This is a genomic window from Streptomyces sp. NPDC002588 (assembly GCF_040295925.1).
Lineage (GTDB): Bacteria > Actinomycetota > Actinomycetes > Streptomycetales > Streptomycetaceae > Streptomyces.
Map to the genome: position 1 here is coordinate 113,302 of NZ_JBEOWF010000008.1, position 111,123 is coordinate 224,424.

A 111,123-nucleotide genomic window follows, 5' to 3' on the forward strand; every position below is an offset into this window, starting at 1 on the left:
ACCTGGACGAGCTCATCGGACTCTCCGACACTCTGCGGGTGATGTACCGCGGCCGCCTGGTCGCCGACGCCGACCCCGCCACGGTCACCCCCGAGGAGCTCGGCTCCGCCATGACGGGTGCGGCCACCGGCCACCTGGAGCACACAGAGGACGACGCCCGATGAACAAGCTGACCCAACGCATCGACAAGGAGCGGCTGCTCCTCGGCATCGCGGCGCCGCTGCTGGCGCTCGTCGCCGCGATCGTCGTCACCACCCTGGTGATCCTCGCCACCGGCAAGAACCCGGGCGACGCCTTCAGCGACATGGCGACCTACGGCTCCGCCAGCGACAGCCAGGTCTACATTCTGAACAAGGCGACGACGTACTACCTCGCGGGTGTCGCGGTGGCCATCGGCTTCCGTATGAACCTGTTCAACATCGGCGTCGACGGCCAGTACCGGCTCGCCGCGTTCATCGCCGCGGTCCTCGGCGGCGCGCTGACCGCACCGGGCTGGATCGCCATCCCGCTGATCATCCTGTGCGCCATGGCGACCGGCGCAGCGTGGGCAGCCATCGCGGGCATCCTCAAGGTGACCCGGGGCGTCAGCGAGGTCATCTCGACCATCATGCTCAACTCGATCGCCACCGCGATCATCGCCTACCTGCTCCAGCCCGGGAAGCTCGCCGAGCTCGACGAGGCGGGCACCACCGTGCGCACCACACCGCTGCCCAAGTCGTCGTACTTCTTCACCATCGACACCGGCGCCTCCGGTGTGCTGTGGGGCTTCATCTTCATCGCCGTGCTCATCGGCATCGCGTACTGGTTCGTGCTCGGCCGCACCCGGTTCGGCTTCGACCTGCGCACTGTCGGCCAGTCCGAGACCGCGGCCTCCGCGAGCGGCGTGTCCGTCAAGAAGATGATCGCCACCAGCATGGTCATCTCGGGCGCGGTGGCCGGTCTGATCGGCATGCCGACCCTGCTGAACGACAGCCACCAGTTCGGCAACGACTTCCCGGCGGGCATCGGCTTCACCGGCATCGCGATTGCGCTGCTCGGCCGCAACAACCCGATCGGTATCGCGCTCGGCGCCCTGCTGTGGGGCTTCCTGGAGCGCACCACCAACCACCTGGAGTTCCAGGGCTACGACAAGGAAATCCTCGGCGTCATCCAGGGCGTCATCGTCCTGTGCGTCGTCATCGCCTACGAGGTCGTACGGCGCTACGGCCTCAAGCGTCAGCAGCAGCGGGTCGGCGCCGAGCTCGCCGCCCAGGCCGCCGCCCCGACCGAGAAGCAGGAGGTGGCGTGATGACTGCCACGATGACCGACACGCCGCCCCCCGCGGCGCCCAAGGCGGAGACCGCGCCCAAGGGCTCCGGCCGCTCGCTCAGCCAGATCCTCATGATCGTCGCGGGTGCGCTGCTGCTCGTGTCCGCGATCCGCGTCATCACCGGCGCCAACCAGCTCACCTCCGAGGGACAGGTCTCCGCCGCGCTCGGCCTCGCCGTGCCCATCGGTCTCGCCGGTCTCGCCGGTCTGTGGTCCGAGCGCTCCGGCGTGGTCAACATCGGCCTCGAGGGCATGATGATCCTCGGCACCTTCGGCGCCGGCTGGATCGGCTGGCAGTCCAGCCCCTGGCTCGGTCTGCTGTGCGGCATCGGCTTCGGCGTCCTCGGCGGCCTGGTGCACGCCGTCGCGACCATCACCTTCGGTGTCGACCACATCGTCTCCGGTGTCGCCGTCAACCTGCTCGCGCTCGGCATCACGCAGTACCTCGCCAAGCTCTTCTTCTCCGACGGCAAGGCCGCGGAGGCGGGCGGCAACCCCAAGCAGTCCCCGCCCTCGGACTCGCTGCCCAGCGTCGACGTGCCCGGTCTCTCGGACGCCCTGAACTCCATCGAGAAGCACCACTGGTTCCTGCTCTCCGACCTCGCGGGCATCCTCGGCGGCCTGGTCACCGACCTGTCCGTGGTGACGATCATGGCCGCGCTGCTGTTCGTCGGCAGCTGGTGGGTTCTGTGGCGCACCCCGTTCGGTCTCCGGCTGCGCTCCTGCGGTGAGAACCCGGTCGCCGCGGAGTCGCTCGGCGTCAACGTCTACAAGTACAAGTACGCGGCCGTGGCCGTCTCCGGCGGCCTCGCCGGCCTCGGCGGCGCCTTCCTCGCGCTGGTCACCTCGCACATCTACCTGGAGAGCCAGACCGGCGGACGCGGCTACATCGGCCTCGCGGCCATGATCTTCGGCAACTGGCGACCCGGTGGGCTCGCGATGGGCGCCGGACTGTTCGGTTACTCGGACGCGCTTCAGCTGCGCAACGGCGGCCAGACCGTGCACGCGCTGCTGCTCGTGCTGGTCGTCCTGCTCGCGCTGCTCGCGGGCTGGAAGCTGTACCGCAAGGCGCACTGGCAGGGCGGGATCGCCCTCTTCGTCGCCGCGCTCGTCCTGCTCTGGTACCTGGTCACCGACGAGGTGCCCAACGACTTCGTGGGAGCCACCCCCTACGTCGTCACCCTGCTCGTGCTGTCGCTGTCCGCGCAGCGCCTGCGAATGCCGAAGGCCGACGGCATGCGGTACCGGAAGGGGCAGGGCAAGTGACCCCCGCCGCCACGCCGGACCACTCGGTCGACTGGGAGAAGCTGCGCGCGGTGGCCCGGGACGCCATGTCCCGGGCGTACGCCCCGTACTCCGGCTTCCCGGTCGGCGTGGCGGCCCTCGTCGACGACGGCCGGATCGTGTCGGGCTGCAACGTGGAGAACGCCTCCTACGGGCTCGGCCTGTGCGCCGAATGCGGGCTGGTATCCGAACTCCAGAACACCGGCGGCGGCCGGCTCACGCACTTCACCTGTGTGGACGGCCGCGGCGAGATCCTCGTACCGTGCGGCCGCTGCCGCCAGCTGCTCCACGAGTTCGGCGGCCCGGCGCTTCTGCTGGAGACGCCGGCCGGGATCCTGCCCCTCGCCGAGATGCTCCCGCAGGCCTTCGGGCCGGAGCACCTCACCAACTGAGCAATTCCGTGCGGCCCCTCTGAATCGCTGTGGCGCAGAGGGGTCGCGCGGCTTCTGAACGCTGGAAGGAAAGCCATGGCCATGGACGCCATCTCCGTCATCCGTACCAAGCGGGACCGCGGTGAGCTGAGCGACGAGCAGATCGACTGGGTCATCGACGCGTACACCCGCGGGGAGGTGGCCGACTACCAGATGGCCGCCCTCAACATGGCGATCCTGCTCAACGGCATGAACCGCCGGGAGATCGCCCGCTGGACGGCGGCGATGATCGCCTCCGGCGAGCGCATGGACTTCTCGGCCCTGTCCCGTCCGACCGCCGACAAGCACTCCACGGGCGGCGTCGGCGACAAGATCACGCTGCCGCTCGCCCCGCTGGTCGCGGCCTGCGGGGCGGCCGTCCCGCAGCTGTCCGGCCGCGGCCTCGGCCACACCGGCGGCACCCTGGACAAGCTGGAGTCGATCCCCGGCTGGCGCGCGCTGCTGTCGAACGAGGAGATGCTGTCGGTCCTGGAAGGGACGGGCGCGGTGATCTGCGCGGCCGGCGACGGCCTGGCCCCCGCCGACAAGAAGCTCTACGCCCTCCGTGACGTGACCGGCACGGTCGAGGCGATCCCGCTCATCGCCTCCTCGATCATGTCGAAGAAGATCGCCGAGGGCACGGGCTCGCTGGTCCTGGACGTCAAGGTCGGCACGGGCGCCTTCATGAAGACCATCGAGGACGCCCGCGAACTGGCCTCCACGATGGTCGGCCTGGGCACGGACCACGGCGTGAGGACGGTCGCGCTGCTGACGGACATGTCCACGCCCCTCGGTCTCACCGCCGGCAACGCCCTGGAGGTCCGCGAATCGGTCGAGGTCCTGGCGGGCGGCGGCCCGAAGGACGTCGTGGAACTGACCATCGCGCTCGCCCGCGAGATGCTCGACGCGGCCGGAGTGAAGGACGCAGACCCGGCGAAGGCCCTCGCCGACGGCTCCGCGATGGACGTCTGGCGCCGCATGATCGCGGCCCAGGGCGGCGACCCGGACGCGGAACTGCCGGTGGCCCGCGAGCAGCACGTGGTGACCGCCCCCGCCTCCGGGGTCCTGACCCGCCTCGACGCCTACGACATCGGCATCGCCGCCTGGCGCCTGGGCGCGGGCCGCGCCCGCAAGGAGGACCCGGTGCAGGCGGGCGCGGGCGTGGAGATGCACGCCAAGCCCGGCGACACGGTGACGGAGGGCCAGCCCCTGCTGACCCTCCACACGGACACCCCCGAACGCTTCGCGTACGCCCTCGAAGCGGTGACGGGCTCCTACGACATCGACGCCCCCGGTACGACCTTCACGGCGTCCCCGGTAGTGCTGGAACGTATCGCCTGACCAGGGGATCTCTCGGTCGGGTGAACGGGATCGGTGGACCCCCGCCGGTCCCGTTCGGCATGCTGGACTCGGTGACGCACCGAAGAGGAGACCGCCATGAGCGCACTCACCGTGGGCCACGACCCCGAGCTGAGCTGGGACGACCTCGTCCGGTTCTGGGAGGAGATGGAATGGCCCGAGGGCAGCAGGGTGGAGATCATCGAGGGGATCATCACCGTGTCACCTGCTCCCGCGTACCGCCACAACGTCATCGCGGAACGCATCCAGCGCCGCCTCTACTCCGTGATTCCCGAGGACTGGGGGATCTTCCAGACGCTGGCCGTCGCGGTTCCGTCCCGCCTGGGCATGCTCATCCCGGACCTGGTGGTGGCTCCGGTGCTGGAGAACCCCGAGGCGGACACCTACGTACCGGCCGGTCTCGCCGAGCTTGTGGTCGAGGTCACCTCCAAGTCCAACGCCCGCCATGACCGCATCAGCAAGCCCGCTGCCTATGCGACCGCAGGCATCCCGCTCCACCTCCTCGTCGACAGGTGGGCTCCCGAAGGTCCTACGGCAACGCTCTACGGCGAACCGAAGGGCGATGTCTACCGCCCGCTGAGCGTCGCCAAGTTCGGAGAGCCCCTCAAGATCCCGGCCCCGTTCGACATCACCGTCGACACCGGCGAGTTCCCGATGAGTTGAACCCCCTCCCGGGGTCTACCGCACGTGGACCCCGAGACGACGCCTGTGCTGATGCTGACCGGTCCCGTCACCGCCGACCAGGTGACAGGGCTCACCGAGGACGTGCGGGCCCTGCTGGAGGCCGGTGGCGCAGGGGTCGTCGTATGCGACGTGGCCGGGATCGGGCCGCCCGGGCTCGCCGCCGTGGACCTGCTGGCCCGCCTTCAGCTCGCCGCGAGGCGGGCCGGGGGACACATCCGCCTGCGCGCCCCCGACCCCGCCCTACGCGCCCTGCTCGATCTCGTCGGCCTCCCCGTCGAGGTGGAGGGGGACGCCGAAGAGGGGGAACCAGCGCTGGGTGTCGAGGTAGAAGTGGAACCCGGTGAGGCGGCCGTCTGAGATCTCCAGGACCTGTATCGCCCAGGGGGAGAAACCGCCCTTCTCCGGGTCGGGCTTGTACTGGGCGAAGCCCGGCAGGCCGTTCACCTGGACCGGCAGCAGCCGGGAGCCCTCGCAGGCCGAGCCGATCGTCGTCATGAAGCCCGTGATGTCCTCGTGGCCCGTGAGCCACAGGTCGAACGGCGGCATCGTCATGATCGCGTCCTCGTGGAGCAACGCCGTCAGGGCCGTCATGTCATAGCCCTCGAAGGCCGCCACGTAGCGTTCGAGGAGCTTCTGCTGCTCCTCGTCCAGCGGGTCGGACACCTTCGCGTCCGCCCCCGCCTCGGCCCGCTCCGCGAGCGTCGCCCGCGCCCGCTGGAGCGCGCTGTTGACCGAGGCGACCGAGGTGTCGAGCAGTTCGGCGACCTCGCTCGCCCTCCACGCCAGCACCTCCCGCAGGATCAGCACCGCGCGCTGCTTCGGAGGCAGCTGCTGCAGCGCGGCCAAGAACGCCAGCCGCACCGACTCCTTGGCGACCGCGGCCTCCGCGGGGTCCTGGACCGTCGGCAGCACACGCGCGTCCGGCATCGGCTCCAGCCAGGTGTTCTCGGGGCGGGGGGAGAGGGCCGCCTGAGCCAGCGGGGTGGCCTCCGACAGATCCATCGGCCTGGCCCGCTTGCTGCCCGCCGTCAGCATGTCCAGGCAGACGTTCGTCGCGATCCGGTACAGCCACGAGCGCAGACTGGAGCGGCCCTCGAACTTGTCGTAGCTCCGCCACGCCCGCAGCAGGGTGTCCTGCACCGCGTCCTCCGCCTCGAAGGACGAGCCGAGCATGCGGTAGCAGTAACCCGTCAGCTCGACCCGGTGCCTCTCCAGCCGGGCGTCGAGGTCCTCGACCGTCGCGGTGCCTGCCGTACTGTCACTCATCGTCGTCCACCCGCCCCTGTGGCCGTCCTGTCACGCGCCTTTGCGCCCAGCACTTCGGAAGCTACCGCAGCCCACCGACAACGGCCTGCCGAGCCGGCGAAGGGCCAGGTCAGAAGCATCAGGTCAGACGCGCCAGGTCAGACGAGCTGCTTCACGGACATCAGCAGATGCCGATGGGTGTCCGGAGTGTCCGCCGCGCCCAGCAGTGCCCGCCGGCCCGTCCCCAGCAGCTCCAGCCGCAGCCCCTGCGCCCCGAAGGAGCCCACCGACCGGGATCACCACGACATGGCCCAGCTCCGCGAAGCGTTCGGGATCACTGCGCACTTCTGATCCGCCCATGCAGCGTCGGCACTGCCCGCGTTCGAGGACCGGCCCCGGCCCGCCCGCGCACGGATACACAACTGAGCGGCTGCCGTGCGGCGCTTGATACGCGGGTGAGACCCGCCGGCGGACCGCCGGGTCCAGGATCTGGGCCGACGGGACGGCCGGGTGCCGTTCCTCCGTACAAACCCTCCGGAGCGATGGCCCGGGGCGGACGAAAGGGCGAGTGACTCATGCTCAAGTTGATCAGCCCAAGGGCGGCCGCCGTCCTGACGACGGGGGTCGCACTGACCGCGACCGTGATGGCCGCCTTACCGGCGCAGGGCATCGTGGGTGGCACCGAGTCAACGCAGGCTTACTCGTTCATGGGCTCGTTCCAGCCGTCCTACCCCGCGCCGCCGCGCCCGGACGGACACGGCTGTGGGGTGGAGGTCCTGGCGCCGCAATGGGTCCTGACCGCCAGTCACTGCGCCGGCCGGAACCCTACTGATGCGAAGGTAGGTGTCCCGCGTGGCTGGAAGGTTCGGGTCGGGTCACTGGACACCACGTCCGGAGGCGAGGTCGCCGAAGTCGACCACTACTACCGGCTGGCGACCAGTCGCGATGACGGGGGGTTCTGGGGCCGGGACATGGCGTTGATGCACCTGCGGACCCCGGTTCGGGCCAAGCCCGTGCGGATTGCGTCGTCCACGCCGGCGGACAACACGCCCGTCCGCATCATGGGCTGGGGCATGACCTGCGACGACAGCACCGATCCGGCGTGCTTCCCGAAACGGCTGCAGGAGGCTGACACCGTTGTGCAGCCGATCTCGACGTGTCCGTCACACGCGGACAGCGGAGAGTTGTGCGTCGGTAGCGCCGACGGCAAGGTCGCCGCGTCGAACATGGACTCCGGTGGGCCTGCGCTGGTCCGCGAGGGCGACCAGTGGGCGGTGGCCGGTGTGGTCAGCGGCCCCGATGAAAGCGGCAAAACGCTGTACACCGATGTCACCAGGCACGCCGACTGGATCAACGGCATCATCACCGGCACCAACGTGCCCCCCGACGACCAGATTCCGAACGTGGAAGGCGCGGCGGACCTGGGCAACTGCGTAGGCTCGGTGGTCAGCACCCCGGCTTCCCGGCCGCAGGATCCGGCGCTGCTGCTGACCAACGGTCACTGTGTGCAGGAACAGCGGCCCGAGCCTGGGACCGCGCTGGTGGACCGGCCGGCCGACCGTGAGGTGCCGATCGCCGACCGTCAGGGCTACCCTCAGACCACCGCCCATGCGAAACGGCTGGTGTACGCGACGATGACCGGCACCGACATCGCGCTCTACCGCCTGGACGAGACCTACGCGCAGTTGAAGGCCGAGGGCGCCAAAGTCTTCCAACTCACCTCCACCCCCGTGCGCGCAGGCGACCCGCTGACCATGGCGTACGCCAGCCGCCGCCTTGACTGCACCGCCGAGGCCGTGGTCACGCACCTGCGGGAGGGCGGCTACCAGCAGGACGACTCGATCCGCTACGCCACCAGCGAAGACTGCTCCCCCTGGCACGGCACCTCCGGTTCGGCCCTGCTGGCCCCCGACGGCACCACGGTCGTGGGGATCCACAACACCCACAACGAAGCCGGCGAACAGTGCACCGACAACAACCCCTGCGAAGTGGGCCCGGACGGAGCCGTGACCTCCGTGCAGGGCCGAAGCTACGGCCAGCAGGTTTACCTGATCGCGGCCTGCCTGACCGAGGGGTCAAAGCTGGACCTGTCCCACCCGGGCTGCACCCTCACCGGGGCCACGCCCCGGTGAGGGTGCGGCGACGGCCGCCGAAGTGACCAGGACCGGCGCAGCGAGCTCCCGGACCCACGCACCGTGATCTGATCAACAACACCGGCGAGACCAGCCCCGGCGCGGGCACGGTGCAGGCAGAATTCGGCAGGGAAGGATTCTCCGTCGGATGACGGGCCTTCAGCACCTACGTCTGATGGGGAGAGATGTCGGTTCCAGCGGCCGGGGGAGACGCCCCGGTGCCCGTGACGATCCTGCTCGTCGAGGACGACGAGGTGATCCGCAGGTCGGTCGCGATGGCGCTGGAGCGCTACGGCTACCGGGTCACCTCCGCCGGTGACGGACTGACCGGGCTCGAACTGTTCAGGGAGGGCAGGTACGACCTGCTGTTGCTGGACGTCATGCTGCCGGAGCTCGACGGCATCGGGTTGTGCCGCCGGATCCGGGAGACCAGCACGGCTCCGATCCTGATGATGTCGGCCCGCGGGGACACACTGGATGTCGTTTCCGGCCTGGAGGCGGGCGCCGACGACTATGTCGTCAAGCCGGTCGACACCGCGGTGCTGGTGGCCCGGATCCGATCGCTGCTGCGCCGCGCCACGTTCGCGCCGACCGAGGCACCGGCAGATGCTGCCGTCGCGTCGGCGGGCGGATCCAGAGTCCGCCCGCCGGACGGGTCGGCCCGTCTTGATCAGAGCACCCCCCGCGTTCAGCGCGCCCGGCTCGTCTTCGGAGACCTGGCCATCGACACGGCCGGCCTGGAAGTGTTCCTGGCCGGTGAGCCGGTCGCGCTGGCCCCTACCGAACTTCGGCTGCTGCTGGAGTTCGTCGCACACCCCGGCATCGTCCTGGACCGGCAGACCCTGCTGCGCAACGTGTGGGACTACGGCTGGGACGGCGACAGTCGTGTGGTCGACCTGTGCGTGCAGCGGTTGCGAAAGAAGATCGGCGCCGAGCGTATCGAGACGGTCCGAGGCTTCGGCTACAAGCTGAGGCGCTGAATGGGAACCCCACGGACCCTGTTCGACTCGGGAACCAAACGGACCCTGCTCAACTGGCGCTCCCTGCGCTGGAAGATCGCCCTGTTGGTGGCCGCGGCGTGCTGCGGCATCGCGCTGACGGTCGGGCTGCTGGTGCACCACAGCACCTACGAGCGGTCCATGAACGACGGCGCGGCCAAGGCATACACCGCCTTGGACACCGCCCTCTCGGCACAGAGCGGCAGCGGGAACGACGGCCTGACGCAGGCTTCCGGGGAGATGCCGACAGACCTGGTACGGATGGTCCAGGAACACGGGAGTGCCGCCATGTACGACGACAGCGATGAGTACCGGCCGCGGATGTGGGCCGGCAAGCGGATGCCGGACGGGCGCCTTGCGGCGATCTCGGTCGACATGACTCCCGACCAGCTCAGCCGCCGCGCCCTGGACCGGCACATGCGGAAATACTCACTGGCCGCGCTGGCCGTCGTCATCCCCCTGTCCGCCCTCGCCGCCGAACTCCTCAACCGCCGTCTGCGGCGGGTGGCGCGCACCGCACGGCGCATCGCCTCGGGCGACCTGGCCGCCAGAACCGAGGTGGGCGGCCGGGCGGGCGACGAGATCACCGAGATCTCGGCCACCGTCGACTCGATGGCCGACAGCCTGCAGGACCGGCTGCGCAGTGAGCAGCGTTTCACCGCCGATGTCGCGCACGAACTGCGCACCCCACTGATGGGTCTGGTCACCTCCGCCGAACTCCTCCCCGAGAGCGAGGCCACCGATCTCGTCAGGGACCGGGTCCGGGTGCTGCGCACCCTCGTCGAGGACCTGTTGGAGATTTCCCGGCTCGACGCCGGTGTGGAACGCGCCGACCTGCGGCCCGTCGTACTCCCCGATGTGGTCCGGGACTCGCTGTCCCGCACCGGCCTCAAGGCACGGTTCGCGGTCGGCGCCGCGCCGGCCGTGGTGGAGACAGACCCCCGCCGACTCGACCGGATCCTCGCCAACCTGATCGTCAACGCCCACCGCCACGGCGCCGGGCCGGTCGAGGTCACCGTCGAGGACACGACCGTCGCCGTCCGCGACCATGGCTCCGGCTTTCCCGACAGCCTCCTCTCCGAAGGGCCGCAGCGCTTTCGCACCGGAGCCGCCGAGCGCGGCCGCGGGCACGGTCTCGGGCTGACAGTCGCCTCGGGCCAGGCCCAGGTCATCGGCGCGTCGCTGCTCTTCTCGAACGCCGCCGACGGCGGAGCCATCGCCACGCTCCGGCTGCCGAAGGCGGGCTGACACCACAGAACCGAGCTTGTTCCACCCCGCCGCGTCGCCGTCTCGAAGTCGAACCCCGACACGCTCAGCCGCCTCCAGCAGCAGCCCGCCCAGTACGGGGACGGGGGTGCGGGCGGGCAGTGCGCGGGCCGCCCAGGCGACCGCCTCCACCAGGTCGTTTCGCTCGGCCCGGAACTCCACCGTCGAAAACCCCCTGCTCGGCCCAGTCGTCCGGCGGAGGCTGCGGGCCGCCACTGACAACCGGTGCTGAGCAGGGGGGAACGAAGGGGACGCTCAGTGTGCGGGGACGAGTGTCTCCCGGCGGGCCGCCCGTGTTCCGAGCAGGGTGATCGTCACGACGCCGAGCACCGCCAGTACGCCCACCCCGACCGTGCCCGCCCAGCCGCCCGCGTGGAAGGCCAGCGCGCCGACCGTGGAACCGGCGCTGGAGCCTATGTAGTACGCGGACTGGTAGAGCGCGGAGGCCTGGGCGCGGCCGGTGGCCGCCGTCTTGCTGACCGCCGAGGACGCCACCGCGTGCCCCGCGAAGAAGCCCGCCGTGATCAGCACCAGGCCCAGCAGGACGAGGGCGAGGGAGCCGGCGAGGGAGAGCAGCAGACCGGCCGCCGTGGTGCCGCCCGCCAGGTACAGCGACCCGCGCCGCCCGAGCCGGCCCACCAGCCGGCCGGCCGTCGACGCCGACACCGTACCGACCAGGTACACCAGGAAGATCGAGCCGACGATGCCCTGCGGCAGGGAGAACGGCTCCTCCGTGAGGCGGTAGCCGATGACCGTGTACACGCCGCCGAAGACGGTCATGAACAGCGCGCCGATCGCGTACAGCCGGCGCAGCAGCGGGTTGGACAGGTGCCCACGGACCGTCCCCAGGAGGACGCGGGGCGCCAGCGAGCCGGCCCGGAAGTGCCGGGGTGCGGGAAGCAGCAGACGGAACGCGACGGCGCAGCCCACGGCCAGCACACCGATCGCCCCTACGGCGACCCGCCAGCCCCACTCCTGCGCGACCCAGCCGGTGATGACCCGGCCGCTCATCCCGCCGACGCTGTTGCCCGCCACGAACAGGCCGATCGCGGTGACCAGGGCCTTCGGCCGGACCTCCTCGGCCAGATACGCGGTCGCGGAGGCCGGCAGGCCGGCCAGGGCCGCGCCCTGCACCGCCCGCAGCACCACCAGCGCGCCCAGCGACGGCGCGAAGGGGACCAGCAGGCCGACGGTCACCGCGACCGCCAGGGAGGCCGTCATCACCGTACGGCGTCCGTAGCGCTCGGAGAGGGCGCTCATCGGCAGCACGAACAGCGCCAGTCCGCCGGTCGCCGCCGCCACCGTCCAGCTCGCCTCGCTCGCCGCGACCCCGAAGTCACCGGAGATCAGCGGCAGCAGCGCCTGCGTGGAGTAGAGGAGGGCGAAGGTCGCCACCCCGGCGAGGAAGAGCGCGAAGCTCATCCGGCGGTAGCCGGGACCGCCGGGGGTCAGACGGGAGTCGGGGGCGGGGGCGAGGGGCGCGGCGCCCACGAGTGTGGACGCCCCGGTACTGGCGGGAGACATGCTTCGAACCTACGTACGTGCCGTTTGATCCGTCCAATGCACAGACTTGTCATAATCGTTCCCATGGTGCATCAACAGAGGTCACAGCCCCGCCTGTCACTGTCCAGTGACACGGAAGACATGGCACTGTCGCTGGCGCCGCGGCTCGCCTACTTCGCGGGCGTCGCCCGCACCGAACACGTGACGCGGGCCGCCCAGGAGATGAACGTCCCTCAGTCGACGCTCTCCCGGGCGATGGTCCGCCTGGAACAGGATCTGGGCGTAGACCTGTTCGCCCGCCGTGGCCGTACCGTCTCCCTCACCCCCGCGGGCCGCACCTTCCTCGCCTCGGTGGAACGGGCCCTCGCGGAGATCGAACGGGCCGCCGACGAGGTCCGCGCCGACGCCGACGCGGCGACCGGCAAGGTCGCGTTCGGCTTCCTGCACACCATGGGCGCCGAGACGGTCCCCGGCCTGATCCACGCCTTCCGCGCCGACCACCCACGCGTCCGCTTCAGCCTGGTCCAGAACTACGGCGAGGCCATGCTCGAAGGGCTCCGCGCGGGCGACCTGGACCTCTGTCTGACCTCCCCGGTCCCCGACGCCCCGGACCTCGTCGCCCGGCGCCTCGACGAGCAGAAACTGCGCCTGGTCGTGCCCGCCGACCATCGCCTCGCCGCCCGCAGGCGGGTCCGCCTGGCCGAGGCCGCCGACGAGGCCTTCGTGACCCTCGAACCCGGCTACGGCCTGCGCCGCATCACCGACGACCTCTGCAAGGAGGCGGGCTTCCGCCCCCGGGTCGCCTTCGAGGGCGAGGAGGCGGAGACCCTGCGGGGTCTGGTCGCGGCGGGCCTGGGCGTGGCGCTCCTCCCGCCGCCGGTCCTGCCCCGCCCCGGCGTGGCGGAGCTGACGGTCACCGCCCCCCGCGCGGTCCGCGAAATCGGCGTCGCCTGGCTGGACGGCCACCCGGACACGCCCCCGGTGGCCGCCTTCAAGAAGTTCCTGCTGTCGCGAAGGGGCAGCCTGCTGGCCTGACGGAGTCGGAGTCAGCGGCGCAACGACTTGCCGAACCCCGCGGCCAGCGGCATCCGCAGCCCCAGTGGCGGCGGAGCCGCGAGCGCGTCCTCGACCGGGCGGGAGAACCCCCGCCCGAACAACGCCCCCATCACGAAATCCTCGGCCAGCGCCAGCACTTCGTCCCGGTACTGATGCAACCCGTGGCCGTCGGTGTGCACTTCGAACCGGCACACGTCCCGATTCGCCTTCTTCGCCCGCGCCGCCAGCCGGAACGAAGACTCCGGGTCGGAGCGCTCGTCATGTGTGCCGTGCACGACCATCACGCGCCGCCCCACCAACTGCTTCACCGGTTCGGGTGGCGCGGCCACATCGTCCTGCGGCAGCCACGGTGCGAGTGCGAGGACGCAGGTGACCGCCTCGTGCCCGGCCGCCCGCAGCGCCGCCCGTCCGCCCATCCCGACCCCCGCCAGGCACACGGGAACGTCCCCGTACCGCCGTACGGCCTCGTCGGCGGCCCAGGCCGCGTCCGCCGCCAGACGCGCCGCGCCGCCGTTCCAGCCGCGGTAGCGGTAGTGAACGACATGGGTGGCCAGCCCTTCTTCCCGGCCCGTGCGCGCGAGTCTTCGGCCGAGGCCGCGCACGGACGCGGCAGCCCACATGGGGGAGGGTCTGCGGTCGGAGACCTCCTCGCCGCCGGGGAGCAGCAGCACCACCCCGCTCACCGCAGTCGGCTCCGGGCCGACCGCCCTCCCCAGCCGGGCCGTGCGCACCGGCGTCGTTTGGTGTGTCACGACAGAACAGTGTCAGAAGTGGCGGTGTACTCCACCCGTACGGGCGGTCACCGTTACGTATCGACAGAGATGTACAGCGGGCGTTCTACGCGCGTAGGAGGTAGAGTGCGGAAATGACGAGCCAGAGCATCCAGGCGGGCGGCGCCCCGAGTCCGGACCAGATCCGTCGCGCACCCAAGGTTCTGCTGCACGACCATCTCGACGGCGGGCTGCGCCCCGGCACGATCGTCGACCTCGCCCGGGAGACCGGGTACGGCCAACTCCCCGAGACCGACGCCGACAAGCTGGGCGTCTGGTTCCGGGAGGCCGCCGACTCCGGTTCCCTGGAGCGGTACCTGGAGACCTTCTCGCACACCGTCGGTGTGATGCAGACCCGGGAGGCGCTCGTACGGGTCGCCCGGGAGTGCGCCGAGGACCTGGCCGAGGACGGGGTCGTCTACGCCGAGGTGCGCTACGCCCCCGAGCAGCACCTCGAGGGCGGCCTGAGCCTCGAGGAGGTCGTCGAGGCCGTCAACGAGGGCTTCCGGGAAGGGGAGCGGACGGCACGTCAGGGCGGCCGTCGCATCCGCGTGGGCGCCCTGCTGACCGCCATGCGGCACGCGGCCCGCGCCCTGGAGATCGCCGAACTCGCCAACCGCTACCGGGATCTCGGTGTCGTCGGCTTCGACATCGCGGGCGCGGAGGCCGGCTTCCCGCCCACCCGGCACCTCGACGCCTTCGAGTACCTGAAGCGGGAGAACAACCACTTCACCATCCACGCAGGTGAGGCCTTCGGGCTGCCGTCCATCTGGCAGGCGCTGCAGTGGTGCGGAGCCGACCGGCTCGGGCACGGGGTCCGCATCATCGACGACATCGAGGTCGCACAGGACGGCGGCGTGACGCTCGGCCGGCTCGCCTCCTACGTCCGCGACAAGCGCATCCCGCTGGAACTGTGCCCCAGTTCCAACCTCCAGACCGGCGCGGCCTCCTCCTATGCCGAGCACCCCATCGGTCTGCTGCGCCGCCTCCACTTCCGGGCCACCGTCAACACGGACAACCGGCTGATGTCCGGCACCAGTATGAGCCGGGAATTCGAGCATCTTGTCGACGCGTTCGGTTACACGCTCGACGACCTGCAATGGTTCTCGGTCAATGCTATGAAGTCAGCATTCATTCCTTTCGATGAACGACTCGCCATGATCAATGACGTGATCAAGCCTGGTTATGCCGAGCTGAAATCCGAATGGCTGTTCCAGCAGACCGCTTCCACCAGCGGTTCTGTGGTGGAGGAGAGCTGAGGGCCGGGTGTGCGAGGGCATGGAATGCGGGCGGGTGTTCACCATCCGTCCGCATTTCGATGTTTGCGGCGGCCCCCTTTTCGTGTTTACGGTCATGGACCGATCGGTTCCCCGTATCCCATTCGAGGACGCATTCATCATGAAGCAGTCTGCTGCCAAGACCCTCGGCGTCGCCGCCCTCGGTGCCGCCATCGCCGCCGTCGGTGCGGGTGCCGCGAACGCCGCACCGGCCGTCCCGGACGCCACGCAGGCCCTGGACGGGGTCACCAAGACGCTGCCGGCCGAGAAAGTGGCAACGGCGCTGCCGGGGGCCGCCGAGGCGCTGGCGCAGGCCCAGCCCGCCGTCACCACCAGCCTGGCCGCCGCGCAGCCGGCCGCCGAGAAGGCGCTCGCGGGGGGCCCGACCAAGCCGGTCGCCGGTCTGCTCGGCGGGCTGCCGCTGAAGGGCCTGCCCACGCACGGCCTGCCGGTCAACGGGCTGCCGGTCGGCTGAGCCACCACGGACACGAACGCCGTCGGGGCGCGCCTGGGAGGAACCGGGAGCGCCCCGACGGCTTTTGGCGTGGGCGTGGATCACCAGGCCGCGCGCGTCTTGTCCGTCGAGCCGGAGGATCCCGCGGAGTCCTCGGACGGGAACAGGATCCACAGCGCTATGTAGAGCAGGAACTGCGGGCCCGGCAGCAGACAGGAGACCAGGAAGATCACGCGCATGGTCGTCGCGGAGGTGCCGAAGCGGCGGGCCAGCGCGGCGCACACTCCGCCGATCATGCGGCCGTTGGTGGGGCGGGCGAGACTGGACATCTACGGCTCCTTGGTGAGCGATGAGGTCCCTCCCGCTCGGGCGAGGCCGAGAGCGGGGGAGCGAGGCGGCCCCTGCGGCTGCCTCCATCTGCCTTCAACGCTACGGAGACGAAACGGACGAAGCGTCACTCCACGGAGCTATCCCGACCCCGAGAATCCTTGCCCTACGGAGCGATCCCGACCCTGGGAATCCTCGGGGTCCGACCCTGAGCCGCCTCCTCCTGACGGGCGGCCGCGTGCCCCCGGCGTTCGCCCCTGCGGCGCAGCCACGCCCGGGCCGCCGGTACCACCGCGGCGTGCGCGAGGGCCACGCCCGTGGTGTTCAGCAGCAGTGAGTCGACGTCCACGACCTGACCGGGCACGCCGGTCTGCAGCAGCTCGATCGCCAGCGACAGCAGCGCGCCCGCCGCGACCGTACGGATCAGGGAGACGAGCGGGGAGACCCGGAGCCGGCCGTGCACCAGCGGCAGCAGCAGGCCCAGCGGGGCGAGCAGACCCAGTCCGGCACCGATCCGCCGGGCGGCCTCCGGCCAGCCGAGCCTCAGGTCGGCGCGGATCCCGGCGAACGGATGCAGGTTGGTGGGCAGTACCCAGGGCACGTCCCGCGGGCGCAGCGTGACCCAGGCCACGAACACGAGGTGTGCCACCAGGAGGACAACCCCGGTCGCACGGAGACGGATCGCGGCGCTGCCGCCGACGGAGCCTTGACGCTGCACGACCCCCTAGACGCACCTCTCGGCACGATCGGTTCCGGCTGCCCGTCCGGCATCCCCGCGATTCCCGTGCCCCACCCACGCAACGGCGCCCGGGCGGCGGCGGTGACCTGCGTCGACGGCCGCCTGAGGGCCCGCCGTGAGTCGTCCGCCACACTCGCTCGCGGGCCGTGTGCGGTCCGCCGTCAGCTGTCCGTCGTCACCGTCGACGACGGGGGTTCGGCGCTGCCCGGGCGGGAGCGGACCTCGTCCGTGCACTCGTAGCGGCGCAGCGGATCCGAGCCGGGGCCGCCCAGGATCACCGAGCCGTCGCCCTCGGCCGCCGCCGAGTCGGAGAACGTGCAGACCAGCTGGGCGAGCGCGTACGAGGTCAGGCTCTCCGGTGACACGCTCAGCCGCAGCGCGTCGTCCGGGTCCTTCGCACCCGGCCCGCCCACCGTGATCCCGCCGCGCACGTCGGTGGTGTAGCCGGCCTCCTTCTCGGCCGCCGACGGCGACTGCGCGAGCTGGTCGAGCAGACCCTGCGCCACCAGCGCGCGCCGCTCGGTGTCCGCCGCCCCGTCCGTCACCCGCACCGAACGGTCGACGGTCACCAGCGAGGAACCGCACAGCAGGAACACCTGCACCGGCACGCCCGCGCGTCCGGACTGGGTCGTCACGTCCGGTTCGGTGAGGGAGCAGCGCGCCCGGGACGGCGCCGGCCCGAAGTCGGTCGGTACCTCGGTGGCGCGGATCCCGCAGCCGGTGAGCAGCCCGGCGAGGACGGGGAGCGCGAGCAGACGGCGTACGTTCATCGGGCGTCCCCCTCGTCCGGCACGGGCTGCACGGACTGCGCGGCCTTCTCGCTCTGTTCCGCCAGCTCCGACGCGTCCCGCGGCACCCGCAGCGTGAACACCGCGCCGCCGTCGGGGGAGTTGGCCGCGGTGATCTCACCGCCGTGGATATGGGCGTTCTCCAGGGCGATGGACAGCCCGAGCCCGCTGCCCTCGGAGCGCGGCCGGGAGGCGCTCGCCTTGTAGAACCGGTCGAAGACGTGCGGCAGCACCTCCTCGGGGATGCCGGGCCCGTGGTCGCGCACGGCTATGACGACCTCGTCGGCCGACTCGCGCACCGACACCCGTACCGGGGAACCGCCGTGCTTGAGCGCGTTGCCGATGAGGTTGGCGAGTATCACGTCCAGGCGGCGCGGGTCGAGCCGGGCGTGGATGCCGCGCTCGGCGTCGAGGTCGACCGCGTCCAGCCAGGCGCGCGCGTCGATGCAGGCGGTGATCTGGTCGGCGACGTCCACGTCGTCGAGCACCAGCCGCGCCGTACCCGCGTCGAACCGGGTGACCTCCATGAGGTTCTCCACGAGGTCGCCCAGCCGCCGGGTCTCGCTGACCACCAGCCGGACGGCGGGCTCGATCATCGGATCGATGCTGCCCGACTCGGCGTCGAGCTCCTCCTCCAGCACCTCCGCGACGGTGGTGATCGCGGTCAGCGGGGTGCGCAGTTCGTGCGACATGTCGGCGACGAACCGCCGGGACGCCTCGTCCCGCGCGGCCATGTCGTCGACCCGCTTCTCCAGCGCCTCCGCCGTCCGGTTGAACGTCCGTGAGAGGTCGGCGAGTTCATCCGTTCCCGACACCCGCAGCCGGGTGTCCAGCCGGCCTTCGCCCAGCCGTCGCGCCGCGACGCCCAGCCGGTGCACCGGCTTCAGCACGGTCGTGGCGGCGGCCTGGGCGAGCAGCGCGGCGCCGATCAGCGCGAGCCCGGTGGCGATACCCAGCGACCAGGCCAGCGAGTTGAGGTCCTTCGCCTCCGGCTCCAGCGACTTGCGCATGTAGCCGGTGGGCCCGCCCCCGATCACCTTCGTCCCGGCCACCAGATACGGCTTGCCGTGGTCGACGACCCGCTGCCAGTACAGGTGGTACGGCGACTCGTTGCCGTCCGTGACGTCCTGCTGTCTGTTCACCGCTTTGCGCAGCGACCCCGGCACGTCGTCCAGCGAGAAGCCGTTGAGCCCGCCGGAGTTGCCGTACACGGTCCGGCCGTTCCCGTCCGCGCCCACCAGCAGCACGCTGAAGCGCTGGCTGCTGTTCGCCATCTGCCCGGCGGTGTGCTGCAACTCGTCCTGGGAGGGGTGCTCGGGCAGCGTGCCCGCCCGGTTCTGCATCTCCTGCTCGAAGTCCCGCAGCACCGCGCCCTGGACGCGGGTCAGCACGGCCTCGCGGTTGAGCCAGTACGCGATGCCGGACGCGGAGACGGCGGCGGTCAGGGCCACCGCTCCGAAGACGACGACGAGCCGCAGACGCAGACTGGTGAACCGCAGCCGGGACAGCTTTCCCTTGCGTACCGCGGTCCAGCCGCGGTACCCCCCTTGCTCGTGTGTCACTGAGGGGCGTCCAGGCGGTAGCCGACCCCGCGGACGGTCCGGATCAGCGTCGGGGACGACGGCACGTCCTCGACCTTGGCGCGCAGCCGCTGGACGCAGGCGTCCACCAGCCGCGAGTCACCGAGGTAGTCGTGCTCCCAGACCAGGCGCAGGAGCTGCTGCCGGGACAGCGCCTGCCCCGGCCGCCGGGACAGCTCGAGCAGCAGCCGCAGCTCGGTGGGCGTCAGCTGGAGGTCCTCGCCGTTCTTGGTGACCGTCATCGCGGCCCGGTCGATGACCAGGCTGCCGAAGGTCGCCGCGTCGCTCGACTCGCGCTCCCCGCGGCGCAGCACGGCCCGGATGCGGGCGTCCAGCACCCGCCCCTGCACCGGCTTGACGACATAGTCGTCGGCGCCGGACTCCAGTCCGACGACGACGTCGATGTCGTCGCTGCGCGCGGTGAGCAGGATGATCGGCAGCTGGTCGGTGCGCCGGATGCGGCGGCACACCTCGAAACCGTCGATGCCGGGCAGCATCACGTCCAGAACGATCAGATCCGGCCGCTGCTCGCGCAACAGCTTCAGACCGTCCTCACCGCTCGCAGCGGTCGCCACCCGGTGCCCCTGGCGCGTCAGTGAGAGCTCCAGGGCCGTACGGATGGCGTCGTCGTCCTCGATCAGCAACAGGGAAGGCACGGGCTCATTCTGGCCCATGAGTGGGCTGTCGTTCGACCTGTGGGGGCGGGGCTGTCCGGCGGAGCAGGTCGCAGAGAGGTAACGGTGCCTGTTCCGGTGCTGGTGAGCGGGGTGAGACGCGCGTGCCACACCCCGCGTCCGCGGTGTGATTCGCCGGCCGGGCCCGCGGCCCGGACGCCACAGGGAGACCCTTTCGGCGCCGCGGGGCGGTGCGCGCGGGACGGGAGGCGTCCCGCCCGCCGGTGCCGGGGCCGTCGGACGGCGCGGGGTGTCACCAGGGCGGACGCCCGCACAACTGCCGTACCCCGGACGACTGTGAGGGATCTGTGGTGTCACCAGGACGGACCCCTGTGACAGGTCTGTGACAGTCGGCGGACACGGCGATGAAGTGACCCCGGCAGTCTTTTGGTCACAGGCAGGACCGCAAAGAACGAAACACCGGAAGTCCACGACGGGGGGCGCGAGATGAGCACGCTGCACGGCATCAGCACCAGGGCAGTGATCACGCGTCTCCACGACGTGAACGGGGGCCGGGGTTCCGAGAAGTCCGGTGTCGTGAGCGGGCGGGGGTGCGCTCGCGGCACCGGACGTCAGCACACCGCGTACATGACGGTGGTTGACACGGGGGAACAGGCGGCTCACGGGGGAGCCGCGTACGGGGAGGACACGGGGGAGCGTCGCTCGCTGACCGAGGCGGAGTTCACCGCCTACGTCCAGGAGCGCCGCGCCTCCCTGTACGCCACCGCCTACCACCTCACCGGTGACCGCTTCGAGGCCGAGGACCTGCTGCAGAGCGCGCTGTTCTCGACGTACAGGGCCTGGGACCGGATCAGCGACAAGGCCGCGGTCGGCGGATATCTGCGCCGGACGATGACCAACCTGCACATCAGCGCGTGGCGCCGCCGCAAGCTGAACGAGTACCCGACCGAGGAACTGCCGGAGACGCCCGGCGACACGGACGCGATGCGCGGCACCGAGCTGCGCGCGGTCCTGTGGCAGGCGCTGGCCCGGCTGCCCGAACTCCAGCGGACGATGCTGGTCCTGCGCTACTACGAGGGCCGCACCGACCCGGAGATCGCGGAGATCCTCGACATCAGTGTCGGCACGGTGAAGTCCAGCATCTGGCGGTCGCTCCGCCGGCTGCGCGAGGACCAGGTCCTCAGCTTCGGCCGTGACGAGGAGGACGCCTTCGGCGAGCTTGTCGCCTGAAGGTGACGGGGGAAGGACCCGGCTTCGGCCGGTGATCGGGGGAGCGGTACCCGGGGGCCCGACGGGGGACGTACGGGAAGCGGTACCGCGGCACGGGGAAGCACCACCGGGGGGTGGGGCACGGGGGAACGGGGGAAGCGGGACTGGAGGGCCGGGGGGTCCATCCAGTCCCGCTTTTTTGTGTCCCGGGTCGACGGCGGTTACGCGGTCGTACGCGCCGTGGGTGCGCGGCGGCCCGCCGCTGCCGCCGCCAGCCGGCCCATCGCCTCGTCGCGGTCGCAGGCGTGCGCGCCGAGCGCGGTCTGCCGGGCCACGATGGAACGCTCCGCCCGCATCAGGCGCCAGCCGCGGCGCAGCAGGAAGGGCACCGACTTGCGGCCCTCCTTCAGATCGCGCAGGAACCGCCGCCGGAACGTCGTCACCGGGCCGCGGCTCAGACACAGCGCGTCGGCCAGCACGCCCAGTTCACGGCAGCGCTCGACGATCTCCGCGGCGAAGATGCCCTCCGCGATGAACAGCGGGGTCCGACCGACGTCGACCGCCTCCACGCCGGTGCGGGCGCTGAGCGAGATGTCGTACACGGGAACGTCCGTACGGCCCGTGGCACACAGTTCCACGATGGCGGCGACCGCCGTGTCCGCGTCCCACGAGCCGGGGTGGTCCCAGTCGATGTCGGAGCTCCCGGCGACCAGCGGCAGGGTGGGGTCGGTGCCCTCCTTGTAGAAGTCGTCGAGTCGCAGGACCGGCAGGCCGGAGCGGGCCGCGAGGAGGGACTTGCCGGAGCCGGAAGGGCCGCAGAGCAGCACGACTCGCGTGGGTATGGGCGGATGGGAGGTCACGGGACACCAGTGTGGGGCATCCGGCGGGCCGCGTACGACCCCGCGGGTCGGCTTTGAAGCGCGCGTCACACCTCAACTACCCTTTGTGTCGACCTGATTACCTTGCGCAGCAGAAGGCGGCAGCAGCGATGGCCCGACACCACTCGTCCCCCACTCACACCGGCCGGCGCGTACTCGCCGCCCTCGCGACCGCGTCGGTGGCGCTCGGGGCGGGCGCCTCGACCGCCGCGGCGGCGACCGCCGAACCCGTCGTCGACGTGACGCGTACCGGCCCCGCCTCGGCCGGCCAGGCCGACCCGCAGGCGGGCGTGCAGGGGGCGTTGACCGCGCTGCCCCACGTCACCGGCACGGTCTCGAACCTCAAGCCCAACCCCCTCGCGGGCACCGGCGTCGACCCCCTCGACAACGGCGTCGGCACCCAGCTCGCCGACTTCCAGCCCCTGACCTCCCGGATGCTGACCGGGCCGGTGGCGCAGGCGCAGTCGGTCGGGGCGGTCCCGGTGGTGGGGGACGCGACGAAGCTGCTGGGCGGCTGACCGCCGTTTCCGTGCGAGAGCCGCGCCGCCCCCGGACGGAGGGGCGGCGCGGCTCGTTCGTGGCGCGGCTCAGTACGCGGAGCCGGACGCGCCCAGGGAGCCCGTCGGGTGCCAGACCGTCTTGGTCTCCAGGAAGGCCGTCATACGGTCCGTCCCCGGCGTCGCCGACCAGTCGTCCACAGGCTGTGGACGAAGGACGCGCTTGAGGTTGTCGGCCGCGGCGACCTCCAGTTCCTTCGCCAGTACGTCGTCGGTGCCGGCGCCCGCGAGGTCGATCGCGTTGACGTCCTGGTGCGCGGCCAGGGGCGCCGCGATCTCCGCCGTACGGCCGGAGAGGACGTTGACGACTCCGCCGGGGACGTCGGAGGTGGCCAGGACCTCGGCGAGGGAGAGGGCGGGGAGCGGGGACCTCTCGCTCGCGACGACGACCGCCGTGTTGCCGGTGGCGATCACCGGGGCGAGGACCGAGACCAGGCCGAGGAACGACGACTCCTGGGGGGCCAGGACCGCGACCACGCCCGTCGGCTCGGGGGAGGAGAGGTTGAAGTACGGGCCCGCGACCGGGTTTCCGCCGCCCACGACCTGGGCGATCTTGTCGGTCCAGCCCGCGTACCAGACCCAGCGGTCGACGGTGGCGTCCACGACCGCCGCCGCCCTGGACCTCGACAGGCCCTCGGCGTCGGCGACCTCACGGGTGAACTGCTCGCGGCGGCCCTCCAGCATCTCCGCGACGCGGTAGAGGACCTGGCCGCGGTTGTACGCCGTCGCGCCCGACCAGGCGCCGAACGCCTTGCGGGCGGCCACCACGGCGTCCCGGGCGTCCTTGCGGCTCGACTGCGGGACGTTCGCCAGCCACTTGCCCTTCTGGTCCGTCACCTCGTACACCCGGCCGCTCTCGGAACGCGGGAACTTCCCGCCGACGTACAGCTTGTAGGTCTTGAAGACCGACAGGCGCGATTCGGCCTTCTCGGCCTTCTCGGCCTTCTCGATCTTTTCTGTCTTATCGGACATCGAGGTACGCCTCCAGGCCGTGACGGCCGCCCTCGCGGCCGAAGCCCGACTCCTTGTAGCCGCCGAACGGCGAGGCCGGGTCGAACTTGTTGAACGTGTTGGACCAGACGACACCGGCCCGGAGCCTGTTCGCCACCGCGAGGATCCGGGAACCCTTCTCCGTCCAGACGCCCGCCGACAGGCCGTACGGCGTGTTGTTGGCCTTGGCGACCGCCTCGTCCGGGGTGCGGAAGGTGAGGACCGACAGGACCGGGCCGAAGATCTCGTCGCGGGCGACGGTGTGCGCCTGGGAGACGTTCGTGAAGAGCGTCGGAGCGAACCAGTAACCGGCGGCGGGCAGCTCACAGGCCGGGGACCAGCGCTCGGCGCCCTCCGCCTCGCCCCGTTCCACCAGCGTGGTGATCCGGGCGAGCTGCTCCTCGGAGTTGATCGCGCCGATGTCGGTGTTCTTGTCCAGCGGGTCGCCGAGGCGGAGGGTGGAGAGCCGTCGCTTCAGCGAATCGAGCAGCTCCTCCTCGATCGACTCCTGGACCAGCAGGCGGGAGCCCGCGCAGCAGACCTGACCCTGGTTGAAGAAGATCCCGTTGACGATCCCCTCCACCGCCTGGTCGATCGGCGCGTCGTCGAAGACGATGTTGGCGCCCTTGCCGCCCAGTTCGAGAGTGAGCTTCTTGCGGGTGCCCGCGACGGTCTTCGCGATCTCCTTGCCGACGGCCGTGGAACCGGTGAAGGCCACCTTGTTCACGTCCGGGTGCGCGACGAGCGCGGCGCCCGTGTCGCCGTACCCCGGCAGGATGTTGACGACACCCCTGGGCAGGCCCGCCTGGCGGCAGACGTCCGCGAAGAAGAGCGCGGAGAGGGGGGTCGTCTCGGCGGGCTTGAGCACGACCGTGTTGCCGGTGGCGAGGGCCGGGGCGATCTTCCACGCCAGCATCAGGAGCGGGAAGTTCCAGGGGATGACCTGGCCGGCCACGCCCAGCGGCTTCGGGTCGGCCCCGAAGCCGGCGTGGCCGAGCTTGTCGGCCCAGCCCGCGTAGTAGAAGAAGTGCGCGGCGACCAGGGGGAGGTCCGCGTCGCGGGTCTCCTTGATGGGCTTGCCGTTGTCCAGGGTCTCCAGGACGGCGAGCTCGCGGCTGCGCTCCTGGATGATCCGGGCGATGCGGAACAGGTACTTCGCGCGCTCGGCGCCGGGCAGCGCCGACCACTTCCCGAACGCCTTGCGGGCGGCCTTCACCGCACGGTCGACGTCCTCGGCGCCGGCCTGCGCGATCTCCGACAGCACTTCCTCCGTGCTGGGGCTGACCGTCTTGAAGACCTTGCCGTCGGCCGCCTCGACGAACTCTCCGTCGATGAAGAGGCCGTAGGAAGGGGCGATGTCGACGATCGAGCGGGACTCGGGCGCCGGGGCGTATTCGAACACCGATGTCTGCTTTTCCGTGGTCATGGGGTCTCAGTCCACCGTCACGTAGTCGGGGCCGGAGTAGCGGCCGGTGGCCAGCTTCTGACGCTGCATCAGCAGGTCGTTCAGGAGCGAGGAGGCACCGAAGCGGAACCAGTGGTTGTCCAGCCAGTCCTCGCCGGCGGTCTCGTTGACCAGAACCAGGAACTTGATCGCGTCCTTGGAGGTGCGGATGCCGCCGGCCGGCTTCACACCGACCTGGACACCGGTCTGGGCGCGGAAGTCCCGTACCGCCTCCAGCATGAGGAGCGTGTTCGCGGGGGTGGCGTTGACGGCGACCTTGCCGGTGGACGTCTTGATGAAGTCGGCGCCCGCGAGCATGCCGAGCCAGCTGGCGCGGCGGATGTTGTCGTACGTCGACAGCTCGCCCGTCTCGAAGATGACCTTCAGCCGGGCAGCCGTCCCGCACGCTTCGCGTACGGCGACGATCTCGTCGTACACCTTCAGGTAGTGCCCCGCGAGGAACGCCCCGCGGTCGATGACCATGTCGATCTCGTCCGCACCGGCGGCGACCGCGTCGTGCACGTCCGCCAGCTTCACGGCGAGGGCGGCGCGGCCGGCCGGGAAGGCGGTCGCGACCGAGGCCACCTTCACGCCCGAGCCGGCGACGGCCTGTTTGGCGACGGCCACCATGTCCGGGTAGACGCAGACCGCGGCCGTGGTGGGAGTGGTGCGGTCGGTGGGGTCGGGGAGGACCGCCTTGGCGCCGAGCGCCCGGACCTTGCCCGGGGTGTCCGCGCCTTCCAGCGTCGTCAGGTCGACCATCGAGATGGCGAGGTCGATGGCGTAGGCCTTCGCGGTCGTCTTGATGGAACGGGTGCCGAGCGAGGCGGCGCGCGCCTCCAGGCCGACCGCGTCGACGCCGGGCAGCCCGTGGAGGAAGCGGCGCAGCGAGCTGTCGGACGCGGTGACGTCCGAGAGGGTGCGGGCCGCACTGGGTGCATTGGTGGGCATGGTCACCAGACGAGCATATCTACGCGCGTAGCGGATGTATAGCCCGGGAGACGTATCGGTGCTCATCGCGCGGGCGGGGGGCGCGGATGAGCGGGCCGACGGCCGTCGGGCAGAATCGGGGCATGACGACCCCGGAAGACCAGTCACCCGCGCCGCAGCCCCCGGAACCCGAGGCCGAGGACCGGGTGTACCGCTCGTCAGCCGGTATCGCCGGCGGCGTGCTGATGCTGGCGCTCGCGGGCTGGCTCGGCATCGACGCGATCGTGGCGGGCGAGGGCCGCACGCCCTGGCTGGCGCTCGCCCTGCTGATCCTCGTCGTGCCGCTGACCGTGGCCTTCACCCTGCGGCCCGCCGTGTACGCGGGGCAGGACCGGCTGCGGGTGCGCAATCCGTTCCGGGTGATCGTGCTGCCCTGGGGACAGATCGCGACGCTGCGGTCCGGCTACACCAACGAGGTGCTGGCCACGTCCGGGACGAAGTTCCAGCTGTGGGCCATCCCGGTCTCGCTGCGGGCGCGGAAGTCGGCGGCCCGGCGGGAGGCCAGGGCGGCGGCCGGGCGGATCGAGGGGCGGGACGGGCACGGCGGCGCCGGCCGGGGTGGCGTCGGCGGTCGGGGGTTCGGCGGGTTCGGGGGTTTCTCCGGGCCGACGCCGGAGGGACCGGCCCGGGCCGGGACCGACCGGGCCATGGACGATCTGCGGGAGCTGTGGGAATCGCGCGAGAAGGAGCCGGGCGCGCAGGGCGAGGTGACCGTGCGGTGGGCCTGGGAGATCCTGGGGCCGGCGGCGGCCGGGGCCGTGGTGCTGGGGATTCTGCTGGCTGTGGGGTGAGGCTGGGGGTGACGCCCCGGGGACTGCTGTCTCAGTCCGATGTCTCAGTCCGACGTGTGCGGCCGGCGCCGGGCTCCCGTTCCGTGGGATGCCCGGCGCCGCCGTGACTTGCTCCGTGACTTGCTCCGGGTCAGCCCGTGACGTCCACGAAGGCGTCCGGCGAGACCGCGGCCGCCGTGGTCTCGGTGCCGGCGGCGGACCAGCGGTAGGAGCCGTCGTCGTACGCGCGGACCGTGGTGGAGAGGGTGCCGTCGGCGGCCGTCCTGACGGTCTTCACCGTGCAGAACCTGCTGCCGCCCCTCGGGCGGAACTGGAGTTCCACGGGCCGGCCGGCCGCGCCGGGCACGGAGGTGCCGGTCGCCCATGCGGAGTCGGTCGTGGCGCCGGTGACGGTGACGGTGCGGCCCCGCCTGACCCGCTTCGGGGCGGCGGCCATGGACACCTGGGTCTCGCGCTGGACGCTGAAGGCGGCCGCGCTGTTCAGGAACTCGGCGTCGCCGTCCCGGCCGATCGCGTAGGCGCTGACGCTCCAGGCGCCGGCCTGCGCGTCGGTGGCCGGGGCGGTGCCGGGGGTGAGAGTGAAGGTCAGGGTGCAGGTGGTGCCGGTGTCGGCCGTCGCGCCGCAGGCCGCCGCCGGGGTGACGGCGGCGTCCGGGGCTTCGTACGAGCCGTGGTAGAGGCGCGCGTCGATCTGCTCGAGGCCGGTCGGGTCGGTCGCGGTGACCTCGACGGTGACGGTTCTCGCGCCGGTGCCGACGACGACGGGGTCGCCGTCAGGGCACCCCGGGCGCGATCGTCGAACACGGCCCCACGGACGCGATGTTCGACAGCCCCCAGGACCCCCGCACCACGGACTACGTGAACGGCCGCTTCGGCTGAGCGGTGCGGGGGCGCGCAACGCCGCGGCCGGTGGGTGATCGCGGGCGGCACCCACCGGCAATTCAGCCGAATCAGCCGAATCAGCTGTGGATCTCTACCCCCAGATCACGATTCGCGTGATCTTGTGCATCGGCGCTTCCCGGTTCTGCCCGGGGTAGCGGGTGACCCACAGGACTTCGCTGCCTATGGCGTACTGGTAGCCGATGGTCACCGTGTAGTTGTTCGGGCGCACTACGTCCACGCCGTGGATGGCCACGTCCCGGACGCCCGCGTTCGCGAAGCAGAGGTCGCCGGTCTGGGTCTCCAGCTTCAGGATGTCGGTCCTGTTGCCGCAGTCCGTCCTGTCCACCTCGGCGCTTGCGGGGAGGGAGGTCGCGAGGGTGGCCGCGACCGCCGCGGCGGTCACGCCGACGAAGCGGAGGATGTTGAGGCCTCGGGAAGTACATCCGATCGACCAGAAAGACCGGCCGCCGTCGGAATCGGTTGATCCGCTGACGGCGGATGTTCTCGGTGTGCCCTTTTGGGCAGTACAGATCGACCTCGCCCACCCGAGCCATTGCCCGGACGTGCGGACAGGCATCGTCGCCGCGCCCCGGCGTCAGATGCCGGCCGCCGCCGACAGGTCCCGCTTGATCGCCGCGAGGAGTCCGGCGGCGGTGGCGCGGGCGGCCGGGAGGCCGTCGTGCGCGCCCACCGGGACCACCACCTCCAGGTAGCACTTCAGCTTCGGCTCCGTGCCGCTGGGCCGGACGATGACGCGGGCGCCGTCCAGGGTGTAGCGCAGACCGTCGGTGGGCGGGAGCGTGCCGGTGCCCAGGGCCAGGTCCTCGGCGCGGGTGACGGAAAGGCCCGCGAGCGAGGCCGGCGGCCGTTCGCGCAGCCGGCGCATGGCGTCCGCGATGACCGACAGGTCCTGCACCCGCACCGACAACTGGTCGGTGGCGTGCAGCCCGTGCTCCACGGCGAGGTCGTCCAGGAGGTCGAGCAGCGTCCGGCCCTCCTCCTTGAGCTCGGAGGCCAGCTCCGTGACCAGCAGCGCCGCGGTGATGCCGTCCTTGTCCCGCACGCCCTCCGGGTCCACGCAGTAGCCGAGGGCCTCCTCGTAGCCGTAGCGCAGGCCCTCGACCCGGGCGATCCACTTGAAGCCGGTGAGGGTCTCCTCGTAGGGCAGTCCCGCCTGGCCGGCGATCCGGCCGAGCAGGGAGGAGGAGACGATCGACTCGGCGAACACCCCGGTGGCGCCGCGCCGGACCAGATGGGCGGCGAGGAGCGAGCCCACCTCGTCACCCCGCAGCATCCGCCAGTCCCCGCCGTCCGGGACGGCGACGGCGCAGCGGTCCGCGTCCGGGTCGTTGGCGATGATCAGGTCCGGGGCGGCCGCGCGGGCCGCCGCGAACGCCAGGTCCATCGCCCCCGGCTCCTCCGGGTTGGGGAAGGAGACGGTCGGGAAGTCCGGGTCGGGCTCGGCCTGCTCGGCCACGAGAACGGGGGCCGGGAACCCGGCCCGGGCGAAGGCGGCCAGCAGGACGTCCTTGCCGACGCCGTGCATCGCCGTGTAGACGGTGCGGGCGGTGCGCGGGGAGGCGGGGGAGAGGACGGCGTCGGTGCGGGCCAGGTAGGCGTCGAGGACGGCGTCGTCGAGGGTCTCCCAGCCGCTCTCGGGCCGGGGCACGTCGTCCAGGGACCGTACGGCGCCGATCAGGGCGGCGATCTCCGCGTCGGCCGGCGGCACGATCTGCGAGCCGTCGCCCAGGTACACCTTGTAGCCGTTGTCCCGGGGCGGGTTGTGGCTGGCGGTGACCTCGACCCCGGCGACCGCGCCGAGGTGCCTTATGGCGTAGGCGAGCAGAGGCGTGGGCAGCGGCCGCGGGAGTACGGCCGCCCGCAGCCCGGCGCCCGTCATCACCGCGGCGGTGTCGCGGGCGAAGTCGGCGGACTTGTGGCGGGCGTCGTAGCCGACGACGACGAGGCCGCCCTGCTGTCCCTTGCCGTTGAGGTAGGCGGCGAGTCCGGCGGCGGCGCGGATGACGACCGAGCGGTTCATGCGCATCGGTCCGGCGCCCAGCTCGCCGCGCAGACCGGCGGTGCCGAACTGGAGGGTGCCGCTGAAGCGGGCGGTCAGCTCGGCGACGTCCCCCGTCTCGATGAGCTTGCCCAGCTCCGCACGGGTTTCGGGGTCGGGGTCCTCGGCGAGCCAGGCCTGGGCGTGGGCGAGGAGATCGTCGTGCACGGTGGGTCAACCTCCGGTTGGTCGTGGACGCCGGCGTCATCCGGCCCGTCCGGCGTATAGAGGACGAGGCCCCTTCCAGGGCCGAGGGGGGCTGGGGGCACAGCCCCCGGCAACGCGCCTACAGCCGGCCGAGCACCTGGGCCAGCAGCGACCCCATCCGCGTCGCGCTGTCCCGCCCGGCCTGCAGAACCTCCTCGTGGTTCAGCGGCTCGCCCGTCATACCGGCGGCGAGGTTGGTCACGAGGGAGATGCCCAGCACCTCCGCCCCCGCCTCACGCGCCGCGATGGCCTCCAGCACGGTGGACATGCCCACCAGGTCCGCTCCGATCACCCGGGCCATCCGGATCTCGGCCGGCGTCTCGTAGTGCGGACCGGGGAACTGGGCGTAGACGCCCTCCTCCAGCGTGGCGTCGATCTCCTTGCACAGCGCGCGCAGCCGCGGCGAGTACAGGTCGGTCAGGTCCACGAAGTTCGCGCCGACGATGGGGGACGTCGCCGTGAGGTTGATGTGGTCGCTGATCAGGACCGGCTGGCCGGGGCGCATGCCCTCGCGCAGGCCGCCGCAGCCGTTGGTCAGGACGACGGTCTTGCAGCCCGCCGACACGGCCGTACGGACCCCGTGCGCGACGGAGGCCACCCCGCGGCCCTCGTAGTAGTGGGTGCGGCCCAGGAACACCAGGGCGCGCTTGTCGCCCATCCGGTACGAGCGGATCTTGCCGCCGTGCCCCTCGACCGCCGGCGGGGGGAAACCGGGCAGCTCGGTGACCGGGAACTCGGCGTCGGGGGCGCCCAGGGCGTCCACCGCGGGGGCCCAGCCGGAGCCCATCACGAGGGCGACGTCGTGGGTCTCGGCGCCGGTCAGTTCGCGCAGACGCGCGGCGGCGGCGTCGGCGGCTGCGTGGGGGTCGCCCTGGATGTCGTCCGGGAGAAGAGATGCGTTCACGCGGATGAGGGTAGCCGGTTCTTGCCTACGCGCGTAGATGACGGAGCCCACGGGAAGGTGATCGTTGTCTTGTCGTTTCCAACCAGGGGCGCCGGCCGCGGACCCTGGTCATTCCTCCGGAACCAGGACGTCCCGGTCGCTGAAGACCTCGACGACGAAGATCAGCAAGCGGCCGCGGCTGACCACGTACTCCGCGAAGACGTGCCGCGTGAGCCGGACCGTGCGGTCGTCCCCCGTGGTGCCGACGGGGCGGGACGCGGGGACGTACGGGTCGCGGGCGAGCACGGCGACGCCCTTGTCGAATCTTGCGCGCTCGCGCGGATCCAGCCGGTCACGCGCCGCCGCGGCGTGCTCGGTGTAGTGGACCTCGTAACTGTGCCGCGCTCCGCTCATGCCCACCAGGATCGATCAGCAGGGCCGTTTCCGCAGTTCCATCACGTAGTCGTGGGGTGCCCCCGCCGACTCCGCGGCATCCGCGATCTCCCCCAGGTAGCGCGCCGACGGCAGGCCGCCCTCGTAGCCGTTCAGGACGTACATCCAGGCCGACTCCTCGCCCTCCAGGGTGTGGACCCGCACCCGGGCCCGGCGGTAGATGCCGAGGCCCACGCCCTCCCAGCGGTCGAGGGACTCCTCGTCCATGGGGGCGATGTCGTACAGCGAGACGAACACCTGGGCCTCGGGGTCCCCGGCGTCCTCGACGACCGTCGCCAGCGCCCCTTCCCAGCCGAGCTGTTCGCCGCCGAAGGTCAGCCGCCAGCCGCCCAGCCAGCCCGTCGCGCGCAGGGGCGAATGCGGGGCGCGCCGGCTCATCAGCCGTGCGTCGAGGTTGCCGGCGTACGCGGCGTAGAGGGACATGGGAGGAGGGTACGGCAGGCGGCCCACGTGTCACTTCGGCAACAGTGGCGGCCCGCACGGCCCCCGGGGCCCTGCCGGTGCGCGCGGTGCGGGACAATGGAGTACGTGACTCGGATCGTGATCATCGGTGGCGGACCCGGCGGCTACGAAGCGGCGCTGGTGGCCGCTCAGCTCGGCGCGGAGGTGACCGTCGTCGACTGCGACGGTCTGGGCGGAGCGTCGGTGCTGACCGACTGCGTGCCGTCGAAGACCCTTATCGCGACGGCCGAGGTCATGACGACCTTCGACTCGTCGTACGAGGAGCTCGGCATCATCGTCGCCGACGACACCCCGCCGCTGGAACAGGCGGCCCGGGTCGTCGGGGTGGACCTCGGCAAGGTCAACCGGCGGGTGAAGCGCCTCGCGCTCGCGCAGTCGCACGACATCACCGCCTCCGTCACCCGGGCGGGCGCCCGGGTGCTGCGCGGCCGCGGCCGCCTGGAGGGCATGCAGGCCCTGGACGGCTCCCGCAAGGTCGTCGTACGAGCCGCCGACGGCACCGAGGAGACCCTCACCGCCGACGCCGTCCTGCTCGCCACCGGCGCCCACCCCCGCGAGCTGCCGGACGCCCAGCCCGACGGCGAACGCATCCTGAACTGGACCCAGGTCTACGACCTCGCCGAGCTCCCCGAGGAACTCATCGTGGTCGGCTCCGGTGTCACCGGCGCCGAGTTCGCCGGCGCCTACCAGGCCCTCGGCTCCAAGGTCACCCTGGTCTCCTCCCGCGACCGGGTGCTGCCCGGCGAGGACCCGGACGCCGCCGCCGTCCTGGAGGACGTCTTCCGGCGCCGCGGGATGAACGTGATGGCCCGCTCCCGCGCGGAGTCCGCCAAGCGGGTCGGCGACCGGGTCGAGGTCACCCTGTCCGACGGACGGGTCATCACCGGCTCGCACTGTCTGATGGCCGTCGGCGCCATCCCCAACAGCGAGGGCCTGGGGCTGGAGGAGGCGGGCGTCAAGGTCCGCGAGTCCGGGCACATCTGGACCGACAAGGTGTCGAGGACCACCGCGCCGGGCGTCTACGCCGCCGGTGACGTGACGGGCATCTTCGCGCTCGCGTCCGTCGCCGCCATGCAGGGACGGATCGCCATGTACCACTTCCTCGGCGACGCGGTGGCCCCGCTCAGTCTGAAGACGGTCTCGTCCAACGTCTTCACCGACCCCGAGATCGCCACCGTCGGCTACACCCAGGCGGACGTGGACGGGGGCAAGATCGACGCGCGGGTCGTCAAGCTGCCCCTGCTGCGCAACCCGCGCGCCAAGATGCAGGGCATCCGCGACGGCTTCGTCAAGCTCTTCTGCCGTCCCGGCACCGGGATCGTGGTCGGCGGTGTGGTCGTGTCACCGCGCGCCTCGGAACTCATCCACCCCATCTCGATCGCCGTCGACAACAATCTGACGGTCGAACAGATCGCGAACGCGTTCACCGTGTACCCGTCCCTTTCGGGCTCGATCGCCGAGGTGGCCCGGCAGTTGCACACGCGCAAGGCGGCGGGCGAGGCCTGACCGGGGGTGCGGGCGGATGGAATCGGTCTCCTTCCGGGCCCCATACCACTCTCCGTGCCTCAGTGCGAACAACTTCTACTATTCGGTGTAAAGAGCTGAAAGCAGACGGTCGCCCGCGTTACTGTCAGTTTCGTGTTCGCTGCAGAACGTCGCCAATTGATCCTCGAAATGGTGCGAGCGAACGGGGCCGTGTCGCTCCGTGAGCTCGCCCGCGTCGTCCAGACCTCCGAAGTGACCGTACGGCGGGACGTGCGCGCACTGGAGGCAGAAGGACTCCTCGACCGCCGGCACGGCGGTGCGGTATTGCCGGGCGGTTTCACGCGGGAGTCCGGCTTTCCGCAGAAATCCCATCTCGCGACCGCCGAGAAAACCGCCATCGCGGACCTTGCCGCGGGCTTCGTCGAAGAGGGCGAGGCCATCGTGGTCGGGGCGGGTACGACCACCCAGGAACTCGCCCGCCGGCTCGCGCGCGTTCCCGGACTGACGGTCGTCACCAACTCCCTCCTGGTCGCCCAGGCGTTGGCACATGCCAACAGAGTCGAGGTGGTGATGACCGGCGGCACCCTGCGCGGTTCCAACTACGCCCTCGTCGGCAGCGGAGCCGAGCAGTCCCTCCAGGGACTCCGGGTCTCCAGGGCCTTCATCTCCGGAAGCGGACTGACCGCCGAGCGCGGCCTGTCCACCTCCAACATGCTGTCGGCCTCCGTCGACCGGGCACTCGTCCAGGCGGCCGCCGAGGTCGTCGTCCTCGCCGACCACACCAAGCTCGGCACCGACACCATGTTCCAGACCGTGCCCACGGACCTCATCACCCGCCTCGTCACCGACGAGCCGCCCGCGCACGACGACCGCGCCGCCACCGAACTGCAGGCCCTGGCGGACCAGGGGGTGCAGATCGCCGTCGCGGGGGCGTCGGGGAGTCCGGGGGGTGAGGCGGTCCCGGCGCGTCAGCAGCGCCGGGAGGTGCCGCTGCCGGCTCCCCGCCGGGGGCAGGTGCCGGGAGTGGCGTCGGCTCTGCGGGCGAACGGGGCGTTGGAGGCCCCTGGCACCGAGCGGGCGCGGGTCGCGGATCTCCGGCGCCGCTGAAGCTGGGGGCTGCCGCCCCCAGAACCCCGCTCCGGCCCTGAACAGGCCTTGCCCTCAGGCGCCGGACGGGCTGAATGGACACACCCCGACCGGCGCTCGAGAACCTGACGTCAGTCCTTGATCTCGCAGATCGCCGCGCCGGACGTGACGGACGCGCCGACCTCGGCCGCGAGGCCCTTGACGGTGCCGGAGCGGTGCGCGTTCAGAGGCTGCTCCATCTTCATCGCCTCGAGCACGACGACCAGGTCGCCCTCCTTGACCTCCTGGCCCTCCTCGACCGCGACCTTCACGATCGTGCCCTGCATCGGGGAGGCGAGGGTGTCGCCGGAGGCGACGGGACCGGACTTCTTCGCGGCCCGGCGCTTGGGCTTGGCGCCCGCGGCGAGGCCGGTCCGGGCCAGGGACATGCCGAGCGAGGACGGCAGGGAGACCTCCAGGCGCTTGCCGCCGACCTCGACGACGATCGTCTCGCGGTCGGTGTCGTCCTCGGTCTCGGCGTCGGCCGGGGCGGCGAAGGGCTTGATCTCGTTGACGAACTCGGTCTCGATCCAGCGGGTGTGGACCGTGAAAGGAGCGTCCGAGCCGGTCAGTTCGGGGGCGAAGGCGGGATCCGTGACCACCGCGCGGTGGAACGGGATGGCCGTGGCCATGCCCTCGACCTGGAACTCCGCCAGGGCGCGGGCGGCGCGCTGGAGGGCCTGCTGCCGGGTGGCGCCGGTGACGATCAGCTTGGCCAGCAGGGAGTCCCAGGCGGGGCCGATCACACTGCCGGACTCCACGCCCGCGTCCAGGCGGACGCCCGGGCCGGACGGCGGGGCGAACGTGGTGACCGTGCCGGGGGCCGGGAGGAAGCCCCGTCCCGGGTCCTCGCCGTTGATGCGGAACTCGAAGGAATGGCCGCGCAGCGGCGGGTCGTCGTAGCCGAGCGCCTCGCCGTCGGCGATGCGGAACATCTCGCGGACCAGGTCGATGCCGGAGACCTCCTCGGTGACCGGGTGCTCGACCTGGAGGCGGGTGTTGACCTCCAGGAAGGAGATCGTGCCGTCCGCGCCGACGAGGAACTCCACCGTGCCGGCGCCGACGTAGCCGGCCTCCTTCAGGATCGCCTTGGAGGAGGAGTACAACTCGGCCACCTGTGCCTCGGAGAGGAAGGGCGCCGGCGCCTCCTCGACCAGCTTCTGGTGGCGGCGCTGCAGGGAGCAGTCACGGGTGGAGACCACGACGACGTTGCCGTGGCTGTCGGCCAGGCACTGCGTCTCCACATGGCGCGGCTTGTCGAGGTAGCGCTCGACGAAGCACTCACCGCGGCCGAAGGCGGCCACCGCCTCGCGCACGGCCGAGTCGTACAGCTCGGGGACCTCTTCCAGCGTCCGGGCGACCTTCAGACCGCGGCCGCCACCGCCGAACGCCGCCTTGATCGCGATCGGCAGGCCGTGTTCCTGAGCGAAGGCGACGACCTCCTCCGAGCCCGAGACCGGGTCGGGGGTGCCGGCGACCAGGGGCGCGCCGGCGCGCTGGGCGATGTGGCGGGCGGCCACCTTGTCACCCAGGTCGCGGATGGCCTGCGGCGGCGGACCGATCCAGATCAGACCGGCGTCCAGGACCGCCTGGGCGAACTCGGCGTTCTCCGAGAGGAAGCCGTAGCCCGGATGGACGGCGTCCGCGCCCGCCTCACGCGCGGCGTTCAGCACCTTGTCGATGTCCAGGTAACTGGTCGCCGGAGTGTCACCGCCCAGGGCGAACGCCTCGTCCGCGGCCCGGACGTGCAGAGCGTCCCGGTCCGGGTCGGCGTACACGGCAACGCTCGCGATACCGGCATCCCGGCATGCCCGGGCAACGCGGACTGCGATTTCGCCACGGTTGGCGATGAGCACCTTGCGCACGATTGAGGCTCCCTCCTTGAAACAAGCCGAGTTTAGGGACTGCCGACACGACACATCGACCCGTCCTCCAAGGTGAGCTTGCCCACACGGAGCGTGATGCGAGGCTCACTCGACCGCGAAATCCCTTGTAGTACCGCCGTACGCAGCACTCCTCCGGGCAACCCTAGTCCTCCGGTGTGGTCAAGGTCTCTGTGAGAGCGTGCTGCGGCCCACTCCGTTTCTTTGTGGAGTCCCTACGAATGGCCCAACGATTCTTTGCCGCCCGCAGAACACTTGTCCCCGGGTTTACCCGTTAGTAGCGTTCAGGATGTCTCGAACGTGCTTGAGGCGACAGCAACTCTGCTCGAGTAGGGCTCGAAAGTGGGTGGGGGCCGGTGGTGCTCAGACCAGTGGCATGGATCGTCGCGCTCGTACTGTTCGCGGAGGCGTTCGGCATCGCCGCGCTGAACTGGTTCATGGGCATGGTGGCCGACCGGCAGAACATGTCCCTGGGCGGCGTGGACCCGGACGTCATGTCGATGTCCTCGAAGATCGGCGGGGTCGTCTTCGGCCTCTACTTCGCCCTGTGCGGACTGGTCGCCCTGCTCGTGGCCCTGCGCGGCCGTCCGCCCGCCGGTCTCGGGCGGATCCTGCTGATCAGCGCGGCCGTGGTGCACGGCCTCCTCGGCGCGCTCGCCTGGGGCCTGCTCGGCTGGCAGCAGTTCCTGTTCATGGTCGTGGTGCTCGCGCTGATCGTGCTCCTGCTGATGTCCTACGGCACCCGGGAGCGGCCCGCCGCGCCGGCGCCCGGGGGCGGCACCGGCGAGGACGGCGACGGCAAGGGCTCTCCGCTCACACCGCCGGCGGCGCCCACAACTCCGTGATGCCCACGCCCAGCCGCGCCAGCAGCCTGCGCACCAGGGGCAGACTGATGCCGATGACGTTGCCGTGGTCGCCGTCGATGCCCTCGATGAACGGCGCCGAGCGGCCGTCCAGCGTGAACGCGCCCGCGACGTGGAGCGGCTCGCCCGAGGCGACGTACGCGGCGATCTCGCCGTCGGTCGGCTCGCCGAAGCGGACCACGGTGGAGGCGGTGGCGGAGGCGTAGCGGCCGCTGAGGGTGTCGTAGACGCAGTGCCCGGTCTGGAGCGTGCCGGCGCGGCCGCGCATCGCCTTCCAGCGCGCCGTGGCCTCCTCGGCGTCCGCGGGCTTGCCCAGCGCCTCGCCGTCCAGGTCGAGGACCGAGTCGCAGCCGATCACCAGGGCGCCCTTGACCTCGGGCCGCGCGGCCACGACGCCCGCCTTCGCCTCGGCGAGGGCGAGGGCCAGGTCGGCGGGGGTGGGGGCGGTGACGGCGTCCTCGTCCACGCCGCTGACGATGACCTCGGGGGCGAGGCCGGCCTGGCGCAGGAGGTTCAGCCGGGCGGGGGACTGGGAGGCGAGGATGAGTCTGCGCATGCGGTCAGCGTAGGCCCAGCACGATCATCGCCACCACCATGGCCAGCGCCAGGAAGAGGCCGAGCCGTCTGAGGGTCTCCTGCATCTCGCGGAGTTCCTCGGGCGGCTCGTTCTTCGGGTCGGACCACAGCATGTGACTAGCGTGCGCTGGGCTCGGGGCGGGTGCCTGAGTACGCGTACTCAAATCGGCGCCCTGGGTTTTCCTTAGGTGCGCGGTTCCCCGCGCCCCTGAGGAACTGCAGCTAGGCCGGCCAGTAGGTGCGGGTCCATGATGCCTGCCCAGGGCTCGGGACCCGTTGGGCTGCGATTCTCGACGGGTCGGACCATGCGTCCCTCGGGCCCGGGTCCGCGCCGGACGGCGTCGTCGCTGCCGCCGCGGCGCGGGCTCGGACCACCGCCAGGGCGGCGGCCAGCTCCTCCGGGGTCGGGTTGCCCCGTACGACCTTGATGTTCATGACGGCTCCCAGCAGGCCTAGAGGGGGATGTTGCCGTGCTTCTTGGGCGGAAGGGACTCCCGCTTGGTGCGCAGTTGGCGAAGTCCGCGGACGATGTGACGGCGGGTGTCGGACGGCATGATCACGGAGTCGACGTAGCCGCGCTCGGCCGCCACGTAGGGGTTGAGGAGGGCGTCCTCGTACTCCTGGATCAGCCGGGCGCGCACCGCATCCAGATCCTCGCCGCTCGCCTCCGCCTCGGCGATCGTGCGCCGGTGCAGGATGTTGACGGCGCCCTGCGCGCCCATGACGGCGATCTGGGCGGTCGGCCAGGCGAGGTTGAGGTCGGCACCCAGGTGCTTGGAGCCCATGACGTCGTAGGCGCCGCCGAAGGCCTTGCGGGTGATGACGGTGATGAGGGGGACGGTGGCCTCGGCGTAGGCGTAGATCAGTTTGGCGCCGCGGCGGATGATGCCGTCGTGTTCCTGGTCGACGCCGGGCAGGAAGCCGGGGACGTCGACGAAGGTGATGACCGGGACGTTGAAGGCGTCGCAGGTGCGCACGAAGCGGGCCGCCTTCTCGGAGGCGGTGATGTCCAGGCAGCCGGCGAACTGCATCGGCTGGTTGGCGACGATCCCGACCGGGTGGCCTTCGACGCGGCCGAAGCCGGTGAGGATGTTCGGCGCGTACAGCGGCTGGGTCTCGAAGAACTCGGCGTCGTCCAGGATGTGTTCGATCACGGTGTGCATGTCGTACGGCTGGTTGGCGCTGTCCGGGACGAGGGTGTCCAGCTCCAAGTCCTCGTCGTTGACCGCGAGGTCGGCCTCCTCGGGGAAGACCGGGGCCTCGGAGAGGTTGTTGGACGGCAGGTACGACAGCAGCTGCTTGACGTACTCGACGGCGTCCTTCTCGTCGCCGGCCATGTGATGCGCCACCCCGGACACCGAGTTGTGGGTGCGGGCGCCGCCCAGCTCCTCAAAGCCGACGTCCTCGCCGGTGACGGTCTTGATGACGTCCGGTCCGGTGATGAACATGTGCGAGGTCTGGTCGACCATCACCGTGAAGTCGGTGATCGCGGGGGAGTAGACCGCGCCGCCCGCGCAGGGGCCGACGACCAGGCTGATCTGCGGGATGACACCGGATGCGTGGGTGTTGCGGCGGAAGATCTCGCCGTAGGCGCCGAGGGAGGCGACGCCTTCCTGGATGCGGGCGCCGCCGGAGTCGTTGATGCCGATGACCGGGCAGCCCGTCTTCAGCGCGAAGTCCATCACCTTGACGATCTTCTGGCCGTAGACCTCGCCGAGGGCGCCGCCGAAGACGGTGAAGTCCTGGGAGAAGACCGCGACGGGGCGGCCGTCGACCGTGCCGTAGCCGGTGACGACGCCGTCGCCGTAGGGGCGGTTCTTGTCCAGGCCGAAGTTGGTGGAGCGGTGCCGGGCGAACTCGTCGAGTTCGACGAAGGAGCCCTCGTCGAGGAGGAGTTCGATGCGCTCGCGGGCCGTCAGTTTGCCCTTGGCGTGCTGTTTCTCGACGGCGCGTGCGGAGCCGGCGTGCGTCGCCTCATCGATGCGCCGCTGGAGATCCGCGAGCTTGCCCGCGGTGGTGTGGATGTCGATCTCTTGACGCTCTTCCGGCTCGGACATCGGGATGCGGCTCCCTGCCTGCTCAAAAGGGGGGACGGTTACTCATCCGTAGAGTAGTGGTGGGCCCAGGAATCAGCAGTGCGGCGTTTCACACACCTAGGGTGGCTTGCATGACGCCCCGAGATGCATCAGACGCCGATGGCAGCCGCTGGTCCGATCTGGACCGGCCGCCCCTCAACGCCACCGCCCTGCGCCGGGCGCTGTTGCGGGACGGCGGCCACGGCGGTCTCTACCGCGATCTGGAGGTCGTACAGCGGACCGGGTCCACCAATTCCGATCTCGTGGCCCGCGCGGTGGCGGGAGACGCGGACGAGGGTGCCGTGCTCGTCGCCGAGGAGCAGACCTCGGGGCGGGGCCGCCTCGACCGGCAGTGGACGGCGCCGCCGCGCTCCGGGCTGTTCTTCTCCGTGCTGCTGCGGCCCGCGGACGTCCCCGTGGCCCGCTGGGGCTGGCTGCCGCTGCTCACCGGGGTGGCGGTGGCCACCGGACTGGCCCGGGCGGCGGGCGTCGACACGGCGTTGAAGTGGCCGAACGATCTGCTGGTCACGGTGGGGGGAGAGGAGCGCAAGGCCGGGGGCATCCTCGCCGAGCGGGCCGGGGAGGACGGCGTCGTCGTCGGCGTCGGCATCAACGTCACCCTGCGCGCGGACGAACTGCCGGTGCCGCAGGCCGGGTCGCTGGTGCTGGCCGACGCGGTCAACACGGACCGGGATCCGCTCCTGCGGGCCGTCCTGCGGTCGCTGGAGGAGTGGTACGGGCGGTGGCGGGCGGCCGGCGGCGACCCGGCCGCGAGCGGCCTGCAGGAGGCGTACGCGGCGGGATGCGCGACGCTGGGGCGGGCCGTGCGCGCCGAGCTGCCGGGGGAGAAGTCCCTGGTGGGGGAGGCGGTCGCGATCGACGGTGACGGCCGGCTGGTGATCGCGACGGTGGAGGGCGTGCAGGAGCCGGTGGGAGCGGGTGACATCGTGCACCTGCGGCCCGCGTGAGCGTCGCCGGTCCCGCGGGTGACGTACGGGCGGACGGGACTTACCGTCGGCTCCCAGGCGTGAGCTACCGCACACTGCCGTAGAGTTGAGGCCGGTCGATACCTGACCGCGGAAGATCGGAAGGGCAGCAGGCGTGACCGTCGACGACACGGGCTCCGGCGCGGGCGCGGAACGCCGGGTGGACCCTCAGGGCGACCCGTATGCCGACCCGCGTGCCGCCGACCCCGGCGAATCCGGCGATCCCGCCGAGGGCAATCCGCTCGCCCTGCGGCTCGAACAGCTGATCCTCGGCGCCTCGCGGCGCTACACGCCCTTCCAGGCGGCCCGCAGCGCCGGTGTCTCCATGGAGCTCGCGTCCCGCTTCTGGCGGGCGATGGGCTTCGCCGACATCGGGCAGGCCAAGGCGCTCACCGAGGCCGACGTGCTGGCGCTGCGCCGCCTGGCCGGTCTGGTCGAGGCGGGACTGCTGAGCGAGGCGATGGCCGTGCAGGTGGCGCGGTCCACCGGGCAGACCACCGCCCGGCTGGCCGAGTGGCAGATCGACTCCTTCCTGGAGGGGCTGACCGAGCCGCCCGAGCCGGGCATGACCCGCACCGAGGTCACCTATCCCATCGTCGAGCTGCTCCTGCCCGAGCTGGAGGAGTTCCTCGTCTATGTGTGGCGCCGCCAGCTGGCCGCGTCCGCCGGGCGGGTCGTGCAGGCCGCCGACGACGAGGAGATGGTCGACCGGCGGCTCGCGGTGGCCTTCGCCGATCTCGTCGGCTTCACCCGCCTCACCCGTCGCATGGAGGAGGAGGAGCTCGGCGAGCTGGTCGAGGCCTTCGAGACCACCGCCGCCGACCTGGTGGCGGCCCGCGGCGGACGGCTGATCAAGACCCTCGGCGACGAGGTGCTGTACGCGGCGGACGACGCGGGCACCGCCGCCGACATCGCGCTGCTGCTCGTCGAGACGATGGGCAACGACGAGACGATGCCCGAGCTGCGGGTCGGCATGGCCTTCGGCACGGTGACCACCCGGATGGGCGATGTCTTCGGCACGACGGTCAACCTGGCCTCGCGGCTGACGTCGATAGCGCCCCGGGACGCGGTGCTCGTCGACAGCGCGTTCGCGGAGGAGCTGATCCGCACCGGGGACGCGCCGGCCTCGGAGGCGGAGGCCGCGGAGGAGGCGGCCGCGGCGGAGAAGGAGGGCGAGGAGCCCCCCACGTACCGCTTCGCCCTCCAGCCGATGTGGCAGCGCCCGGTCCGCGGCCTCGGCGTGGTCGAACCCTGGCTGCTCACCCGCCGGGCGGTCCCGCCCACGCCCTGAGAGGCCTCAGGACCCGGGGTCCCGCAGCGGGTCGACGCAGAGGCCGATGACCGGGACGCACAGGCCGGGACCGGGTGGCTGTGGGGTGGGGGAGGCCTGGGCGGTGCCGGCCGGTGCCGGGGCACGGCTGGCGGCGGGGGCCGGGGTGCGTCCGGGTGCCGCCGGGCGGGGTGCGGCGGGGCGGGCGGCGGAGGATGCCGTCCGCACGGGGGCGGGGGTGTGGGGCACGGCGGGGATGCGGGTGGCGCCCGGGGTCAGGGCGACGGAGGCAGGGGAACCGGGGCCGCCGGGGACCGGGCCGGCCTGCGGAGAAGGGCTCGCGCTCGCCCCGCCCATCGGGGCGGGCGAGCTCGGGGCGGCGACGGCGGCGGCCGCGTCCGGGCGGTCCGGGGTGCGCGCGGCGGTCGTGTCGGGGTCGGGGTGGGGCTCCGCCTCCGCGGCGCCAAGACCCGCGACGCCGTCGGGGACGGACGACATCCGGACGAGACTCAGCACACCGGCGGCCAGCGCGAGGCCGCCCGCGGCGAAGAGCGCCTTGCGGGGGCGCGGCCGCCGGTGCCGGCCCCGCGGTGCCGCCCAGAGCCGGGTGGGCTCCCTGTGGGCCTCGTCCAGCGCTGTGCTCGTCATCGCGTCCTCTCCCCGCTGTGATCGCGCCCCCGATGCGCCGGGGCGGACGCACGTTATGCGCTCCTGTGGGCGGTAGGGGAGTGGTTGGGCGAGATGTCACTCGAACGGGTGGGCGGGGCGGTGCGGGGGACCGGGCGGGCGGTGGCGAGGGAATCGGGCTCGTGCTTTCGCCGGTGCGCCGGGGCTGCGATGATGCGGGCGACCGGCATTTGTTAACCGTCGTTAACGCGGAGGACGTCATGGACGAGGAGCGGTTCGGGGAGTTCGTGCTGGTGCGGCGGCACGGAGAGGGCGGGCATGTCGCGGAGCTCGTCCTCGACCGGCCGGCGGCCATGAACGCCGTTTCCGGCGCGATGGCCCGGTCCATCGCCGGGGCGTGCGCGGCGCTCGGCGCCGAGCGGGACGTACGGGTCGTCGTGGTGACCTCGACACACGAGCGGGCGTTCTGTGTCGGCGCCGACCTCAAGGAGCGCAACTCCCTGAGCGACGCGGAACTGCTGCGGCAGCGGCCGGTCTCGCGGGGGGCGTACACGGGTGTGCTGGAGCTGCCGGTACCGACCGTGGCGGCGGTGCACGGGTTCGCGCTGGGCGGCGGCTTCGAGCTGGCGCTCGCCTGTGACGTGATCGTGGCCGACCCCACGGCCGTGGTGGGGCTGCCCGAGGTGTCGGTGGGGGTGATTCCGGGCGGCGGCGGTACCCAGCTGCTGCCGCGCCGGGTGGGGGCGGCCCGGGCGGCCGAGCTGATCTTCACCGCGCGCCGGGTGGAGGCGGCCGAGGCGCGGGAGCTGGGCCTGGTGGACGTGCTGGTGGAGGAGGGACGGGACCGGGCCGAGGCGCTGGAGACCGCGGCCCGGATCGCGGCCAACTCGCCCGTGGGGCTGCGTGCGGCCAAGCGGGCGTTGCGGCTGGGGCAGGGGCTGGACCTGAGAGCGGGGCTGGAGGTGGAGGACGCGGCGTGGCGGGCGGTGGCGTTCTCGGGGGACCGGGCGGAGGGGGTGGCGGCGTTCAACGAGAAGCGGAAACCGAAGTGGCCGGGCGAGTAGGCGCCAGGGTGACGTCACTCCGAGTGTCCCTTCGGTGTCCCCTTTCGTGGTAAATATCCCTAGCCTGGGGTAATGGGTGAGGACAGACGCCTCGCGGCCGTGGTGGCACTCGCGCAGGGGATGGCGGCCGCAGGCACGCCCCGGGAGTCCTGGCGTGCCGCGGCGCTCGGGGCGTGCCGGGCGCTCGACGGTGGCTTCGCCGCGCTCTCGGTGTGGGAGCGCGACCTCGGCCGGCTGCGGGTCCTGGTGAACGCGGGGGACCGGGCCGCCGACGAGGAGGAGTTCCCGGAGGCCGAGGCCTACCCGGTGCACCAGTTCCCCGAGATCACCGAGTTCCTGCACGAACGCTGGGTGTCCGGCGGCGAGCCCAACGCCTGGGTGGAGACGGCGGAGGGCACCGCCACGGGCCGCCCCGGCTTCTGCCACCAGCGCGTCGCCGCCCTGCGCCGCAGAGGCCGCGGCTCCTGTGTGGTCGCGCCGATCGTGCTGCACGGCCGGGCCTGGGGCGAGCTGTACGTCGCCCGCTCGGCCGGCGCCGACGTCTTCGACCGTGCCGACGCCGACTTCGGAGCCGTCCTGGCCGCCGTCGTCGCCGCCGGGCTCGCCCAGACCGAGCGGCTGGAGGAGGCCCGCCGGCTCGCCTTCACCGACGCCCTCACCGGCCTCGCCAACCGTCGCGCCGTCGACGTGGGCCTGGAGGAGGCGATCGAGCGGCACCGCGTGGACGGAGTCGTCGTCAGCCTCGCCGTATGCGATCTGAACGGGCTCAAGCGGGTCAACGACACGTGCGGGCACGCCGTCGGCGACCGGCTCCTCGAGCGGTTCGGGTCCGTGCTGTCGCTGTGCGGGGCGATGCTGCCGGGGGCCCTCGCCGCGCGGCTCGGCGGCGACGAGTTCTGTCTGCTCGCGACCGGACCGCCCGCCGACGACGTGGTGAAGGTGGCCGACGAACTGTGCCGCCGCGCCGGTGAGCTGGAACTCGGGGAGGGTGTGGCCTGCGGGGTCGCGTCCACCGAGGACCCGATCGGGCCCGTGCGCAGCGCCCGGCGGCTCTTCCGGCTCGCCGACGCCGCCCAGTACCGTGCCAAGGCCGTACGGGCCGCCCGGCCGGTGGTCGCGGGGCGTGAGGGTCCCGACGACCCCGTCGTGCGGATGGCGGACGAGCCCCCCTCGGGCGTGCCGGAGCGGACCGCGGAGCGGCGGCGGTTCAGGGGGCGGCCCTGAGGGCGGTTGTGACGCGGTCGGCGGGTCGGTAAGGGGCGAACCCGGCCCCCACTGGTGACATCCCCGTCTTCAGTCACTACGCTCCTGAATATGGATATGCACACTGTGGTGGTGGGGACGTCCGGGGTGACCGCGTCCGACGTGCTCGCCGTGGCGCGCGGCGGCGCCCGTGTCGAGCTCTCCGAGGAGGCGGTGGCGGCCCTCGCCGCGGCCCGCGCGATCGTCGACCGGCTCGCGGCCAAGCCCGAGCCGGTCTACGGCGTCTCCACCGGGTTCGGCGCCCTCGCCACCCGGCACATCAGCCAGGAACTGCGCACACAGCTCCAGCGCAACATCGTCCGCTCGCACGCCGCCGGGATGGGCCCGCGCGTCGAGCGCGAGGTCGTCCGCGCACTGATGTTCCTGCGGCTGAAGACCGTCTGCTCCGGACACACCGGCGTCCGGCCCGAGGTCGCGCGGACCATGGCCGACATCCTGAACGCCGGCATCACCCCCGTCGTCCACGAGTACGGCTCCCTCGGCTGCTCCGGCGACCTCGCCCCGCTCTCCCACTGCGCCCTCACGCTGATGGGAGAGGGGGACGCGGAGGGCCCGGACGGCCTCGTACGGCCCGCCGGTGAGCTCCTCGCCGAGGCCGGCATCGACCCCGTCGAACTGCGGGAGAAGGAGGGCCTCGCCCTCCTCAACGGCACCGACGGCATGCTCGGCATGCTGATCATGGCCCTCGCCGACCTGGACCGGCTCTACAAGTCCGCCGACATCACCGCCGCCCTCAGCCTGGAGGCCCTGCTCGGCACGGACAAGGTCCTCGCGCCCGAACTGCACGCCATCCGCCCGCACCCCGGCCAGGGCGACTCCGCCGCCAACATGCTGGCCGTGCTCGCCGGTTCGGAGCTCACGGGGCACCACCAGGACGACGCCCCGCGCGTCCAGGACGCCTACTCGGTGCGCTGCGCCCCGCAGGTCGCCGGCGCCGGGCGGGACACGATGGCCCACGCCCGGCTGGTCGCCGAGCGCGAGCTGGCGTCGGCGGTCGACAACCCGGTCGTCCTTCCTGGGGGCACCTCCCAGGCTTTCGGCACTGGGGGAGGCCGCGTCGAGTCCAACGGGAACTTCCACGGCGCCCCCGTGGCCTACGTCCTGGACTTCCTCGCCATCGCCGTCGCCGACCTCGCCTCCATCGCCGAGCGGCGCACCGACCGGCTGCTGGACAAGAACCGCAGCCACGGTCTGCCGCCGTTCCTCGCGGACGACCCCGGTGTGGACTCCGGGCTGATGATCGCCCAGTACACGCAGGCCGCGCTGGTCGGCGAGCTGAAGCGGCTCGCCGTACCGGCCTCGGCGGACTCGATCCCGTCCTCCGCGATGCAGGAGGACCATGTGTCGATGGGCTGGTCGGCGGCGCGCAAACTGCGCACGGCCGTCGACAACCTCACACGTGTGATCGCCGTCGAGCTGTACACCGCCACCCGCGGCGTCGAGCTGCGCGAGGGGCTCGTCCCGGCGCCCGCGACCCGCGCGGTCATCGACGCCGTCCGGAAGGCGGGAGTCGAGGGCCCCGGGCCCGACCGCCACCTGGCGCCCGACCTGGCGGCGGCGGACGCCTTCGTCCGCGACGGCCGGCTGGTCGCGGCGGCGGAGACGGTCACCGGCCCCCTGCGGTAGCACGGCCGGGGCCCCGCCGACGGAGTGACGGCGGGGCCCCGGTGCCGCGGGGCGTGTTACCCGAGCTTGCCGAGCTGGGCGGTGACGACCGCGGCCGGAACCGGGTCCATGTCGCCGCCGGACCCGAACGCGGCGAAGTTCACCGTGTAGAACGTGGCGACGGTGTTGCCCTTGCGGATCACTTCGGTGTGGAAGGTGGCCGTGCCCTCGCCGTCCATGTCGACGTCCTCCGCGAACGCGACCGCCTCGTCGCCGCCCCCGGTGCCCTTCTCCGAGACGACCTTGGTGACCTTCGAGTCCTCCCCGTCGGCCTTGAGCCCGTAGCCGCTCGCACAGGCCGCCACACCGTCGGAGACGGCCTTCACGGCCTTCACGGCGCCGTCGCCGTCGTAGGAGGACAGGCCCACGAACGTCAGGTTGACGTCGAAGGCGTCCTCGATGTCGGCCTCGTCCGGACTCGCGGTGGCGGCCGAGGTCTTGTCCTCGGTGACGGAGTTGCTGGCGTTCGCGCCGGTGTCACCCGGAGCGAGGCCGGCGGTCGCCCAGGCGAGCGGGTCGCACGCGGCCTTGTCGGTCTTCACCGCGGACTTCGACGTCGGCAGCGTGTCGACACCCGAGTCGAACCTGTACCCCTTGACGTCGCCCTTCGCCAGCAGCAGCTTCTCCAGCTCGGCCGACGTCAGCGCCTTCGCGTCCGACGCCGGCGCGGACGCCGAACCCTTGCTGTCCGTGGCGTCCTTCTTCTTGGATCCCTCGCCCGAGTCCGACGAACAACCCGTGACGAGCGCGAGCGACAAAGCACCCACCGCGGCCATGGAGCACAGCCGCGCCCCCGATGATCTCTTCATGAGCGCTGACTATGAATGGGCTGTCAACGAAGAGTCAAGTTTAATTCAAAAACCGAGCCGTTCCCTGCGAACCGAATAGGTGACGAAGGCCGCGCCGAGTCCGAGGAGCGCGGTGCCGCCGATCACGTAGGGGGTGGTGTCGAAGCTTCCGGTGTCGGCGAGCCGGGTGTCGCCGTCGGCCGTGGCCTCCGCGCTCCCGGTGGTGGTCCGGGCGTCGGCGGTGCCCGTGGACGCGGCCCGCGCCTGGACCGTGACCTGCGTCGTCGTCTCCGTTCTCGCCGGGGCGTCCTGGGACGCGCCCGCGGACGGGACGAACCACAGGGCCCCGAGCAGGGTCCCCGCGGCGGTGGCGGTCAGCAACGGACGGCGAGCGGATGACACGGAATATCGATCCCCTTGTGGCGCTGGCGAATTGGCCGTGCCCCGATGCTAATGAAAGTCGCGGGTCACGGGAAAGTTACCGGACCTGTGAGCCGTACGCTCCGGCCATGAGCACTGAGAAGACATCACGTTTTGTGCGGCTTCGGGTGGAACTCGTGGTCGAGGTGCACGACGAGGACGCGCTGACGCGGGCGGCGCTCGGCCGGATCGCGGCCGACCCGGAGGCGCCGGACACCGAGCGCGCCCATGCCGAAAGCGCTGTGACGGAAGACACCGCTGAGGCCCTCGCCTATCTCGTGGACCCGTTCGACCTGGTCAGGGAGGTGGCGGGGGTGGAACTCGAGCAGGCCTCCTGGTCGAGTGAGCAGATCGACTACGACCCGGACTCGCCTGAGTGGGACCTCGACGAGGATGATGGGGAGGGCGACGGCGAAGAAGCCGGCATCGGCTGAGCGTCTTGGGGAAACCGTGACCGGGACGGCTACCGCCGTACGGGGTCGCGCCGTCTCGAGCGGCGCACGGATCCCACTTGTACCGCCCTTGCGGACGTGGCGTGGCCCACACATGGCAGAAATGTGGAACGGGACGAGCCTGCCGTGGCGTTGATGTTCTTTAACGGGGACTGACGGGGACTCTCGGGGTTCTGGAATCGGCAACGATGGAGAAGCGTGTGATGACGGACAGTAGGCGGCGCCGAGGTCTGATGACGGCGTCCGCACTGCTCGGCGGTGTTCTGGTGCTCTCTGCGTGTTCCGGCGGCGACAGCAGCGCCTCGGACGGCAAGAGCGACAGCTCCTCGCAGTCCAAGGCCGACGAGGCCGCGGCGAAGAAGAGCTCCGCGGCCCAGATCAAGATCACGCCCGCGGACGGCTCGAACAACGCCTCGATCAACAACTCGGCGGCCGTCACGGTGAGCAAGGGCACGCTCACCTCCGTGGCGATGACCACCGCCGACGGCACGGCCGTGCAGGGCGAGCTCTCCGCCGACAAGACCAGCTGGAAGCCCAGCGTCCAGCTGGAGCGCTCGACCACCTACAAGCTCACGGCCAGCGCCAAGGACTCCAAGGGCCTCGAGGCCCATGAGAACGCCTCCTTCACCACGGTCTCCCCGGCCAACAGCTTCATAGGCAACTTCACCCCCGAGGACGGCTCCACCGTCGGCGTGGGCATGCCGGTGTCGATCAACTTCAACAAGGAGATCACCAACAAGGCGGCCGTGCAGAAGGGCATCACGGTCACCAGCAGCAGCGGCCAGGAGGTCGTCTGCCACTGGTTCTCCACGGTCCGCATGGACTGCCGTCCCGACGACTACTGGAAGGAGAACTCCACCGTCACGATGAAGCTCGCGCTCGACGGCGTGGAGGGAGCCAACGGTGTCTTCGGGGTCCAGCAGAAGACGGTCACCTTCAAGATCGGCCGCAACCAGGTCTCCTACGTCGACGCGCAGACCAAGCAGATGAAGGTCACGCAGGACGGCAAGACGATCAAGACCATCCCGATCTCCGCCGGTTCGCCCGACAACAAGACGTACGAAGGCGTCATGGTGATGTCGGAGAAGTTCAAGGAAACCCGGATGAACGGCACGACCGTCGGCTTCACCGACAACGACGGCAAGGCCGAGTACGACATCAAGGACGTGCCGCACGCCATCCGGCTCACCAACTCCGGCACCTTCGTGCACGGCAACTACTGGGGCGCCAAGTCCATCTTCGGCAGCACCAACACCAGCCACGGCTGCGTGGGCCTGTCCGACACCAAGGGCGCCAACGACACCGGCACGGCGGGCTACTGGTTCTACACCAACTCGATCATCGGTGACGTCGTGGTCGTCCAGAACACCGGTGACAAGACGGTGGCCCCGGACAACGGCCTCAACGGCTGGAACATGGACTGGGCCCAGTGGAAGGCCGGTTCGGCCGTCTGACAGCCCGTTCACACTTCGACGAGCCGCCCCCAGGGGCGGCATCGTTGTTTCCGGGGTCAGCCACAGCCTTCTCATCGTTCTCTTATTTCCGCCTTATGCAGTCATCACGCGCCGTACCTACCTTGCGGCCATGTTCTTCACCTACCTGAGGCGCGAGTTGCGCCGCCGCAGAAAGGCGGCCCTCGTCGTCGCCTCCGGGCTCGCGCTGGGTATCGCGCTGGTCATCGTGGTCTCCTCCGTGTCCTCCGGCATGGGGAAGGCCCAGGACAAGGTCCTGCAGTCCCTGTACGGCCTGGGCACGGACATGACGGTCACCAAGGCCGCCTCGCCCACCGCGAGCGCGTCGGGCCGCCCGCGCTTCCAGTTCGACGCGCAGGACAACGACTCCGACGCCGAGCAGAGCACCGACCGGGTCATGGTGCAGGGCTTCCAGACCCTCGCGACCTCCACCGTCACCAAGGTCGGCAAGCAGACCGGTGTCGCGGACGCGGTCGGTGGCCTGAGCCTCCAGGTCATCAAGGTCAACGGCCAGTTCACCCGAGGCCAGTTCCAGCAGAACGGCAACGGCTCGGGCGGCGGCCAGGGCGGCCCCGGCGGCGGCCAGGGCGGCGGCCAGCCGCAGGGCGAGGTCCAGGGCGGCGGCGCCAACTTCGACGTCAACAACTACTCCGTCTTCGGCACCGACGTCACCCAGGCCGACCTCGGCCCGCTGACCTCCTCCAAGATCACCAGCGGTCGTACCTTCAAGACCACGGAGACGAACGCGAAGGTCGCGGTCGTCGACTCGGCGTACGCCAAGGAGCAGAAGCTCAAGGCCGGTTCGACCGTCACCATCAGCGGCGTCAAGTTCAAGGTCATCGGCGTCGCCACGGCCGACAGCGGGGACTCGGCGGCCAACCTCTACATCCCGCTGACCCAGGCCCAGACGCTCAGCGACTCGAAGAACAAGGTCACCACGATCTACGTCAAGGCGACCGACTCCCAGAAGATCGACAGCGTCAAGTCGACCATCCAGAAGAACGTCTCCGGTACGACCGTGACGACCTCCGCCGACCTCGCGGACACCGTCTCCGGGTCCCTCTCCACGGCCTCCTCCCTCGCCACCAACGTCGGCAAGTGGCTGTCCATCGCCGTGCTCGTCGCCGCATTCCTGGTAGCCGGCCTCCTCACCTCCTCCGCGGTCTCCCGCCGGGTCCGTGAGTTCGGCACGCTCAAGGCGCTGGGCTGGAAGTCCGGCCGGGTCACCCGGCAGGTCGTCGGCGAGGCCATGGTCAACGGTCTGCTCGGCGGTGCCCTGGGCATCGCGCTCGGCCTCGCGGGCGCCTACGCCGTGACCGCCATCAGCCCCACCCTCCAGGCCCAGTTGGGCGGTGGCGGTGGCGGCGGGGGCCAGGGCGGCGGTCCCGGCGGCGGCGGTGGCGGCGGCTTCGGCGGTCCCGGCCGGGCCGCGGCCAAGACGCTCGACGTGGCGCTGACCGCGCCGGTGAGCGTCTCGACGGTGGCCGTCGCGGTCGGCCTCGCCGTGGCCGGCGGTCTGATCGCGGGTGCGTTCGGTGGCTGGCGGGCGTCCCGGCTGCGGCCGGCCGACGCGCTCCGCCGCGTCGAGTAACCGCCAAGCCCCTCACCCACCCCAGGAGTTGACCCCATGTACGAACTCAGAGGCGTCACCAAGCGCTACACCCGCGGCAAGGACACGGTCCACGCGCTGGACGGCGTCGACCTGACCATCGCCGACGGCGACCGGCTGGTCATCCAGGGCCCCACCGGCGGCGGCAAGTCCACCCTCCTGCAGATGCTCGGCGGTCTCGACCGCCCGTCCGAGGGCGAGGTCGTCCTCGACGGCGTCGACCTGGCCAAGCTCTCCGAGGCCAAGCTGACGAAGGTGCGCAGCGAGAACATCGGCTTCGTCTTCCAGTCCTTCAACCTCATCCCGACCCTCACCGCGCAGGAGAACGTCGAGACCGCCCTCGTCCCGCTCGGCGTCAAGGTCAAGGAGCGGCGCGAGCGGGCCGCCGAGGCCCTGACCTCCGTCGGCCTCGGCGAGCGCCTCGGCCACCTGCCCTCCGAGATGTCCGGCGGCCAGCAGCAGCGTGTCGCGATCGCCCGCGCCCTCGTCAAGCAGCCCAAGGTCCTCCTCGCCGACGAGCCCACCGGCAACCTCGACGAGGGCATGCGCGACGAGATCATGGAGGTGCTGGAGCGGATGTGGAAGGAGCTGGGCCTGACCTTCATCATGGTCACCCACGACTCCGCGATCGCGAAGAAGGCCCCGCGCCTCGCGACGATCCGCAAGGGGAAGATCACGGTGAAGGAGAACGCGGCGTCGTCCTGACGCCCCGTCACACCACGCCACGCGCGAACACCCCACCGGAAGAGCAGCATCCGGTGGGGTGTTCGTGCTTGCGTGGCCCCATGACGGCACCCGAGACAGAGACACCTGCCACCCCCCGCAGCACGGTCGAGTACATCCGGTACCGGATCCCCGAGGAGCGGTCCGCGGAGTTCCTCGCCGCCTACACCCGGGCCGCGGTCCACCTCGCGGCCTCGCCGCACTGCGTGGACTACGAACTGGACCGCTGCGAGGAGGACTTCGAGCACTTCGTGCTGCGCATCACCTGGACCTCCACCGAGGACCACCTCGAGGAGTTCCGCACCTCCGACCTGTTCCCGGCCTTCCTCGCCGAGATCCGGCCGTACGTCGCCGCCATAGAGGAGATGCGGCACTACAAGGCCACGTCGGTGCGCGGGGCGGGTTCCGCCGTGCCCACCCTGTTCGCGTGGGCCGGCGGGGCGGAGGCCTTCGCCCGGCTGACGGAGGTGTTCTACGGCAAGGTCCTGGAGGACGAGCTGCTGGCGCCGCTCTTCGCCCGCCTCGCCCCCGAACACGCCGAACACGTCGCCCTCTGGCTGGCCGAGGTCTTCGGCGGGCCGGAGGCCTACTCGGTGACCCAGGGCGGCCACAGCCACATGGTCGCCAAGCACTTCGGCCTCGGCATCAGCGAGGCCCAGCGGCGGCGGTGGGTCAACCTGATCCAGGACGCCGCCGACGAGGCCGGGCTGCCGACGGACGCCGAGTTCCGTTCGGCCTTCCTCGCGTACGTCGAGTGGGGTACGCGGCTGGCCGTGTACTTCTCCGGCCCCGACGCCAAGCCGCCGGCCGAGCAGCCGGTGCCGAAGTGGGGATGGGGGTCGGCGCCGCCGTACCAGGACTGAGGGCGCCCGGGTCCGAGTCGTCCGGCGCGTCCGGGCGGCGGCAGCCCCCAGCCCACCGGCGTCCCGCACCGCTCAGGGGGACGGCGACTGGGACCCGGCCCCCGCCCGCGTCGCGTCCGCACCCCAGCTCGCCAGCAACCGCAGCGCCTCCGCCGAGGCCGACTCCGGCTCCGCGTGGTACGTCACCAACGTCTGGTCACCGTCGTTCAGCAGCCTGAACCCCTCGAAGTTCAGGGCGAGCTCGCCGACCAGCGGATGCCGCAGCTGCTTCACGCCGTAGCTCTTCTCCTTGACGTCGTGCGTCGCCCACAGCCGCCGGAAGTCCTCGCTCTTCACCGACAGCTCGCCCACCAGCGCGGACAGCCGGGGATCGTCGGGGTAGCAGCCCGCGTCCATGCGCAGGCTGCAGACGATGTCGATCGCCTTCTGCTCCCAGTCGACGAACAGCTCGCGGTACTCGGGCTTCAGGAACACCAGCCGCGCCCAGTTCCGCTCGGCCGCCGGCTGCTCACCCCAGTCGCCGAAGAGCGCGGCCGCCATCCGGTTCCAGGCGAGGATCTCCGAGCGCCGCCCCACGACGTACGCGGGCACGCCGTCCAAGGATTCGAGGAGCTGCCGCAGGGCGACCCGCACCTGTTGCGGCCGCGCGGCCTGCTTCTTCTTGTGCTTCGGCTTCGCGAGATGGGTGAGGTGCGCATGCTCGGCGTCGGTCAGCCGGAGCGCCCGCGCGATGGAGTCCAGAACCTCCGCCGACACGTTCCGCCCGTTGCCCTGCTCCAGACGCGTGTAGTACGCCACCGACACCCCGGCCAACTGCGCCAGCTCCTCGCGCCGCAGCCCCGGCACCCTGCGGTGCCGGCCGAAGTCCGGCAGCCCCACGTCCTCCGGCTTCAGCCGGGCCCGCCGGGTGCGCAGGAACTCACTCAGCTCGGCACGCCGGTCCAGAGGCGCCCCGGAGGGCTCGGTGAGCTCGGAGGGCTGTTCGTCCATGCACCCAGTATTCACGGTCGTACGACCACGATCCTGACCCCGCCAGTGGTAGGCACGGCAGACATACGCTGAGGCGTGGCCTGGGTGATTGCGCGGGCATGGGGCAGGCTGGAGGACGTGCCCGGCCGGAAGGCAGGCCGGGACGACGACCCCCCGCTAGGAGACCCCCGGCATGACCACCGTTGCCGCGTACGCCGCACCCGCCGCCAAGGCTCCGCTGGAGCGCACGACGATAGAGCGCCGCCCGGTCGGCGAGTTCGATGTCCTGATCGACATCAAGTTCGCCGGTATCTGCCACTCCGACATCCACCAGGCACGCGAGGGCTGGGGTGAGGCCATCTTCCCGATGGTGCCCGGCCACGAGATAGCCGGCATCGTCTCGGAGGTCGGCTCCGGTGTCACCAAGTACGCCGTCGGCGACCGGGTCGGCGTCGGCTGCCTCGTCGACTCCTGCCGCGAGTGCGACAACTGCAAGGCCGGCCTGGAGCAGTACTGCACCGGTGGCGGCGTCGGCACGTACAACGCCCTCGACAAGAACGGCGAGCCCACCTACGGCGGCTACTCGGAGAAGATCGTCGTCGACGAGAACTACGTCGTCCGCATCCCCGACGGCCTCGCCCTCGACGTCGCCGCGCCGCTGCTCTGCGCCGGCATCACCACGTACTCCCCGCTGAAGCACTGGAACGCCGGCCCCGGCAAGAAGGTCGCGATCCTCGGCTTCGGCGGCCTCGGCCACATGGGCGTCAAGATCGCGCACGCGCTCGGCGCCGAGGTGACCGTGCTCTCGCAGTCGCTGCGGAAGAAGGACGACGGCCTGAAGCTGGGCGCCGACCACTACTACGCGACCAGTGACGAGAAGACCTTCGAGGACCTGAAGGGCACCTTCGACCTCATCCTCTCCACGGTCTCGGCCCCGCTGAACCTGGACGCGTTCCTCTCCCTCCTCAGGACGGACGGCGCGTTCGTGAACGTCGGCGCCCCGGAGGAGCCCGTCAGCCTCAACCTGTTCTCGGTGATCGGCGGCCGCAAGACCCTCGCCGGCTCCGGCATCGGCGGCATCCAGGAGACCCAGGAGATGCTGGACTTCTGCGCGGAGCACGGCTTCGGCGCGGAGATCGAGCTGATCAGCGCGTCGGAGATCAACGAGGCGTACGAGCGGGTGCTCTCGAGCGACGTGCGCTACCGCTTCGTGATCGACACGGCGACGATCTGACGACCGCCGTCCGCACGGGTGGGCCCCCGGCATGAGCGCGCGCCGGGGACCCACCCGAGGTGGGGCCCGTCACCCGAGGCAGTCGAAGGGCCCGTCGAGCGACGGGTGGTGCACCGTCCAGACGATCACGATCTGCAGGACGAGCAGCAGCAGGGCGGCCGGCAGCACCATCCCCGCCATCTGCACCGGCCCGCGCGGGTGCCGCGGCAGCAGCAGCCGCCGCCCGGCGAGCGCCACGGCGGCGAGGGTGGCCAGGAGACCCGCGTACGCCGCCCCGTACATCGGCCATGTGTTCGCCAGGTCGTGACAGGCGGCCAGCTCGGCCCGCGCCTGCGCGCCGACGGCCGCCTTGAACCCGGCCGCCAGAAGCACCCCGAGGGCGAGCAGCACCACGGACGCGGAGGCGAGCCCCCACCCCTCGTTCCTCGTGTTCCGGGCGTCGGGGATCGCGCCGCTGTCCAGGTCGGTGAGCGTGTCGGTACTCATGTCCTTCAGGACGGGAGTCCGGTACCCCTGGGTTCCCGACCCAGCAGCCACAGCAGATACGGCCCCCCGACGAGCGCGGTCAGCGCGCCGACCGGGATCTCCAGCGGCGGCAGCAGCGTCCGGGCCGCCAGATCCGCCCCCACCAGCACGAACGCCCCCGTCAACGCGCTGTTCAGCAGCGGGAGCTGAGGAGTGCGGGTGAGCCGGCGGGCCAACTGGGGCGCGGTGAGGGCGACGAACCCGATCGGGCCCGCGGCACCGGTCGCCGTCGCGGCGAGCACGACGCCGAGCAGGGTCAGCCCGAGCCGCACCCGGTCCACCCGCAGGCCCAGCGCGGCCGCGGTGTCCGCGTCCAGGCCGAGCGGCCGCGCGACCCGGCTCGCCCACACCAGCGCGGGAAGCGACACCAGGAGGACGACGGCGAGCGGACCCGCCTGCTCCCAGCCGCGCCCGTTGAGGCTGCCGGTCAGCCACAGCTTGACCTGCTCGGCGGCGTCCAGCTCGCTGTCGGCGAGGTAGAGCTGCACGACGGCGGAGAGGGCGACGCCGATGCCGACACCGGTGAGCACGAAACGGTTCGGCTGCAGGCCACGACGCCAGGCGAGGACATAGACCAGCGCCGCCGCCGCGAGCCCGCCCGCCACGGACACGGCGGGCAGCGCACCCGGCGAGGCGACGGCCCCGGTGGCGAGCGCGAGGACGGTCGCGGCGGCGGCCCCGTGCCCCACGCCGATCACATCCGGACTGGCGAGCGGATTCCGGGTGACGGTCTGCACGAGGGCCCCGGAGAGCCCGAGGGCGGCGCCGACGAGAGCACCGAGCACGATCCGGGGCACGCGCAGTTCGTCGACGATCAGCTCGTGCGGCCCGGCTTCACCGCGCAGGGTGCGCAGCACCTCGCCGGGCGGGATGTACGTCTGCCCGAGACAGGCGGCGGCGAGCATGGCGGCCGCGAGAAGACCCGCCAGCACGAGAGCGACGTAGAGGGAACGCCGGTGCAGGAGCAGGGAGATCCGCGGGGTGGGCCGCACCACGGTCGTCCCGGGGGCCGGTGCCCGTGCCGGTGACACACGACCGGGAGCTTCCGTACGGGTCAACTCGCCGCCGCCTTCCGCCGTACCAGGACAACCAGCACCGGCACCCCCACCAACGCCGTCATCACCCCCGCCGGCACCTCCGCGGGAGCCCGCACCACCCGCCCCACCACGTCCGCGCACACCAACAACGCCGCCCCCAGCAGCGCGGACAGCGGCAGCACCACCCGAGCCCCCGCCCCCCGTCCGGCCCGCCGCGCGAGATGCGGCACCGCCAGCCCCACGAACGCGATCGGCCCCGCCGCGGCCACCGCGGCGGCGGTCAGCAGGGTCGCGCCGAGCGCCGCACACCCCCGTACCGCGTGCACCCGGTGTCCGAGTGCCCGGGCCGTCTCGTCGCCGAGGGCCAGCGCGTCGAGGCCCCGCGCACACGCCAGCACCAGCACCGCCCCCATGGCCAGGAACGGCAGCATCCGAACGACGGTGTCGGCGTCTCGTCCGCTCAGCGCGCCGACCTGCCAGAACCGGAACTGGTCGAGCGTCGCCGAGCTCGACGTCAGGACGACGGTCGTGGCGCCCGCGGTCATCGCGGACAGGGCCGTACCGGCCAGCGCCAGCTTCACCGGCGAGGCCCCGCCCCGGCCCCGGGTCGCGATGGCGTACACCAGGCACGCGGCGGCCACGGCGCCGACGAAGGCGTACCAGACGTAGCCGCCGAAACCGTGCGCGAACCCCAGCGAGATCGCGAGGACGACACCCGCCGCCGCGCCCTGGCTGAGTCCGAGGATGCCGGGGTCGGCGAGCGGGTTGCGGGTGACCGCCTGGAGGGCCGCCCCGGAGAGTCCGAGCGCCGCGCCGGCCGTCAGTCCGATCTCGGTGCGCGGCAGCCGCAGGGACCGTACGACGAGGGCGTCGGGCGAGTGGCCGCCGTGCAGCAGGGCGTCGAGCACGGTGGCGGGCGGTACGGCCCGGGTGCCGACGGCGAGGCTGAGCACGGCCGAGACGGCCACCAGCAGGACGGCCACCGGCCAGGCCAGGAGCCTCACTTGCCGAGGTGTTCCGCGAGCTCGCCGACGACCAGGCGCGCCGCCGTGGGACCGGCGTTGAGGTACCAGGGATCGTCGTCGACCTTGACCGCGTGCCCGGACTCGACGGCCGTCATCCCCTTCCACAGCGGCCCGGCCACCACGCTCGCCGCGTCCGTCTGCTCCGCGTCGCCCTGCACCGAGTAGAAGATCCAGTCGCCGTCCGCGCTGTCGATCTTCTCGGCGCTGATGTCCTCGGAGATGGCGTTGAACCGCTGCGACTCGGGCCGTTCGAGCCCCATGTCGACGGCGATCGACCCGGTGAAGGAGGACACCCCGAACATGCGGGTGCGGTCCGGGGTGAAGCGCACCATGGAGACGGTCGGGTCGCCGTCCACCGCGTCGCCCTTAGCCTGTGCGTCGGACACGATCCCGTCGAGCAGTTTCCGCGCGGCCTGCCCCTTGCCGACGGCCTCGCCCACGAGCAGCAGGTCCCGCTTCCAGTTGATGCCCTGGCCGGCGGTGACCACGGTCGGGGCGATCTTCGACAGCTTGGGGTAGAGGTCGGCGAGCGAGTCGTTGACCAGGATCAGGTCGGGCTTCGCGGTGGCGAGCGACTCCAGGTTGGGGGCCTGGCGGGTGCCCGCGTCGGTCATCGCGGCGAGCTTCGCCTTGTCCTTCGGGAAGGCGTCCGCGAGATATCCGGGGACGAGCCCGGCGTTGTCGGCGCGGGTGGAGGCGGCCGGTACGACGCCGAGGGTGAGCAGGTCGTCGAGCTGACCGGTGCTGAGCACGGCGATCCTCTTCGGCTCGGCCTTGATCGTCGTACTGCCCCGGAAGTGCTTGACGGTGCGCGGGAACGTGCCGTCGGTGTCCGTGTCCGCGCCCATGCCGTCGGCGAGGGCGCTGGGGGCGGCGGACGGTCCGTCGGAGGCGCCGGACGCTCCGGCGACGAGGTTGCGCTCGCCGTCCTTCTTCCCGGACGAGGACGTGGCATCGTTGTCAGCGGAGCCGGAGCAGCCGCTCAGCAGCCCGCCGGCGACTCCGACGGCGACGGACACGCCCAGGGCTGCTTTCCACTTCAACGTACGCACGTGTCACTCCCGATCCCATGAGTAAGGCGAGCCTTACCTTAACCGGTCGGGATCTGGGGCAGGCGGCAGGGGGTCGGGAACCGTCGGCGGAGAAGGGTGGCAGGCGGGAGCCGGGCGGCCGCCGCTCCCGGCGGGAGCGGCGGGGAACGGTCAGGTACGCAGCCCCTGGACACCGTCGTAGGCGGCCATGACCAGCTCCATCCCCCGGGTGTCCTCCGCGGGCTCGCGCATCTGGTTCGTCACATACGCCACCACCATGCGCTGCTCGGGTTCGATCACCACCAGCGAGCCGCCCCAGCCGCCCCAGCCGAAGGTGTTGCCGAACAGCCCGTAGCCCAGGCCCCAGCGCACCGGCATGCCCAGGCGCCGGTCCTCACCGCTGAACTGCTCCTCCTCGGCCCGCCGACAGCCCGCCGCGGACAGCAGCCGCACATCGCCCACCGAGCCCCCGCAGGCCATCACCGACTGCACGAGCGCGACCGACCGCGCGTTGCCGAACCCGCTCGCCGCCGGGATCTGCGCGCGACGCCACGCCAGGCTGTTGCCGTCGCGGAGCCGCATGGCGGTCCCGGCGGCCGGGGCCGCGTCGCCGGCCGCGGCCGCGAGGTAGTCCTCGTCCCGTCCCGGAGGCGGGACCCCGAGCGCGACGCGCCGGTCGTGCTCGGCGGGCAGCCCGATGTGGAAGTCGGCGCCCAGCGGCCCCGCGACCTCCTCGGCGAAGAACTCACCCACCGTCCGGCCGGTGATCCGCCACACGACCTCGCCCACCAGGAACCCCTGCGTGAGCGAGTGGTACCCGGCCGCGGTGCCCGGCTCCCACTGCGGGGCCTGCGCGACGAGCCGCGCCGTGGCGGACGCCCAGTCGTAGACGTCCTCGACCGGCCCGTCCCAGTCGGGCAGCCCCGCGGTGTGCGAGAGCAGATGCCGTATCAGCACGCCCTCCTTGCCGGCCGTCGCGAACTCCGGCCAGTACCGGGCGACCGGCGCGTCGAGATCAAGTTCCCCGCGGTCGGCGAGGACGAGCGCGCACAGCGCCGTCATCGTCTTGGTCACCGACCAGACGTTGACGATCGTGTCCCGCTCCCAGGGGACGGTCCGCTCCGCGTCGGCGAAGCCGCCCCAGACGTCCACCACCGGTTCGCCGTCCACGAACACCGCGACCGAGCCGCCCGTGTCCCCCGCCTCCAGCAACTCCGCCAGCGCACCGGGCACCGCCGTGAACAGATCGTCGTACGATCCCTGAATGTCGGCCATACGGACCATCTAGCCCGCAGCGGGCGTCGGGCGGCAACCGAATTCCGGGGGCGGTGCCGTCACCGGCGCGGGCGCGGCGAAGGTCAGCTCTGGGCCGTGGGGCGGACGACCACCTCGTTCACGTCGACCTCGGCGGGCTGTTCGACGGCGAAGGCGATGGCCCGTGCGATCGCCTCGGGCGGGATGGCGATGTCGTCCCGCATCTTCGTGATCCGGGCCCGGACCGCACAGTGATCGAATCCCTGGCCTCGGTGCTGCGGCTCGACCCGCACGAGCGCGGACACCTGCTGCGGCTCGCCGGCCACGCGCCTCCAGCCGAAGCGGCGGCACCCGAGCCGCTCACACCCGAGGTGGCCGCAGTCCCGCTCCTGCTGCAGCCGCACCCCGCGTACGTCATCGACGGCAACTACGACGTCCTGAGCCACAACCAGGCGGCCGAACACCTGTTTCCGCACCTCGTCACCGACGCCGGCCGCCCCCCGAACTTCGTCCGCCGGGTCTTCCTCGAACCAGCCGCCCGGGACGTCCTGGCCGACTGGGAGCCGGAGGCCCGAGGTCTACTCGCCCGGCTCCGGACCCTGGCGGGACGCCATCCCACCGACCCCCGGTACACCCGGCTGGTCGAGGAACTGCACGAGGGCAGCCCGGAAGTGCGGGCCTGGTGGCCCCGGTACGACGTCCAGCCCAGGCACAGCGGCCGCAAACGCCTGCGCCCCCACGGACCCGGCACGCCCGCGGCCACCTACGCGTACACCGCCTTCCACCTGGCCGAACGCCCGGAACAGACACTCGTGATCCATGTCGAGCAGCCCGCTACGGCCGGGGACCGCCCGCCGGGTCCTTCGTGAGCGGCGACGCGTCCCGGCCGCCCATGTCGAGACGGAACGGCGGGTACTGGTCGGTCATCAGCGAGGCATAGGCGATGACCCGCGCGACCCAGCGGGCCAGGCCGAGCAGGAAGTCGAACAGGTGGAGCGGGTAACGCGCGGTGACCGCCAGGACGACCACGGCGACCAGCGAGAGGAAGGGAACCAGCCCCCCGTGGTACCAGCTCTCCTGTTCCCCCCAGCCCCAGTCGCCGACGAAGAACCCGACGACGATGTACTGCGGGATCGCCAGCAGCCACCACTTCACGAGCACCAGGCCCCGTGAGAGGTGCTCGGGATAGCTGACGTCGAAATGCGCCGGGTAGTCGGGAACCTCCGCGAGGGTGAACGGCGGGTACCGGTCGGTGCCGAGCGCGGTGTGGGCGTAGAAACTGACACGCCAGTTCCAGCGCAGCACGCCCACGTTGAATTCGAAGAGGGACCGGGGATACCGGCCGGTGAACAGGATGGCGAAGAACGCGACGACGGTCACGAAGAAGAACGCGATCCCCAGGAAGAACAGCACGATGTAGTGCGGGATGGCGAGAAGCCATTTCACCAGCCACATCCATCGGGACAACCGGGGATCGAGAGACGCTTCGATACGCACAGGTGACACGGAGACCGGAATCATGCGGCACAACTCCGAACGGGCAGGCGACCTGGTGCTTTCCTGATCACTCACTCAGGCTCGCACGCAGAACGAAAGCCCGCGACCGGGCCGTCCCGGCGTCACCCGGGAGGCTGCGCATGTGACGGCTGAGCCGCGCTCCTTCGAGGACCCCGCCTGTGGGTGATGGTCCGACGTCCGCCGGCCGCGAAGTCACGCTACGTGATCACCCGGCCGTACCGCCCGGAGCGGCGGCCAACCGGAGAGCCGCCGAGGGCGGTGTGCGCGGCCGCGGTCGGCCGCCGAACCGTGCTCGAACGCGCACCGCCCGCCCCTCGGGAGTTGCCAACCGCCTTGCTTCCAGGGCGAGTTCTGTCCGTCGACGGTGGTCACCCGGATAACGTGAGATCCGATACCGCCCACAGGCTCGACCACGAGCCGAGCGCCGTCAGCACGGGCAGGGAAACGGAGTCTGTGACATGGACGATTTCGTGAAGCGTTACGGCCCGGTGGCGCTGGTCACCGGAGCCTCTTCAGGAATAGGCCGCGCCTTCGCCGGCCAACTGGCCGCCCGCGGACTCGACGTGGTGCTTGTCGCTCGTCGCCGCGACCGGCTCGAAGAGCTCGCCCGCACACTGCGGGACACCCATGGTGTCAGCCCCACGGTACTGCCGGTCGACCTCGCCGACCCGGCAGCGGGCAAAGAGATACTTGACGCGGTGGCACGGCTGGAGGTCGGACTGCTGGTGAGCAACGCCGGATTCGGCGTGAAGGGAGCGTTCGGGGAGGAGGACGCCGCGGTCCTCTCGTCGATGCTTGCCGTCAACTGCCACGCGCCGACGCAGCTTGCGCACGGCCTCGCACCGCGGCTGGCGCAGCGGGGACACGGCGGCGTGATCTTCACCAGTTCCGTCGAGGGGCTCATGGGATGCCCCTACTCAGCCGGCTACTCGGCCACCAAGGCCTATGTGAACGCACTGGGCGAGGCCCTGTGGGCGGAACTGGGGCCACGCGGAGTGGATGTGCTGACACTCTGCCCGGGAGCAACGGACACCGAGGCGCCACGCCTTCAGGGCATCGACCCCGCCACCCTGCAGGATCTGATGTCACCGGACGACGTGGCCCGCTCAGCACTGGACCACTTGGGAAGCGGTCCCACACACATCCCCAGCGCGCACTACCGGAAGGTCTTCGACGCCCTGCTGTCGATGCCGCGGACCGAGGCCCTCACCTCCATGGCGAGCTCGGTGAGGAAAGTGAGCCAGGGCCCGCGGGCGGATCGGGCCGGAGACGCGTGATCGGCCTGCGGGGAGGGACCGCCAGGACGTTCTCCTGCCCTTCCCCGGCGCCGCGACCACAGCGGCGCCCAGGGCACGCACCGCACACCCTGGGCGCCTGTCCATCACACCGTGCGGTGCGGCGCGGTCGGCTCAGGAAGTGGCGTTCCAGGAGTGTGCGACGTCGACGACGAGGTGATCACCCAGCTGCGTCACCCGGAACGGCAGCCGCGCACGCACGCCGACCCCGATCCGCACCTCGTTTTCGAGGGCGGCGGCGTAGCGAGTGTCCTTGAACGTCTTGTAGCCCGTGATGTCCACTCCGGGCAGCGGCTGCCCGTGCTGCCCCGGGTAGGACTGCGACCCGGTCGACGGGTCGTAGTTCGGGCCCACGGCGATCTGGAGAATCGCCCCGCCCTCGACGGGGATCTCCCCCGTGGCGGGCGTGGTCAGCTTGTCGACGTACTTGACCTGGTAGTCGATCGGACCGGACGCCGTCCCGTTGAAGTCGAGGACCATGCGGTCGAAGCACTCGTACTCACCGGTCGTGATGTTCACCAGCGGGGGCTTGTAGCTCCCACCGTCCTCGCCACCCGTCCACACGTGCTTCTCGAGGCTCCCCCACCCGGTCTCACACACCGCCGACTCGCCGGTGTCGGCCTGCGCCGTCACCGCCGCTCCCGCGATCCCGGCTCCCGCCAGCATGAGTGCCGCCAGTGTGGTTCCGAGTCGTCGCATTCCTGCTCCCATGATCGAGTACCTGTGCACGGCGCCCATGCCCCTCCAACAGGCGTGACATGGGAGGCCGTTGCGGTTCAGGCTGGTTTCGCCATGTGACCGGACCTGGCCCGGAGCGTCACGAAACGACAACGGCCGGTCATGCGGCCCACCGCCGCGGACGGGCGAGCACGTCCTCAGCCACCGGATACGGCAGCTCCCGCGGCAACAACGCGGCGACGAGCCCGAGTTACGGTGACCAGGCCGACTGGAAGCGGCAGTTGCGATGGGCGTCGGCGCGGGTGCAGCGGGATCCGGAGCGGGATCTGCATCCCAGCCCCCTTCCCTGCCGGTCTCTTCAGCTGGGGCTCGCCCGGAGGCAACGGCCGCCGCCTTGTGCGGACCGGAGACCCGGGCTGAGCTGCCGGTACCGGTCTCAGAGGCGACTGTACTTCTCGATGTCCTCGGTGAACTCCTTGATCGCCTGTGCGGTGAGCGTCGGCCGGGTGTCGGCGATGGCGGTCATGAAGTCATCGGTGGTGGCCGGCCGGCCCTTTCGCTGTGCGACCTCGCGCTCGAACGCCGCCTGCGCGCCCTTGCGGGCTGCGAATTCGATGTCGGCCGGGGTGAACAACTCGCTGGCCGCGACCAGTTGCATGAGGTCCACCGAGTCGCCGGCGGCCCTGAGATAGCGGTCCCAGATCGCCGCGCGGGCGGTCGGGTCGGGTGGGCCGATGGGAATGACGTAGTCGAACCGGCCCGGCCTCAGGAAAGCCGGGTCGAGAGAGCGCACGGAGTTGGTGGCACATGCCAGCAGCCGTGCGTCGTGTTCGCGGAAGACAGGGATCAGTTTGAGCAACTCGTTGGTCACCCCATGTCCCGGATCGACTGCTTTCCCGGACCGCACGCCGGCGATCTCTTCGACCTCGTCGATGAAGAGCAGCACCGAGTCGAGCTCCGCCAGATCCGCGAAGGCCTCCCGCAGCGCCGTGGCCAGACCCTCGCTCGTGTCGGCCGCGAGCCGGGAGGGGAAGAGCTCCACGAACGGCCAGCCGAGCCGGGAGGCGACCGCCTTGGCGAAGCTGGTCTTCCCGGTGCCGGGAGGGCCGAACAGGATGATTGCCTTCGGAGGGACGACCCCGTAACGGTCGGCCAGCGCAGGCTCCGTCAGCGGGAGCACGACCCGGCGCTCGACGACCTGTTTCTCCCGCTCCATGCCGGCCATGGCGTCCCACAGTCCCCCGAGCAGCATCCGGCCGCCCAATGACGCGAGAACGTCGGCGTTGGGGGCTCCGGGCGGTTCCAGCTTCTCGTAGTAGGTCAGGCCGTCGCGGGACCGGTAGCCGGAGTTCTCCAGAGCCTTCGTGCCGGCGGCGTGGGCGGGCAGCAGCGCGCTGATGTGGCGCACGCCCATGGCCCGCAGGCGCCGTTCGAGCTCGGCGAGGAGAGCACTGCCGATCCCGCGCTCGCGCCAGCGGGAGGCGAGTGCGACCAGGAGGATCCACCCCCGCTTGCCATAGGCCTGCGCCACGGCCATGCCCACCAGTTCGTCGCCGACCACCGCGACCACCGCCGTCTGACCGGCCTTGGCCGCCGCCATCACCTCGGAGACCGGAAACACCCGGTCCTCGCCGGCCTCACAGCTCTGGTCCCAGATCTCGATGGCCTGGTCGAGATCGTCGTCGTGATAGTCGCGCAGATGCCATGGGGGCACCGCCATCACCTCACCTACCGCGGTGAACCCTCATTATCTCCTGCGGGGGTGGTGAGTGCCGAGCGCAGCAGGCTCCTCCGCCGTCCTCGGGGTCGAGGTCGCGATCCCTCGCGATCTTCTCCCCGGTGACGGCGTCGAAAAGCCCGTGACCGTCGCGTGAGACGACCATCACCAGATCCCGGTCGTCCTCGGGATGCGATGCGAGGCCGATCCTGAGGAGCCCGCCGACGGGCACGAAGGCAACGCGGTTCGGGAGCGGCACCACGGGGGCCGCGAGGAGCCGTGCCCGCATATTCGCCTGCCCCTGGGCCTCTTGTCGGTCACTGCTTCCATGCGGTCCTGGGACCGTGAACCTGGTCGGTGCGCCGAGCGCGGCCGTCGCACCGACCAGATCCGCGTGCTGCGGCTGTACGTCAGCGGATCTCATCCGGCTTGACCACGAGCCAGTTCTTGTCGGCTGTCACCGGCTGGCCGAGCTCCTCCTGCCGGGCCGCGTTCGCCTTCTGCATGTCCTGGATCTGCGTAAGGTACTTGTCCTTGCGGTTGACCCAGATCCGGGTCCCGCCGTGTTCCACGTCGGTGGACTGGAAGAGCATGGGGCCGTCACTGACCGGGGTGTCGCCCGCGACCAGAATCGGCTTGCGCCACTGGTCGATGTACGTGTCGATGGCGGCGGGCTTGCCCTGGAACCAGGTCAGCGGGGCCCACAGGGTCGGGGTCAACTTGTCGTTCGCGAGCTCGCGCGGGTCGTAGCGGCCCTCGGCGATCTCCTTGCGGGCGGTGGTGAGATTCCCGGTGACCGGGTCCTTGAGCAGCATGGAGACGCCGATGACGTTCTGCGGCTTGGCGCCGTAGCCGTGCTTGGGGTCGGACAGCACGTCCCGGACCAACTCCTCACTGGCGGCGCTGACGACGTAGACCTCGATGCCGTTGTCCCGCAGGGTCTGGTACAGCTCCTGCATGCCCCGGTAGAACTGCGGCGGCTGCACCTGGGTCTTCGTCAGCTGGTCACCGACGTAGTACTCGGCCGGGATGGGCTTGCCGTATGCGAGCAGGTCGTCGACGTACCCCTTGAGCTGCTTCAACGTGAATCCGGAGAAGATCTGGGCGACCCAGGGGTAGCAGACCTGGTCGTCGATCTCGCAGAGCCGGTTGTAGTAGCTGTAGAGACTCTCCTGATGGTTCTTCGTGTCCTTGAAGGGGATGAGCCTCAGGGACCGGTCCATCGTCGAGCGCTTGAGCTTCCCCTTCATCTCCAAGTAGGGGAGCAGCGACTCCTCGAGGTCGTACCGGTAGGTTGTGTTGTCGGCGTCGAAGACCGCGTACGCACCCTGGTTGGCGTGCTCTTCGATGACCTGGCCGAGCTTTTCGGCGACCGGAGCGGGCCAGTGCTGCAGCTGGGCCGCCACGGCCTTCCCGTCCGTGCCCGCCGCCGTCGCCTCCTGGCGCGGCCACAGCCCGACGGCGCTCGCGATCAGCAGCGCTGCGAGCGCGCTCATCACCGCCGACAGACTGAGCCGTCTTCCCCTGCGTCGTGCCATCTGACCTCCCTTGAGGAGAGTGGAACGCCCCGTGATTGCTCCGCCCCCTCGGAGCACGGCGGGGCGGCAATGAGGTTCGAGTACCGCGTCAAGCGCGGCAATCATGGCCCGGCTATTGCTTGATACGCAACAGGCTCCACAATGTGAACTCGATGGAGCTGCAGTCAGGGTCCCAGGGTGACCAGCACACGGTGACTGCATCCTGCGCGTCTACGGGGATACGGCCCGTCTCCGTTGCCGATCGGCCGATAAGGGCGCGTGCCTGTCCAGGCCTGCGCTGTTACGGTGCCGCATCGTGAGTACGGCGTCGGCACCGACTGCTACGACGGTGAGCCGTGGGTGGCCGCCATGGACCTCTGGCCGCTGTACGACGAGACCGACTTCGCGGAGCTTGCTTCGATGGATCGCGCGACCACGCCTGATCACTTCATCGGCCGGCTGACCTGGTGCACGAAATCGCTGCCGTCGACACTGCATCAACAACTCGTCTCCGATTCCTGGCCGTCGGAAGCTCTTTCCGCGGTAGGGGCGCCGCCCGCAACTCGCACGGTGCTGCGGCCGTCGTAGCGAGCAGCAGTCGAAAATCGGTGGCCACCCGAGCTGGCCGACCCCACGCTGTACGCCATGGAAGAACCGCACCGCGGGATCCGCGCGCTCCACACGGCATCCACGATCACCGTCTACCAGGCCTACGCCCCTGAAATCGGAGTGCCCGCCGTCCGCGACGGCCGCTTTCCCTCCACGTGGCTGCGGAATCGCATGACGTGGATCAAACCCAGCTTCCTGTGGATGATGTACCGCTCCAACTGGGGCACCAGTACTGGGCAGGAGACCGTTCTTGCCGTCGAGATCACTCGCGTCGGCTTCGACTGGGCGCTGCGCCACGCCTGCCTGTCGAGCTACGTTCGCGGCCTGCATCCCGATCGCGGCACCTGGCAGCGTGAACTCAAGCGCGCACCGTCCCGTGTCCAGTGGGACCCCGAACGCGACCTGAACCTGCGTCCCCTGCCGCACCGCTCGCTGCAACTCGGACTCTCGGGCGAGGCGTCGTCGCGCTACGCGGACGAGTGGACCGTGTCCATCAGCGACGTGACTCCACTCGCCCGAGAAATACGCACACTCGTCAATCGCGGCGATCCGGACTCCGCGACACGACTGCTTCCCCAGGAACAGCGATACCCCGCCGATGACGAACTGCTCGCCCACCTGCGGCCCTGACCAGCAATCCGAACACCGGCAGCACGGATGAGGTCCAGGAAAGCGGCTTGATGATCCATGCAAGCCTTGCTCACAGCCCTTTTGTGATCGGCGCATACGGCGAGGGCGACGCCGGGAACGGCGACCGTCCGGATGCCCCGTCTCCATTGATCTGGCCCGGCTGCGGATCTGCGGGAGGGGCGTCGCCGGGAATAGCCTGGAGAAGAGCGGAACCGGGACGGAACGGACCCTCTGAAGAGGAGGTAGAGCCATGTCCTGGAATCTGAACGGCACATATCTGGAGAGCTGCAACTGCGACGTGGTATGCCCCTGCACCACCTCGGGCCTCACCGCGCCGGCCGACCACGAGCGCTGCCAGGTGACCTTGGCGTTCCATGTGGACAGCGGGAGCGTGGACGGCGTGGACGTCTCCGACCGCAGCGTCGCCGTCTTCATCGATGCGCCCCGGGTGATGGCCGACGGCGGCTGGCAGGTGGCGCTGTACCTCGACGCTTCGGCCGACGACGGCCAGGCGGAGGCGCTGGGCAAGGTCTTCTCCGGCCACGCCGGCGGGCCGATGGCGGCGCTCACCCCGCTCATCGGCGAGGTCCTCGGCATGGAGCGCGCTCCCATCGACTACCGCGATGACGGCCGCCGCCACGCCGCGCGGGTGGGCGACGCCATCGACATCGAGATCGAGGACCAGGTCGCCCCTCAGTACGGCGAGGAAGGACCGGTCATGGGCCTGACCGGTATGTTCCACCCGGCGAACAGCACGCTGACCATTGCGCGGTCCACCCGGGCGACGGGCGGCGGCGTGTACGGCCGATCCTGGGACTTCTCCGGCGGCAACGGACACTCCGCGCCCTTCACGTGGTCCGCGTGACCGGTCGGCTGGTCACCGTCCGTCGCAGGGCGGGCCCCGCCGGACTGCAGTTGGTCGCGGCGGCCGCCGCCTGGGTCTGGGTGGTGACACGCTGGGACGGCACGCAGGCGATGCCGGGCACCATGGGCTTGGGCCTGCCCGCTTTCCTGGCCGTGTGGACGCTGATGATGGCTGCGATGATGCTGCCCGCCACGGCGCCCGTCGCCGCGCTGTACGCACGCACCATCACCGTGCACCGGACGCCGCGCATGGTCGTTTTCACAGTCGCCTACCTGCTCGTCTGGGCCGCGGCCGGGCTGCTGGCGTACGGGCTGGCCGTCGGCCTGGGCCGCGCGGCGAGCCTCCCCGCCGCGACGGGGACGGCAGTTGCCGCGGCCGTTTTCGCGATCAGCGGTGTCTACCAGCTCACGCCCCTCAAGGACCGCTGCCTGGCGAGGTGCCGCTCGCCGATCGGGCTGATGCTGCGCTACGCCTCGTACTCGGGGCCCTCGCGCGATCTGCGTGTGGGAGCCCACCACGGGGCCTTCTGCCTGGGCTGCTGTTGGTCGCTGATGGTGCTGCTCGCGGCGTTCGGCGTGATGAACCTGTGGGCCATGGTGGTCCTGACCGCCGTGATCACCATTGAGAAGCTGGCTCCGGCCGGCCGTCTGGTGGCCCGTGTCGTGGGGATCTCCTCGATCGTCCTGGCCGTCGCCGTCTTCTGGTTCCCGGAGCTGGCTCCGGGCCTCACCGGTGGCGGTATGGCCAGGATGTGAGGGCGGGCATGTGCCCGCGCGAAATCACACGCCGTGCGGGCACATGAAGGTCCGGCTCACGAGGCCGCCGGAGGGCAGTGGTCCGCCCGGCTGAAGACGACGCCCGAGCACAGCCGGGCTCGGCGCAGTACCGCGTCATGGGTGCAGCGGACGCCAGTCGAAGAGCTGGATGGTCACGTCGTCCCGAAGTTGGTCGCGCTGGTGGCCTGCTTGTCCGTGGCCTCCGGCGCCGGAGCGATACCCGTCGGGCAGGATGCCCCCGGTTCGTCCCGAACAGGTCACTCGGCCTGACCTCCGTCCCCGCGAGCCTGTGCTGCCAGGAGTCCCCGCGAGGAGGTCAGCCGAGAGCCATGCCGGGGATGAAAGCCACGAGTCCGGAGAGGAGACTGCCGATTGCGGCCAGTGTGACGAGAGCGGCCTTTCCGTCTGAGAAGAGGCCGGCGCAGAACTCGCGTACTTGGCGCCGGAGGATCAGCATCTTCAGCTTCTGCCAGCGATGCTGGCGGATGTGGCAGCCCATGAGGAGGCCGGTTGCGTTGTTTCGGCAGCCGTCCTCCCTTCCCCTGACCGAGGCTCCGCAGGTCACGGGTGCTTGGAAGAAGCACCAGATCAGAACCAGCCCCGACAGGGTCGCGACGACCACAGGTCCTGCGGCCCTGTTGATCCATGCGGCGATCAGAAGAGCGGCGGCGACGACGCCCCACCACTGTCCCAAACCACCGAGTCGACCGCTCCTTGCCCCCGAAGTCGCCATGTCGTAATCGTGGCGAGAAGTTCGGCGAATCATGCCCCGAGGGATTGGCTTGACTGAAAGTGCGCCCCAGGACGGCTGACGACCTGCAATCCCGATCGCCCAGACCGCACCGGAATCGGCCGTGATGCCATGCGTGATGGTCGGCGTCACGGCCGGTTGCCGGGCTTTGAGCTCCGGGCCGGCTACTCCTGCGGAGCAGGGGCGACGCCGGTCGGGCAGGACGCCTGCCGGTTCGTCTCGGACGGGGTGCTCAGTTCGACCCCCGTGCCGCCGGTGCCGCAGTACCCGTTCGGGTTCTTGGCGTCCGAGAGGTACTGCTGGTGGTAGCTCTCCGCCGGGTAGAACGGGCGGTGCTCCGCCGGGAGGATCTCCGTGGTGATCGTGCCGTGGCCGGCGTCCGTCAGGACCTTCTGGTAGGCGGCTCGGGAGGCTTCGGCCGTCGTGGACTGGGCCGGGGTGTGGGTGTGGACGGCGGAGCGGTACTGGGTGCCCACGTCGTTGCCCTGGCGGAAGCCCTGGGTCGGGTCGTGGGACTCCCAGAAGGTCTTCAGGAGGTGCTCGTACGAGATCAGCGCGGGGTCGTAGACCACCCGGACGACCTCGGTGTGGCCGGTCAGGCCCGAGCAGACCTCCTCGTACGTGGGGTTCTCGGTGTGGCCGCCCTGGTAGCCGACCAGGGTCGTCCACACGCCCACCGGGAGCTGCCAGAACCTGCGCTCGGCGCCCCAGAAGCAGCCCAGGCCGAAGTCGGCGATCTCGTAGCCCTCCGGGTAGGGGCCGAGCAATGGGGTGCCGAGGACGGTGTGGCGGTCGGGGACCGTGAACACCGGCTCCGGGCGGCCCTGCAGCGCCTGCTCGGCGGTGGGCAGGAAGGGCGTACGGCCGAACAGCATGACGTGGGCTCCTTCGTCGTTCGGGGCGGCACGGGCACAACGTCTCCGGTCCGCCCCGAATTCCGGCCCCTCGGGCACTACTCGGCGGCGTGCTTCAGGCTCAGGTCGCGTACGCGGCAGAACTCGTGCGCCGGACGCCCGCGATAGCGCCAGGGCAGGGCGCCCACGTAGCCGTCGACCAGGCGGAACTGTTCGACGGCGGCCTGGTCGCGGTCCTGCAGGAACAGGTAGTACGCCAGGAGGTGGCGGGCCTCCGCCAGCCGGGGGTGGGCCGGGTCGGCGGCGGCCACGTCCAGGAGCAGCGCGTCGACCAGGGCACGTATCTCCGGCGTGCGGTCGGCCTCCACGGACTCCGACTCGTCGTGCTCGAAGTGCGCGATGAGCGGGAACACGGTCATCAGGCTGCCCAGGGGCGCCCGTTCGGCGGCGCGGACCGCGAACTCGCGGGCGAGGATCTCGGAGCCGCGCCACTTCTGGCACCAGTACTGGAGGGCCGAGAAGTGCGCCTCGTAGTGGTGCGGAGCGCGCTCGGTGATCTTCTTCCACAGGCGGTCCATCTCGGCGTGCGGATGGCCGAGGCCGAGGGCGGTCCAGATCTCCGCGACGTACGGCGTCGGGTCCCCCTCGGGCGCCAGCGCGGCGGCGCGGGCGTTCTCCTCGGGGGAGCGGGCGAGGACGCGGCGGAAGCCCTCGAACTGCTCACCGGTGGTGTGCCTGGCCCGCTGTCCGCCCCGGATGTTCCAGGCCAGCCGCACCGTGCTGCGCGCCCGCAGCAGCGCGGCGCCCGGGTCGTCGGGGTGGGCGTTCTCCCAGGCCAGCAGCCATGCGTCGTCCTCCGCGGCGGTCAACGCCAGCCGTTCGGCGTGGAACGAGCGCAGCTCCCAGTCCCGTTTCCCGGCCGTCCGGTCGAAGAGGTCGGCGGCCGGCCGCCAGTCGCCCGACCGGGCCGCCTCGACGGCTGCAGCCAGGTCGGCCGGGACCGGCGCCGCGGTCTTCGTGTCCTGCCGTTCGGGCGGGAGCAGCCCCAGCGCGGCCGCCGCTGCGGGCAGGACGTACTCCGACGTCCCGGATGCCGATCCGGGCGACTCCGTGTCGGCGCCGCGCCAGCCCTCCAGGGCTCCCTGCACGATCGCCTTCAGGAAGTACAGGCCGAGGGCCAGCAGGGGCAGTCCGACGAGGGCCAGGACGACCCAGAGGATGATCACAGCAGACCTCGGTGGTTCAGTCGTGGTGGGTGAGCAGGGTGCGCAACATGCCGGTGTCGGGCGTGTCGGCGACGGCCGCCTCGACCGCGGCGTCCAGATCGGTCGTCGTGCCGTCGGGCGCGGGCAGCAGATGCGGGGCGGCCGGCCGCTCCCAGGAGAACTCCCAGCGCACCAGGGAGCGGGCGGTGAGTTCGGCCAGCACCATGCTGCACAGCGAGTCGTGCAGCACAGGGCGTACGAACTCGCGGAACGCGCGGCCCCGCGCCCCGGCCGCCTCCTCGGACAGCGGCAGCCGCCGGGCCAGCTGCCACAGCTGGCCGTCGTCGATGATCTTCAGCAGCGCGGGCAGGGTCGGCGTGTCCTTCGTGTAGAAGGCGAGTGCCCGGTGCAGCGGGGTGCTCAGGGAGGCGAGTCCCTTGGTCATGGCGCCGTCGAGGAGCTCCGGCCAGTCGTCCACGCGCCGCAGCCGCCGTACCTCCTCGGTGAGGACCGCGTCCTCCAGCGCCGTCAGGGTCCGCTCCGGGTCGGCCAGGAGGGCGAGCGCCGTGCCCTTGGCCCGGTCCGTGCGATCGTCGGCGGGCAGTGTCTCGATACGGCGGACCCGGTCGGCGATCGGCGGATGGGAGTCGTACGGCGACGAGGGTTGCGTGGGCAGTTTCGCGTGCAGCCCGGCCAGTTCGAGCCGGCGGGCGTCCAGCATCCGGCCGAAACCGCCGAACACCTCCCCGCGGGGCGGCAGCAGCCCGGAGTCCGAGCCCAGCGTGGCGTAGCTGTCCATGTAGAAGCCGAACGCGGCGTCCAGCACCGGGATCTCGCGCAGCGCGGAGGCGGTGGCGTCCCGGCCGGCGATGCGGGCGGCCGCGGCGTCGGCGGCGTACTCCTGACGGCGGGAGCCGGCGAGCGTGGCGCGGAAGTACAGCTTGGCGTAGGCGATGTAGATCGCCGCCATCACGCGGTACGTGATGCCCGCGTGCCCGGTGTCCACCTCGCGGGTCTTCTTGCCCTTCGCGGTGGCCTTGGCGTTCTTCTCCTCCTGCCGGGCCCGCTCGCGGGCGGCCGTCCGGTCGGCCCGCTCCTCGAAGTGCCCGATGGTGCGCAGGATCTGGGCGCGGCCGCGCACGGTGAGCGGGGTGAGCCGGGTGTCGGCGTGCGAGTAGTGGCCCAGCTCGTGGGCGAGGACGGCCCGCAGCTGCGCCTCGTTGAGGCCCTGCAGCAGTGGTACGCCGAGGTGGAGGCTGCGCGGGCCGGGGAGCAGGCCGAGGAGGCGGGCCCGTTCGCCGACCGCGGCGTTGACGTCGGCGGTCAGCGCGATGCGGGAGGGAACACGGGTGCCGACCTCGGCGGCCAGTTCCCGCACTGTGTGCCACAGCCGCGGTTCGTCCGCCTCCGTGACGGGCAGTCCCGCCGGTTCCTCGTCCTCCGGTGCGCGCAGCATGAACAGGCCGCGGACGAGCGGGATCGCCAGCAGCACACTGACCAGGGCCAGTTTCGCCGCGAGGGCGCTCGGGGCGTACCGGAAGAGGAGAAAGTCGGCGCACACGAGCAGCGCCAGCAGGACGACGCCGAGCAGGTAGAAACCGGCGAGCAACATCAGAGCGCGCAGTGCGCGCAGGGTCGCGCCCATCGGACGGAGGTCCCCCCACAGGACAGATCAGACGGCCGGCCCGCCCTCCACGGGGCGTGCACATGACCAACACGGTGTGAGGGCGGAGTATGACCGACTCACGCACCGCGAAGCAAGATCCGCCCTGACCAGGGGCTCCTCGGGGCCATTCGCGGGGGAGCGCGGGTCAGTGCAGGAGGGTCGCCGGGCTGCCGCCGTTCGCCTCGTAGCCGGCCACCGCCAGTGCGCGGTACACCGCGAACTCGCCGGCCGGGTCCGGGGAGAGGGTCCAGGGCAGGGCGCCGACATGACCGTCCACGTGTATCAGCTGGCTCATGGCCTCCGCCCAGCGCTCGCCCCGCACCAGGAAGAAGACGAGCAGATGGCGGACGTGCGCCAGCATCGCGTCATCGGGACGGGCCGCGTGTACCGCGAAGAGGGCGCCGTGGATCGCCTTGCTCACGACCTCGCTCTGGTAGAAGCCGCTGACCAGGTTGACCTCGGGGAGGTGCTCGAAGACGGCGAACAGCGGCATCGCGGCGAGCAGCGAGCCCTGCGGGGCCCGGGCCGCGGCCGCCTCCGCGAACGAGGCCGCCAGCTCACGCGAGCCGTGCCACTTCTCGCACCAGTAGTGCAGGGCCGCCAGATGCGCCCCCATGTGCGCCGGGGCGCGGTCCAGGATCTTCAGCCAGAGCTGCTCGAACTCCGGCTGCGAGTAGTTCAGCCCGCGGGCCACCGACAGCTCGACGATGTACGGCACCGGGTCGCCGGGGGAGAGCAGCGCGGCCTGGCCGCAGGCGTCCTTCGCCTCCTCCATGATGATCCGGAAGTCGTCGGTGCCCGGCGTCGACGTCCGCCACGCCTGCTGGACCAGGAACTCGGCGTGCACCGCCGCGCCGCCCGCGTCCTTGGGCGCCTCCGCCCGCCACACCCGCAGCCACTGCCCGCCGGGCGTTTCGCTGACGCCGCCCGGCCGCTGCTGGAGCTCCAGCGCGGCCGCGCCCGCGAAGGCCTGCACGCGCTGCCAGCGCAGCTCGCCCGCGATCTCGGTACCGGCCAGCAGTTGCTGGGCGGCACGGTAGTCCTGGGTGCGCTGCACCACATCCAGGACGTCCAGCAGGTCCTGGTCGGGGCCGGGCATGCGGATGTCCAGCTCCTCCGTGCGCACGAAGCCGTAGTTCGCCGGGTCCGCCGCGTCCGGGTGGCCCGCCGGGACCTGCTCGATCATGCCGCGCCTGCGGCGCAGGAACGGCAGCGCCACGAAGCCGAACATGACCAGCGCCATCAGGACCCAGAGAATCTCCATGTCTCAAGCGAACCAGACGCCGCCGACAATTGGCCAACCCGTCCCCGCAGCCTGTGGAAAACCTTCCGCGAGACCCCGCCGACCTGTGGACGAAGCCCCGCGACGGCTGGTCGGGCCCGGGGCGGCGGCCGGCCGGGGGCAGGTGTCCCGCAGCAGCGGCGCGGGCGCACTACGCTCGGTGTCCATGAGCGACAGGCCTATCAGTCAGCACTTCGAGACCCTCGCGATCCACGCGGGCAACACCGCCGATCCCCTCACCGGCGCGGTCGTCCCGCCGATCTACCAGGTCTCCACCTACAAGCAGGACGGCGTCGGCGGCCTGCGCGGCGGCTACGAGTACAGCCGCAGCGCCAACCCGACCCGCACCGCCCTGGAGGAGAACCTCGCGGCCCTCGAGGGGGGTCGCCGAGGCCTCGCGTTCGCTTCCGGACTGGCGGCCGAGGACTGCCTGTTGCGTACGCTGCTCAGCCCCGGCGACCACGTGGTCATCCCCAACGACGCCTACGGCGGCACGTTCCGCCTGTTCGCCAAGGTCGTCGCCCGCTGGGGCGTGGAGTGGTCGGTCGCAGACACCGGCAACCCCTCCGCGGTACGCGCCGCGATCACCCCGAAGACCAAGGCCGTGTGGGTGGAGACCCCCTCCAACCCGCTGCTCGGCATCACCGACATCGCCGCCGTCGCCCAGGTGGCCCGGGACGCGGGTGCGAAGCTCGTCGTCGACAACACGTTCGCCACGCCGTACCTGCAGCAGCCCCTCTCGCTCGGCGCGGACGTCGTGGTGCACTCGCTGACCAAGTACATGGGCGGGCACTCCGACGTGGTCGGCGGCGCACTGGTCACCGCCGACGAGGATCTCGGCGAGGAGCTCGCGTTCCACCAGAACGCGATGGGCGCGGTCGCCGGGCCCTTCGACTCCTGGCTGGTGCTGCGCGGCACGAAGACCCTGTCGGTGCGCATGGACCGGCACAGCGAGAACGCCACGAAGGTCGCCGACATGCTGAGCCGCCACGCGCGCGTGACGCACGTGCTGTACCCGGGCCTTCCCGAGCACCCCGGTCACGAGGTCGCCGCCAAGCAGATGCGGGCGTTCGGCGGCATGGTCTCCTTCCGGGTCACCGGCGGCGAGGAGGCGGCCGTCGAGGTCTGCAACCGCGCCAAGGTGTTCACGCTCGGCGAGTCCCTGGGCGGTGTCGAGTCCCTCATCGAGCACCCCGGCCGGATGACGCACGCGTCGGTGGCGGGCTCCGCCCTGGAGGTGCCCGGCGACCTGGTCCGGCTCTCCGTGGGCATCGAGAACGTCGACGACCTGCTGGAGGACCTTCAGCAGGCCCTCGGCCAGAGCCGCCAGGCGTAATGATCACGAGCGGGCCCGCGGGCCCGCCGGGGCTCACCAGCCGGTCAGCGGTGGGGTCGTCTCCGACGGCGGCTCCACCCACGGCCGGGCCGTGACCGCCCAGACGACGAAGGCGACGGTCGCCGCGAACACCAGCAGCCACCACAGCCGCAGGGCGATCGTCCGGCGTCGCAGGATACGGCCGCCCCGGAGCACGACCTGCGCGTGCATCTCCGCCGGTACGTGCGGCACCGACCGCTCCATCATCTGCCGGACGGTGGCCTCCCGCTCCATCCGGTTCACGAGGCCGCCGCCTTCACCGTCACGCGCGCGGGAGCCGGCCCGCGCGGCGGATGCAGCAGCGCTGCCGTCGCCCGCTCGCAGACTGTCTGGACACGGTTCGCGGGCAGCCCGAGCAGCGCCCCCACCTGCTCCTCGGCAACCCCCTCGTGGAGCCTGAGGACCACGACGAGCCGCTGCTGCGGGGAGAGCGGCGCCAGAGGTCCGGCGAGAAGCGGGCCGCCGTGCCGGTGCCACCGGCGCCAAGTGCCGCGCGCGAAGCGGACGGCCAGGGACTCGCGGGCATGGTTGTACGGGTCCTCACCGCGCAGCCGGTCCCAGCACGCGTACGTGTGCGCGAGGGCGTGCGTGAGCAGGCGCCGTGCGCGCGGGTTGTCCTCGGGCGCCTCCGCCGTCAGCAGAGTGGCCGACTGCAGCAGTCGTCCGCCCGCCCCGGCCACGAACGCCTCGAACTCCCGGGCGCGGCGGGCTTCCCGGACCGCACGCGTCTCTCGCACACCGAGCCTCCCGCCTGACGGCGACCCCCTGGAAACGGATCCCGGCTACCGGTCTCATATGAGGCCAGCGGAAGGCTTTCGGTCAAGGGTCGCGCACCCTCGCGGCGAAAACGCCCGACCGCGACCCGGCGGAGGAACGCCCGCCCGCTCCACCCCGACCGGCGGTGGAACCCGGCGGCCGTGCCACACCCGTCCCATGGCGCTCCCACCGTGCCACGGGCACCCCCGTGCCGCCGTGGAACGCCCCGCGCGCGGGCCCATATGTTCAGGAGGCGGGCGACGCCTCGGTGCCCGGCAGGCCCTGGGCCGCCATCCGTGTGGACAGCGCGGTGTTGAAGCGGGTGAGGAGGGAGCAGAACGCCTCGCGCTCCTCGGGAGCCCAGTCCTCGGTCAGCTCGGCCATCAACTGCCGCCGCGAGGAGCGCACTTCCTCCAGCCGCGCCTGCCCGCGCGGGGACAGCTGGAGCACCACGGCCCGCCCGTCCTCGGGGTGCGAGGTCCGCTTGACCAGGCCCGTGTCGACGAGCGGAGCCACCTGCCGGGTGACGGTCGAGGAGTCGATGCCCATGCTCGCGGCGAGTGCCTTGACGCCCATCGGGCCCTCTTTGTCGAGGCGGTTGAGCAGCAGGTACGCGGCGCGGTCCATGGAGTTGCGCACTTGCCCGACGCCGCCGAGGCGGGTCTGTTCGGCACGGCGCGCGAACACCGCGACCTCGTGCTGCAGCGCGTCGAGAAGGCCGGTGTCACCGACGGTCGTCATGTCCATCGACATTTCCGGTGTTGTGGGCATGGCCGGGGGCTCACTTCATGAAAGGGGTGCTGTCAGGAATGGGGGACAGAGTACGCGGCCGGAAGCCGGGCCGTACCGACGCTGCGCAAACCGGTCTCGGAGCTTGGTCACAGCGGCCGTTCCCGGCTGTGAACTGCGATGCTGGTGTCATGAGCTATGGCACGGCTGACTCCTTGCGGCCCGTCACCCTCGACGACGTGCGCGGCGCGCAGAAGATGCTCTCGGGCGTGGCGCGGGTGACCGCGATGGAGGGCAGCAGGCACCTCTCCCAGCTCGTCGGCGCTCCGGTACTCCTCAAGTGCGAGAACCTCCAGCGGACGGGATCGTTCAAACTGCGCGGCGCCTACGTCCGGATCGCGGGGCTGTTGCCGGAGGAGCGGGCCGCCGGTGTCGTCGCGGCCAGCGCGGGCAACCATGCGCAGGGCGTGGCGCTGGCCTCGTCGCTGCTCGGGGTGCGCTCCACGGTGTTCATGCCGAAGGGCGCCCCGCTGCCGAAGATCAGCGCCACTCGGGAGTACGGCGCCGAGGTGCGGCTGCACGGCCAGGTGGTCGACGAGACGCTGGCCGCCGCGCAGGAGTACGCGGCCGGGACGGGCGCGGTGTTCATCCACCCCTTCGACCACTCCGACGTGATCGCCGGGCAGGGCGTGGTCGGGCTGGAGATCCTGGAGCAGTGCCCGGACGTGCGCACGATCGTCGTCGGGATCGGCGGCGGGGGACTCGCGGCCGGCATCGCGGTCGCGGTGAAGGCGCTGCGGCCGGACGTGCGGATCGTGGGCGTGCAGGCGGCGGGGGCGGCGGCGTATCCGCCCTCGCTGGCGGCCGGACGGCCGGTGAGCATCGACGGTCCGGCGACGATGGCCGACGGCATCAAGGTCGGCCGGCCTGGCGACGTGCCGTTCGCGATCGTGCGCGACCTGGTGGACGAGGTGCGCACGGTCTCGGAGGGCGAGCTGTCGGCCGCGCTGCTGCTGTGCCTGGAGCGGGCGAAGCTGGTCGTCGAACCGGCCGGGGCGAGCCCGGTCGCGGCACTGCTGAGCGAGCCCGGAGCGTTCGAGGGCCCGGTCGTCGCGGTGCTGTCCGGGGGCAATGTCGACCCGGTGCTGATGCAGCGCGTGCTGCGGCACGGCATGGCAGCGCAGGGCCGCTACCTGGCCGTCAGCGTGCGTCTGACGGACCGGCCGGGGGCGCTCGCCACGCTGCTGGGGGTGCTGTCGGCGGTCGACGCCAATGTCCTGGACGTCAGCCATGTGCGGACCGATCCGCGTCTCGGGCTGACCGAGGCGGAGGTCGAGCTGCACCTGGAGACGAAGGGGCCGACGCACCGCGCCGAGGTCGGCCACGCCCTCCGCGAGGCCGGGTACACGATCGTCGACTGAGGTCAGAGCCTTCTCCGGCAGCCGTCGGTCACTCGTTCGGGTAAATGCATTGAGGGACGCGATACATCGCGTTATGGTGTGTCTCGTGGGCCTGTCCATACCGCCTGTCGGGCGGAGCGAAAAGTGCAAACCTAGGCTTTCCGAAGAATCCTCAACGAGGTGGAGACTCATATGCCAGGCGCCATCTATGCCGAAGGGCTGGTCAAGACCTTCGGGGATGTAAGGGCTCTGGACGGCGTCGACCTCGACGTCCCGGAGGGAACGGTCCTCGGCCTCCTCGGGCCGAACGGCGCGGGCAAGACCACCGCCGTCCGCTGCCTGACCACACTCCTGCGTCCCGACCGCGGCCGTGCGGAGGTCGCCGGCCTCGACGTACTCAGGCATCCCGACAAGGTGCGCCGCTCGATCGGCCTCTCCGGCCAGTTCGCCGCGGTCGACGAGTACCTCACCGGCCGGGAGAACCTCCAGATGGTCGGGCAGTTGTACCAGATGAAGGCCAGGGCCGCGAAGGCCCGTGCAGAGGAACTCCTCGAACAGTTCGACCTCGCCGAGGCCGCCGACCGCACGGCGAAGACATACTCCGGCGGTATGCGCCGCCGCCTCGACCTGGCCGCCGCCCTGGTGGTCTCGCCGCCCGTGATGTTCATGGACGAGCCGACGACCGGCCTCGACCCGAGCAACCGCCAACTGCTCTGGGACGTGATCAAGCGCCTCGTCTCGGGCGGTACGACGCTGCTGCTCACCACCCAGTACCTCGAAGAGGCCGACCACCTGGCCCACGACATCGCGGTCGTCGACCACGGCAAGGTCATCGCCCGCGGCACCTCCGACCAGCTCAAGGCCCGCACCGGCGGCGAACGGGTGGAGATCGTCGTGCACGATCGCGAACACATCCCCGCGGCCGCCGAGATACTCGCCGGCTTCGGCAAGGGTGAGGCCGGCGTCGAGGAACACACCCGCACGCTCACCGTGCCCGTCACCGGCGGCGCCAAGCTTCTCGCCGAGGTCATCCGGGAGCTGGACGCCCGCGGCATCGAGATGGACGACGTGGGGCTGCGCCGCCCCACCCTCGACGACGTCTTCCTCTCCCTCACAGGACACGTGGCCGAGCTGAAGGAGGACGAGAGCGACGAGGAGACCGGCATGGGACCCGGCAGGACGTCCGCCGGCAGCGAGGTCACGGCATGAGCGCCCGCGCCGCCGTGGTGGCCGTTGCGAAACGCAACCCGATCAAGGTGCCCAGGACCAGGATCCCGGATCCTCTTCGCCCGTCCTGGTCGGATTCATCTCGCCGTGCGTCCGAGACCGGCGGCCCCATGCCCGGAAGGAGCCAGTGAAGTGAGTGCCATGAGCGATTCCGTGGTCATCGCCCGCCGGAATCTGATTCGTATGAGTCGGATTCCCGAAATGGTTATTTTTGGGCTCATACAGCCGGTGATGTTCGTCGTCCTGTTCACGTACGTCTTCGGCGGCTCGATGAGCATCGGCGGCTCCACCGACCCGGGCGTCTACAAGAACTTCCTGATGGCGGGGATCTTCGCGCAGACCGTCACCTTCGCCACCGCCGGAGCCGGTGCGGGCATAGCCGACGACATGCACAAGGGCCTCATCGACCGCTTCCGTTCCCTGCCCATGGCCCGCGGCGCGGTTCTCACCGGCCGCACTATCGCCGACCTGGTGCAGACGTCACTGACCTTGGTCGTCCTGGCCTGCGTCGCCCTCCTGGTGGGATGGCGTCCCGGCTTCGCGGCGCCCACCAACTTCGGCAAGATCATGGCGGCCTTCGGCCTGCTGCTGCTCCTCGGCTACGCGTTCACCTGGATCGGCGCCCTCATAGGCCTGACCGTCCGCACCCCCGAGGCGGCCACCTCCGGCGGCCTGATCTGGCTCTTCCCGGTGACCTTCATCTCCAACGCGTTCGTGGACTCCTCGCAGATGGCTTCCTGGCTGCAGCCGATCGCCGAGTGGAACCCGTTCAGCGCCACCGTCCAGGCGTGCCGCAAGCTCTTCGGCGACCCGGGCGTCTCGCCGTCCGACGCGTGGCCGATGGCACACCCCGTCTGGGCCTCGCTCATCTACTCGATCCTGATCATCGCGCTCTTCCGCACGCTCGCGGTCCGCAAGTACCGCCGGGCAGCCGGCTGAGTCCCCGCCGTCCGAGAGGCCGCCGTCCGAGAGGCCGGCGACCGGCCGGCGGGGGAGGTGCGGCACGACGAGGCCCCCGGCGGCACGGGGCGCCGGGGGCCGGTCGAAGGGGAAGGGGCTCAGCCGCTGTAGGGCTCGGCCTTGAGGATGCGCACGGAGGCCTTCTTGCCGTTCGGCAGCTCGTACTCCGCGTCCTCGCCGACCTTGTGGCCGATAACGCCGGTGCCCAGCGGGGACTGCGGCGAGTAGGTCTCGACGTCGGAGCTCGCGTACTCGCGCGAGGCGAGCAGGAAGGTCATGGTGTCGTCCTCGTCGCCGTCGAAGGCGATCGTCACGACCATGCCGGGCGCCACCGTGCCGTCGACGGAGGCCGGAGCCTCGCCGACCTGGGCGTTCTCGAGAAGCTGGGTCAGCTGGCGCACACGGAGCTCCTGCTTGCCCTGCTCCTCCTTGGCCGCGTGGTACCCGCCGTTCTCGCGCAGGTCCCCCTCCTCGCGCGCGGCCGCGATCTTGGCGGCGATCTCCGTGCGCGCAGGACCAGTAAGGTACTCAAGCTCGTTCCTGAGCTTGTTGTACGCCTCCTGGGTAAGCCAGGTGACGGACTCGCTGGTCTGGGTCACAGGTGCTCCTCGTCGGTACTGGGAATACAAAGCATCGCCCTACCCACAAGCATGTTCCCCATGGGATGGGCGAAACCACGAGCCTAACAATTCAGCGGGCAAAGGGGGAGGACATAAGCCATCAGAATTACGTCACCGCAGGTCAGCGTGTATGCATTGCGGCGGGCCGAACCTGTCGCAGCCGGCCGCGGACGGCCGGCGATCAGGCGGCGTGACAGCCGAGGAGTTCGGCCGTCGTCCCCTTGTCCGTCGTACGGAGCGTGACGACCTTGTCGATCCGTGAGTCCGAACCGGAGAAGCGGAAGTCCGCCCGGCCCACCTCGGCGCCGTTCGCGGCCTGGGAGCGGATGGTGCAGTAACCGCTCGCGCCCGAGTCCTTGCGGACCTCCAGATGCACCTGCACGGTGTCGTCCGAGGTCGCCTTGAAGGCGATCACCTCGGCGCTGATCTTGTTCTGGCCGACATAGTGGTAGGCGAAGAACCCGACCACCACGAGCAGGATCCCGCCGAGCGCGGCCCCGACGATCTTCAGGGTACGGTCGGCCCGCTCGTCCGAGGCACGGCCGTAACGGCCCTCGGGCAGTCGCGTGCTCGCCGTGCTCATGATCGTCCTCTCGGCAGGCCGGCCCCGGAATTTTTCACCCTCCGATTCGGTCACTATAGAAGCCTGCGATCGCGCCGGTTCACACGGGCGCCGACTTACCGAGGATTGAGTCTTGACTGACCAGCTGCGACTGATGGCCGTGCACGCCCACCCCGACGACGAGTCGAGCAAGGGCGCGGCCACCATGGCGAAGTACGTGTCCGAGGGGGTGGACGTGCTGGTCGTGACCTGCACGGGCGGGGAGCGCGGCTCCATCCTCAACCCCAAACTGCAAGGCGACAAGTACATCGAGGAGCACATCCACGAGGTACGCAAGAAGGAGATGGACGAGGCCCGCGAGATCCTCGGCGTCAAGCAGGAGTGGCTCGGCTTCGTCGACTCCGGCCTGCCCGAGGGCGACCCGCTGCCCCCGCTCCCCGAGGGCTGCTTCGCCCTGGAGGACGTCGACAAGGCGGCCGGGGAGCTGGTGAAGCAGATCCGCTCCTTCCGGCCCCAGGTGATCACCACCTACGACGAGAACGGCGGCTACCCGCACCCCGACCACATCATGACCCACAAGATCTCGATGGTGGCCTTCGAGGGTGCGGACGACACCGAGAAGTACCCCGAGGTGGAGTTCGGGCCCGCGTACCGGCCGCTGAAGCTCTACTACAACCAGGGCTTCAACCGCGCCCGCACCGAGGCGCTGCACCACGCCCTGCTCGACCGGGGCCTGGAGTCCCCCTACGGGGAGTGGCTCAAGCGCTGGGACGAGGCCGGCTTCAAGCAGCGCACGCTCACCACCCACGTGCCGTGTGCCGACTTCTTCGAGATCCGCGACAAGGCGCTGATCGCGCACGCCACGCAGATCGACCCCGACGGGGGCTGGTTCCGGGTGCCGATGGACATCCAGAAGGAGGTCTGGCCCACCGAGGAGTACGAGCTCGCGAAGGCCCTCGTCGATACCTCCCTCCCCGAGGACGACCTCTTTGCGGGCATCCGCGACAATGCCTGACATGAGTGCAAGCGTGAGCCTGGCAATGACGCATCTCGCCCCCCTCGCCAAGGAGGTCGACGAGAACAAGGTCACCCCCGGCGTCCTCGGCTTCATCGTGTTCGCGGCGATGGCACTGGCGGTGTGGGCCCTGATGAAGTCCATGAGCAAGCACATGGGCAAGGTCGACTTCAAGGAGTCGCCGGAGGCGGACGACACCTCTGCCTCCGGCACGACGGGGAAGACCTCGCCGGCGAAGGGCTGAGAGGGTGCGGGGCACCCGCCCCCGCACCCTTCATCCCCGCACCCGTCACTTCCCACCCGTCACCCGCCGCTGAGTCCCGCGCCTACCCGCCGTTCACCGCGACGCCCATCACCTCCCGCTCGTGGCGGCCCGGCACCATCCCCAGGCGCCAGGCCTGCCAGCCGGCCTCCAGGCGTATGCCCCGCTCCAGCAGGACGGCGTACGCTCCGAGGCACTCGGTGAGCTTGGCGTCCCGCAGGGGGTGGGCGGAGCGGCTCAGCTGGGCCAGCTCCTCCTGGGCCACGGCCGTACCGACCTCGACCCCGCCCGGGGCCCCGTACGGCAGCAGGGTGCAGCGCAGGAAGCGGGCCCAGTCCTCGCCGCGGCGGTCGCCGTAGGAGGCGAACAGGCCGGCGGCCTCCTCGCACAGGGCCAGAGCCTGCTGCGTACGGGCGTTGCCCGCCTCCACGATCGCCAGCTCCAGGCAGGTCCACGCCTCGCCGTGGGCGACGCCGATGCGCTGGAAGTCGGTCCGGGCGTCGACGAGGAGCTGCCGGGCGAAGCCCGAGTTGCGCAGTGAGCCCGTCTGCGCCGCCCGCTGGTCGCGGGTCACCCGGGCCGAGTGGTGCCGGGCGCAGGCGAGGCCGTAGACGTCCCGCATCCGGGAGAAGAGGGAGCGGGAGCGTTCGAGTTCGCGGACGGACGTGTCCAGGTCACCGGTCTCCTCCAGGGCCAGGCCCAGGTAGTACACCGTCCAGGCCTGGCCGCGCGCGTCCTCGTTCGCCCGGTGCCGGGCCGCCGCCGCCCGCAGCCCCTCCACCGCCGCCCCCGGCTCGCCGTCGATCATGCGGGCGCGCGCCAGCTGCGTCAGCGCCCACGCCTCGCCGCGGGCGTCGCGGGTCCGGCCGTACAGCTCGAGGGCGCGGCGCAGATCGCTCTCCGCGGCGGACACGTCCCCGCGGCGCAGGTTGAGCTGGCCCAGCTGGAAGTGGGCCCAGGCCTCACCGTGCACGGAACCGCCCTCGCGGTGCAGGACAAGGGAGCGGTTCAGCAGGTCCAGCGCCTCCGCGAGCCGGGCCCGGTCCCGTTGCACCGCGGCCAGCGCGTGCATCGTCCAGGCGCGGTCCGTGGCCAGCTCGGGCGCGGACTGCAGGTCCATCGCCTCGCGCAGTCTGGCCGCCGCCTCCGTGAGGTTGCCCTGATGGTGCAGGGTGATGCCCAGCGAGCACAGGGCACGCGCCGCGCCCGCGTCGTGATGGGCCTGGAGATAGAGGTCGACGACCGAGCTGAGCGTGGTCCGCGCCTTGTCCAGCTCGCCCAGCTGACGGGCCGCGATACCGGTCCGCCACTGCACGGACCGCACCAGCAGGTCCTGGCCGACCGACTGGGCGAGTTCGTTGATCTCGCCGAGCCGGTAGAGGTCGCCGCGCAGCAGGCAGTAGTCGCACAGCGCGCCCAGCAGACTGAGGACGGCCTCCTGGTGCACGCCCTTGGCGTGACGCAGGGCCGCGGTGATGAAGCTCGACTCGTCGTCCAGCCAGCGCAGCGCTTCGTCGAGCGAGGGGAAGCCGTGCGGGGTGAAGCGGTCCGAGCGGGTCGACATGTTGCCGTCGACCAGCCGCAGCACGGAGTCGGCGAGCTCGGCGTAGCTCACGATGAGGCGTTCCTGGGCCGCCGCGAGCTCGCTCTGCTCCTCCTCGTCGAGGAGGCGGGCGGCGGCGAAGGCGCGGACCAGGTCGTGCAGCCGGTAGCGGTCGCCGCGGACCCGGTTGATCAGGCCCGCGTCCGCGAGCGCGGTCAGCTGCCGGGTCGCCTCCCCGCGGTCCGTGGCGAGCAGGGCGGAGGCCGCGGCCGCGCCGAGCGAGGCGCGTCCGGCCAGTGCGAGACGCCGCAGCAGTCGGCGGTTCGGCTCCGACTGGTCGGTGTAGCGCAGCCAGAGCGCGCGCTCGACGGGCTCCACGGGACCGTACGCCGCGAGTTCCGCGGCCAGCCGGCGGGGTGAGCGCGGGCCGAGCGAGGAGCCGGCGACGCGCAGTGCCAGCGGCAGCCCGCCGCACAACTCGCGGATGCGGTCGGCGGATTCGGCGTCGTAGGGGCCGGAGGCGTCCTGGGCGGCCGCGTTCAGGAGTTCCTCCGCGCCCGCCGCGTCCAGGGGGCGCACCGGAAGGTCGTGCACCCATGCGGACAGTTCGGCGGGCAGGTCCAGTGGGGCCCGGGAGGTGATCAGGACCAGGCTGTCGGAGCGTTCCGGGACGAGCGCGCGGATCTGCTCCGGATCGGAGGCGTCGTCGAGGACCACGGTGACCGGCAGCCCCTTCAGATGCTGCTGGTAGAGCTCGCCGAGGCGTTTGACCTGCTGTTCGGGGGAGGAGCGTTCGCGGAAGAGGAGCTGTTCGCGGGGTGCGCCGAGCCGGTTGAGCAGGTGCAGCAGGGCGTCCCGGGTGGGCAGCGGGGTCTCCCCGGCGATGTCGCCGCGCAGGTCCACCACGCACGCCCCGCGGAACTGGTCGCGCAGATCGTGCGCGGCCCGCACCGCGAGGGTGCTGCGGCCGCTGCCGGGCGGCCCGTGCAGGACCACGACGGTCGGTCTGGTCTGTGTGCTCGCCCGGGCCGCCTGCACCCACTGCCGGATCTGTGTCAGCTCCGCCCGACGGCCCGCGAACGGGCCCACGGGTTCCGGAAGCTGGGCGAACGACTGCTCGAGGACCGCTCGTCCGCGGGCGGCGGCGCTCTTGTCCGTGCCCCTCAGTTGCGGCCCCGGGGTCTTCGTCGTGCCCGTCGTCGCGGTGATCACCCGTTGCTGGTCGAGGAACGGCCGGATGCCGCGTACCTCCAGCGCGGTCAGCCACTGCAGCCGCAACTGCTCGGCGCCGCCGGGCTGTCCGACCTCACCGGCGCGGTGGTGCGCGGCGGGCAGATGCGAGCCGGCCACCTTCACGACGGTCGCGGCGGCGCCGACCACGCCCACCGCCACCCCGGCCCCGAGAGCAGTGCCGGGCCCGGTGCCGAGCGCCAGGTCGGAGACGGCGGCCGTCACCGCGGCCACGCCGGCCACGAGCAACGGCGTCCGGCCGCCGCCCTCGCGTGCGTACCGCTGGGCGAAACTGAGCCGCCCGGCGTCGCGTTCCTCCAGCGCCCGCGCGTACTCCTCGTACTCCTCGGCGGCGGTCTGCGCCATCGCGTCCAGCGCGCCGCGCGCCCGCGTCATCAGCACCTGCCGGTCGGCCCGGCCGCCCGAACGCCGTACCTCCTCCTCCACGGCCCGCACCAACAACCGCTCGGCGTCGGCCCTGTGGCTGTCCCGCATGTCCCGTCCCCCTCCGGCGGCCATGGCTTTCGTCGGTCAAGTGTGCGGCGGGCGGCTCCGGGGCGCGAGGGGGCGTACGGGCACCGATTGCCGTGCGCAGTGCGGTGGTTGTGTTTGAGCGGTGCGTTCGTGGCTATCGTGATGAGGGCAACCATGGGGGAACAGGGATGAGTTCGGGGCATGTGCCGTCGCCGAGTGCTCCGCCGGGACCGCCGCAGGGCACGCACCACCCGCCTCGCTGGGCGTGGTGGGTCGTCGGCATCGTGATTCCGATGGTGGGGATCCTCGTCACCGTGCTGGTGGGCAGGCCGAGCCCGACAGGGGAGGAACGGGCCGACGGCGGGGGCGGCACCCAGCCGTCCTCCGGGGCCGAGTCGACACCGGCGACGACAGCCGGCGAGAGCGCGGAGGCGGCCCGGGTCCGGTACGGGCCGGTGGTGTTCGACGCCGACATGATCAACGGCGGGGTGGACGTCGAGCTGGACTCGACCGCACCGGTCGTCGCCGCGACTCTCGTGAAAGGCAGCGACCTCTTCATCGGTGCGACCACGGGCAGCCCCACCTTCGACGTACCGGACGGCGACCTCGGACTCGCCCCCCTGCCCGCCTCCGGCTCCGCGCCGACCGACAGGCAGTGTGCCGAGGCGGTCGAGCGCAACGGCACCTACAACGCGCAGGCCCCCCGCGGCGCCCGCTTCTGCCTCATGACCGACCAGGGCCGTACCGCCTACCTCCGCGTCGTCTCCGCTCCCCCCGGCGGTGACCTCACGAAGTTCGAGGTCACCGTCTGGGAGACGCCTGACGCGTGACGGGCTGGGTACTGCGGCAGGATGGACACCATGGCGAACCGACTGGCCCATGAGACATCCCCGTACCTGCTCCAGCACGCCGACAACCCCGTCGACTGGTGGCCCTGGTCGGAGGAGGCCTTCGCGGAGGCGCGCCGGCGGGGCGTGCCCGTGCTGCTGAGCGTCGGCTACAGCAGCTGCCACTGGTGTCATGTCATGGCGCACGAGTCCTTCGAGGACCAGGACACCGCCGACTACCTCAACACGCACTTCGTGAGCGTCAAGGTCGACCGTGAGGAGCGTCCCGATGTGGACGCCGTCTACATGGAGGCCGTCCAGGCCGCGACCGGGCAGGGCGGCTGGCCCATGACCGTGTTCCTGACGGCCGACGCCGAGCCCTTCTACTTCGGGACGTACTTCCCGCCCACCCCCCGGCACGGCATGCCCTCCTTCCGGCAGGTGCTGGAGGGCGTCGAGCAGGCGTGGACCGGCCGGCGTGACGAGGTCGCCGAGGTGGCCGGGAAGATCGTGCGGGATCTGGCCGGGCGGGAGATCTCCTTCGGGGACGGCCGGGCGCCGGGGGAACAGGAGATGTCGCAGGCGCTGCTCGGGCTGACCCGGGAGTACGACCCGCAGCGGGGCGGGTTCGGCGGGGCGCCGAAGTTCCCGCCGTCCATGGTGATCGAGTTCCTGCTGCGGCATCACGCGCGGACGGGCGCCGAGGGCGCGCTGCAGATGGCCCTGGACACCTGTGAGCGGATGGCCCGGGGCGGGATCTACGACCAGCTCGGGGGCGGGTTCGCCCGGTACTCCGTGGACCGCGACTGGGTCGTGCCGCACTTCGAGAAGATGCTGTACGACAACGCGCTGCTCTGCCGGGTCTACGCCCATCTGTGGCGGGCCACCGGCTCGGAGCTGGCCCGGCGGGTCGCCCTGGAGACGGCCGACTTCATGGTCCGCGAACTGCGCACCGACGAGGGCGGATTCGCCTCCGCGCTCGACGCCGACAGCGACGACGGGAACGGGAACCATGTCGAGGGCGCCTACTACGTCTGGACGCCCGAGCGGCTGCGCGAGGTGCTCGGCGAGGAGGACGCCCGGCTGGCCGCGCAGTACTTCGGCGTGACCGACGAGGGCACCTTCGAGCACGGCGCCTCCGTCCTGCAGCTCCCGCAGCAGGACGGTGTCTTCGACGCGGCGAGGATCGACGGCATCAGGCGGCGGCTCCTCGACGCCCGCGCCGAACGGCCCGCGCCCGGCCGGGACGACAAGATCGTGGCCGCCTGGAACGGTCTCGCCGTCGCCGCGCTCGCCGAGACCGGCGCCTACTTCGACCGCCCGGACCTCGTGGAGGCGGCCGTCGGCGCCGCCGACCTCCTCGTCCGGCTGCATCTCGACGAGCAGGCCCGGCTCTCCCGGACCAGCAAGGACGGGCAGGCCGGGGGCAATGCCGGGGTGCTGGAGGACTACGCGGACGTCGCCGAGGGGTTCCTCGCGCTGGCCGCCGTCACGGGCGAGGGGGTGTGGCTGGAGTTCGCCGGGTTCCTGCTCGACCACGTCCTCGTGCGGTTCGCCGACCCCGAGACCGGTGCGCTGTACGACACCGCGGCCGACGCCGAGCGGCTGATCCGCCGTCCGCAGGACCCGACCGACAACGCCGTCCCCTCGGGCTGGACCGCCGCCGCGGGCGCGCTGCTCGGCTATGCCGCCCACACCGGCTCCGAGCCGCACCGCACGGCCGCCGAGAAGGCCCTGGGGGTGGTCAAGGCGCTCGGCCCGCGTGTGCCGCGGTTCATCGGGTGGGGGCTGGGCGCCGCCGAGGCGCTCCTCGACGGGCCGCGTGAAGTCGCCGTGGTGGGGCGGGAGTTCGATGATCCCGCGGCAAGGGCCCTACACCGTACGGCACTGCTCGGCACCGCCCCCGGCGCCGTCGTCGCCTACGGCACCACGGGAAGTGACGAGTTCCCCCTGCTGGCCGACCGTCCGCTGCGGGGCGGTGAGCCGGCCGCGTACGTCTGCCGCAACTTCACATGCGACGCCCCGACGACCGACCCGGAAAGGCTGCGCACCGCGCTGAACGGCTGAACGGCACTAGGGCGTGTTTCGAAAGTCCCGCCTGCCCGGCGACGCCTGGCACGCGCGCTCGCCGCGTTGTCGGGCGCGCCCCGATACATCCAGTATCGGGGCGACCCTCCGCCTTGCGATCGCACGCACCAGACGCCGCCGGGCCCGCCCTGCGGGCGGACGACGCTACTTTCGAAACCCGCCCTAGCCGGCGAACTCCGCGAGGGCACGTTCCACGATGGCCTCCAGCTGTTCGTGGTGGGCGCCCTTCCAGTAGGCGCGGCCGCAGGACCGGCACTGGGCGAAGACGTCGTACGACCGGTGGGTGCCGTGTTCCAGCTGGTCGGCGACCTCCTCCTTGGTGGCCTCGCGCAGCAGGCCGTTGCAGGCGGTGCAGCGGGTCCAGGGGCACAGGCCGGGGCGGAAACGGTCGAGGATGTCGCGGAGCTGGGCTTCGGGGTCGGTGCTGTAGACGTAGGCGCCGGACCAGATCTCGCGGCGGCGCAGCAGGCCCCGGTCGCGGCTGAGCATGACCCGCCGTTCGGCGGCCGAGCGGGCGGCGAGGGCCGGGTCGCCGATGTCGGTTGACTCGTAGGCGGTGTCCACGCCGAGCAGACGCATCCGGCGGGCGAGGGTGCCGAGGTGGACGTCGAGGAGGAAGCGGAGGGGGGCGCCGGGCACCCGCTGGGGGCGGGTGACCGGGCGGACCAGCACCGATTCGCCCGCCGAGGGGATGTGCGAGACGGGGACCTCGCGGCCGTCCACCACGAGGGTGCCGGCCTCGGTCAGCGGGACGCCGAGGGACTCGATGACATGGCCGAGGGTGGAGACTCCGTCGACGCCGAGCGGGTGGGCGCCGGTCCGCCGGGCGGGCGGGACGAACACCGCCAGCTCGGGGGCTACTTCGACGTGGATCTCTGCTGCGTTCACCTGGTCAGGATGGCATGCGGGAGCGCGGTGGCCTCAGGAATTCGCAGGGTGGAGGCCGTGTTCCAGGACGTCCAGGGCGCGGTCGAGGAGTTCCTCGAAGTCGTCTTGGTAGTCGTTCGACGCCCAGTACAGCGACGTCTGCATCAGGCCTCCGATCAGGGACATCGCGTAGACCCGCACTTCCAGACTGTCGGGGGCCCGGCCGGTGCGCTCGCCGAGGGCGGTGCAGAGCATCTCGCTGGTCATCGACATGCTCTCCATCATCCGCGAGCGCACCGCGGGGACGTCGACCATCAGACGGGCCCGCAGCCGGGTCGCCTCCAGGTCCCCCTTGAGGCCCAGCCGGACGGCCCGGTGCATCACGTACCGGAGAGTGTCCGGCCACGGCTCGTCGGCCGGCCGGGCACGCATCTCCTCCATGATCATCGGGTCGAACTCGTCGGTGAGGACGATGTCCTCCTTGGTCGGGAAGTACCGGAAGACGGTCGACGGCGACACCTCGGCCCGCTCGGCGATCTGGTCGATCGTCGTGGCTTCGTACCCCTGCTCCTTGATCAGCGCGTAGATCGCGTTGCGGATCGCCTTGCGCGTCTTGATCTTCTTGCGTTCACGCAGGCCAAGGTGGGGGCGGTCGGCGGGGGAACTGGTTCGTGCGGCCGTCATGCGGTTCATTGTCGGGCATTCGCCTCCGCGTCGGCCATCCCGGGATTGTCACTGGCCTCGGGGTCCTCGGGGCCCGCCGCCGGTGTCCCCGGCAGCAGAGCCGCCGTCAGCAGGGCCGAGACCAGGGCCGAGGCCGCGCACACCAGCAGGGCGAGGGTCATGCCGTGGACGTAGGCGCTGTTCGCGGAGGCGGCGAGGTGGGCCGAGCCCGCCTTCTCGGCGATCAGATGCGCGGCCACCACGGAGTCCCCGGCGGTGTCGGCGGCCCCGGCGGGCAGACCGGTGACGTCGAGGCGGTCGCGGAAGGTGCTCGCGAGCAGGCTGCCGAGCAGGGCGATCCCGATGGCGCTGCCGACCTGCCGCAGGGTCATCAGCAGTCCGGAGCCGCTGCCGGCCCGGTCGGCGGGCAGGGTGCCGAGGGCCCCGGACATCGCGGGCACGACCGAAAGCCCGAAGCCGGCCCCGGCGACGGTGAGCCACAGCGCGGTGAAGCCGTAGCCGGAGTCGACGGTCGTACGGCTGCCCAGGAGCGAGGCGAAGGCCAGGATCACCAGGCCCGCGCTGACCACGGCCCGGGCGCCGAAGCGGTCGACGACGGGTTGCGCGACACGCGCGGCGACCATCAGCCCGCCCAGCATCGGCAGCAGCCGCACACCGGTGCCGAGCGCGTCGTGGCCGAGGACGGCCTGGAGGTAGGGCGGCAGGACGAACAGCAGACCGGACAGCACGAACATGACCAGGGTCGCCGCGAGCGTGTTGAACAGGAATCCGCGCTGGGCGAGCAGCCCCATGTCCAGCATGGGCCGTGCGGACCGACGCTCGCGCAGCACGAGCGCGGTGATCAGTACGACGGCCGCCGCGGACGTCGCCAGGACCAGAGGGTCGCCCCAGCCCTTGGCGGGGGCCTCGATGATCGCGTAGATGAGCGCGCCGAGGCCGGTCGCGGTGAGCGCCGTGGAGACCGGGTCGACCCTGGGCGAGGTGGGGTCGCTGGTCTCCGGGAGCAGGAAGACGCAGGCGGCGATGCCGAGCGCGGCCATCGGGAGGTTGATCAGGAAGACCGAGCCCCACCAGAAGTGGTTGAGCAGCCAGCCCCCGATGATCGGACCGAGCGGCAGCCCGAGCGCCGAGGCGGCGGAGACGATGCCCACTGCCTTGGTGCGTTCCTCGGGCCCGAACAGGGAGGGCAGCACCGACAGCGCGAGCGGGGTGACCAGCGCGCCCCCGACGCCCATCAGCGCGCGGGCGGCGATCACCCAGTTCACGTCCCCGGCCAGGGTGCCCAGGCCCGAGCCGACGAGGAAGACGCCGAGTCCGGCGATCAGCATCCGCCGCCGTCCGAACCGGTCGCCCAGCAGACCGGCGGGCAGCATCAGCGCCGCGAAGACGACGACGTAGGCGTCCGCCATCCACTGCAGTTCGCCAGTGGTGGCGCTGAGCTGGACGGCCATCGTGGGCAGCGCCACGTTGAGGATCGTCATGTCGAAACCGAGCGTGAGCATGCTCGCGACCAGGGCGCCGAGGGCCCACCAGCGGCGGGGGTCGCGCCCCGCCGCGGAAACGTTCGTGACAGTAACCATGAAATGAGAGTAACTCTCAAAAACCAGTAAGTGTCAATCGGTGGGGACTGTCGGGAACGAAAAAGGGCCACGGCTCGGAAGCCGTGGCCCGGAGAAAGGCGGGAAAGTGACGCTAGTTGTGCTGGTACGCCACCAGGGAGATGCCGACGTAGTGGACGACGAACGCGGCGAGCGTGAGGGAGTGGAAGACCTCGTGGAAGCCGAACCAGCGAGGTGAGGGGTTCGGCCGCTTGATGCCGTAGATCACGCCGCCGGCGCTGTAGAGGAGGCCGCCGACGATCACCAGGACCAGCACGGCGATGCCGCCGGTGCGCATGAAGTCCGGCAGGAAGAAGACGGCCGCCCAGCCCATCGCGATGTAGCAGGGGGTGTAGAGCCAGCGCGGGGCGCCGACCCAGAACACCCGGAAGGCGATGCCGGCGAGCGCCGCCCCCCAGATGCCCCACAGCAGCCACTGGCCCTTGCCCCCGGGCAGGAGCAGCAGGGTCAGCGGGGTGTAGGTGCCCGCGATGATCAGGAAGATGTTCGCGTGGTCCAGGCGGCGCAGGATGCCGTCCATGCGCGCGTTCCAGTTGCCGCGGTGGTAGAGCGCGCTCACGCCGAACAGCAGGCAGGCGGTGAGCGCGTAGATACCGCAGGCGATCCGGCCTCTGGTGGAGTGCGCGAGGGCGGTCAGCACCAGCCCCGCGATCAGTGCGGCCGGGAACATGCCGAGATGCAGCCAGCCTCGGAGCTTGGGCTTGATCTCTTGCGGCAGGGGGAGCCCGAGAGGACCGCGGCCGGCGGCCGGCGGGTCCGTGGGCGCGTCGGGGACGGGCGCAGTCATGGCCCGAATCGTACCTACGGAACCGTAAGTTACGGATCAGTCCGGCGGGTTCGGGGGTCAAGAGTGGCCATCATCTCATGGCGCCGGGGGCCTTACCCAGACCGGGTTCCGTCCAAAAGATCTTCTGTTGAACGTCAAGTGGACGCAAAGAATCGTGTTTATGCGTGGCGATCCTCACTCCGCTCACCTGTGACGCTGTCTGGACAGATGGGCGCGGGCATCGGATGATCAGATGAGTGCGGTCGGTACCGGATGAGCGCCCTTGATCGACCACGAAGCATCCGGGCCGCAGCCCCCAAGGGGCCTGAAAACCAAAAACCCCTCACCAAGGAGCAACCGTGGCGCGCGACATCGCGGCTCCCAGCGTCCTCCCGACCAACCACCAGGAACTGATCTCGTGGGTCAACGAGATCGCCGAACTGACCCAGCCGGACAGCGTGGTCTGGTGTGACGGATCCGAGGCCGAGTACGAGCGCCTGTGCGGGGAGCTCGTCGAGAAGGGCACCTTCAAGCGGCTCGACCCGATCAAGCGCCCCAATTCCTACTACGCCGCCTCCGACCCGACCGATGTCGCGCGGGTCGAGGACCGGACGTTCATCTGCTCCGAGAAGGAGGAGGACGCCGGCCCGACGAACCACTGGAAGGCACCCGCCGAGATGCGGGAGATCTTCGCCGGTGAGAACGGCGTCTTCCGCGGCTCGATGCGCGGCCGCACCATGTACGTCGTCCCGTTCTGCATGGGCCCCCTCGGCTCGGACCTCTCCGCGATAGGTGTCGAGATCACCGACTCCGCCTACGTGGCCGTCTCCATGCGCACCATGACCCGCATGGGACAGCCGGTCCTGGAAGAACTCGGCTCCGACGGCTTCTTCGTGAAGGCCGTGCACACCCTCGGCGCCCCGCTGGCCGAGGGCGAGGCGGACGTCCCGTGGCCGTGCAACTCCACCAAGTACATCTCGCACTTCCCCGAGAGCCGCGAGATCTGGTCCTACGGCTCCGGCTACGGCGGCAACGCCCTGCTCGGCAAGAAGTGCTACGCCCTGCGCATCGCCTCCGTCATGGCCCGCGACGAGGGCTGGCTCGCCGAGCACATGCTGATCCTCAAGCTCACCCCGCCGCGCGGCGAGTCCAAGTACGTCGCCGCCGCCTTCCCGTCCGCCTGCGGCAAGACCAACCTCGCCATGCTGGAGCCCACCGTCTCCGGCTGGACGGTCGAGACGATCGGCGACGACATCGCCTGGATGCGCTTCGGCGAGGACGGCCGGCTGTACGCCATCAACCCGGAGGCCGGCTTCTTCGGCGTCGCGCCCGGCACCGGCGAGCACACCAACGCCAACGCGATGAAGACGCTGTGGGGCAACTCGGTCTTCACCAACGTGGCGCTCACCGACGACGGCGACATCTGGTGGGAGGGCATGACGGAGGAGACCCCGGCCCACCTCACCGACTGGAAGGGCAACGACTGGACGCCGCAGGCCGGGACCCCGGCCGCCCACCCCAACGCCCGCTTCACCACCCCCGCCGCGCAGTGCCCGATCATCGCGCCCGAGTGGGAGGACCCCAGGGGTGTGCCGATCTCGGCGATCCTCTTCGGCGGCCGCCGCGCCTCCGCGGTGCCGCTGGTGACGGAGTCCTTCGACTGGAACCACGGGGTGTTCCTCGGCGCCAACGTGGCCTCCGAGAAGACCGCCGCCGCCGAGGGCAAGGTCGGCGAGCTGCGCCGCGACCCCTTCGCCATGCTGCCGTTCTGCGGCTACAACATGGGTGACTACATGGGTCACTGGGTCGACGTCGCCAAGGGCAGGGACCAGGCGAAACTGCCGAAGATCTACTACGTCAACTGGTTCCGCAAGAACGACGAGGGCAAGTTCGTCTGGCCCGGCTTCGGCGAGAACAGCCGCGTCCTGAAGTGGATCGTCGAGCGCCTCGACGGCAAGGCCGACGGCGTCGAGACGCCGATCGGCATCCTGCCGACGAAGGAGGCCATCGACACGGCCGGCCTCGAACTCGCCGACGAGGACCTCGACTTCCTCCTCACGGTCGACAAGGAGATCTGGCGCGAGGAGGCCGCCCTGGTCCCCGAGCACCTGAACACCTTCGGCGACCACACCCCCAAGGAGCTGTGGGACGAGTACCGCGCCCTGGTGCAGCGCCTGGGCTGACGCCCTCCCCCGTGCGCCGCGGCCGGCTGCCGAGACTGCCCTGACCAGCGATATCGTCACGGCCGGCCGCGGTGACAGCACCACAGACCGGCGAGGTTCCGTACAACGGCGTGCGGAGCCATGGGCCTGTCGTCACGCACCCGTCCGCCCCGACGGGATGTGACGGCAGGCTTTCGCCTGTTTCACGCCGCCGCGAACACCCACATCCGCAGCAGCGTGAACCGCAGTACCGTCGCGGCCCCGTTGGCCACGACCAGCGCGGCGATCTCCACGTGCGGAGCGTCCGACACGGTCCGGTGCACCAGGGCGAGGGCGCCGCTGCTGAGCGCGAGCCCGGCGAGGAAGGCCACCAGTCCCTGGAGCTGATGCCGGGCAGCGCCCTCCTTGCCGCGCACCCGGAAGGTGAAGCGGCGGTTGGCGGCGGTGTTCGCCACCGCGGTGACCAGCAGTGCGACCAGGTTGGCGAGCTGGGCGTCGAGTACCGGCCTGAGCGCGGTGAACAAGCCGAGATGGGCGGCGGTGGAGAGCACCCCGATGATCGCGAAGACCGGGAGCTGCCGGGCGACCCCTGTGGTGCGGGGTGCGTGTGTCTGGACGCGCTGAGGCATCTCAGCATTGTACGGTAAGTGAGCAAATATTACCATAAGTAAGCAAATCGGGCGATGGAGTAGTCGGTGGAGCTGTCGGTGGAGCTGTCGGTCGTGATTCCGATGTTCAACGAGGAAGAGGCCCTGCCGGCGCTGGTGGCGCGGCTCCGGCCGGTACTGGACGGGACGGGGGAGGCGTACGAGGTCGTCGCGGTGGACGACGGTTCCACGGACGCGACGGCCCGTCAACTCGCGTACCTGGCGACCGGCTGGCCGCAGCTGCGGGTCGTGCGACTGCGCCGCAACAGTGGCCACCAGGCCGCGCTGACCGCCGGTCTGCACCACGCCCGCGGCCGGTACACGGCGAGTCTCGACGCCGACCTCCAGGACCCGCCGGAGAAGATCCCCGAGATGCTCGCCCTGGCCCGTGCCCGGAACCTGGACATCGTCTACGGCGTACGCGGCAACCGCTCGAGCGACACCGGCTTCAAACGCCGTACCGCCGGCGCCTACTACTGGCTGATGCGCCGTATGGTCGGCGACCATGTCTGCGCCCAGGCGGGCGACTTCCGCCTGATCTCGCGGGGCGCCCTCGACGCCCTGAAGGCGCTCCCCGACCAGCCGCAGGTGTACCGGCTGCTGATGCCCTGGTTCGGCTTCCCCAGCGGAGAGGTCACCTACCGCCGCGACCCCCGGGTCGCCGGCCGCACCAAGTACCCGCTGCGCAAGATGGTCCTGCTGGCGGTCGACAGCGTCATCAGTTTCTCCGTCGCCCCGCTGCGGCTGGCCGTCTGGCTCGGCGCGCTCGCCTTCTGCGTCTGCCTCGGCATGGTCGGGTACACGCTGGCCATGTACGCGGCGGGCGACACCACCCGCGGCTGGACCTCCCTGATCATCGCCGTGCTCTTCGTCGGCGCCGTCCAGCTCATCTGTCTGGGGGTGCTGGGCGAGTACATCGGCCGTATCTACACCGCCGCCCAGCGACGCCCGACGTACTACGTCGCCGAGGACACCGGTGACAGGGTCCCCTCCGTGGTGGGAGGACGCCCGTAGGGGGCCGCCGCCTCCGGCCCGCCGCGCAGCTCGCCGGCGGTCGTGCGGACCACGGCCACCAGCGCCAGCAGCATCAGCGCGCTGTGCGCGGGCATCGACAGATACGGATTCAGGGTCGCGGAGTTGCACTTCAGATAGCTGCCGAACGAGGCGAGCTGCACCAGCACCGGCACGTACCAGAGCTGCCGCGGCAGCGCGAACGCGGCCGTCACGGTGAGCACGTCCGCGACGTAGAAGTACCGCTCGTGCATCGAGGGCAGCAGGAACGGCACCACGATCGCGGAGCAGACGGCCAGCAGCACGATCCGGGTGTCGGTGAGCTCCGGCACGCCGGTCCGGCCGCGCCGCAGGGACCATGCCGCATGTCCGGTCAGGAGTGCCACGAGGGCCCCCGCGACCAGGACACCCGCGCTGCGCACGGCTCCGGTGTCGCCGGGCACCGACACGAACTCGTAGACGGACGGCGCCTGGAGGGACAGCATCTGGTACGTGTCCGTCTGCCGGGCGTAGACCGTCAGCAGACGCCACGGGTCGGCGCCGAGCGCGAGGGCGGGGACGTCGAGGACGAGATACGCGCCGGGCACGGCGAGCAGGCTCCGCCACGGCACCCGTCCCACCAGCACCAGGACGAGCAGGAAGGGGAAGAGGAAGACGGCCTGGAACTTGACGGCGAGCGCGAGCCCGAAGAACGTGCACGCCCACCACGGCCGGTGGCGCAGCACGTGGTGGATCCCGCCGACCAGGAAGGCCGCGTAGACGGCGTCGCACTGCCCCCACCACCCGCTGTTGGTGACGACGGTGGGCAGGAAGAGCACCACCGCGGCCGCGCCGAAGGCGGCCCGGGAAGGGGCGGGCCGCAGCCGGGCCACGATCCGGAAGGTCTGGTAGGCCAGCGCCAGGTCGAACAGGACCGAGATCCACTTGATGCCCGTCAGCGCCGACAGCGGCAGGTACGTCAGCGCGGCCAGCAGATACAGGTAGGGGACGTTGTAGTCCGAGAAGCCGGGGTCGGCGAGGGCCTGGAACCCGCCGTGGGTCGCGAGGTGCCGGTACCAGGGTTCGAGGAAGGTGAAGTAGTCCTGCGACTTTTCGGGCATCAGGAACACCCGGGCCGCGAGGGCCGCCGTCACGGTGGTGTACGCGGTCAGCGCCCGTACCGTCCGATCGGTCGACGTCATCGGGTGCTCCCCGCCGGGGTCGGTTCGGATACGGGGCGCAGGGAGTCCCGGAAGGATTCCGGCACCTGGGAACGGAGGGAGGGGTCGGCCGCGACGGCGGTGCGGAACTCGTCCGCGGCTTCCCGGTCGCGTTTCTTCCGCGCCCAGATGTCTCCCAGGTGCAGATGTGCCGTGGCCGCGTTCGGATCGACACCGATGGCGCGTTCCAGAAGTCCCATGGCGCGGTCGGGGTCGCTCGACTCCAGCAGAATGGCCTCGTTGTAGAGAGCCGACTGGAAGGTCGGATCGATCTTCAGGGATTTCTCGTAGGCCGCCCGGGCATCGGCGGTCCGGCCGGCCTCGTGCGCGATGACTCCCAGGTTGTACCAGGCGACCTCGTTCCGCGGGTCCAGGCCCAGCACCACTCGGTAGAGCTGGGCGGCCCCTGCGGGGTCGTGGTCCTGCTGCCGCGCGATTCCCGCCCGCAAAAGGGATTCGGTGTCCGGGGCGGCCCGTTTCGCCGTGGACTCGGCCTGGGATTTCGAGATCGCCGCCGAGGAGGAGACGACGGCCCACGACATCATTCCGGTGGCGACTGCAGCCGCACCGGAGAGCACCACCAACAATCGCCTGCGTTTCACTGTGTCAAATTACGACAGACGCAGACAAAAACATGGCGCCCGGTCCGCGCGTCGCTGCGGGTGCACGCGGACCGGGGCCGTACGGGGGACCCTCGGGAGGTTCAGCGGGACGCGAGTTCGCGGGGCTCCAGGGCGGCCGCGTGGACGTCCATCTGTTCCGCGGCGAGGATCGCCGCCGAGGTGTCCGCGCGCGACGCCGCCACCACCAGTGCGCGTCCCGCGAGGGCGTGCGCCCGCTGGTGCAGAGAGGAGAGGTCGGGCTTGCGAGTGGATCCGATCGCTCGGACCGGCGGATGTCCTCCCCGCAGCCTGCTCACCTCTCCGGTGAGGCGCTCGGCCGCGGTGTCCAGGTCCGCGGAAGGGGCCGCCGCGCGCAGTTCGTCGGTGACGGCGAGCAGCGCCGCGAGATGACCCGCGAGCTGGATGTCCAGCTCCTCTTCGCGCGACCGGTGGGGGAAGTCGGAGGTCGTGCCGGCCATCGTGCTGTGGACCGACTTGGTGCGGATCGGTTCGTACATGGGATGGCCTCCTGTGCTGGCAGGAAGCCATCCTAGCTTAGATTTCGTCTAAAGTTGAGGCGCTCAAGAGGTCAGGGCTGGCCGTAGCCGTCCAGGAAGCGCGCGATCCGGCCCACCGCGTCCCGCAGGTCCGTGGCCGTGGGCAGGGTCACCACCCGGAAGTGGTCGGGCTCCGGCCAGTTGAAGCCGGTGCCCTGGACGACCATGATCTTCTCCTGGCGCAGCAGGTCAAGGACCATCTGCCGGTCGTCCTTGATCTTGAACACGGTCGGATCCAGCCGCGGGAACAGATACAGCGCGCCCCTCGGCCGCACACAGGTCACGCCCGGGATCTGGGTGAGCAGTTCGTACGCCGTGTCCATCTGCTCCTTGAGCCGCCCGCCGGGCAGGACCAGGTCCCGGATGGACTGCCGCCCGCTGAGCGCGGCCACCACGCCGTGCTGACCCGGCATGTTCGCGCACAGCCGCATGTTGGCCAGGATCGTCAGGCCCTCGATGTAGGAGTCGGCGTGCGCCCGCGGCCCGGAGATCGACATCCAGCCCACCCGGTAGCCGGCCACCCGGTACGCCTTCGACATGCCGTTGAAGGTGAGGGTCAGCAGGTCGGGGGCGACCTTGGCGGTCGGAGTGTGCGTGGCGCCGTCGTAGAGGATCTTGTCGTAGATCTCGTCGGAGCAGACGAGCAGGTTGTGCCGCCGCGCGATGTCGGTCAGTCCCCTGATCATCGCCTCGTCGTAGACGGCCCCGGTCGGGTTGTTGGGGTTGATGATGACGATGGCCTTGGTGCGGTCGGTGACCTTGCGCTCGACGTCCGCGAGGTCGGGCATCCAGTCCGCCTGCTCGTCGCACCGGTAGTGCACGGCCGTGCCGCCGGAGAGGGAGACCGCGGCGGTCCACAGCGGGTAGTCCGGGGCCGGGACCAGCACCTCGTCCCCGTCGTCCAGCAGCCCCTGCATCGCCATCACGATCAGCTCGGAGACGCCGTTGCCGATGAAGACGTGCTCGACGTCCGTCTCGATGCCGAGGGTCTGGTTGTGCATGACGACCGCCCGGCGCGCCGCGAGCAGGCCCTTGGCGTCCCCGTAGCCGTGGGCCGTCGAGACGTTGCGGAGGACGTCCTCCAGAATCTCCGGCGGGGCCTCGAAGCCGAAGGCGGCCGGGTTGCCCGTGTTCAGCTTGAGGATGCGGTGCCCTGCCGCTTCCAGACGCATCGCCTCCTCGAGAACCGGGCCCCGGATCTCGTAACAGACGTTGGAGAGCTTGGTCGACTGGATCACCTGCATGTCAGGGAGCTTACGGCCCGGTAACGCCTCGTGGGGCGTGTTTTCCACCACGCGAGACGGGTGTTTTGGGATGTTATCGCCGGTAACTGTCCCCATGGCCGTATGCGTCCCTACAATGCGCTGCCGTGTCCAGGTCAGATCAGAGCGGCGTCTCCCCGGAAGAGCCGGCCGCGTACCAGCCGTATGCCGAGGTCGACCCGTCGTCCTACGAGCGGTACTCCGACCCGGCGGCGGCACACGGCTGGCAGAACGCGTACGACGAGACGCAGCGGCTGCCGGCCGTCGCCCCCGCCGAGGAGGGTGCCCCGGCCGGTCGCGCCGACCGCCGGCGCGCCGCACGCCGAGCGGGCGCCGGCCGTCCCTCGCGCCGGGTGCTGGCCGCGGCGGGGGCGGCGGGGGTGGTGTCCGCGGCCGCACTGGTGGCGTCGGTGGCCTTCACCTCGGGCAGCCCCACGGGAGAGCAGCGGGGCAAGCACGGGGACACCCGCACGGCACCCGGCACCACGGTGAGCGGCCCGGCCTCCGCGTCCCCCTCCGCGACCGGCTCCGCGAGTGTCCGGTCCGCCACGTCCACCGGGGTCGACGCGGCGCCGTCCTCGCCCGCCACGACGTCCACCGCGCCCTCGGCCGCTTCGCCGTCCGCCCCGGCGGGCATCCCGGCCCCGACCACTACGACGTCCGCCCCGTCCTCCGACCGGGGGAAGGGCAAACCGGGCTGGGGGAGGACGAAGGGGCCCAGGTAGGCAGGGCGGACCGGCCGCTCAGGACGCGACGCGCCGAGCCACGGCCCGGACGAGGTTCGTCTTCGCGACCTGCAGGGCGAAGGCCTCGCCGCCGTCCGCGTCGGGCTTGGCGTACCAGGGCAGCGCGCGGCGACGCCATTTGGCCGGGGCGAGGTTCCCGGGGAGCCCCGGCAGGGGCACGGACCAACTGCCGATGTGAAGGCTGCCACGCCACACACCGGCGGGGAGCTCGGTGACGGGCACCCGTATGAGGAAGCCGTCACCGATCGCCGAGGCGGCGAAGCGGGCCTTGTCTCCCCGGTCGTTCTCGAAGGCCGCGACGAGGTCGCCGACCGGGTACGAGGCGAGCGCGCAGCGTCCGGTCAGCTCCAGCTCCGTGGCGGCGTCGCGGGCCCAGCGGATCGTGCCGTCGAACCTCAGACGGGGCGGTACGGCGTGCTTGCGCTCGCCTATGTCGAGGGTGAAGTTGCCGTGCGGCTTGGTGGTGTAGAGGGTGAGGGCGCGCATGCCGTCGGCGGTGTCCACCAGATGGGTGGCGGCCGCCCCGGACACGTCGGACGCCCGATTGCTGCCGATGCGGACCTCGCGGGTGATCCCCTGGGCGCCGATGGCGAGGGAGATGTCCCACAGTCCGTCGTCGAGCGGGCCTCCGTCGGCGGCGGTGGTGATGTCGACGGTGGCTTCGAAGCCGGCCTCGTCGTAGCGGAAGCGCCCCTCGTCCTCACCGGCGCCTGCGCCGGGCGACGCGGTGTGCGTGACGGGCAGCCGGAACTCGGTGCCGCTGTCGCGCTCGCGCAGGACGAGGCCGGTCGTGACGTCCTCGGTGGCGACGCGGTGCAGGTAGCCGTGTCCGGCGAGGTGCAGCGTGGTGCCGAGCATCTCGGCCCGGCTGACATGGTGGCGTACGCCGAGTTGGGCTGTGACGTCGTAACACTCGTCGGGGACGGCACGGGCCGGGTCACGGAGGAACGGGTAGCGGGCGAGGGCTCTGCCGTGGTCGACGAGGACGGGCGTGGCCACCTTGCTCTGCGCCAGTTCCTTCTCGAACCGGACGAGTTCGAGGAGTTCGTCGAGCATCCGGTGCCGTACGAGGTGCAGCCGCAGCCGGGTCATGGCCGAGAGCCCGTCGTCCATCTCCTCGTGCCAGAGCGGAGCGATGGTGTCGGCGAGCTGGGCGAGGGCCTTCTCCTGCTGCGGGCGGGGCTCGTGGACCAGATGGCCGAGGAGTTGCACGATTTCGACGCTCAGGTGCCGGTGCGCGAGATGGTCGCGGCCGGGGCCGGGCGGCACGTTCTCCAGGACCATGTCGACCACGCGCGGCAGGAACTTCAGCCGGGGCTCGGTGCCCCCGGTCCGTAAGGTGATGTTGCCCTCGTCCTCCCGTTGCACCCAGAACAGGCAGTCGTAGCTCGCCAGTACGGAGATGCCCGACGCGTGGAAGTAGGCGGGACCCACGAAGAGTTGGTCCTCGCCAATAGCCAGGTCGGTGGGGAACCGTAGCCCCAGGCGCTCCAGCAGGCTCCGGCGGAACAGCTTCATCGGGTTGAGTGTCCAGTACACCCGGGACGAGAAGACATCGGTCTTCGGCTGGTCGCGCTTGAACATGGAGGCGGGCGCTCCGCGTCCACCGACGCCCACCACCTTTCCCAGCACGACATCGGTGCCGTTCTTCTCGGCCATCGCCACCATGCGCTCCAGGGCCTCCGGCCCCAGATAGTCGTCGGCGTCGAGGAAGAACACGAACCGTCCCCTGGCGTGGTCGAGCCCGGCATTGCGAGGCGCGGAGGGGCCGCCGGAATTCTCCTGCCGGAACACGCGGATCAACCCCGGGTACACCTCGGCCAGGCGCTCGAGCTCCTTGGCGGTCCCGTCCGTCGAGCCGTCGTCGACGGCGATGATCTCCAGCTCGTCCTGGCCGATGCTCTGTTCGGCGGCAGAAATGACGCAACGCGTCAGATAGGGCATCGCATTGTAGGCGGCGATGATTACCGAAACGGCGGGGGTGGCCACTCTCGCGCTCTCCAAAAAATACGGGGCACGCCCCGATCTATTGGACGACTCTGGAATTGGCTGGAATTTTTCAGCGGATTCCGAATTCGGGGGCGAAGGTATTGGCAGGAAGGCGGACATTACCATGGGCCGACTCGCCCGATCTGTCGGTGTGTCGATAGGCGGCCAGGTCAAGGCATTATCGAGCCACCTGTTTGACGGCTGGTGAAGCCGGCCGTCCCGTGGTTGTCGCGGTGCCGTTGATTCAACTGACTTCGGACTTCTCGGTCTTCTCGGTCAGCTCTGTGCAATACGCACCGTTTCTCATAGGGAAACCCCTACGGCCTCCGATGCCTTCTTGTTCCGTACGCCCCCTCGACTCGACAATGTGCATGACAACACTGAAGGCGGCCGGAAGATCTCCGGTCGTCTTGTCGTATCAGAGGGGACCCCCACATGAGCAAGCCTCTCGTCGCCGTGCTCGCCGCCCTGGCCATCGCAGGGGTCGGCGCGGCGCCCGCGGTCGCGGCTCCCGCCGCCAAGGCGGAGACCAGGACGGAGACCAAGGCGGCCGCCGCCGAGACCAAGGCCGCCGCGCCCACCCTCAAGGCCGTCAGCCTCGCCGGGACCGTCGCGCTCAGCAACTGCTCCGGCTCGGTCATCCGCTTCCCGAACTCCCTGGACACCGACCCCGCGCTGGTGCTGAGCAACGGTCACTGCCTGACGTCCGGCTTCCTCGACCCGGGTGAGGTCGTCACCAACCAGACCTCCAGCCGCACCTTCACCCTGCTCAACTCCTCCGGCACCGGGGTCGCCACCCTGCGCGCCAGCAAGCTGGCCTACGCGACGATGACCGACACGGACATCTCGATCTACCAGCTCACCAGCACCTACGCGACGATCAAGAGCTCGTACGGGATCACCCCGCTGACCGTGCAGAACACCCACCCGACCGCCGGCACCGCGATCACCGTGGCGTCCGGCTACTGGAAGAAGCTCTACAACTGCAACATCGACGGGTTCGTGTACCGCCTGAAGGAGGGCGACTGGACCTGGAAGGACTCGGTCCGTTACACCTCCGCCTGCCAGACCATCGGCGGCACCTCCGGCTCGCCGGTGATCGACCAGTCCACCGGCAACGTCGTCGCCGTCAACAACACCGGCAACGAGGACGGCGAGACCTGCACGGTGGACAACCCGTGCGAGGTCGACGAGAGCGGCAACGTCACCGTCCGCCAGGGCATCAACTACGCCGAGGAGACCTACATCATCCCGGCCTGCTTCACGACCGGGAACCAGCTCAACCTGAGCGCGAGCACCTGCACCCTGCCCAAGCCGTAGCGGGAAGGGGGGCGGTCCGTCACAGGGGAGTGCGGCGGACCGCCCGCCCGGCCAGGATGTCCGTACGCCGGCCGTCCTCGATCACGAAGCGGCCGTCGATCAGGACGTGCGGGATGCCCGTGGGGAGTGTGCGCGGGGCCTCGTACGTCGAGCCCGCCGCCACCGTCCGCGGGTCGAACAGGACCAGGTCGGCCCGGTACCCCTCGCGCACCAGGCCCCGGTCGGGGAGGCGAAGGCGGGCCGCGGGGCGGCCGGTGAGATGGGCCACGCACTCCTCCAGGGGCAGGATGCCCAGCTCGCGCACATAGTGGCCGAGATAGTGCGGGAACGTGCCGTACGCGCGTGGGTGGGGCTTGGCGCCGTGCAGGATGCCGTCCGAGCCTCCCGTGTGGACGCGGTGGCGCATGATCGTCCGGACGTTCTCCTCGTGGCCCACGTGCTGGAGGATCGTCGGGCCGAGCGAGTCGTCGAGCAGGAGCCGGCGGGCCGTCGTCCAGGGCGCCTCGCCGCGCAGGGCGGACGACTGCCGGACCGTACGGCCGACGAATTCCCCCAGCGCCGGGTCCGTCACGCCCGAGATCTCGATCGTGGACCAGTCCACCGGCACCCCGTGGCAGCCGTCCGCGCCGGTCACCTCCAGGTCGTGGCGGATGCGTTCGGCGGTCTCGTCGTCCGCGAGCCGGCGCAGGATCTCCGCCGGACCGCCCTCGCTCGCCCAGCTCGGCAGCAGGGCCGCGAGCGTGGTGCAGCCGGGGGTGTAGGGGTAGGTGTCGAGGCTGATGTCGGCACCCCCGTCGAGAGCCTCGTCCAGCAGCGCCAGGAGTTCGGGCGCCCGGCCCTCGTTCACGCCGAAGTTCATCGTCGCGTGTGCCAGGTGCAGGGCGCAGCCCGCCTTCCCGGTCAGCTCCACCATCTCCGCGTACGCCTCCAGCGCGCCGGCGCCGTAGGAGCGGTGGTGGGGGCAGTAGTAGCCGCCGTAGCCGGCCACCACCCTGCACAGTTCGGTGAGTTCGGTGTTCTCGGCGTACATGCCGGGCGTGTACGTCAGTCCGGACGACAGACCGACCGCGCCCTGTTCCAGGCCCTCCGCCACCAACTGCCGCATCCGGTCGAGTTCCCGTGGCGTGGCCGGGCGGTCCTCCCAGCCGACGGCCAGGGCGCGGACCGTGCCCTGGGGGATCAGATAGGCCGCGTTCACCGCGATGCCCCGGTCCAGGCGGTCCAGGTACTCGCCCACCGACCGCCAGTCGAAGTCGATGTCGTCGCCCGGGCCGTTCCAGCCGGCGATGGCCCGCCGGACCTCGTCGAGCGTGCGGTCGTCGACCGGGGCGTACGACAGCCCGTCCTGGCCCAGGACCTCGAGGGTCACGCCCTGCGCGGCCTTCGCGCTGTGGCCTGGGTCGCGCAGGAGGGCGAGGTCGCTGTGGGCGTGCATGTCGATGAAGCCGGGGGAGAGGACCAGGCCCTCCGCGTCCAGCTCCCTTGTCGCCTTCGGGCGTTGGCAGCCCGCGGCGGCGGCCTCCTTGACGATCGCGACGATCCGGCCGCCGTCGATCAGCACGTCCGCGCGGTAGGAGTCCGCGCCGGTGCCGTCGACGACGTCCGCGTCCCGGACGACGAGGTCTTCCATGCCGGCCCCCTGGGGAAATGTACGGATCAGAAGAACGTGCGGATGTACTCGACGACCGTGCCGTCCGCCTCCGCCACCGGGATCAGCTGCCACTTGTCGAAGGACGTGCACGGGTGGGAGAGGCCGAGGCCCAGCCAGTCACCGACCGCGAGATCGACCTCGGGACCGGTCTTCAGCCAGGCGTGCTGGTCGGAGAGGGAGGAGACCGAGACGCCGGCGGCCGGGCGTTCCGCGCCGTCCCGGCGGACCACCTGGACGAACGGCAGATCGAGGTCGTAGGCCGCGTCCCGCTTGCCCGCGTTGGCGAAGGCCTGGTCGGGGGAGGGGCGGGAGACGACCTGGGTCCACAGCCGGAACGCCGGCTCGAGAGCGCCCTCCTCCGGCACCCGGTTGAACGGGGTCACCCGGCGGTAGTGCCCGTCGTCGTGCGAGACGTACGCCCCCGAGCGCAGCAACTTCACCACGGGCGAGGAGAGTTCGGGGATCTCCGCGAAGACCTCGGCCACCGCGTCGAACCAGGCGCTGCCGCCCGCGCTGACGACGATCTCGTCCACCCCGGCGAACCGCCCCGCCTTGTCGAAGTCGACGGCGAGGCCGGTCAGCCGGCGCAGCCAGGCCCCGACCCGCTCGGGCGTCGGCTGCGGCACCTCGCCCTCGTACCCCGCGACCCCCACCAGCCGCAGGGTCGTGGTCGCGGCCACCGCGTCCGCGACCGCCGCGCACTCCGCCTCCGTCCGGACACCGGTACGGGCGCCCTCCCCGGCGGCCAGTTCCACGACCACGTCCAGCGGACGGGCCGCCCCGGCCAGCGCCGCGTCCATCAACTCCACCCCGCGCACGGAGTCGACGTAGCAGACGAGCCGGAACTCAGGGTCGGCGGCGAGCTGCGCGGCGATCCAGCGCAGGGCCGCCGGATCCACGACCTCGTTCGCGAGGAAGATCCGCCCGATGCCGTACGCCCGCGCCACCCGGACCTGGTGCGGGAGGGCGAGGGTGATGCCCCAGGCGCCGTACTCGAGCTGCCGGGCGAAGAGCTGGGGGGCCATGGTCGTCTTGCCGTGCGGGGCGAACGCGAGGCCGTGGCGGGCCGCGTACGTCTCCATCAGGCGCAGGTTGTGCTCCAGACGCTCGGCGGAGAGCGCGAGCACCGGGGTCGTGAAGCCGCCGGTGAAGAGATTGCGGCGCTGGGCGGTCAGCTCGGCGACGGTCAGGCCGTCTGCGTCGGGCGGGAGGCCCTTGAAGCGGTGGTCGACGCGTTCCTCGGCGAGTCGGGCGAACGCCTCGGTGCTCATGGAACCTCCCTGATCAGGAGCGTTGCAATACCTGCAACCTCCATTGCGTATATCGCTTACTGCTGTCTAACATCTCGGCCAGCGCGGGGTCAACGGACCCGCAACGACGCTGGGAGCCACGAGGATCGTGACGGACACCGGAGCCCGAGGCGACCCCGCCGTCGTGGACGTCGTCGCGCTCGGCGAATCCATGGTCACCTTCCTGCCCTCCCGGCCGGGCCGCCTCGCCGACGTGCCGTCCTTCGACCGGGCCATCGGCGGCGCGGAGTCCAACGTGGCCTGCGTCCTCGCGGCCGTCGGACACCCCGTGCGCTGGGTCAGCCGGGTCGGGGCGGACGGCTTCGGCGACCACCTCGTCGAGACCGTCGAGGCCTACGGCGTCGACGTCACCGCCGTACGACGCGACCCCGCCCGCCCCACCGGCGTGTACTTCCGCACCGCCGGGGACCGCTCCACCGACGCCCACGAGGTGGCGTACTACCGGGCGGGATCCGCGGCCTCCGCGATGAGCGTCGGGAACGTCGACCTGGCGGCCGTGCGGGCGGGCCGCGTACTGCACCTGTCGGGGATCACGGCGGCCCTGTCCGAGGACTGCCTGGAACTGCTCCGCGCACTCACGGCCCCCCGGCCCGGCCGCCCCCTCGTGTCCTTCGACGTCAACCACCGGCCCCTGCTGTGGACGGACGGCGACGGCCCCCACGTGCTGCTGGAACTCGCCCGCGGCGCCGACCTGGTGTTCGTCGGCGAGGACGAGGCGGAGGAGGTGTGGGGCCTGAAGGGTGTCGACGCCGTCCGGACCGCGTTCCCCGACCCCGAGGTGCTCGTCGTCAAACAGGGGGAGCGCGGCGCGACCGTCTTCGACCGGGGGAACGTCCAGCACGTCCCCGCCCCCCGCGTCGACGTCGTCGCCGCCGTCGGCGCCGGGGACGCCTTCGCCGCCGGGTTCCTCTCCGCGACCCTGCGCGGACTGCCCGTACGGCAGCGGCTGCGGCACGGGCACCTCATGGCCGCCGCCGCCCTCACCACCCCCGGCGACCTCGCCGTCCCCCCTTCCCGCGACCACGCCGACCGGCTGGCCGCCCTGGGCGACAAGGAGTGGGGGACACTTCGACTCGGCCCCGGCTGGACACGAGCCGCGGCGCCCCCGGAGGAGGTACGCACCCCATGAGCCAGACCGTCGACCGCGCCCTGAGCATCCTGCCGTTGCTCGCCGAGGGCCCCGCCGACCTCGGACAGGTCGCCGACCGCCTGGGCGTGCACAAATCGACCGCGCTGCGGCTGCTGCGCACCCTCCACGAACACGGGCTCGTCTACCGCCAGTCCGACCAGCGCTACCGCCTCGGCGCCCGCCTCTTCGCCCTCGCCCAGGAGGCGATGGAGAACCTCGACATCCGCGAGATCGCCCACCCCCACCTCGTCCGGCTGAACGAGAGCTGCGGGCACACCGTGCACCTCGCCGTCTACGAGGAGGGCGAGGTGCTCTACATCGACAAGGTGGAGAGCCGCTACCCGGTGCGGATGTACTCCAGGATCGGCAAGCCGGTGGCCATCACCGTCGCCGCCGTCGCCAAACTGCTCCTCGCCGACCTGCCCGAGGCCGAGCGGCGGGCGGTCGCCGAGAAGCTCGACTACCCCCTCTACACGGCCCGTTCCACCCCCAACGCCCCCGCCTTCCTGCGGGAGCTGGAGAAGGTGCGCGAACAGGGCTGGGCCACCGACCTCGGCGGCCACGAGGAGTCCATCAACTGCGTCGCCGCACCCATCCGGGGCGCCGACGGCCGGGTGGTCGCCGCGATGTCGGTCTCCGCGCCGAACGTCGTCGTCACCGCCGACGAACTCCTCACCCTCCGCCCGCTGGTGCGCCGCACGGCCGACGCCATCAGCGGTGAGTACTCCGGCAGAACCCCAGCAAAGGACCCCGTATGACGGACAAGATCGCGCTCACCCCGAAGACCCACACCACCCCGCCGGCGAAGTTCTCCCACGGTGTGCGGAAGGGGAACATCCTGCAGGTCGCCGGCCAGGTCGGCTTCCTGCCCGCGGAGGAGGGCAAACCGCCCACGCCCGCCGGTCCGACCCTGCGCGAGCAGACCCTCCAGACCCTCGCCAACGTCAAGGCGATCCTGGAGGAGGGCGGTGCCTCCTGGGACGACGTGATGATGATCCGCGTCTATCTGACGGACACGGCCCACTTCCCCGAGCTCAACGAGATCTACAACGCGTACTTCGAGGAGCAGGCGCTCACCGCCCCGCCCGCCGCCCGCACGACGGTCTACGTCGGCCTCCCCGCCGGGCTGCTCATCGAGATCGACGCGCTGGCCGTCCTCGGCTGACGGCCGCCCGGCCCGACTCCCGCACACCGTACGACGGTACGGCGCAGCCCCGAACCCGCGCCGTACCGCGCTGCCCCCTGCCCGAAAGCCCGATGCACCCCA

At 71.2% G+C, this 111,123-nt stretch carries 112 protein-coding genes and 4 pseudogenes (1 of these 116 only partly in view); 53 read left to right on the top strand and 63 right to left on the bottom strand.

Annotated features, from left to right (window positions below):
• From ABT057_RS11205 to ABT057_RS11235, 7 genes are all read left to right on the top strand, one after another.
• A protein-coding gene (locus ABT057_RS11205; protein ID WP_502973858.1) for an ABC transporter ATP-binding protein crosses the window boundary here: on the top strand, window positions 1-164 show its final stretch. It extends 1,468 nt beyond the left edge of the window; 164 of the gene's 1,632 nt are visible here — the last part of the coding sequence; its start codon lies off the left edge, out of view; the stop codon is at window positions 162-164.
• Entirely contained in the window at window positions 161-1,288 is a 1,128-nt protein-coding gene (locus ABT057_RS11210) for an ABC transporter permease (protein WP_352342308.1), read from the top strand. The genes ABT057_RS11205 and ABT057_RS11210 overlap by 4 nt, the downstream gene beginning before the upstream one ends.
• A complete protein-coding gene (locus tag ABT057_RS11215) occupies window positions 1,288-2,574 on the top strand; it encodes an ABC transporter permease (RefSeq protein WP_352342309.1) in 1,287 nt (428 codons plus the stop codon). The genes ABT057_RS11210 and ABT057_RS11215 overlap by 1 nt, the downstream gene beginning before the upstream one ends.
• A complete protein-coding gene (locus ABT057_RS11220; RefSeq protein ID WP_352342311.1) occupies window positions 2,571-2,984 on the top strand; it encodes a cytidine deaminase in 414 nt (137 codons plus the stop codon). Before ABT057_RS11215 ends, ABT057_RS11220 begins: the two co-directional genes overlap by 4 nt.
• Before the next feature lie 81 nt (window positions 2,985-3,065).
• Window positions 3,066-4,343 (top strand): thymidine phosphorylase, encoded by a 1,278-nt coding sequence (locus ABT057_RS11225; RefSeq protein ID WP_352342312.1) that lies wholly within the window; start codon window positions 3,066-3,068, stop codon window positions 4,341-4,343.
• A 96-nt stretch (window positions 4,344-4,439) separates the two neighbouring features.
• Entirely contained in the window at window positions 4,440-5,024 is a 585-nt protein-coding gene (locus ABT057_RS11230; RefSeq protein WP_352342313.1) for a Uma2 family endonuclease, read from the top strand.
• 51 nt (window positions 5,025-5,075) lie between these two features.
• On the top strand, window positions 5,076-5,402 hold the full coding sequence (locus ABT057_RS11235; RefSeq protein ID WP_352342520.1) for an STAS domain-containing protein: 327 nt from the start codon (window positions 5,076-5,078) through the stop codon (window positions 5,400-5,402).
• Here the strand turns inward: ABT057_RS11235 and ABT057_RS11240 are convergent.
• Window positions 5,286-6,311, bottom strand: coding sequence for a sigma-70 family RNA polymerase sigma factor (locus ABT057_RS11240; RefSeq protein ID WP_352342314.1), 1,026 nt, complete (start codon window positions 6,309-6,311; stop codon window positions 5,286-5,288). The two genes, ABT057_RS11235 and ABT057_RS11240, sit on opposite strands and share 117 nt — an antisense overlap.
• A gap of 137 nt (window positions 6,312-6,448) precedes the next feature.
• On the bottom strand, window positions 6,449-6,577 hold the full coding sequence (locus tag ABT057_RS11245) for a hypothetical protein (RefSeq protein WP_352342315.1): 129 nt from the start codon (window positions 6,575-6,577) through the stop codon (window positions 6,449-6,451).
• A 288-nt stretch (window positions 6,578-6,865) separates the two neighbouring features.
• On the opposite strand from ABT057_RS11245, the gene ABT057_RS11250 reads away from it, so the two are divergent.
• The 3 genes from ABT057_RS11250 (at window position 6,866) to ABT057_RS11260 (ending at window position 10,668) form a co-directional block, all read left to right on the top strand.
• Window positions 6,866-8,422, top strand: coding sequence for a trypsin-like serine protease (locus ABT057_RS11250; RefSeq protein WP_352342316.1), 1,557 nt, complete (start codon window positions 6,866-6,868; stop codon window positions 8,420-8,422).
• 185 nt (window positions 8,423-8,607) lie between these two features.
• A complete protein-coding gene (locus tag ABT057_RS11255) occupies window positions 8,608-9,402 on the top strand; it encodes a response regulator transcription factor (RefSeq protein ID WP_352342318.1) in 795 nt (264 codons plus the stop codon).
• Entirely contained in the window at window positions 9,403-10,668 is a 1,266-nt protein-coding gene (locus tag ABT057_RS11260; protein ID WP_352342319.1) for an ATP-binding protein, read from the top strand.
• Between the two features lie 117 nt (window positions 10,669-10,785).
• Here the strand turns inward: ABT057_RS11260 and ABT057_RS49160 are convergent.
• Both ABT057_RS49160 and ABT057_RS11270 read right to left on the bottom strand, forming a co-directional pair.
• Window positions 10,786-10,902, bottom strand: a pseudogene (locus ABT057_RS49160) (hypothetical protein); the annotation flags it as partial.
• Between the two features lie 39 nt (window positions 10,903-10,941).
• Window positions 10,942-12,210, bottom strand: coding sequence for an MFS transporter (locus ABT057_RS11270; protein ID WP_352342320.1), 1,269 nt, complete (start codon window positions 12,208-12,210; stop codon window positions 10,942-10,944).
• Between the two features lie 63 nt (window positions 12,211-12,273).
• Between ABT057_RS11270 and ABT057_RS11275 the strand changes: the two genes are divergently transcribed.
• Window positions 12,274-13,224 (top strand): LysR family transcriptional regulator, encoded by a 951-nt coding sequence (locus ABT057_RS11275; RefSeq protein ID WP_352342321.1) that lies wholly within the window; start codon window positions 12,274-12,276, stop codon window positions 13,222-13,224.
• Between the two features lie 11 nt (window positions 13,225-13,235).
• Here ABT057_RS11275 and ABT057_RS11280 read toward each other — a convergent pair whose 3' ends face one another.
• A complete protein-coding gene (locus ABT057_RS11280; protein WP_352342323.1) occupies window positions 13,236-13,997 on the bottom strand; it encodes a prolyl oligopeptidase family serine peptidase in 762 nt (253 codons plus the stop codon).
• 113 nt (window positions 13,998-14,110) lie between these two features.
• Between ABT057_RS11280 and ABT057_RS11285 the strand changes: the two genes are divergently transcribed.
• Window positions 14,111-15,274: an adenosine deaminase gene (locus tag ABT057_RS11285; RefSeq protein ID WP_352342324.1), complete on the top strand. Its 1,164-nt coding sequence runs from the start codon at window positions 14,111-14,113 to the stop codon at window positions 15,272-15,274.
• Between the two features lie 139 nt (window positions 15,275-15,413).
• Window positions 15,414-15,767, top strand: coding sequence for an ATP-binding protein (locus ABT057_RS11290; RefSeq protein ID WP_352342325.1), 354 nt, complete (start codon window positions 15,414-15,416; stop codon window positions 15,765-15,767).
• Between the two features lie 80 nt (window positions 15,768-15,847).
• On the opposite strand, the gene ABT057_RS11295 is transcribed toward ABT057_RS11290, so the two are convergent.
• The 5 genes from ABT057_RS11295 to afsQ1 all read right to left on the bottom strand — a co-directional run bounded on the left by ABT057_RS11295 (window position 15,848) and on the right by afsQ1 (window position 19,836).
• Entirely contained in the window at window positions 15,848-16,075 is a 228-nt protein-coding gene (locus ABT057_RS11295; RefSeq protein WP_352342327.1) for a PspC domain-containing protein, read from the bottom strand.
• 164 nt (window positions 16,076-16,239) lie between these two features.
• Window positions 16,240-16,791, bottom strand: a complete 552-nt coding sequence (locus ABT057_RS11300; protein ID WP_352342328.1) for a VanZ family protein — start codon at window positions 16,789-16,791, stop codon at window positions 16,240-16,242.
• 182 nt (window positions 16,792-16,973) lie between these two features.
• Entirely contained in the window at window positions 16,974-17,582 is a 609-nt protein-coding gene (locus ABT057_RS11305) for a hypothetical protein (RefSeq protein WP_352342330.1), read from the bottom strand.
• Window positions 17,579-19,162 (bottom strand): ATP-binding protein, encoded by a 1,584-nt coding sequence (locus ABT057_RS11310; protein WP_352342331.1) that lies wholly within the window; start codon window positions 19,160-19,162, stop codon window positions 17,579-17,581. The genes ABT057_RS11305 and ABT057_RS11310 overlap by 4 nt, the downstream gene beginning before the upstream one ends.
• Window positions 19,159-19,836, bottom strand: a complete 678-nt coding sequence (gene afsQ1, locus ABT057_RS11315) for a two-component system response regulator AfsQ1 (RefSeq protein ID WP_352342332.1) — start codon at window positions 19,834-19,836, stop codon at window positions 19,159-19,161. Before afsQ1 ends, ABT057_RS11310 begins: the two co-directional genes overlap by 4 nt.
• 465 nt (window positions 19,837-20,301) lie before the next feature.
• Between afsQ1 and ABT057_RS11320 the strand changes: the two genes are divergently transcribed.
• Window positions 20,302-21,045, top strand: a complete 744-nt coding sequence (locus tag ABT057_RS11320) for a SigE family RNA polymerase sigma factor (protein ID WP_352342333.1) — start codon at window positions 20,302-20,304, stop codon at window positions 21,043-21,045.
• A gap of 200 nt (window positions 21,046-21,245) precedes the next feature.
• Here the strand turns inward: ABT057_RS11320 and ABT057_RS11325 are convergent, their stop codons facing one another.
• Window positions 21,246-21,953, bottom strand: a complete 708-nt coding sequence (locus tag ABT057_RS11325) for a uridine kinase family protein (RefSeq protein WP_352342335.1) — start codon at window positions 21,951-21,953, stop codon at window positions 21,246-21,248.
• A gap of 59 nt (window positions 21,954-22,012) precedes the next feature.
• Here ABT057_RS11325 and ABT057_RS11330 point away from each other — a divergent pair, with 59 nt between their 5' ends.
• Entirely contained in the window at window positions 22,013-22,420 is a 408-nt protein-coding gene (locus ABT057_RS11330; RefSeq protein ID WP_352342336.1) for a hypothetical protein, read from the top strand.
• Between the two features lie 69 nt (window positions 22,421-22,489).
• Here the strand turns inward: ABT057_RS11330 and ABT057_RS11335 are convergent, their stop codons facing one another.
• The 3 genes from ABT057_RS11335 to deoC are packed head-to-tail and all read right to left on the bottom strand — an operon-like array spanning window position 22,490 to window position 25,844.
• Window positions 22,490-23,431: an aldehyde dehydrogenase family protein gene (locus ABT057_RS11335; protein ID WP_352342337.1), complete on the bottom strand. Its 942-nt coding sequence runs from the start codon at window positions 23,429-23,431 to the stop codon at window positions 22,490-22,492.
• Window positions 23,421-24,875: an aldehyde dehydrogenase family protein gene (locus ABT057_RS11340; protein WP_352342338.1), complete on the bottom strand. Its 1,455-nt coding sequence runs from the start codon at window positions 24,873-24,875 to the stop codon at window positions 23,421-23,423. Before ABT057_RS11340 ends, ABT057_RS11335 begins: the two co-directional genes overlap by 11 nt.
• A 6-nt stretch (window positions 24,876-24,881) precedes the next feature.
• Window positions 24,882-25,844, bottom strand: a complete 963-nt coding sequence (deoC, locus tag ABT057_RS11345) for a deoxyribose-phosphate aldolase (protein ID WP_352342522.1) — start codon at window positions 25,842-25,844, stop codon at window positions 24,882-24,884.
• A 122-nt stretch (window positions 25,845-25,966) separates the two neighbouring features.
• On the opposite strand from deoC, the gene ABT057_RS11350 reads away from it, so the two are divergent.
• A complete protein-coding gene (locus ABT057_RS11350) occupies window positions 25,967-26,674 on the top strand; it encodes a PH domain-containing protein (protein WP_352342339.1) in 708 nt (235 codons plus the stop codon).
• Between the two features lie 130 nt (window positions 26,675-26,804).
• Here the strand turns inward: ABT057_RS11350 and ABT057_RS11355 are convergent, their stop codons facing one another.
• The 6 genes from ABT057_RS11355 to ABT057_RS11380 all read right to left on the bottom strand — a co-directional run bounded on the left by ABT057_RS11355 (window position 26,805) and on the right by ABT057_RS11380 (window position 31,581).
• The gene (locus ABT057_RS11355) at window positions 26,805-27,608 is read right to left on the bottom strand and encodes a calcium-binding protein (RefSeq protein ID WP_352342340.1); all 804 of its coding nucleotides are present in this window, start codon (window positions 27,606-27,608) and stop codon (window positions 26,805-26,807) included.
• 39 nt (window positions 27,609-27,647) lie between these two features.
• Window positions 27,648-27,959 (bottom strand): beta/gamma crystallin domain-containing protein, encoded by a 312-nt coding sequence (locus tag ABT057_RS11360; RefSeq protein WP_352342341.1) that lies wholly within the window; start codon window positions 27,957-27,959, stop codon window positions 27,648-27,650.
• 192 nt (window positions 27,960-28,151) lie between these two features.
• Window positions 28,152-29,783, bottom strand: a complete 1,632-nt coding sequence (locus ABT057_RS11365; RefSeq protein WP_352342342.1) for a phospho-sugar mutase — start codon at window positions 29,781-29,783, stop codon at window positions 28,152-28,154.
• 118 nt (window positions 29,784-29,901) lie between these two features.
• Entirely contained in the window at window positions 29,902-30,726 is an 825-nt protein-coding gene (locus ABT057_RS11370; RefSeq protein WP_352342343.1) for a purine-nucleoside phosphorylase, read from the bottom strand.
• Window positions 30,727-30,834: 108 nt separating this feature from the next.
• On the bottom strand, window positions 30,835-31,119 hold the full coding sequence (locus ABT057_RS11375; protein WP_352342344.1) for a type II toxin-antitoxin system RelE family toxin: 285 nt from the start codon (window positions 31,117-31,119) through the stop codon (window positions 30,835-30,837).
• Window positions 31,120-31,134: 15 nt separating this feature from the next.
• Window positions 31,135-31,581 (bottom strand): gamma-glutamylcyclotransferase family protein, encoded by a 447-nt coding sequence (locus tag ABT057_RS11380; RefSeq protein WP_352342345.1) that lies wholly within the window; start codon window positions 31,579-31,581, stop codon window positions 31,135-31,137.
• A gap of 96 nt (window positions 31,582-31,677) precedes the next feature.
• Here ABT057_RS11380 and ABT057_RS11385 point away from each other — a divergent pair, with 96 nt between their 5' ends.
• Together ABT057_RS11385 and ABT057_RS11390 are read left to right on the top strand one after the other, a co-directional pair.
• Window positions 31,678-33,126, top strand: a complete 1,449-nt coding sequence (locus ABT057_RS11385) for an NAD(P)H-quinone dehydrogenase (RefSeq protein WP_352342346.1) — start codon at window positions 31,678-31,680, stop codon at window positions 33,124-33,126.
• A gap of 168 nt (window positions 33,127-33,294) precedes the next feature.
• Complete coding sequence (locus ABT057_RS11390) at window positions 33,295-34,212, top strand: DeoR/GlpR family DNA-binding transcription regulator (RefSeq protein ID WP_502973860.1); 918 nt, start codon at window positions 33,295-33,297, stop codon at window positions 34,210-34,212.
• A 110-nt stretch (window positions 34,213-34,322) separates the two neighbouring features.
• Here the strand turns inward: ABT057_RS11390 and ABT057_RS11395 are convergent, their stop codons facing one another.
• Window positions 34,323-36,095, bottom strand: a complete 1,773-nt coding sequence (locus tag ABT057_RS11395) for an acetyl/propionyl/methylcrotonyl-CoA carboxylase subunit alpha (RefSeq protein ID WP_352342349.1) — start codon at window positions 36,093-36,095, stop codon at window positions 34,323-34,325.
• Window positions 36,096-36,484: 389 nt separating this feature from the next.
• Between ABT057_RS11395 and ABT057_RS11400 the strand changes: the two genes are divergently transcribed.
• Entirely contained in the window at window positions 36,485-36,958 is a 474-nt protein-coding gene (locus ABT057_RS11400) for a hypothetical protein (RefSeq protein WP_352342351.1), read from the top strand.
• On the opposite strand, the gene ABT057_RS11405 is transcribed toward ABT057_RS11400, so the two are convergent.
• From ABT057_RS11405 to ABT057_RS11420, 4 genes are all read right to left on the bottom strand, one after another.
• On the bottom strand, window positions 36,927-37,532 hold the full coding sequence (locus ABT057_RS11405; protein WP_352342352.1) for a Maf family protein: 606 nt from the start codon (window positions 37,530-37,532) through the stop codon (window positions 36,927-36,929). The genes ABT057_RS11400 and ABT057_RS11405 overlap by 32 nt on opposite strands.
• Before the next feature lie 4 nt (window positions 37,533-37,536).
• Entirely contained in the window at window positions 37,537-37,665 is a 129-nt protein-coding gene (gene mmpB, locus ABT057_RS11410; RefSeq protein ID WP_352342354.1) for a morphogenic membrane protein MmpB, read from the bottom strand.
• Between the two features lie 109 nt (window positions 37,666-37,774).
• Window positions 37,775-37,987, bottom strand: coding sequence for an acyl-CoA carboxylase epsilon subunit (locus ABT057_RS11415; RefSeq protein ID WP_352342355.1), 213 nt, complete (start codon window positions 37,985-37,987; stop codon window positions 37,775-37,777).
• Window positions 37,988-38,004: 17 nt separating this feature from the next.
• Complete coding sequence (locus tag ABT057_RS11420; protein WP_352342356.1) at window positions 38,005-39,609, bottom strand: acyl-CoA carboxylase subunit beta; 1,605 nt, start codon at window positions 39,607-39,609, stop codon at window positions 38,005-38,007.
• A 110-nt stretch (window positions 39,610-39,719) separates the two neighbouring features.
• Here ABT057_RS11420 and ABT057_RS11425 point away from each other — a divergent pair, with 110 nt between their 5' ends.
• Together ABT057_RS11425 and ABT057_RS11430 are read left to right on the top strand one after the other, a co-directional pair.
• Window positions 39,720-40,595: a biotin--[acetyl-CoA-carboxylase] ligase gene (locus ABT057_RS11425; protein WP_352342357.1), complete on the top strand. Its 876-nt coding sequence runs from the start codon at window positions 39,720-39,722 to the stop codon at window positions 40,593-40,595.
• Window positions 40,596-40,728: 133 nt separating this feature from the next.
• Complete coding sequence (locus ABT057_RS11430; RefSeq protein WP_352342358.1) at window positions 40,729-41,904, top strand: adenylate/guanylate cyclase domain-containing protein; 1,176 nt, start codon at window positions 40,729-40,731, stop codon at window positions 41,902-41,904.
• A gap of 6 nt (window positions 41,905-41,910) precedes the next feature.
• Here ABT057_RS11430 and ABT057_RS11435 read toward each other — a convergent pair whose 3' ends face one another.
• Entirely contained in the window at window positions 41,911-42,531 is a 621-nt protein-coding gene (locus tag ABT057_RS11435; RefSeq protein ID WP_352342359.1) for a hypothetical protein, read from the bottom strand.
• A gap of 239 nt (window positions 42,532-42,770) precedes the next feature.
• Between ABT057_RS11435 and ABT057_RS11440 the strand changes: the two genes are divergently transcribed.
• From ABT057_RS11440 to hutH, 3 genes are all read left to right on the top strand, one after another.
• Window positions 42,771-43,574: an enoyl-CoA hydratase/isomerase family protein gene (locus tag ABT057_RS11440; protein WP_352342361.1), complete on the top strand. Its 804-nt coding sequence runs from the start codon at window positions 42,771-42,773 to the stop codon at window positions 43,572-43,574.
• A gap of 72 nt (window positions 43,575-43,646) precedes the next feature.
• Window positions 43,647-44,798, top strand: coding sequence for a GGDEF domain-containing protein (locus tag ABT057_RS11445; RefSeq protein ID WP_352342363.1), 1,152 nt, complete (start codon window positions 43,647-43,649; stop codon window positions 44,796-44,798).
• A 96-nt stretch (window positions 44,799-44,894) separates the two neighbouring features.
• Window positions 44,895-46,463 carry a histidine ammonia-lyase gene (gene hutH, locus ABT057_RS11450; RefSeq protein WP_352342523.1) on the top strand — a complete coding sequence of 523 codons (1,569 nt, stop codon included), beginning with the start codon at window positions 44,895-44,897 and terminating at the stop codon, window positions 46,461-46,463.
• 56 nt (window positions 46,464-46,519) lie between these two features.
• Here hutH and ABT057_RS11455 read toward each other — a convergent pair whose 3' ends face one another.
• Complete coding sequence (locus tag ABT057_RS11455; RefSeq protein ID WP_352342365.1) at window positions 46,520-47,311, bottom strand: hypothetical protein; 792 nt, start codon at window positions 47,309-47,311, stop codon at window positions 46,520-46,522.
• 45 nt (window positions 47,312-47,356) lie between these two features.
• A complete protein-coding gene (locus ABT057_RS11460; RefSeq protein WP_352342366.1) occupies window positions 47,357-47,692 on the bottom strand; it encodes an LPXTG cell wall anchor domain-containing protein in 336 nt (111 codons plus the stop codon).
• A 107-nt stretch (window positions 47,693-47,799) separates the two neighbouring features.
• Between ABT057_RS11460 and ABT057_RS11465 the strand changes: the two genes are divergently transcribed.
• The 5 genes from ABT057_RS11465 to ABT057_RS11485 all read left to right on the top strand — a co-directional run bounded on the left by ABT057_RS11465 (window position 47,800) and on the right by ABT057_RS11485 (window position 52,829).
• Window positions 47,800-48,144, top strand: coding sequence for a hypothetical protein (locus ABT057_RS11465; RefSeq protein ID WP_352342367.1), 345 nt, complete (start codon window positions 47,800-47,802; stop codon window positions 48,142-48,144).
• 206 nt (window positions 48,145-48,350) lie between these two features.
• Window positions 48,351-49,616: a L,D-transpeptidase gene (locus ABT057_RS11470; protein ID WP_352342369.1), complete on the top strand. Its 1,266-nt coding sequence runs from the start codon at window positions 48,351-48,353 to the stop codon at window positions 49,614-49,616.
• A gap of 130 nt (window positions 49,617-49,746) precedes the next feature.
• On the top strand, window positions 49,747-51,225 hold the full coding sequence (locus ABT057_RS11475) for an ABC transporter permease (protein ID WP_352342370.1): 1,479 nt from the start codon (window positions 49,747-49,749) through the stop codon (window positions 51,223-51,225).
• Window positions 51,226-51,261: 36 nt separating this feature from the next.
• Complete coding sequence (locus ABT057_RS11480) at window positions 51,262-51,948, top strand: ABC transporter ATP-binding protein (RefSeq protein WP_352342372.1); 687 nt, start codon at window positions 51,262-51,264, stop codon at window positions 51,946-51,948.
• A gap of 80 nt (window positions 51,949-52,028) precedes the next feature.
• Entirely contained in the window at window positions 52,029-52,829 is an 801-nt protein-coding gene (locus tag ABT057_RS11485) for a group II truncated hemoglobin (RefSeq protein WP_352342373.1), read from the top strand.
• Window positions 52,830-52,901: 72 nt separating this feature from the next.
• Here ABT057_RS11485 and ABT057_RS11490 read toward each other — a convergent pair whose 3' ends face one another.
• A complete protein-coding gene (locus ABT057_RS11490) occupies window positions 52,902-53,819 on the bottom strand; it encodes an MmyB family transcriptional regulator (RefSeq protein ID WP_352342374.1) in 918 nt (305 codons plus the stop codon).
• Window positions 53,820-53,991: 172 nt separating this feature from the next.
• Here ABT057_RS11490 and ABT057_RS11495 point away from each other — a divergent pair, with 172 nt between their 5' ends.
• Complete coding sequence (locus ABT057_RS11495) at window positions 53,992-55,032, top strand: NAD(P)-dependent alcohol dehydrogenase (protein WP_352342375.1); 1,041 nt, start codon at window positions 53,992-53,994, stop codon at window positions 55,030-55,032.
• A gap of 69 nt (window positions 55,033-55,101) precedes the next feature.
• On the opposite strand, the gene ABT057_RS11500 is transcribed toward ABT057_RS11495, so the two are convergent.
• The 6 genes and pseudogenes from ABT057_RS11500 to ABT057_RS11525 form a co-directional block, all read right to left on the bottom strand.
• Window positions 55,102-55,518, bottom strand: a complete 417-nt coding sequence (locus ABT057_RS11500) for a hypothetical protein (RefSeq protein WP_352342376.1) — start codon at window positions 55,516-55,518, stop codon at window positions 55,102-55,104.
• Between the two features lie 5 nt (window positions 55,519-55,523).
• On the bottom strand, window positions 55,524-56,588 hold the full coding sequence (locus tag ABT057_RS11505) for a FecCD family ABC transporter permease (RefSeq protein WP_352342377.1): 1,065 nt from the start codon (window positions 56,586-56,588) through the stop codon (window positions 55,524-55,526).
• Window positions 56,589-56,611: 23 nt separating this feature from the next.
• Entirely contained in the window at window positions 56,612-57,598 is a 987-nt protein-coding gene (locus ABT057_RS11510; protein WP_352342379.1) for a FecCD family ABC transporter permease, read from the bottom strand.
• Window positions 57,595-58,671: an ABC transporter substrate-binding protein gene (locus ABT057_RS11515; RefSeq protein ID WP_352342380.1), complete on the bottom strand. Its 1,077-nt coding sequence runs from the start codon at window positions 58,669-58,671 to the stop codon at window positions 57,595-57,597. The genes ABT057_RS11510 and ABT057_RS11515 overlap by 4 nt, the downstream gene beginning before the upstream one ends.
• Before the next feature lie 150 nt (window positions 58,672-58,821).
• Window positions 58,822-59,925, bottom strand: coding sequence for a serine hydrolase domain-containing protein (locus ABT057_RS11520; protein ID WP_352342381.1), 1,104 nt, complete (start codon window positions 59,923-59,925; stop codon window positions 58,822-58,824).
• A gap of 83 nt (window positions 59,926-60,008) precedes the next feature.
• Window positions 60,009-60,149: pseudogene (locus ABT057_RS11525) on the bottom strand (oxidoreductase); the annotation flags it as partial.
• Between the two features lie 6 nt (window positions 60,150-60,155).
• Between ABT057_RS11525 and ABT057_RS11530 the strand changes: the two are divergent.
• The gene (locus ABT057_RS11530) at window positions 60,156-60,773 is read left to right on the top strand and encodes an MmyB family transcriptional regulator (RefSeq protein ID WP_502973861.1); all 618 of its coding nucleotides are present in this window, start codon (window positions 60,156-60,158) and stop codon (window positions 60,771-60,773) included.
• On the opposite strand, the gene ABT057_RS11535 is transcribed toward ABT057_RS11530, so the two are convergent.
• Window positions 60,739-61,425: a DUF4389 domain-containing protein gene (locus ABT057_RS11535; RefSeq protein WP_352342383.1), complete on the bottom strand. Its 687-nt coding sequence runs from the start codon at window positions 61,423-61,425 to the stop codon at window positions 60,739-60,741. The two genes, ABT057_RS11530 and ABT057_RS11535, sit on opposite strands and share 35 nt — an antisense overlap.
• Before the next feature lie 455 nt (window positions 61,426-61,880).
• Here ABT057_RS11535 and ABT057_RS11540 point away from each other — a divergent pair, with 455 nt between their 5' ends.
• Window positions 61,881-62,699, top strand: coding sequence for an SDR family NAD(P)-dependent oxidoreductase (locus tag ABT057_RS11540; protein WP_352342385.1), 819 nt, complete (start codon window positions 61,881-61,883; stop codon window positions 62,697-62,699).
• A gap of 132 nt (window positions 62,700-62,831) precedes the next feature.
• Here ABT057_RS11540 and ABT057_RS11545 read toward each other — a convergent pair whose 3' ends face one another.
• Entirely contained in the window at window positions 62,832-63,416 is a 585-nt protein-coding gene (locus ABT057_RS11545; RefSeq protein ID WP_352342386.1) for an AMIN-like domain-containing (lipo)protein, read from the bottom strand.
• A 230-nt stretch (window positions 63,417-63,646) separates the two neighbouring features.
• Between ABT057_RS11545 and ABT057_RS11550 the strand changes: the two are divergent.
• A pseudogene (locus ABT057_RS11550) lies at window positions 63,647-63,769 on the top strand (DUF4291 family protein); the annotation flags it as partial.
• A 62-nt stretch (window positions 63,770-63,831) separates the two neighbouring features.
• On the opposite strand, the gene ABT057_RS11555 reads toward ABT057_RS11550, so the two are convergent.
• From ABT057_RS11555 to ABT057_RS11565, 3 genes and pseudogenes are all read right to left on the bottom strand, one after another.
• On the bottom strand, window positions 63,832-65,115 hold the full coding sequence (locus tag ABT057_RS11555) for an ATP-binding protein (RefSeq protein WP_352342387.1): 1,284 nt from the start codon (window positions 65,113-65,115) through the stop codon (window positions 63,832-63,834).
• Window positions 65,116-65,191: 76 nt separating this feature from the next.
• Window positions 65,192-65,401, bottom strand: a pseudogene (locus ABT057_RS11560) (hypothetical protein); the annotation flags it as partial.
• A gap of 121 nt (window positions 65,402-65,522) precedes the next feature.
• Window positions 65,523-66,650, bottom strand: coding sequence for an HAD family hydrolase (locus tag ABT057_RS11565; RefSeq protein WP_352342388.1), 1,128 nt, complete (start codon window positions 66,648-66,650; stop codon window positions 65,523-65,525).
• Window positions 66,651-66,935: 285 nt separating this feature from the next.
• Between ABT057_RS11565 and ABT057_RS11570 the strand changes: the two genes are divergently transcribed.
• The 4 genes from ABT057_RS11570 (at window position 66,936) to ABT057_RS11585 (ending at window position 69,488) form a co-directional block, all read left to right on the top strand.
• A complete protein-coding gene (locus tag ABT057_RS11570; RefSeq protein ID WP_352342390.1) occupies window positions 66,936-67,217 on the top strand; it encodes a hypothetical protein in 282 nt (93 codons plus the stop codon).
• Window positions 67,218-67,274: 57 nt separating this feature from the next.
• Window positions 67,275-67,868 (top strand): DUF4291 domain-containing protein, encoded by a 594-nt coding sequence (locus ABT057_RS11575; RefSeq protein ID WP_352342392.1) that lies wholly within the window; start codon window positions 67,275-67,277, stop codon window positions 67,866-67,868.
• A gap of 250 nt (window positions 67,869-68,118) precedes the next feature.
• Window positions 68,119-68,733 (top strand): DUF1326 domain-containing protein, encoded by a 615-nt coding sequence (locus ABT057_RS11580; RefSeq protein WP_352342394.1) that lies wholly within the window; start codon window positions 68,119-68,121, stop codon window positions 68,731-68,733.
• Complete coding sequence (locus ABT057_RS11585; RefSeq protein ID WP_352342395.1) at window positions 68,730-69,488, top strand: DUF2182 domain-containing protein; 759 nt, start codon at window positions 68,730-68,732, stop codon at window positions 69,486-69,488. The genes ABT057_RS11580 and ABT057_RS11585 overlap by 4 nt, the downstream gene beginning before the upstream one ends.
• A gap of 337 nt (window positions 69,489-69,825) precedes the next feature.
• On the opposite strand, the gene ABT057_RS11590 is transcribed toward ABT057_RS11585, so the two are convergent.
• The 5 genes from ABT057_RS11590 to ABT057_RS11610 form a co-directional block, all read right to left on the bottom strand.
• Window positions 69,826-70,392 carry a hypothetical protein gene (locus ABT057_RS11590; RefSeq protein ID WP_352342396.1) on the bottom strand — a complete coding sequence of 189 codons (567 nt, stop codon included), beginning with the start codon at window positions 70,390-70,392 and terminating at the stop codon, window positions 69,826-69,828.
• Window positions 70,393-70,424: 32 nt separating this feature from the next.
• Window positions 70,425-71,135: a peptide-methionine (S)-S-oxide reductase MsrA gene (gene msrA, locus ABT057_RS11595; protein WP_352342397.1), complete on the bottom strand. Its 711-nt coding sequence runs from the start codon at window positions 71,133-71,135 to the stop codon at window positions 70,425-70,427.
• Window positions 71,136-71,212: 77 nt separating this feature from the next.
• Window positions 71,213-72,340, bottom strand: coding sequence for a hypothetical protein (locus tag ABT057_RS11600; RefSeq protein WP_352342398.1), 1,128 nt, complete (start codon window positions 72,338-72,340; stop codon window positions 71,213-71,215).
• A 16-nt stretch (window positions 72,341-72,356) separates the two neighbouring features.
• Window positions 72,357-73,964 carry a M48 family metalloprotease gene (locus ABT057_RS11605; RefSeq protein ID WP_352342400.1) on the bottom strand — a complete coding sequence of 536 codons (1,608 nt, stop codon included), beginning with the start codon at window positions 73,962-73,964 and terminating at the stop codon, window positions 72,357-72,359.
• 166 nt (window positions 73,965-74,130) lie between these two features.
• A complete protein-coding gene (locus ABT057_RS11610; protein ID WP_352342402.1) occupies window positions 74,131-75,249 on the bottom strand; it encodes a hypothetical protein in 1,119 nt (372 codons plus the stop codon).
• Between the two features lie 184 nt (window positions 75,250-75,433).
• Between ABT057_RS11610 and ABT057_RS11615 the strand changes: the two genes are divergently transcribed.
• On the top strand, window positions 75,434-76,603 hold the full coding sequence (locus ABT057_RS11615) for a cystathionine gamma-synthase (RefSeq protein ID WP_352342403.1): 1,170 nt from the start codon (window positions 75,434-75,436) through the stop codon (window positions 76,601-76,603).
• A gap of 33 nt (window positions 76,604-76,636) precedes the next feature.
• Here ABT057_RS11615 and ABT057_RS11620 read toward each other — a convergent pair whose 3' ends face one another.
• The 3 genes from ABT057_RS11620 to ABT057_RS11630 form a co-directional block, all read right to left on the bottom strand.
• A complete protein-coding gene (locus tag ABT057_RS11620) occupies window positions 76,637-76,885 on the bottom strand; it encodes a hypothetical protein (protein ID WP_352342404.1) in 249 nt (82 codons plus the stop codon).
• Window positions 76,882-77,379 (bottom strand): RNA polymerase sigma factor sigma-70 region 4 domain-containing protein, encoded by a 498-nt coding sequence (locus tag ABT057_RS11625; RefSeq protein WP_352342405.1) that lies wholly within the window; start codon window positions 77,377-77,379, stop codon window positions 76,882-76,884. The genes ABT057_RS11620 and ABT057_RS11625 overlap by 4 nt, the downstream gene beginning before the upstream one ends.
• 265 nt (window positions 77,380-77,644) lie before the next feature.
• Window positions 77,645-78,151, bottom strand: a complete 507-nt coding sequence (locus ABT057_RS11630) for a MarR family winged helix-turn-helix transcriptional regulator (RefSeq protein ID WP_352342525.1) — start codon at window positions 78,149-78,151, stop codon at window positions 77,645-77,647.
• Between the two features lie 167 nt (window positions 78,152-78,318).
• Between ABT057_RS11630 and ilvA the strand changes: the two genes are divergently transcribed.
• The 3 genes from ilvA to ABT057_RS11645 all read left to right on the top strand — a co-directional run bounded on the left by ilvA (window position 78,319) and on the right by ABT057_RS11645 (window position 81,693).
• Entirely contained in the window at window positions 78,319-79,548 is a 1,230-nt protein-coding gene (gene ilvA, locus ABT057_RS11635; RefSeq protein ID WP_352342406.1) for a threonine ammonia-lyase, read from the top strand.
• A 171-nt stretch (window positions 79,549-79,719) separates the two neighbouring features.
• Window positions 79,720-80,736 (top strand): ATP-binding cassette domain-containing protein, encoded by a 1,017-nt coding sequence (locus ABT057_RS11640; protein WP_352342407.1) that lies wholly within the window; start codon window positions 79,720-79,722, stop codon window positions 80,734-80,736.
• Between the two features lie 159 nt (window positions 80,737-80,895).
• Window positions 80,896-81,693, top strand: a complete 798-nt coding sequence (locus ABT057_RS11645) for an ABC transporter permease (RefSeq protein ID WP_352342527.1) — start codon at window positions 80,896-80,898, stop codon at window positions 81,691-81,693.
• Window positions 81,694-81,812: 119 nt separating this feature from the next.
• On the opposite strand, the gene greA is transcribed toward ABT057_RS11645, so the two are convergent.
• The gene (greA, locus tag ABT057_RS11650; protein ID WP_352342408.1) at window positions 81,813-82,313 is read right to left on the bottom strand and encodes a transcription elongation factor GreA; all 501 of its coding nucleotides are present in this window, start codon (window positions 82,311-82,313) and stop codon (window positions 81,813-81,815) included.
• 202 nt (window positions 82,314-82,515) lie between these two features.
• The gene (locus ABT057_RS11655) at window positions 82,516-82,917 is read right to left on the bottom strand and encodes a DUF4307 domain-containing protein (RefSeq protein WP_352342409.1); all 402 of its coding nucleotides are present in this window, start codon (window positions 82,915-82,917) and stop codon (window positions 82,516-82,518) included.
• 133 nt (window positions 82,918-83,050) lie between these two features.
• On the opposite strand from ABT057_RS11655, the gene mca reads away from it, so the two are divergent.
• Together mca and ABT057_RS11665 are read left to right on the top strand one after the other, a co-directional pair.
• A complete protein-coding gene (gene mca / locus ABT057_RS11660; RefSeq protein WP_352342529.1) occupies window positions 83,051-83,911 on the top strand; it encodes a mycothiol conjugate amidase Mca in 861 nt (286 codons plus the stop codon).
• Entirely contained in the window at window positions 83,904-84,155 is a 252-nt protein-coding gene (locus ABT057_RS11665) for a hypothetical protein (RefSeq protein ID WP_352342410.1), read from the top strand. The genes mca and ABT057_RS11665 overlap by 8 nt, the downstream gene beginning before the upstream one ends.
• A gap of 82 nt (window positions 84,156-84,237) precedes the next feature.
• Here the strand turns inward: ABT057_RS11665 and ABT057_RS11670 are convergent, their stop codons facing one another.
• A complete protein-coding gene (locus ABT057_RS11670; protein WP_352342412.1) occupies window positions 84,238-87,441 on the bottom strand; it encodes a tetratricopeptide repeat protein in 3,204 nt (1,067 codons plus the stop codon).
• A gap of 272 nt (window positions 87,442-87,713) precedes the next feature.
• Here ABT057_RS11670 and ABT057_RS11675 point away from each other — a divergent pair, with 272 nt between their 5' ends.
• Together ABT057_RS11675 and ABT057_RS11680 are read left to right on the top strand one after the other, a co-directional pair.
• Window positions 87,714-88,250, top strand: coding sequence for a hypothetical protein (locus ABT057_RS11675; RefSeq protein ID WP_352342413.1), 537 nt, complete (start codon window positions 87,714-87,716; stop codon window positions 88,248-88,250).
• A 30-nt stretch (window positions 88,251-88,280) separates the two neighbouring features.
• Window positions 88,281-90,314, top strand: coding sequence for a thioredoxin domain-containing protein (locus ABT057_RS11680; protein WP_352342414.1), 2,034 nt, complete (start codon window positions 88,281-88,283; stop codon window positions 90,312-90,314).
• A gap of 183 nt (window positions 90,315-90,497) precedes the next feature.
• On the opposite strand, the gene ABT057_RS11685 is transcribed toward ABT057_RS11680, so the two are convergent.
• The 4 genes from ABT057_RS11685 to trhA form a co-directional block, all read right to left on the bottom strand.
• Window positions 90,498-91,223 (bottom strand): Mut7-C RNAse domain-containing protein, encoded by a 726-nt coding sequence (locus tag ABT057_RS11685; protein ID WP_352342415.1) that lies wholly within the window; start codon window positions 91,221-91,223, stop codon window positions 90,498-90,500.
• 33 nt (window positions 91,224-91,256) lie between these two features.
• Window positions 91,257-91,886: a TetR/AcrR family transcriptional regulator gene (locus tag ABT057_RS11690; RefSeq protein WP_502973864.1), complete on the bottom strand. Its 630-nt coding sequence runs from the start codon at window positions 91,884-91,886 to the stop codon at window positions 91,257-91,259.
• A gap of 5 nt (window positions 91,887-91,891) precedes the next feature.
• On the bottom strand, window positions 91,892-93,466 hold the full coding sequence (locus ABT057_RS11695) for an MFS transporter (protein WP_352342418.1): 1,575 nt from the start codon (window positions 93,464-93,466) through the stop codon (window positions 91,892-91,894).
• Between the two features lie 112 nt (window positions 93,467-93,578).
• A complete protein-coding gene (trhA, locus tag ABT057_RS11700) occupies window positions 93,579-94,292 on the bottom strand; it encodes a PAQR family membrane homeostasis protein TrhA (RefSeq protein WP_352342419.1) in 714 nt (237 codons plus the stop codon).
• Window positions 94,293-94,630: 338 nt separating this feature from the next.
• On the opposite strand from trhA, the gene ABT057_RS11705 reads away from it, so the two are divergent.
• Window positions 94,631-96,454 (top strand): phosphoenolpyruvate carboxykinase (GTP), encoded by a 1,824-nt coding sequence (locus tag ABT057_RS11705; RefSeq protein ID WP_352342420.1) that lies wholly within the window; start codon window positions 94,631-94,633, stop codon window positions 96,452-96,454.
• A gap of 182 nt (window positions 96,455-96,636) precedes the next feature.
• On the opposite strand, the gene ABT057_RS11710 is transcribed toward ABT057_RS11705, so the two are convergent.
• The gene (locus ABT057_RS11710) at window positions 96,637-97,062 is read right to left on the bottom strand and encodes a GtrA family protein (RefSeq protein ID WP_352342422.1); all 426 of its coding nucleotides are present in this window, start codon (window positions 97,060-97,062) and stop codon (window positions 96,637-96,639) included.
• Between the two features lie 66 nt (window positions 97,063-97,128).
• Here ABT057_RS11710 and ABT057_RS11715 point away from each other — a divergent pair, with 66 nt between their 5' ends.
• Window positions 97,129-98,094: a glycosyltransferase family 2 protein gene (locus ABT057_RS11715; protein ID WP_352342423.1), complete on the top strand. Its 966-nt coding sequence runs from the start codon at window positions 97,129-97,131 to the stop codon at window positions 98,092-98,094.
• Here the strand turns inward: ABT057_RS11715 and ABT057_RS11720 are convergent.
• The 4 genes from ABT057_RS11720 to ABT057_RS11735 all read right to left on the bottom strand — a co-directional run bounded on the left by ABT057_RS11720 (window position 98,037) and on the right by ABT057_RS11735 (window position 101,693).
• Window positions 98,037-99,272, bottom strand: a complete 1,236-nt coding sequence (locus ABT057_RS11720; RefSeq protein ID WP_352342425.1) for a glycosyltransferase 87 family protein — start codon at window positions 99,270-99,272, stop codon at window positions 98,037-98,039. The two genes, ABT057_RS11715 and ABT057_RS11720, sit on opposite strands and share 58 nt — an antisense overlap.
• Window positions 99,269-99,892 carry a tetratricopeptide repeat protein gene (locus ABT057_RS11725; RefSeq protein ID WP_352342426.1) on the bottom strand — a complete coding sequence of 208 codons (624 nt, stop codon included), beginning with the start codon at window positions 99,890-99,892 and terminating at the stop codon, window positions 99,269-99,271. The genes ABT057_RS11720 and ABT057_RS11725 overlap by 4 nt, the downstream gene beginning before the upstream one ends.
• 101 nt (window positions 99,893-99,993) lie before the next feature.
• On the bottom strand, window positions 99,994-100,410 hold the full coding sequence (locus tag ABT057_RS11730) for an SCO4983 family protein (RefSeq protein WP_352342428.1): 417 nt from the start codon (window positions 100,408-100,410) through the stop codon (window positions 99,994-99,996).
• 71 nt (window positions 100,411-100,481) lie between these two features.
• Window positions 100,482-101,693 (bottom strand): pyridoxal phosphate-dependent aminotransferase, encoded by a 1,212-nt coding sequence (locus ABT057_RS11735; protein WP_352342430.1) that lies wholly within the window; start codon window positions 101,691-101,693, stop codon window positions 100,482-100,484.
• A 125-nt stretch (window positions 101,694-101,818) separates the two neighbouring features.
• Between ABT057_RS11735 and ABT057_RS11740 the strand changes: the two genes are divergently transcribed.
• Complete coding sequence (locus tag ABT057_RS11740; protein WP_352342431.1) at window positions 101,819-102,436, top strand: hypothetical protein; 618 nt, start codon at window positions 101,819-101,821, stop codon at window positions 102,434-102,436.
• Between the two features lie 18 nt (window positions 102,437-102,454).
• On the opposite strand, the gene ABT057_RS11745 is transcribed toward ABT057_RS11740, so the two are convergent.
• Complete coding sequence (locus tag ABT057_RS11745; protein WP_352342433.1) at window positions 102,455-104,401, bottom strand: glycosyltransferase family 2 protein; 1,947 nt, start codon at window positions 104,399-104,401, stop codon at window positions 102,455-102,457.
• A 16-nt stretch (window positions 104,402-104,417) separates the two neighbouring features.
• Here ABT057_RS11745 and ABT057_RS11750 point away from each other — a divergent pair, with 16 nt between their 5' ends.
• A complete protein-coding gene (locus ABT057_RS11750) occupies window positions 104,418-104,654 on the top strand; it encodes a hypothetical protein (protein WP_352342434.1) in 237 nt (78 codons plus the stop codon).
• Between the two features lie 227 nt (window positions 104,655-104,881).
• Window positions 104,882-105,766 carry a S1 family peptidase gene (locus ABT057_RS11755; RefSeq protein WP_352342435.1) on the top strand — a complete coding sequence of 295 codons (885 nt, stop codon included), beginning with the start codon at window positions 104,882-104,884 and terminating at the stop codon, window positions 105,764-105,766.
• A 19-nt stretch (window positions 105,767-105,785) separates the two neighbouring features.
• On the opposite strand, the gene ABT057_RS11760 is transcribed toward ABT057_RS11755, so the two are convergent.
• Window positions 105,786-107,396: an N-acyl-D-amino-acid deacylase family protein gene (locus ABT057_RS11760; protein ID WP_352342437.1), complete on the bottom strand. Its 1,611-nt coding sequence runs from the start codon at window positions 107,394-107,396 to the stop codon at window positions 105,786-105,788.
• A gap of 26 nt (window positions 107,397-107,422) precedes the next feature.
• On the bottom strand, window positions 107,423-108,688 hold the full coding sequence (locus tag ABT057_RS11765) for an amino acid deaminase (protein ID WP_352342438.1): 1,266 nt from the start codon (window positions 108,686-108,688) through the stop codon (window positions 107,423-107,425).
• Between the two features lie 127 nt (window positions 108,689-108,815).
• Here ABT057_RS11765 and ABT057_RS11770 point away from each other — a divergent pair, with 127 nt between their 5' ends.
• Genes ABT057_RS11770 through ABT057_RS11780 form a run of 3 tightly spaced genes read left to right on the top strand, consistent with a single transcriptional unit; the run spans window position 108,816 to window position 111,021 of the window.
• Window positions 108,816-109,856: a sugar kinase gene (locus ABT057_RS11770; RefSeq protein ID WP_352342439.1), complete on the top strand. Its 1,041-nt coding sequence runs from the start codon at window positions 108,816-108,818 to the stop codon at window positions 109,854-109,856.
• Window positions 109,853-110,614, top strand: a complete 762-nt coding sequence (locus ABT057_RS11775) for an IclR family transcriptional regulator (RefSeq protein ID WP_352342440.1) — start codon at window positions 109,853-109,855, stop codon at window positions 110,612-110,614. The genes ABT057_RS11770 and ABT057_RS11775 overlap by 4 nt, the downstream gene beginning before the upstream one ends.
• Window positions 110,611-111,021, top strand: coding sequence for a RidA family protein (locus ABT057_RS11780; protein ID WP_352342441.1), 411 nt, complete (start codon window positions 110,611-110,613; stop codon window positions 111,019-111,021). Before ABT057_RS11775 ends, ABT057_RS11780 begins: the two co-directional genes overlap by 4 nt.
• Window positions 111,022-111,123 lie beyond the last annotated feature (102 nt).

Bases quoted from the DNA above. Each gene is read 5' to 3' on its own strand.
- ABT057_RS11750 (WP_352342434.1), top strand. From the start codon at position 104,418: ATGATTACCGAAACGGCGGGGGTGGCCACTCTCGCGCTCTCCAAAAAA.
- ABT057_RS11215 (WP_352342309.1), top strand. From the start codon at position 1,288: ATGACTGCCACGATGACCGACACGCCGCCCCCCGCGGCGCCCAAGGCG.
- ABT057_RS11340 (WP_352342338.1), bottom strand. From the start codon at position 24,875: ATGACCACGGAAAAGCAGACATCGGTGTTCGAATACGCCCCGGCGCCC.
- ABT057_RS11490 (WP_352342374.1), bottom strand. From the start codon at position 53,819: ATGGACGAACAGCCCTCCGAGCTCACCGAGCCCTCCGGGGCGCCTCTG.
- ABT057_RS11540 (WP_352342385.1), top strand. From the start codon at position 61,881: ATGGACGATTTCGTGAAGCGTTACGGCCCGGTGGCGCTGGTCACCGGA.
- ABT057_RS11240 (WP_352342314.1), bottom strand. From the start codon at position 6,311: ATGAGTGACAGTACGGCAGGCACCGCGACGGTCGAGGACCTCGACGCC.
- ABT057_RS11675 (WP_352342413.1), top strand. From the start codon at position 87,714: ATGGTGGGGATCCTCGTCACCGTGCTGGTGGGCAGGCCGAGCCCGACA.
- ABT057_RS11375 (WP_352342344.1), bottom strand. From the start codon at position 31,119: ATGAGCGGAGCGCGGCACAGTTACGAGGTCCACTACACCGAGCACGCC.
- ABT057_RS11520 (WP_352342381.1), bottom strand. From the start codon at position 59,925: ATGGCCGACATTCAGGGATCGTACGACGATCTGTTCACGGCGGTGCCC.
- ABT057_RS11330 (WP_352342336.1), top strand. From the start codon at position 22,013: ATGGCCCGACACCACTCGTCCCCCACTCACACCGGCCGGCGCGTACTC.
- ABT057_RS11420 (WP_352342356.1), bottom strand. From the start codon at position 39,609: ATGTCCGAGCCGGAAGAGCGTCAAGAGATCGACATCCACACCACCGCG.
- ABT057_RS11260 (WP_352342319.1), top strand. From the start codon at position 9,403: ATGGGAACCCCACGGACCCTGTTCGACTCGGGAACCAAACGGACCCTG.
- ABT057_RS11335 (WP_352342337.1), bottom strand. From the start codon at position 23,431: ATGTCCGATAAGACAGAAAAGATCGAGAAGGCCGAGAAGGCCGAGAAG.
- ABT057_RS11670 (WP_352342412.1), bottom strand. From the start codon at position 87,441: ATGCGGGACAGCCACAGGGCCGACGCCGAGCGGTTGTTGGTGCGGGCC.
- ABT057_RS11230 (WP_352342313.1), top strand. From the start codon at position 4,440: ATGAGCGCACTCACCGTGGGCCACGACCCCGAGCTGAGCTGGGACGAC.
- ABT057_RS11745 (WP_352342433.1), bottom strand. From the start codon at position 104,401: ATGCCCTATCTGACGCGTTGCGTCATTTCTGCCGCCGAACAGAGCATC.
- ABT057_RS11630 (WP_352342525.1), bottom strand. From the start codon at position 78,151: ATGTCGATGGACATGACGACCGTCGGTGACACCGGCCTTCTCGACGCG.
- ABT057_RS11485 (WP_352342373.1), top strand. From the start codon at position 52,029: ATGACGGCACCCGAGACAGAGACACCTGCCACCCCCCGCAGCACGGTC.
- ABT057_RS11690 (WP_502973864.1), bottom strand. From the start codon at position 91,886: ATGACGGCCGCACGAACCAGTTCCCCCGCCGACCGCCCCCACCTTGGC.
- ABT057_RS11500 (WP_352342376.1), bottom strand. From the start codon at position 55,518: ATGAGTACCGACACGCTCACCGACCTGGACAGCGGCGCGATCCCCGAC.
- mmpB (WP_352342354.1), bottom strand. From the start codon at position 37,665: ATGCTGTGGTCCGACCCGAAGAACGAGCCGCCCGAGGAACTCCGCGAG.
- ABT057_RS11270 (WP_352342320.1), bottom strand. From the start codon at position 12,210: ATGTCTCCCGCCAGTACCGGGGCGTCCACACTCGTGGGCGCCGCGCCC.
- ABT057_RS11480 (WP_352342372.1), top strand. From the start codon at position 51,262: ATGTACGAACTCAGAGGCGTCACCAAGCGCTACACCCGCGGCAAGGAC.
- ABT057_RS11640 (WP_352342407.1), top strand. From the start codon at position 79,720: ATGCCAGGCGCCATCTATGCCGAAGGGCTGGTCAAGACCTTCGGGGAT.
- ABT057_RS11615 (WP_352342403.1), top strand. From the start codon at position 75,434: ATGAGCGACAGGCCTATCAGTCAGCACTTCGAGACCCTCGCGATCCAC.
- msrA (WP_352342397.1), bottom strand. From the start codon at position 71,135: ATGCTGTTCGGCCGTACGCCCTTCCTGCCCACCGCCGAGCAGGCGCTG.
- ABT057_RS11565 (WP_352342388.1), bottom strand. From the start codon at position 66,650: ATGGCACGACGCAGGGGAAGACGGCTCAGTCTGTCGGCGGTGATGAGC.
- ABT057_RS11435 (WP_352342359.1), bottom strand. From the start codon at position 42,531: ATGACGAGCACAGCGCTGGACGAGGCCCACAGGGAGCCCACCCGGCTC.
- ABT057_RS11555 (WP_352342387.1), bottom strand. From the start codon at position 65,115: ATGGCGGTGCCCCCATGGCATCTGCGCGACTATCACGACGACGATCTC.
- ABT057_RS11350 (WP_352342339.1), top strand. From the start codon at position 25,967: ATGACGACCCCGGAAGACCAGTCACCCGCGCCGCAGCCCCCGGAACCC.
- ABT057_RS11730 (WP_352342428.1), bottom strand. From the start codon at position 100,410: ATGTACGAACCGATCCGCACCAAGTCGGTCCACAGCACGATGGCCGGC.
- ABT057_RS11470 (WP_352342369.1), top strand. From the start codon at position 48,351: ATGGAGAAGCGTGTGATGACGGACAGTAGGCGGCGCCGAGGTCTGATG.
- ABT057_RS11535 (WP_352342383.1), bottom strand. From the start codon at position 61,425: ATGATTCCGGTCTCCGTGTCACCTGTGCGTATCGAAGCGTCTCTCGAT.
- ABT057_RS11495 (WP_352342375.1), top strand. From the start codon at position 53,992: ATGACCACCGTTGCCGCGTACGCCGCACCCGCCGCCAAGGCTCCGCTG.
- ABT057_RS11250 (WP_352342316.1), top strand. From the start codon at position 6,866: ATGCTCAAGTTGATCAGCCCAAGGGCGGCCGCCGTCCTGACGACGGGG.
- ABT057_RS11695 (WP_352342418.1), bottom strand. From the start codon at position 93,466: ATGGTTACTGTCACGAACGTTTCCGCGGCGGGGCGCGACCCCCGCCGC.
- ABT057_RS11210 (WP_352342308.1), top strand. From the start codon at position 161: ATGAACAAGCTGACCCAACGCATCGACAAGGAGCGGCTGCTCCTCGGC.
- ABT057_RS11235 (WP_352342520.1), top strand. From the start codon at position 5,076: ATGCTGACCGGTCCCGTCACCGCCGACCAGGTGACAGGGCTCACCGAG.
- ABT057_RS11680 (WP_352342414.1), top strand. From the start codon at position 88,281: ATGGCGAACCGACTGGCCCATGAGACATCCCCGTACCTGCTCCAGCAC.
- trhA (WP_352342419.1), bottom strand. From the start codon at position 94,292: ATGACTGCGCCCGTCCCCGACGCGCCCACGGACCCGCCGGCCGCCGGC.
- ABT057_RS11775 (WP_352342440.1), top strand. From the start codon at position 109,853: ATGAGCCAGACCGTCGACCGCGCCCTGAGCATCCTGCCGTTGCTCGCC.
- ABT057_RS11380 (WP_352342345.1), bottom strand. From the start codon at position 31,581: ATGTCCCTCTACGCCGCGTACGCCGGCAACCTCGACGCACGGCTGATG.
- ABT057_RS11475 (WP_352342370.1), top strand. From the start codon at position 49,747: ATGTTCTTCACCTACCTGAGGCGCGAGTTGCGCCGCCGCAGAAAGGCG.
- ABT057_RS11545 (WP_352342386.1), bottom strand. From the start codon at position 63,416: ATGCGACGACTCGGAACCACACTGGCGGCACTCATGCTGGCGGGAGCC.
- ABT057_RS11255 (WP_352342318.1), top strand. From the start codon at position 8,608: ATGTCGGTTCCAGCGGCCGGGGGAGACGCCCCGGTGCCCGTGACGATC.
- ABT057_RS11755 (WP_352342435.1), top strand. From the start codon at position 104,882: ATGAGCAAGCCTCTCGTCGCCGTGCTCGCCGCCCTGGCCATCGCAGGG.
- ABT057_RS11465 (WP_352342367.1), top strand. From the start codon at position 47,800: ATGAGCACTGAGAAGACATCACGTTTTGTGCGGCTTCGGGTGGAACTC.
- ABT057_RS11305 (WP_352342330.1), bottom strand. From the start codon at position 17,582: ATGAACGTACGCCGTCTGCTCGCGCTCCCCGTCCTCGCCGGGCTGCTC.
- ilvA (WP_352342406.1), top strand. From the start codon at position 78,319: ATGAGCTATGGCACGGCTGACTCCTTGCGGCCCGTCACCCTCGACGAC.
- ABT057_RS11455 (WP_352342365.1), bottom strand. From the start codon at position 47,311: ATGAAGAGATCATCGGGGGCGCGGCTGTGCTCCATGGCCGCGGTGGGT.
- ABT057_RS11405 (WP_352342352.1), bottom strand. From the start codon at position 37,532: ATGCGCAGACTCATCCTCGCCTCCCAGTCCCCCGCCCGGCTGAACCTC.
- ABT057_RS11710 (WP_352342422.1), bottom strand. From the start codon at position 97,062: ATGCCTCAGCGCGTCCAGACACACGCACCCCGCACCACAGGGGTCGCC.
- ABT057_RS11275 (WP_352342321.1), top strand. From the start codon at position 12,274: ATGGTGCATCAACAGAGGTCACAGCCCCGCCTGTCACTGTCCAGTGAC.
- ABT057_RS11285 (WP_352342324.1), top strand. From the start codon at position 14,111: ATGACGAGCCAGAGCATCCAGGCGGGCGGCGCCCCGAGTCCGGACCAG.
- mca (WP_352342529.1), top strand. From the start codon at position 83,051: ATGGCCGTGCACGCCCACCCCGACGACGAGTCGAGCAAGGGCGCGGCC.
- deoC (WP_352342522.1), bottom strand. From the start codon at position 25,844: ATGCCCACCAATGCACCCAGTGCGGCCCGCACCCTCTCGGACGTCACC.
- ABT057_RS11655 (WP_352342409.1), bottom strand. From the start codon at position 82,917: ATGAGCACGGCGAGCACGCGACTGCCCGAGGGCCGTTACGGCCGTGCC.
- ABT057_RS11605 (WP_352342400.1), bottom strand. From the start codon at position 73,964: ATGGGCGCGACCCTGCGCGCACTGCGCGCTCTGATGTTGCTCGCCGGT.
- ABT057_RS11440 (WP_352342361.1), top strand. From the start codon at position 42,771: ATGGACGAGGAGCGGTTCGGGGAGTTCGTGCTGGTGCGGCGGCACGGA.
- ABT057_RS11425 (WP_352342357.1), top strand. From the start codon at position 39,720: ATGACGCCCCGAGATGCATCAGACGCCGATGGCAGCCGCTGGTCCGAT.
- ABT057_RS11580 (WP_352342394.1), top strand. From the start codon at position 68,119: ATGTCCTGGAATCTGAACGGCACATATCTGGAGAGCTGCAACTGCGAC.
- ABT057_RS11720 (WP_352342425.1), bottom strand. From the start codon at position 99,272: ATGACGTCGACCGATCGGACGGTACGGGCGCTGACCGCGTACACCACC.
- ABT057_RS11290 (WP_352342325.1), top strand. From the start codon at position 15,414: ATGAAGCAGTCTGCTGCCAAGACCCTCGGCGTCGCCGCCCTCGGTGCC.
- ABT057_RS11575 (WP_352342392.1), top strand. From the start codon at position 67,275: ATGGAAGAACCGCACCGCGGGATCCGCGCGCTCCACACGGCATCCACG.
- ABT057_RS11385 (WP_352342346.1), top strand. From the start codon at position 31,678: ATGGAGTACGTGACTCGGATCGTGATCATCGGTGGCGGACCCGGCGGC.
- hutH (WP_352342523.1), top strand. From the start codon at position 44,895: ATGCACACTGTGGTGGTGGGGACGTCCGGGGTGACCGCGTCCGACGTG.
- ABT057_RS11645 (WP_352342527.1), top strand. From the start codon at position 80,896: ATGAGCGATTCCGTGGTCATCGCCCGCCGGAATCTGATTCGTATGAGT.
- ABT057_RS11780 (WP_352342441.1), top strand. From the start codon at position 110,611: ATGACGGACAAGATCGCGCTCACCCCGAAGACCCACACCACCCCGCCG.
- ABT057_RS11760 (WP_352342437.1), bottom strand. From the start codon at position 107,396: ATGGAAGACCTCGTCGTCCGGGACGCGGACGTCGTCGACGGCACCGGC.
- ABT057_RS11225 (WP_352342312.1), top strand. From the start codon at position 3,066: ATGGACGCCATCTCCGTCATCCGTACCAAGCGGGACCGCGGTGAGCTG.
- ABT057_RS11295 (WP_352342327.1), bottom strand. From the start codon at position 16,075: ATGTCCAGTCTCGCCCGCCCCACCAACGGCCGCATGATCGGCGGAGTG.
- ABT057_RS11610 (WP_352342402.1), bottom strand. From the start codon at position 75,249: ATGGAGATTCTCTGGGTCCTGATGGCGCTGGTCATGTTCGGCTTCGTG.
- ABT057_RS11445 (WP_352342363.1), top strand. From the start codon at position 43,647: ATGGGTGAGGACAGACGCCTCGCGGCCGTGGTGGCACTCGCGCAGGGG.
- ABT057_RS11665 (WP_352342410.1), top strand. From the start codon at position 83,904: ATGCCTGACATGAGTGCAAGCGTGAGCCTGGCAATGACGCATCTCGCC.
- ABT057_RS11735 (WP_352342430.1), bottom strand. From the start codon at position 101,693: ATGCAGGTGATCCAGTCGACCAAGCTCTCCAACGTCTGTTACGAGATC.
- ABT057_RS11415 (WP_352342355.1), bottom strand. From the start codon at position 37,987: ATGAACATCAAGGTCGTACGGGGCAACCCGACCCCGGAGGAGCTGGCC.
- ABT057_RS11320 (WP_352342333.1), top strand. From the start codon at position 20,302: ATGAGCACGCTGCACGGCATCAGCACCAGGGCAGTGATCACGCGTCTC.
- ABT057_RS11765 (WP_352342438.1), bottom strand. From the start codon at position 108,688: ATGAGCACCGAGGCGTTCGCCCGACTCGCCGAGGAACGCGTCGACCAC.
- ABT057_RS11390 (WP_502973860.1), top strand. From the start codon at position 33,295: ATGGTGCGAGCGAACGGGGCCGTGTCGCTCCGTGAGCTCGCCCGCGTC.